The organism is Sinorhizobium terangae (genome assembly GCF_029714365.1).
GTDB classification, from domain to species: Bacteria; Pseudomonadota; Alphaproteobacteria; order Rhizobiales; family Rhizobiaceae; genus Sinorhizobium; species Sinorhizobium terangae.
This window is the reverse complement of the sequence record NZ_CP121660.1, coordinates 230,687-343,460: the sequence shown is the minus strand read 5'-3', so window position 1 is coordinate 343,460 and position 112,774 is coordinate 230,687. Positions and strand designations below refer to the sequence as shown.

The following is a 112,774-nucleotide window of genomic DNA, read 5'->3' as shown; positions in this document are numbered from 1 at the left end:
GCGGTCGATGGGCGCCGCTCGCTGATCTATCTCGGCGATCAGGTCAAGCGTGCCGAACCGGACACACCCTTGTCCGTGCCGGCCATGCCGGCACCCGCCGAGGTGAAGGATGTCGCCTTCATCGAATTCGCCGCCGACGAGGAGCAAGCGGCCGAACTGGAGGCACTGGTCCGAACGCTCGGCTTTCAGAAGACTGCGACACACAAGAGCAAACGCGTGGCGCTTTACCGGCAGGGCGCAATCAATCTGGTGATAAATACGGAGCGCGAGGGCTTCGCCAACGCCTCCTACCTGGTGCACGGCACGTCGGCTTATGCCTTCGGACTGATGGTCGATGACGCCGCGGCGACGGTCGAGCGCGCAAAGGCGCTCGGCGCCGAACCATTCGCACAGTCCGTCGGCCCCGGCGAGCTTTCGGTGCCGGCGATCCGCGGCGTTGGCGGCGGGGTCATCTATTTCCTCGACGAAAAGTCGGAGCTGGCGCGCATCTGGGGGATCGAATTCGAACCGGTGGAAGATGACCTATCACCCGTGCCGGCCGGCCTCGTCTCCGTCGATCACGTCGCCCAGACCGTCAAATACGAGGAAATGCTGACCTGGCTTCTCTTCTACAACTCACTGCTCGACGTGCATAAGACGCCGATGGTCGACATCGTCGATCCGGCAGGATTGGTGCGCAGCCAGGTGGTGGAGAATGACGCAGGCTCGCTGCGCATCACGTTGAACGGCGCCGAAAACCGCAACACGCTTGCAGGGCATTTCATCGCGGAGACCTTCGGCTCCGGCATCCAGCATCTCGCCTTCGCCACGAACGATATCTTCGCAACGGCCGAGGCATTGCAGGCAAACGGCTTTCGCGCGCTACCGATCTCGCCGAACTACTATGATGACATCGAGGCGCGCTTCGCTCTCGAGCCGGATCTGATCGAGCGCCTGAAAGAGGCCAATATTCTCTACGATCGCGACGAGCACGGAGAATACTTCCAGCTCTACAGTCCAACCTATGGCGAGGGATTTTTCTTCGAGATCGTGGAGCGACGCGGCTATCGCGGCTACGGCGCCGCCAATGCCATCTTCCGCATCGCCGCTTTGAAGAAGCAGCTGCGGCCGGCGGGGCTGCCGAGAGACTAGAGTCGGTCAGCGTTAAGCTGAATCGAAACAGGATTCCCTTTTTGTTGGGATTGTGATTCAAGATCATTGCTGGTGAGGAGGCCAGCAATGATGGCGCGACCTCTTTCTTTTGATTTACGCCAGCGCGTCGCCGCCGCTTTGGCCGGAGGCATGACCGTGCGGGCGGCCGCCTTGCGCTTTGGGATATCGGCGGCGACGGCGGTGCGGATCGGCCAGCTCGACCGGTCCGGCCGCGGTTTGGCGCCGGCCAAGATGGGGGGCCATGTCAAACCCATGCTGCGGGGCGCGGCGGCCGATGAGGTTCACCGCCGACTGGCGGCCAAAACCGATTGGACGGTGCGGGCGCTTGCCGCCGATCTGAAGGCGGCCGGGATCGATGTCTCGCATGACACCGTTTGGCGGTTCCTGCGCCGCGAAGGCAAGACATTTAAAAAAAACGCTGATCGCCAGCGAGCAGGACAGGCCGAAGGTGGCGCGCTTCCGAAGCCGCTGGAAGACCCATCAACATCGACTTGATCCGCGCCGCCTGGTGTTCGTTGACGAAACCTGGGTCAAAACCAACATGACGCGCAGCCGCGGCTGGTGTCAGCGCGGCCAGCCGCTGATCGCCAGAATACCGCATGGCCATTGGAAGACGCTGACCTTCCTCGCCGGGCTGCGTCACGACCGCATCGTCGCACCCTTCGTGCTCGACGGCCCGATCAACGGCATTGCCTTCACCGCCTGGGTCGAGCAATGCCTGGCGCCAACCCTCAACCCCGGGGATATCGTCATCCTCGACAATCTCGGCAGCCACAAGGGCAAGCCGGCGCGCAGCGCCATCCGCGACGCCGGCGCCCATCTGTTCTTCCTGCCGCCCTACAGCCCCGACCTCAATCCGATCGAGATGATGTTCGCCAAACTCAAGACCCTGCTGCGCAAGGCCGACGAGCGTAGCGTCGAGGCGACATGGCGGCGCGTCGGCGAAGTTCTCAAGGCGTTCAGCCCGCACGAATGCGCCGCCTATCTCAGGCATGCAGGATACGTTTCAACGTAGGTCTGACAGACTCTAGAGCGGGATGCACTTACGTGCGTTCGCGCCGCCGCTCTATCTGTTCGTTTTTTGGCGCATTTGTGCGACGTCAGGTGATTCCACCTGACTGCAAAATGCTCTAACCGCCCGCCTTGGTCGCGAGGATATTGGCCAAATCCATCGGGAACGGAAAGATGATCGTCGAGCTCTTCTCAGCGGCGATCACGTTCAGCGTGCTGAGATAACGCAATTGCATGGCCTGCGGCTGCCGGGCGAGAATTTCCGCCGCTTCGAGCAATTTTGCCGCCGCCTGCTGCTCGCCCTCGGCGTTGATCACCTTCGCCCGCCGTTCGCGCTCGGCCTCCGCCTGGCGCGCGATTGCCCGGATCATCGATTCATTAATGTCGACATGCTTGATTTCGACTGTGGCGACCTTGATGCCCCAGGCATCCGTCTGGACGTCCAGGATCTTCTGGATGTCGTCGTTGAGCCTGTCGCGCTCGGCGAGCATCTCGTCGAGGTCGTGCTTGCCGAGCACGGAGCGTAAGGTCGTCTGGGCGAGCTGGCTTGTCGCCGCCATGAAGTCCTCGACCTGGATCGTCGATTTTTCGGCGTCGATCACCCGGAAATAGATAACCGCGCTGACGCGGACCGAAACGTTGTCGTGGGAAATGACGTCCTGGCTCGGAACATCGAGCACGCGCGTCCTGAGATCGACCCGCACCATCTGCTGGACATAGGGTACGAGCAGGATCAGCCCCGGTCCCTTGACGCCGGTAAACCGGCCCAGTGTGAAGACGACGCCGCGTTCATATTCGCGCAGGATCCTGATCGCGTAGGCGATGATGATGAGCAGCACCACCAGCGCCGCGATGAAGGGGGCGAGACTTCCGACTATGTCCATGACCTTCTCCTGTCGAGGCAGTCAGCTTTGCGATTCACTGCGCGCGACTTTCAGCGTCAATCCGTTGCGGTCTATGACCGTCACATCTTCTCCCGCGGAGAGCGGCTCGCCGCTGACGGCTTTCCAGCGTTCGCCGCGGGCAATGACGTAGCCTGTGCCGTCCGTCCAACTGTCGACTGTGCCTGACATGCCGATCATCTGCTCCCCACCGGTGACGACCTTGTGCCGGCGCGAGATGAAGGCGAGCCGGGCGACGAGAGCGCTGAAGGCAAGGCTTGCGATGGCGACACCGCCGAGCACAGGCCAGGAGACCTGCAGGCCCGGGACGTCCGTGTCGAAAAGGATTGCTGCGCCGAGAACAAGCGCGACCCCACCGCCGAGTCCAAGCGCCCCGAACGACGGCGCATGCGCCTCAGCAATCAGCAGCCCCACGCCGAGGATGATCAGCCCGATGCCGGCGTAGCTCACCGGCAGGACGGCGAGCGCGTAGAGCCCGAGCAGGAGGCTGATGCCGCCGATTGTGCCGGGCAAAACCGTTCCCGGCGTCAGAAACTCGAAGATCAGCCCATAGATGCCGACGATCATCAGGAGCAGCGCGACATTCGGATCGGTGATCACAGACAGGAGGCGGGTCCGCCAGTCGGGCAGAACGTCCTCGACCGCGAGCCCCGCAGTATCGAGGCGGAGATCGGCCTGGCCGACACGGACCGTGCGGCCATGGGCCTGCTTCAACAGATCCTCGATGCTGACGGCGATGAAATCGACGACCTTTTCGCGGACGGCCGCGGTCGACGAAAGGCTCGCCGCCTCGCGCACGGCGCGCTCCGCCCAGTCGGCGTTGCGATTGCGCAGTTCGGCAAGACCACGGATATAGGCGACCGCATCGTTGATCATCTTCGCTTCGCCGGCATTGGCCGGTTGCTTCGCGCCACTTGGCTTGTCAGCCTCGCCGGAACCACCCTTGTCGCCCTCGTCGTCGCCGCCGAACAACCCACCGCCGATGGCGATCGGTGTCGCGGCGCCGAGATTCGTGCCGGGCGCCATCGCCGCGACGTGGCTCGCATAGAGGATATAGGTACCGGCGCTCGCCGCCCTCGCCCCGCTCGGCGCCACGAAACTTGCGACCGGTACGGAGGAATCGAGGATGGCGCGGATGATGTCACGCATCGACGTGTCGAGGCCGCCGGGCGTGTCCATCTGCAAGATGACGAGGGAGACACCACGCGCTTCGGCCCGCTCAAGGCCACGTGTCACATATTCCGCGGTCGCCGGACTGATCGCGCCGTTCACATGCAGGACCATAGCCCGACGCTCGGCTGCGGAAGCGGACGGGGCAGGAGACGCGAACGCCGATATCAATGCCAAGAGCAGGATGAGGATTCGGGACATTCGCCGCCACAACCTCAGAGTTTCTTTGGATCGCGATGATTTTGCGCCCAATAGATCCATTCCAATATAGGCCAGAACTGCCGAAAGGGTAAGGCTCCCGCAACCTGCCGTGGAAGTCGCGCGGACGAATTCGGCCCGTGCCGCCGCTCAGAGCGGCGGCGAAGCAGGTACCTGATCGCCCTTTCCGAGCACCGCCGAAATCTGATGGGTGCGCGCGACGACATCGAGCAACTCGGCAAGCGGATCGGCGGCCTCATCGACGCAGGCGACGTATCACGGCGGCTCGATTGACGTTGCCGGGGTGCTCCCATACGCTGATTGCGCGGTTCTGCTGCACCTCTTCCCGGGAGGAGAACATGAAGGGGAACGCTATCGCCGTCATCGGTGCCGGCATGATCGGCGCCGCGCACGCCTTCGGCTACCGAACGAACCTACCGCGCTTCGAAAAGCGCATTCCAGGTCTTCGTCTTGCAACGGCCTGCGACGGCAACGACGCGCTCGCGGGCCGCCTCGCCGCGACCTGGGGGTTCGAAAGGACGGAAACAGATCTCAACGCGGTTCTCGCCGATCCCGAAATCGGCATCGTCAGTGTCTGCCTGCCGAACGCGCTCCATGCGGAGGTGACGCTGGCGGCGATCGCCGCCGGAAAGCACGTTCTCTGCGAAAAGCCGCTCGCCCTCAATGCCGAGGAGGCGCTGCGTATCCATCGCGCCGCGACGGCATCGCCGGTCGTCTCCGCAACCGTCTTCAACTACCGGCGCATTCCGGCCGTTGCGGCGATACGCGACATCATCGCGGCGGGAGAGATCGGCGACCTCGTCAATCTACTGGTCCAGTACGAAAGCGAATATGCCGCCGATCCCAACCTGCCACACAGCTGGCGGTACGAGCGTAGCCGCGCCGGCGCCGGTGCATTGCTCGATATCGGCACCCATGCCATCGACATCGTCCGCTTTCTCTGCGGGGAGGTCTCCGAGGTCGCCGGCGCGATCGCCACGGTTTCGATCAGGGAGCGTTTCCTGCCGGCCGCCGCCGGCATCGGCCACGACAAGGTTGCGCTCAGTACCGAAAAGAGGCCGGTCGACAACGACGATGTCATGTCCGCCCTGCTTCGCTTCGAAAACGGCTGCCAGGGCATGTTTCTGGCGAGCCGGGTGGCGGTTGGCATGGGCAATACGCTTTCCTTCTCGATCACCGGGACGAAGGGTGCACTACGCTACAATTCGCGCCTGCCGGCGCACTATGAAATCGCGCGTTTCGACGGCAGCGGACAATCGCCCTTTGCGCTGGTGACGAACAACCCGGCCCTCCCCTATGCCGAACTGCTCCCCGTTCCTCACGACGGCGTGGCGATCGGCTACGCGGAAGTGTTCGGATTCATGATCCACGAATTTCTCGAATCCATCGCCGACAACCATCCCATGCAGAACGGATCGACGCTCGACGGCCTGCGCGCCGCACAGATTCTCGACGCGATCCAATTGGCTGCGGATACCGGTGCGCCGGTGAGGGTTTCGCACGCCGATTGAACGGCCATCGCGCCGATCGGGAGGAACGGATGAAGATCGGCCTGAACACCGACGGCTTCGCGGCGCTCTCGCTGGAAGCATGCCTGGACCGCGCCGCCGAACTCGGGTTCGCTTGCGTCGAATTCGGCCTCGGCGGCTGGTCGAGCGCACCGCATCTCGACTTTGCCGAATTGCTTGCGAGCGGCGCGGCGCGTGATCGGCTTCTCGGCATGCTGCGTGACCGCAATCTCGAAATCTCCGCGCTCAACTGCTCCGGAAACCCGCTGCATCCGGGCGAGAGCGGGGCAAAAGACACAGATCTCGCCCATGACACGCTGGAACTCGCGGTGCTGCTCGGCGTCCGGCGCATCGTTATGATGTCCGGTCTGCCGGCCGGCGGTCCGGGCGATGCCTTCCCGAACTGGATCACCTCCTCCTGGCCGCCGGAAGCGATGGCGATGCTCGAATGGCAGTGGTGCGAGCGCGTCATCCCCTTCTGGGAGGACTATGCAGCCGCGGCAGAGAAGAAGGGACTCCGCCTCTGCGTCGAGCAGCATGGCCGGCAGGCCGTCTACAATGTCGAGAGCTTCTTCCGCTTGCGCGACGCCGTCGGCCCAACCGTCGGCGTCAATTTCGATCCGAGCCACCTGATCTGGATGGGCGGCGATCCGGTTTCGGCGATCCGCGCGCTCGGCGACTGCATCTACCATGTCCACGGCAAGGATACGCGCATCGAGCCGAGGGCGCGTATCGACGGTCTGCTCGACCCGAAGCATGTACTGCCGGTCCGCGGACGATCATGGAATTTCGTCTCGCTCGGGCACGGCACGCCGGTCCGGGGCTGGCTGGAGATCCTCACGGCTCTGAGGGAGGTCGGCTATGACGATGTGATCAGCATCGAGAACGAGGACTATGCCCTCGACGCCGACAGGGCCGTCGCCACCTCGGCGGCGACGCTGCGCTTCTGCATCGAGCAGCTGAGCGGCGAACGCTGACATCCGGCTTTAGCTTATCGATGCAGACCGCAACTCCTCCGATCCGCCGTCTCGCGATTGGGCGGCTTTCGCCGCTCCTCGCCCGCCGGCGAGCGCGGCCACCTGCTCCGCCACGAAAATGGCGTGATCGTTGACCTGCGGCAGCCCCATTAGCTCCCCGAAAGTTCCGCGAGCGAGCGGTCCGGCGATGAATAGCGTCTCCGTCTCCCGGCCCTCACTGTCGAGCGCGCGGCTTGTCTCGCTGCAGGCAAGGCCGAGCCCGACGGCATCCGGCTGCAGGTAGCCATCGGCCGAAAGCGTTTCGAGGAAAGGCTGGCTTTTCAAGATGGATTTGTGTGCCGGCCCCGTGGTGATCACCACCGCATCGACAGCCCAGCGCTCGATCCCGGCACCGTAGCGCCGCCGGAACGCCACGGCGATCTCGTCGCCGTTTCTCTCGAGCCGATCGATTCGGCCCGCCAGAATGCGGATGTCGCCGGACTGCAGTCCGGCCCTGACGATGGCATCGATCTGCGGTGCGATGCGAAAGCGGTGAACGTCCCAGAAGGGGCGCAGATGGCGGATCAGCCGGCGCCGTTCCGTGGCTGGCAGGCTGCGCCAGATCTCCCCTCCTTGGCTGCGAAGCGCATCGAAGACCGCATGCCAGGAAAAGCCGTCCGCTTCGGCGTCGGCGACCGCCCGCCGCACGCGCACGAGAAGTTCCGTCGCCGTTCGCGACGGCGCCGCCGTAAAGTCTCCGTAGGGGTCCTGGGCTTGGGCCGGGTGCCCGCGCGAGCGGAGGCCGCGCCGGGAATAGGCGGTGATCGGCCCCGTCCGCCCGGTCGTGCGCAAGGAAGCGATGACGTCCGCCGCGGTGAGGCCTGTGCCTATGATCAGGACGTGGTCGTCGGGGCGGATGGCAGCGAGAGCCGCCGGGACGGTGGTATCCGGTACATAGCGCGGGTGCCCCCGCAACGTGGCGTCGATGCCAGCCGGCGCCGCTGGGGCCGGATGGGTGGTTGCGATCACCAGTATGTCGGCGCGAACCATCGTGCCGGCGTCACCCCGGATTTCCCAATCTCCGTCACGCCTTTCCGCGCTGATCACCCGCTGCCGGTGGTGGACGATGCGGCCGTTGCCGAGGTGCGGCGTCACGGCATCGGCGACATAGCGGCCAAAGAGGCCGCGGCGCGGATAGAGATGGCCGTCCGGCGCCCGTGCCTCTCGGTCGTCGCACGGCTCGCCCCGAAGCTCCATCCAGCGGACGAATTCGTCGGCGTCGTCCGGATCGAGGCTCATACGCCCGGCCGGCACATTGACCCGGTGCGCCGGATCGTCGGTGTCATAAGCAAGGCCACAGCCGAGGCGCTCGCGCGGCTCGAAGACGGCGATCTGCCACCCTTCCATGCTCTTGTTGCGTGCGAGAGTTGCGGCGACGACCGCCCCGGTAAAACCGCCGCCAACGATAACGACCGTGGGGCGCCCCCCGCTCACGAAATTCATTTCGCGTCCCTCCGCTTCAGCAAGGGCACCTCGGCGATCTTCCTCACCACGTGCGGAGGCTCGCCCCGCGTCGCGCAATTGTCAATGGTGCGCGCGCCCACCTGCTTGCCGCGCAAAGGAACCAGCTCCACCGATGTTGCGGAGAGTAACCCCTTCACGTCCCCGCGCGCCGTCGCCGGCCCCTTCACGGATCGTCATATCGCCGTTACCGCCCCGCCGCTCGGAAAAGCTGAAAAAACAAACAGTAAGACTGCTTGCGCGCGCGCAGGACCGCTTGCCATCGAAGATGATTTGAGGGAACATTTAGAGCTGGCCCTTGAGGCCTGGGCAATCTCCGGTGAAGGGAGAATACCATGCCTCTTAAATTTCTGATTGCAGCGTTGGCACTCCTGGCGCTTTCAGGATGCGCAAGCACCGGCACAGGTGACATCAACACGACCTATGCGCAATGGCAGGGCGCCTATCCTGAGCCTGAATTCGCCGCGAGCGAGACGGGTAGCATTCGAATCCCATACTGATGCATGTCGCCCTGTGTAGCGGTTTTGGGACGACGACATGCATAAAAGCAATGACCTAAAGCGCGTCGCAAGACTCCGATTGAACGCGACGCGCTTTAGCCGTGTCGCGTTCATCCGGCTTCGGTCCCGAGCCGCTCGGTTTTGGGCCGATACTGCGCCGACTTTCCACCGCAGACACGGCGCAATCCATCGCCTTGAAGCGTGCGCTTCACAGTTCCAGCGAACTGTGAAGCGCAGGCGGCATGGACGTCCCATGGAAGGAGGCGCGCGGAAGCGGCTCGCTCAGTGCAGCCCGAACTCGCGGAGCAGATCCTTGCGGTACTGGACGAAGCGCGTCTCGCTTCGATCGCGTGGCCGGGCGAGATCGATCTCGATGATCTTCGGGTTGCTGTCCTTGTTCTTCGGAAGAACCAGGACACGGTCCGCGAGATAGACCGCCTCCTCGAGATCGTGCGTGACGAGAACCATCGTTACGTTCTCATCCCGCCATATTCGCTCCAACTCCTCCTGCATCGTCAGTTTTGTCATCGCATCGAGCGCGCCAAACGGCTCGTCAAGCAGCAGGATCTCCGGTTGGACCGTCAGCGCCCGCGCAATGCCGACCCTTTGCGCCATGCCGCCCGAGAGCTGCTTGGGGTAGGCGTCCGCAAATTCGGCCAGTCCCACCAACGAGATGTAATGGCGTGCACGCTCCTTGGCGTGACGAGCCTGGCCGCCCCTCACCTCCAGCCCGAACGCGACGTTTTCGAGCACCGTCTGCCAGGGAAGCAGCCGTGGCTCCTGGAATATGACGGCGCGTTCGTTGCCAACGCCGCTGATCGGCTCGTTGTCGATGAGCACCTTGCCGGCATCTGCGGCCTCGAGGCCCGCAAGGATGCGCAGCAATGTCGTCTTGCCCGATCCGCTGGCCCCGACGATCGCAAGGCATTCGCCCGAGCGGATGTCCAGATTCATGTTCCTGAGAACCCGGAGCGAACGGCCGCCGATCTGGAAGGATTTCGAGAGATCGCGCAGTGCGATCCCCCCTTTTCGCAAAGCCTGGACGTCTCCCATGGCTGTCCCCTCAGTTTGCAGCAGTGCTGGCGGTGTTCTGGAGTAGAAGATCGGAGGCCTTGTACTTGCCTTCGGGCAGGCTGCCCTCGCGCTCGAGAACGCCAATCCAGAAATCCAGATCTCTTTCGGTCGCTCGCGCCCCCGGGCGCAGCCCGAAGCCGGTCCAGTGCTTGGCGAGTGCGCCATTCTCGCCGCGTTTTTCGAGAATTTTTGCAAGCAGCGCCCGTGCTTCTTCCGGATTTTCCCTCGACCAGTCGGCCGCGCGGGCAGACTGTTCGACAAAATTCCTGGCCGCTTCCGGGTGTTCCTCGACGAAGTCGCGGCGAAGAACCGCAAAACCCCCGGCAATCTCGCCAAGGACGTCGGTGTCATCGAAGATCGCGCGCACGCCGCCATTGTCCAGGATCTGGCCGTTGAACGTTGCCTGCCAGTATCCGACAGCCGCGATGTCGACCTGCTTCGAGCGCAAGGTCTGCTCCAGCTGCGGGCCCGGCACGGCTACGAGGTTGGCGGCATTCTGCGGCAAGCCCTTGCTGTGCAGCGCTTCCCGCACCGCGTAGTCGAGGTGGGCACCGAGCGTGTTCACCGCAATGGTCTTGCCGACGATATCCTCGATGGATTTGATCGGGCTGTCTTCGAGCACGTAGAAGATGCTCTTCACCTGTTCGTTGATGCCATTGGTCGGATAGGCGGCGACAAAATCGTTGCCGCTGGCGATCGAGTTGATGACGGCCGCGGTTGCCGCGGAGCCTATGTCTACGCTGCCGGATGCGAGCCCGAAGAGCGACTCCGGACCGCCGCTCGCATAGCCGACGTTCTCGAGCTTTATGCCCGTGCCGTCGAAGTAGCCGAGTTCGGCAGCGAACTCGTGCGCCGATACGCTGCCGTGGCTGGCAAGGTAGCGCAGGGTCACCTCATCGGGCGACTGCGCCGCCGCGTAGCCGGAGAGGCCGATTGCAAACAGCGTGCCAAGACCGAGGGAGCGGATGGAGATGGTCATGTGTTCGTCTTTCCTGGTTGGAGAAGTTGATGGCGAAGCGCGTCGCACGTGCTTTAAGTCTTTGTTTGCATGCATGTCGTTGTCCCGAAACCGCTGCACACTTTCGGGCGACATGCATTAGATCGAAACATCGCTCCAGCGGCACAGGCGGCGCTGAGCAAAGACAAGCGCGTAGTTGGCGATGAGCCCCAGCCCGGCGAGGATGAAGATCGCCGCGAACATCAGCGGTATCTGAAAGTTGTACTGGGCATTCATGACCTGGAAGCCGACCCCCTTGTTGGCGCCAATCATCTCGGAGGCGATCAGCAATAGAAGCGCAGTCGTGGCACTCAGACGCAGACCAACGAAGATGGAGGGGATGGCTCCGGGCAGGACGACGCGGCGGAAGACGGTTGCGCGGGACGCTCCGTAGACACGCGCCATTTCGATCAGCTTCGAATCGACTTCCTTGACCCCGCTGATCGTGTTCAAGAGGAGCGGGAACAAAGTCGCCCAGAAGATCACGAAGACTTTAGATGCCTCGCCGAGCCCGAGCAGCAGGATGAACACCGGGTAAAGCGCCAGCGCCGATGTCTGCCTGAAAAGCTGAAGGATAGGATCGAGCGCCTGCTCGATCGGGCGCACCTGCCCCATGAACAGGCCGACCGGTATCGCCACGACCATGGCCGCCACGAATGCCAGGCCGGATCGTTGAAGGCTGATGGCGATATCGTCGAGCAATGCCCCGCCGAAGACGCCTCTCCACAGGGCAGAAAGGATCGCGTCGATCGGCGGGAAAACGGCCGGATTGATCCAGCCGCTGCTGCTGGCTGCCTGCCAGAAGACGAGAAAGGCAGCGAGAAGTCCGTAGCGCGACAGCCAGTTTCGAAGTTTTACGCTGGCCCGCAGAAGATATTCTTCGGCCTTCGCCCCACCGGCGCCGCCGTTGGCGAGGATTGATCTGTCGACATCTTGCAAGCTCATCTGCTTGGCCCTCCTCTTTGGCGTTTCATTCGGCGGCCTGAACGGCCCCGCGCGATTGCGTCCACGGATTTTCCGGTCTGGGGAGGCCGAGGTTTTCGCGAAGCGTGCGGCCTTCATATGCGGTCCGGAACAGCCCCCGACGCTGCAGTTCGGGAATCACCAGGTCGACAAAGTCGTCGAGCGCGCCGGGAAGCCACGGCGGCAGGATGTTGAACCCGTCCGCGGCTTCGTTGCGGAACCATTCCTCGAGCTGGTCGGCAACCTGCTCGACGCTGCCGACGACGGTGTAGTGACCTCTCGCTGTCGCGATCCACTGGTAGAGCTGCCGTATCGTGAAACCGTGCTCGTCGGCGATCTTGCGGATCAGCGCCTGGCGGCTCTTCATTCCTTCCGTCTCCTGGCTGACGGGCAGCGGGCCGTCGAGCGGATATCCCGTCAGGTCGAGCGTTCCGCCGGTCAATCCGTTGAGCAGCGCGACGCCGTCTTCAGGAACGATGAGATCGTTCAGCCGCTCGTACTTGCTGCGCGCCTCTTCTTCCGTGCGGCCGACAAAGGGTGCGACCCCCGGCATGATCAGCACGTGTTCGGGATTGCGTCCCGCGCGTCGGACACGCGCCTTGATGTCCCGGTAGAACTCCTGGGCAGAACTGAGATTCTGGTGGGCGGTGAAGATTACTTCCGCCGTCGCAGCGGCAAGCCTGCGTCCGTCTTCGGATTGTCCCGCCTGGACGACGACCGGGTGGCCCTGTATCGGGCGCGGCACGTTGAGCGGCCCTTTCACAGAGAAATGCTTGCCCCGATGATTGACGTCGTGGACGCGTGCGGCATCGAAGAAGCGGCCGGTCGTCTTGTCACGTATAAAGGCGTCGTCCTCCCAGCTGTCCCAGAGGGCCTTCACCGTTTCGACATGCTCGCGAGCGCGCTCATAGCGCTCGGCATGGGCCGGCTGCGTTTCCCGGTTGAAGTTGCGAGCCGTCTCGTCGCCCGCCGACGTCACCACGTTCCAGCCGGCCCGGCCGTTGGACAGAAGGTCGAGCGACGCAAATTTGCGGGCGAGCGTATAGGGCTCTTCGTAGGTGGTCGACGCGGTTGCGATGAAGCCGAGATGCGTCGTCAGCGGTGCGAGTGCGGCAAACAGCGTGACCGGTTCGAACCCTGCTATCTTGGCGTTTCCGCCCTCACGACCGCCGAGCCCGACGGAGAGGTTGTCCGCGAGAAAATAGGCGTCGAACAGGCCGCGTTCGGCCGTCTGCGCCAGCTTCCTGTGAAACTCGAAACTTGTCGCGCCGTCGGCCGGAGCCTCCGGGTGTCGCCAGGCGGCAATATGCTGGCCGCCGCCGGGCAGAAAGGCGCCGAGCTTGATCTTTTTGGTCATTGAACCCTCCGAGAGTTTTCGGCCGATCGGCCATGAGCGAGTGATTGCTTCACGATGCTTGTTCGCGGCTAAGCGGCGATGCTGCGTCGGTCGGAGCGTCCGAGGACCCGCGTTGCTTCCTCGACCGCCTGCCCGACCCGAGCATGGATCGCTTCCGAAATGAGGGCGCCGTCCGCGAAGTCCTTGTCCGACGTGTAGATGGCCGTCGGCATTGCGAGCGCTTCAAAGAAGCCGAACAGTGGACGCAGCTGGTGCTCGACGATCAGCGAATGACGCTCGCCGCCGCCGGTTGCCGCAAGGATGACCGGCTTGCCGCGCAGGGACGAGGGATCGAAAAGGTCGAAGCAGTGCTTGAACAGCCCGGTGTAGCTGCCTTTGTACGTCGGTGAACCGACGACCAGCACGTCGGCCGAAATCGCCTGATTGACGATATACCGCGCTTCGGGAGCGAGATCATCCAGCCGCCTTGCATGCGGCAGGGAAGGCCCAAAGTCCTCGATGTCGAATGTCTGTGCCGCGGCTCCCACATTCAGTGCAAGCCGATGGACGATATGATCGACGAAAGTCCGGGTTTTGGACGGGCGCGTGATGTTACCCGAGATTCCGACCACTCTTTTTTCCGGCATCGGTGACCTCCGTCGAAGCCGTTTCAGATGTGATCATCTAAATCTATAATTTTTGTGAATTATAGCAACACAGTTCCATTTCGCATCGCTGAAGGAGAAGAGTTTGCCATGGTACGGCACCTGTCTGCGGCCATCTTGGCGGCAGGTGAATGACGGGCGCTTTTCCGCTGAATGCGCCCGGGACCGTCGGTGCTCTGCCAAAGCTGCATTGCACGTGCAACGATCGCTGCGACGGCCGGTCTCAGCTTGGGCAAGACCCGCTCCGAGTGAATCGTCGTCGTGACCACAGAGTACGGATTAGGCCTCCTGATCTACCTGAGAACGGCACTCCCCACGGCCTTGCCGGGCATCTCCCCCACAAGGGGGGAGATCGGCAAGCGGCCAATGTCCCACTCAGCTCTAACCGCCTGTGCGCGGCGTTTAGTGACCCTATGCGCGCGATGGTGAGTTGAGAGACTTCGGCATCTGCGATTTCACTGTCGGCCAGGACCTTGCTTCTGGCCAATCTCCCCCCTTGTGGGGGAGATGCCCGGCAGGGGAGAGAGGAGGGTGTTAACTCCGCTGGTCCGGCTCCGTCCTAGAGAGAACGCGTCAGCCCGCCATCGACCCGGATGTTCTGGCCGGTGATATAAGCCGCGCCGTCTGAAGCAAGGAATGCAACGGTGGCGGCAATCTCCGCGCTCGTTCCATAGCGCTTCATCGGCACGCTATCACGACGCTCCTCGGTCGCGGGCAGGCTGTCGATCCAGCCGGGAAGAACGTTGTTCATCCGGATATTCTCGCCCGCATAGGTGTCCGCGAAAATCTTGGTGTAGGCGGCGAGACCCGCGCGGAAAACGGCTGAAGTCGGAAACATGGCGCTGGGTTCGAACGCCCATGCCGTGGATATATTGATGATCGCGCCGGACTTCTGCTTCTGCATTATGGGCGTCACGAAACGCGTCGGCCGGATCACGTTCAGAAGATACGTGTCCATCCCTCGGTGCCAGTCTTCGTCGGTGATTTCGAGGATCGGAGCGCGCGGGCCATGACCGGCGCTGTTGACCAGCACGTCGATGCGGCCCCACGTTGAAACGGCGAGATCCACGAGCCGCTTCAGGTCTTCATTCGACTGGTTCGAACCCGTGACACCCACGCCGCCGAGCTCCTTGGCCAGCGCTTCGCCCTTCCCCGAGGAAGAGAGAACTGCAACCTTGTAGCCATCGGCCGAGAGCTTGCATGCAGCCTCCGCTCCCATGCCGCTCCCGCCTGCCGTAACCAGCGCGACCTTCTCTGTACCCATGTCATTTCCTTTCAGGACGTTCACTCAAGAGTCGCGCGAACTTTGACATAAAGGTTGCGCGGCGGCTAAACAGAAATACACGCACGAGCCTGTAAAACTATTGGATGTCCACTGAGCTTTCGAGACTGGCTGCTCGGCCAGATCGGAAGGCCGCGGTGATGGGCGGACCCGCGCGTTACAACGCCGCGCGTCCAGGACGCGCAAAGATCGCTGCAGCACTTTGAATTGCCTGATCAATCAAGCGCGTCCAACGGCGTTTCGTATTCGCTCTCTGGTGAAGGGCAAATCATAGAGACGCTTGCCGGTGGCGTTTCTGATCGCGTTGGCGACAGCCGCTGCCGCAGGTCCCTGGGCGGCCTCGCCGGTGCCTAGGAAGGGTTCGCGGGGGCGCTCGATGATATGCACCTCGACACTGTCCGGGACGCTTGCAAAACGCAGGATCGGATAGCTCGACCAATCGGTGCTGGTGATCCTCGTCCTGTCGAATGCCACGGCCTCGTAGAGCGTCCAGCTGATCGATTGCAGGATGCCGCCCTCCGTCTGGTTGCGGATACCGTCCGGATTGACAATTTCGCCGCTGTCGATGGCGGATACGACGCGGACGATGCGCACACGACCGGTTTCCGGCTCGACTTCCGCTTCCATCGCAACCGCCAGGTAGGCGGCGAGATTCTTGTAGCGGGCAAAGGCGAAGCCGCGTCCGCGATTCCTCGGCATTTGCGCCTTGTCCCAGCCGAAGCGCTCCGCAGCCAGTTCTATGACCGCACGCGCGCGCGGATCCTCCATGTGGCTCAGCCGGAATTCGACCGGATCGGCTTCGGCCATCAGCGCCAGTTCGTCGATCGTGCTTTCGATCGCGAAGACATTGGCATAGCCGCCCAGCGCCCGGAGCGCCGAGACGCGCAGCGGCATGTCGGGCAGGAAGTGCCAGAGCACACGCTTGTTCGGAATCACGTAGAGCGGATTGGCGTTTCGGTCGCCATTGCCGGAGGGACTGATTCTGAGCTCGGCCGGCTCCGGCTGGAAAGCTTGAGCCTTGTGGCGCGCCGCGAGCAACGCGCCGGCCCCGCCCGGACGCGTGGAGTGCGTATTGCTCCAAAGATCATAGGCCCAGCTCGCGATCTTGCCTTGACCGTCGAGTGTCGCACTGACCTTCATCAGCATCGCAGGGCCATAGGGCTCCCAGCTGTGCTCCTGCTCGCGCATCCACTGAACGCGCACCGGCTTGCCGGGAATTTTGCTGGCGATGAGCGCCGCGTCGCCAGCCGCGTCGTCGGCACCGTTGTGTCCGTAGCACCCCGACCCTTCCATGTGGATGACATGGACCTTTTCTTCCGGCATCGCTAGCATCTCGGCGATCGCCCCGCGGTCGGGAAAGACCCCTTGCGTGTGCGACCAGACGTCCAGTGTCCCATCCGCCTTCATATGCGCCACCGCACAGGACGGGCCGATCGAACCGTGGATCTGGTAGGGCCGCGTGTAGGTCGCCTCGAAGACCTTGCCGTTGGACGATAGCGCACCCGCCTCTGCGACGGTACCTACCTCGCGCTCAAGCCCTTGAAGGACAGCCGGCAGGGTCGTCTGGTCGGGAAGCGTGTCGCGTTCCTGCCACCGCGCTGCCGCCGCCAGAGCCCGCATGGCGCTCACCGCCTGGAACTCTTTCTCGGCGACGACGGCGAGGAAGTTGCCATCGCGCACGACGGAAACGACGCCGGGCATTCCCTCGGCCGCGCCTTGATCAAGTTCCGTCAGCGTCGCTGCCGGGCTCGGGGGCCGCACGACTCGCGCGTGCAGCATGCCGTCCATGCGTAGGTCATGCACATAGGCAGGCCGGCCCGTCACCTTCGCGGGGATATCGACGCGCGGAAGCGGCTTGCCCATCACGCGGAAGGTCCCGGGCTGCTTCAAGGCCGACTGCGGCTGCGCCTCCACGTGCAGCATCTGGCCCGAAACAAGCTCGCCATAGGTCGCGCTTCTCCCATCCTTTGCCAGCACCGATTTGTTTTCGGCCCTGAGTTCCGCCGGCGCTGTCCCGAAGCGCTTGGCGGCTTCCGCCAGAAGCAGCGCGCGCACCTGCGCTGCGGCGTTCCTGATGGCAGTACCGCTGTTTTGCATCGACTGGCTGCCGGCCGTGAACCCCTCGTTTGGCGTGCGGCCGGTGTCGGCCGTCACAAACGTGATCTCCGCGGGGTCCATCTCCAGTTCCTCGGCAGCAACCTGCAGGAGGGCGGTGCGGATGCCTTGGCCGAGCTCCGCCTTGCCGGTAAAGACCGTGACCGAATTGTCAGGATCGATCCGGATCCAGGAATCGAGGAAACGATCGTCGTCAAGGCTGCCGGGCAGGGACGCGGGCGGTGCCGGTGGCGTCGCTGCCGGTGGCGTTGGCGCGGGCGCCTGGGCAAATGCGCGGCCGAGCGAAAAGCTGACGACGAGGCCTCCGGTGCCGGCGATCACGGTGCGGCGGGTGATTTCGTGCTGGAGAATACCCATCAGCCTGCCCTCCCTTTATCAAGTTCAGGCAGCGACGCAGCCTGCATCAGTTCGCCCGCCCGCCGGATCGCTGCCAGAATTCGCATGTGCGTGCCGCAACGACAGAGATTCGTCGTCAGCGCCTCGCGGATCTCCGCGTCGCTGGGCCGCGCATTGCGGCGCAAGAGAGCGTGCGCACTCATCATCATGCCCGGGATGCAGTAACCGCATTGCGCCGCCTGCAATTCGATGAATGCCTGCTGCAACGGTCCGGGCTCGTCGATCGTGCCCAAGCCCTCGATGGTCGTGATTTCGCGGCCTTCCAGCAGCATGACCGGCACCATGCAGGAAAGCACCGCCTCGCCATCCACAACAACGGTGCAGGAACCGCACTGGCCGAGTCCGCAGCCGTATTTGGCGCCGTTCAAGGCCAGGTCATCGCGAAGTACGTAAAGCAGGGGCGTCGCCGGATCGACATCGACCTGATGCGGGCTGCCGTTGACTGTCAGCGAAATGCTCATCATCCCTCCTCGGCGCCGACATTGTGCGGCGCCCTTTCAATGCCGTCCGACGGCCGGATGGTGACCTTGTGCGCGCCGGATCGGGTATTGGCGATCAGCTCCACGAGCCCGGGCCATGGCTGCTCCTCGGAAAACCGATCGCGCATGTAGGTGAGAACGTCGGCCACCTGCTGATCGCTGAGCAGATGCCGGAAGGCGGGCATCACCGCACTTGCCTCGCCGTCCGCCGGCGGAAGGCCGAACAGCACGACGTTGACGATATTTTGCGGGTTCGGCGCATTGACGGCGGTGCTCAGCTCGAAATTCAGGCCTCCGAACGGTTGGCGTCGCTGGCCTTCGTGACAGCTTGCACAGGCGGCAGCATAGATCGCCTCGCCGGGGCTGCCGCCGGAAGCGCTCACAGGGGTACTCTGGCTATCGGCCGCCTGTTCCCGGTAGTCCCCCCCGAACTGCTCGCGCAGTTGCGCCGCTCTTTGCCCGCGTTCGGGCGTGGGATCGCCCATGATCGAGGTGACATAGGTGGCGATCGCCATGATGTCGCTATCGGGGAGGCCCGACAGATTGCCCGTGACCTCGGCCATGGGCCCACGCGAAACGCCATGGAATTCATGCCAGCCGTTACGAAGGTAAAAGGCGAGGCTTTGCTCGTCCCATGGAATCGGCGCCTTGGAATCCTTGTTGATCGCGTAAGCCTGCCAGCCCTCCGCCTCGCCGCCGCCAAAATGCTGGTCGCGATCTTGGGCGCCGAAGGCGTTTCGGGGAGTGTGGCAGGCGCCGCAGTGGCCGAGACCCTCGACAAGATAGCGCCCGCGCGTCCATGCCTCGCTCTGGCTGGTATCCGGTTCGAGCGCACCCCTGTCGAGAAAGGCGAGCTTCCAGGCAGCAAGCAGCGGCCGGTATGTGAGTGGAAACTGGAGATCGTTCTGAGGCGCTTCGGCCTTTACCGCGGCCCGCGTCATTAGGAAGGCATAAAGGGCGCGGTTATCCTCTGCCGAGACATGCGTGAAATGATCGTAAGGAAACGCCGGATAGAGGTGGCTGCCCTTCCGATCCACGCCTTCGTTCATGGCCCGCTGGAAGGCCTCTTCGCTCCAACCGCCAATGCCGGTCTCACGATCGGGGGTGATGTTGGTGGAGTAAATCGTTCCGAACGGCGTCGGCACGGCAAGGCCACCCGAAAATGCGGGCTTTCCGGGAACGGTGTGGCAGGCGATGCAATTGCCAAGCGCCGCCAGTTGCGCTCCCTTCGCAACGAGTTCCGCAGCGAACGTCGCCTCTGCCGCGGCAGCTTCCTCGGGAATCTCGGAACGCCACGCCAGAAAAAAGAACGCGCCTGCGGCCAGAACTATGGCCGCCACGAAAACGATCAACGCCCGCAAGGCCCACATGGCAGATCTCCGCCGATTGGGGGAAACGTCGCACTTGCCGATCGGTTCCCCGGTGGTGAAATGACGTCTGCGTGAACTCTACTGCGTGTTCCCCTTAAAATCGTACCGATGCAGCAAGTCAAAGTAACGCGCGACCAATCAGACATCTGATGAGACGCGCCGCTATAAGGCTACAAATACTAGCCCCCGTCTGTACCGCTCATACTAGCCCCGTCTGTACCGCTGACCCGCGAGTGGGCGCGCGGGCATTCGGTGGAGGGGCGCGCTGGACGCCCCTCCACCCGCAATCACGATCGCCTTCCTGCTCGGACGGCACCTCAAAGCCGGACATCCCAAATCGAAAATTTGGCTTCCAGGAGCCCGCGCTTCCCGTCCGGAAGGCCGATGTCGCGGAGCATGCGATCCGACAAATGCGAGACCTGGTTCATCGTCTGACGATGCCTCCAGGCGGCCATGATCAGCGCACGCGCGGTGTTCCGGACGCCGAATTTGCGGCACAGGTCCTCGATCGTTGCGGCAAGGGTATCAACAACTAAAAATTGTGCTTCACGCATGATTTTTCCGTCCCGGCACGACAATGCGGCCAGGTCCTCTCGAAGGTCAAAGAGACGTGTGGATGCGGACGCGGAAATGCGAACAGTCGCTCCGTCAGCCGGTCACGTCAGGTCAAATGGGAAAGCGCCAATCGGCAGAAATCCGGGGTTTAGAGACCCTGGAAGCAAAATCGGCTCGAGCAAGATGTGCGATACATCGTCGTGCTGCCAGCCGTCCCGCCAGAGAGGCGCATAGTCACGAGAACAGGATTCATTTCACGCCTCCTCTGATTTGAATTGCGAGTGTGGCCACCTTACACGAGACCGGCCGATCTGCAAAGACACAATTTCGGATTGCAGAAATCACCTCGGGTCCGTTGCGGGAATGCAACACTTGTTCAAGGGCACGTTCCTCGCCGTGCCGGCGAGCCAATCTTCCGGGTGTGTCGCTCGCGGAAACGACAGCGCTCGGCCGGCTCTCACTGCCGGAGCGCTGCCCTCCTCAGAGAATTCATCGGTGACCAGCGTCGTTTGCAAGGAGCGTTTTGATTTCGGCTACTGTCGCTTCCGGCAGCGGTCCCTTCTCCAGCGCCGCCAGATTTTCACGTACCTGCGCCTCCGTTTTGAAACCGGGTATCGGAAAGGTGCTGGGCGAACGGGCAAGGATCCAGCCGAGCGCGCCTTGCGCCAAGGTCCGACCACCGCTCTTAAGGAGTTCCCGCACCCGCGCGAGGCGGTCGAGGTAATCGGCACGCGGCCGTCCGTCCTCAAAGAACCGCACCCAGCTATGGCCGGCGGCGCGCACGTCGCTCGGCGGCAGCCGCATTTGCGGACCGAACTTGCCGGTCAGGAAACCCATCGCGAGCGGCGATCGATTGAGGCTGGCGAGATTGTTGCCCTCACACATTGCCAGCATCTCCGGCCCATCAATGAAGACATTCAGTTCCTGCTGAACCGCGACGAAATGCGGGAACTTCACCATACGCTTCGCCGCGGCGGCGTTGTCCGTGCTCCAGCCCCAGAAACGGATGGCACCTTTTTCCGCAAGCCTTTCAAGCGTCTCGCCGGCCGCGTCCGCCTGATCGTCCCGAAGCTCCCCGACATGAATTTGATAAAGGTCGATATGGTCGGTCGCCAAGCGCTCGCGCGATGCCGCGCAGGCCCGTTCGATGTAGGCCGGGCTGACATCGATGCCGACAAGGGCGCGGGCAGCGCGATCGTGGGTGTATCCGAACTTGGTCGCGATGATTGCGTCACCCCGTCGCCCACGCAGCGCTCGGCCGATCACCTCCTCGCTGTGCCCGGTTCCATAGGCATCGGCCGTATCGATCAACGACGCACCCATCTCGAGCCCAAGATGAATGGCGCGGATAGACTGTTCGTCGTCAATCTCGCCCCAGCCGTCCGGCTTTCCGTTGAGCGTGAAATGGCCTCCGATCGCCCAGCAGCCTAATCCGATGGGTGCAGCCGACAGGCCGGAGCGGCCCAGTGGCCTGCGGCTGGCCGCAGAGATGTCGCTGGCAAGCATGGCATTCCTTTCCAGTCGTGGAGCAATGCTGGCGACTATGCCATTGGTCGCTTGGCGATCAGAAGCTCCGATTCCGCAGGAGATTTTTCAGCGGTGAAAAACTGTTCCGGGATTCGGCCAAGGCAAGCGCTCACGGCGCGGCTGCTCGCGCAATTGGGAAGACTGCGGCGCGGAACCGCCGGTTCGATCTATCCCGCCTTCAGTGCCATCCGTTTGCCGGCCGCGATCAGGCGTGCCGCCGCATAAGTCTGGGTGACGATCTCCGGAACGAGATCGATGTCAGGCAGGCTCCCCACGCCGAGCGGCCCGATCGCAAAGAGGTTCGGCGTGCGGCCGCTGCTGCCGAGCACTTCTCCGGTGGGGCTGACGGCAAGTCCGAGTTCGAGCTCGTCCGGCATGGCCAATCCGCCGGCAAAAAGGCTTTGAAACAGCGGCGCCTGCATGTCCGGCGCCGAGCAGCGGCAGTCGATCACCTGGTCGGCGCGCAGCAATTCCTCCGCCGGCTGGCCGGACCAGCGGACCATCAGTCCTTCCGGCACGCGCCGCCCGGCCCATCCGCAGCGAAGCACGGTTCGCCCTTCGGCAAGCTCCTGCTGGAGACGCGCATGCACGGCCGCCGGCAGGCGGTTTCTATGGCTGTCGTAAATGGCGCGCAGATGCCGGTTGAACTGGCGCTTCTCCCGCGCGGGAAGCGCCTGCCAGAGCGAGCGCGCCCGGCGGCGAAGGCCGTTCATCGCCGATTGCCAGCTCTGCCCCTTGGCCTCGGCATCGGCGCAGGCCTTGCGGACGAACCGGACGATCTCCCTGAGGGTCGACGGCATCGGATCGACAGGGAAGCTCGGCGCCGCCGACAGGCGCGTATGCGACTGCGGCAGGAAACCATGTCGCGAGAGCAGCGTGATCGTGCCTGCGTACCCCCCGTCGCGCATCTGGAACAACTGGTTCACGACGCGGATGCCGCTGCCGAGCAGGACCGCATGGCGCGGATCGACGAGCCGGCGGGCTCTGACGACCGGCCGCTCTTCATCCGAAATCTCGACATTGCGTGACCTGACGCCGAAGCCTGTCGCGAGAACGACGACATCGCTTTCGTCCGTTCCGCCATCGCGAACCAGCGTGAGGCGGCCGGTGGCGAGCTTGCGCAGGGCGTGGACCGGCTCATGAGAAAACTTCACGGTGATATCGGAACGGCGCGCAAGCGCCTCGGAAAAGCGCTGATGCACATAGTCGCTGAAGATGCCCTTGGGCACGAAAATCTGCTGGAAGCCGGGAATGGCCGCCGGCACCGCCGCCCGGAATTCACCGTTGGCACAAAGCCAGTCGTTGAAATCGTCAGGCTGTCCGGCGGCAACCGACAGATCACGCACGCGACTGTTGAGGATCTCCGTGCTCTGCGGCGACGACAGGGCCTGGCCGCCGCTGATCGACGGGTGCGGATCGTACATGGTCAAATTGAAGGAAACGCGGACCGACTTCATGAGCGCGATCGCCATCATGATGCCCGAAAATCCACGCCCGATGATGGCAATCTCGGGCCTCGACGATAGACCGGCAGCCGCGGACGACTTGGCTGCAAATAATCCGTGCACAGTCATGTGAGCTCCTTTGCGCCCCGGCCGCAGCCGGACCAGTCATGGGCAACCCCTACGCAGGACCTTGAGACACACACATAGCTGCCGTTTGAATTTTCAGGGATGTCTGGACTAGACGCCGCACGCCTCCCGCGAAGTCTCCGCTCCTTTGGCCAGCCTACAGCGCCGTGCGTCTAATCAAACACGCAAAGGACGCTGTAGCACTTTGAATTGCTGCATGCTCTTTCCTTAAATCTCCTAGGATTTAAGGAAACATGCAGTGGCCCTTTAGCTCTTGGGCATTGTTATACGGCATAGTCTATCAAGTTAGTATTTTATGACAAAGGGGCCGATCATCAAGCATTTTGTTCAACCGCTTGTCTCCGGCGGCCGCCGCCGAAGAGCGCAGCGTGTTCTTTCCGATTGAAATCAAATGACGATTCCCCGTCATCGGTGGTGCGCCACACGAGCGTCATTGCCGCGCGACCATAGCTCCTTTCCTGCGACCGGACCAATATTTGGCTGATGAAAGAATAAGTTTCATGCTTCATACTATGGAAAGAAGCTCGACGCGAGCGAAGCAAAGAAAGTTCAATATCCATAAATTCTATAGAACAACCTTTCTTACCCGGTGTAAGATGTTCGTTCAGTGATACCGGCCGATGCCGGAGAGATTGCGGAACGTACGACCCAGCGTCCGTCCGCAGCGAAGTTCTGGGAATCGATAGCGATGGTCCTGGATTGATGCGATCCAGGACCTATTTGCGACCCACGGAGGATCGATATGGGAACCATCTCGCAGTTCGCCGAGAAGACGAGGCCGCCCGCGCAGCGCATCGAGAGCGAAGAAGAGGCCTTGTCGGTTGCAAGAGAGCTGGCGAGCCGCTTGGCGGCACGTGCCAGCGAACGCGACCTGGAGCGCGTTCTTCCCTATGAGGAACTCGATCAGCTTGCGCAATCCGGCCTGCTGGCGATCAGCATTCCATCCGACTATGACGGGATCGATGTCTCGAACGCCGTGCTTGCGGAAGTCGCGGCGATCCTTTCCGAGGCCGACAGTTCGATCGGCGAGATTCCCCAGAACCATTTCTATGTGCTCGAGGCCCTCCGTCACGATGGGACCGAGGAGCAGAAGAAGTTCTTTTTCGGCCGGGCGCTTGCCGGCGACCGGTTCGGCAATGCGCTTGCCGAAGACGGGACGAAGACCGGCGGCCGTTACAGCACGCGCCTTAGCGAAGATGGTGCCGGTTATCGCGTAAACGGCCGCAAATATCATTCCACTGGTGTACTCTTTGCCGACTGGATCGCCGTTTTCGCGCTCGATCCCGCCGACCAGCTCACCATGTCCTTCGTGCCGCGCAGCGCCGATGGTGTCCAGATCATCGACGACTGGGACAGTTTCGGGCAGCGCGTCACCGGCAGCGGCACGACCGTTTTGCAGAACGTCCATGTGGACCTCGGATCCGTCGTCAGGCTCAATCGCGGCTTCCAACGACCCGCCACCATCGGTTCCGTCGGCCAGATCATCCATGCCGGCGTCGACCTCGGCATCGCGCGCGCCGCCTTCCGGGAAACCGTCGATTACGTCCGCAACAAGGCCCGACCCTGGATCGACAGCGGCGTCGACAAGGCTTCGGAGGATCCGCTGACGATCGCCAGGATCGGCGAGATCGCCATCGGCCTGGAGGCGGCTACGGCGGTGGTCGAACATGCGGGACGAAAGGTCGACGTCGCCCAAATCGATCCGACCGAACAACACGCAATCGAAGCAAGCCTCGCCGTCGCCACCGCCAAGGTCCTGACGACCGAGGTGGCGCTTGACGCCAGCAACACGCTCTTCGAGCTGGCCGGCACCACCTCGACGAAGGTCGCGCTCAACCTCGACCGCTATTGGCGCAATGCGCGCACCCACACGCTCCACGATCCGGTGCGCTGGAAATATCACGTCGTCGGCAACTACCATCTCAACGACGTGGCACCGCCTCGAAACGGGGCCCTTTGACTTGCTCGAGCCGGGCGGCCGCCGTCTCTCATTCATACCAATCGTGTCGATTGTCGTCCGTTTGCCTCAAGGATCCGCATCAGGAGCTCTGCTCGCAAGGCCTGCCCGGAACTCATCAATCAGCGATTGTTCCCGACCGAGATAGCGCGGTGAGAAATGCATGGGAACGGACCTTGCTACCCGCGCGGCTGCGGCGATGCTGCCCGCCTGCAATGCGGTCAGATGCTTTTTGGAAGCTGCAACGGCCTTGTCCTCGTCAAGGAAGCCGCCCTCGATGAAGAGGTAGTCTGACCCGCTTGCCAACTTAAGCAAGCGCAAGACGTTCGCGTCGGTGAATGCCAGGTCCGTTGCGTAGCAGACTCGTTCTCCGGGGCCAGTGACGAGCGCCTTAGCATTGAGGAGATCGCCCAGTTTCATGTCGCGGTGGCCGGGAATTTGCACGATCGCGCCCGCGTCCCCGCGAGACCTCACGAGACGCTTGGCCTCCGTCAACCAGGGCCCCACCGGCAGACCAAGCCGATCCAGCACCGCCTTATGCACGTTTACCCGCAGGCTCTCCTGAAACGCGAATGCGAGGCATGGAATCCCGTGATCGAGATCGATCGCTTCGACATGGAAGTCCGGCTCCACGAGGAGATGCGGGGAAGTTAGCACCTCGACACCGAGCGTTTCGCGACCGAATCGGTTGCGTGCCCTGAACCGGGATCGCGTCAGTTCGTCCTTGAGATTCCACTCGGCCGCAACGATCGAGAAATCCTCGGAAGTCTCATTGAGAAGATTCCACGTGTAAGATCGCAGCTTTGCCTCGACGGCGTCTGTCAGGCCGGGAGGACCGAATATTTGAAACTCTGCCGTCCGGTTGAGGAGAAACCGGAGCATCCGGTCGAAGCCGGCGAAATGATCCATATGCATGTGAGACACGAATACGTGCCGGATCCTGGAAAGGGTGCCAGCCGGAAGAGGAGACAGGTCGCCGAGATCGAACAGGATCGCTCGCGACTTGAAAGTGAAATCAAGCAGGAGACCTGCATCGCCGAACGGCTCATTGACCAGCCTGGGTTGAACAAGGAATACCACATGCCGCTCCTGCGGAATCGGAAGGGCGGTAAACCGCTCTCCTGCGCGGGAAGTGCCTCGGAGCGCAGTTCTCAAGTCATCTGACGCCCACCGCCTGGCCTCTGTCAACCGCCCGGCCCCTCAGCGCCGCGCGTCTTATCGGACCCGGAAAGGCAGCTTTAGCGCCTGGTATCGCTGCTTGTTTTATCCCTATTTGACGCCGGTTTGAGGAAACATGCAGCCGCAGCGAACGGAGCATGCCGCCCGATTCAACGGGAGCATGGACGTTCGTGCAGGCGCGCGCTAGGTAAACGCGGCAGGTGTAACGACTTGGGCACGCCGTTGAGCAAGGGCATCGAGATGCGCTCCCAGCACGAGGCTCTCGCCTACTTCGATAGCCTGGATGCGGTGTCGGTGACCGAGATGGTCGGGCTTTGGAAAGGGCGTGGAGTTCCGACCGGCCATCCGCTGGACGGGGTGCTGGAGAACCTGGGCTGGTTCGGCAAACGCTTCCGCGCCGATCTGCGCGCCGACGCTCTGTTGTTCAATACATATGGCAACCGCCTCGTGCCGGTCGATCCATCTCCAATCCCGCTTCGTCTGGCCCTTCGCTTCCATCGGCTCGGTCGTAGCACCGCCGCGCGGAATTTGTTCTCCCATTTGGTCAAATATTTGCGCGCGCAAAGCCCGACAGGCACTCTGCGGACGTCCCGCTTTCGAAACCGGACCAGCGCGGCCATGCTCTACGACCGCAAGCCCATCATCGACCATTTCCGAAGGATCGATCCGAAGAGGCTGCTCGGAGTAATGGTCCTGGAGGGAGACGACCGATATTTCTTCTTTCAACTCGACTACGTGGACGATCCCAGTCCATCGCTTTGGTACGACTAATGCGCCGCGTCCATCAGACGCGCGAAGGACATAGCTCTTCCGCTTACCCGGGCAGTTTTCTGATAGCCAAGCTCACTTGCGCACGAGGCTGAAGGAGAAATGGCTGCCGCGGTGATAGTCGATCGCGTAGTTCACTGGCGTGCCGGCAGCATTGAAGCAGGTCTCGGTGATGAGCAGCGCCGGTCCGAAATCGCGCAGGTCATTGCGCTGGACAACCTCATCGGGCAGCATGACGGCAGAGACCGTTGCAGCCGACATGCGCGGCCGGTTCTTGTGTTCCTCCAGCAGGGAAAGCAGCGAGCCGGTCCAGTCGATGTCATAGAGCCTGGCCGGAATGATGCTGCGCGGCACGTAATCGAGGCAATAGAGGATCGGCTCCTCGCCCTGCAGCCGCAGCCGCTCGATGCGGATGACCCGGTCTGTCGCCGTCAGTTGAAGCTGTGCGGCCACATGCTTGTCAGGAGTTTCCTCAGCGATCGAAAGCACCTTGTTGAGCGGCCTGTAGCCGTAATGATGCGCCATGTCGGTCACGCTCTCGAAGACCGTAATAGGCCGGTCGACGTGGACGGCGGAGATCGCCGAGACGAAGCGGCCACGCCCGTGCTCGACGTAGATGAGCCCATCCTGTTCCAGCAGCTTCAGCGCCTCGCGCAGCGCAGGCCGGGAGATCTTGAAGCGCTGGGTCAGCTGCGCCTCGGTCGGCAGCTTGTCGCCCGGCTTGAGGCCCTCGCCGCGGATGAGATCGGCGATGCGGTCACGAAGCTGGATGGCCAGGGTACGCGAATCGCGAAGGGGTTCGTCCATGGCGGGCCTCCGGCAAGAAATGATCTCGGCCCTGTTCTTGTCTGACAAATTCGCGGAGGTCAAGCGAATCAAACGGCTCTCAGTCCAAAGGAGCGTTCTGCTGTCACCGGAAACTGCAACGAAAAATCAGAAGGCTGTGGCTTGACTCGTTCTCGGCAAGATGTCAGTTGTCTTACAACATTCGGAAGCTCAGGCTCCCGACGATCACCACCCATTTTACCGAGAGCAGGACCATGCTGAATTTTGACGAACAGAGATTTCTCCGCATACAGTCGGGGGCTATCGCGCTGCAGAAGCGCCTCGAAACGGTGATCGCGTCCTGCCTTTCGGCCGGCGCCGAAAATATCTTCTTTCTCGGCACGGGCGGAGCGGCGATTCTGATGCAGCCGGCTGCTCAGCTGCTGCTGCGCCGTTCGCGCTTCCCCGCCTTCCTCGACATGCCGGCCGAACTCGTCGTTACGGGCTGCGCGCATCTGACGGAGAAGTCGGTCGTCGTGGTGCCGTCGCTCTCCGGCACGACGAAAGAGAGCGTCGCTTTGCTTGGCAAGCTCAAGGAGATCGGGGCGACCGTCATCACGCTCGTCGGCCATGAGGAAACGCCGTTGGGCAAGGGGGGCGATCATGTCTTCGTCAACTTCGCCGAGGACGACACGTCCTGCGAGTCCTTCTATCTGCAGTCGCTGTTCATCGCACTCGCCATCCTGAAGCAGCGCGGCGAGATCGCGAACCACGACGAGATCGTCGCCGAATTGGCGCGGATGCCGGAACTGCTCTTGGAGGTGAAACGCGCCTACGAGCCGAAGGCCGAGACCTTCGCGGAGATCCTCGCAGGGTCCGACTATCACATCGTCACCGGCGCCGGGAACGTATGGCCGCAGGCCTTCTACTACGGCATGTGCATTTTGGAAGAGATGCAGTGGATCCGCACCCGGCCGGTGCATGCCTCCGACTTCTTCCATGGCACTCTGGAACTGGTCGAAAAGGGCGTTAGTGTCATCCTCTTCAAGGGCGAGGATGCGCTCCGTCCGCTCGCCGAACGTGTCGAGAACTTCGCGCCGAACTACACCGACAAGCTGACGGTACTCGACACGGCGGATTTTGCGCTGCCCGGCATTTCCTCCGAGGTCCGCGCGCTCGTTTCGCCGGTGTTGCTCGCCACCGTGCTCGAACGCATCAGCGCCCATCTCGAAGTCATGCGCAACCATCCGCTCACGACTCGCCGCTATTACAAGCGCGTCGCCTACTGACCGCGGATGCTAGACTCCCGGGGCCGCTACACCGCCGCGCGTGTAATCAGACGCGCAAAGGTCGCCGTACAGCTTTGGTCTCTGCATGATTTAAGGAATCATGCAGTAGCCGCGAATGCACGTCGTCGCATTCGCGGCTTTAATGTCCGATCACGAGGGCCCGCATGAAACCCCTTCGATTCGCCACCGTCGGCGACAATTGCATCGACCGCTTCCAGCCGCCCCTCTCACAGTCACTCGTCGGCGGCAACGCCGTGAACGTCGCCGTACAGCTCGCCCGGATGGGGCATGTCGCCTACTACTTCGGTGCCGTCGGGCGTGATGCGGACGGCGTGCGCACGCGCCGGCTGCTGCAGAACAACGGCGTCACCCTGGATCACCTTCAGGAGCGGCCGGGCATCACCGCCTACACCGATATTGACGTGCTGCCGTCGGGCGAGCGCCTCATCTCCTACGAGGATTTTGGCGTCTGTGCCGGCTATGCACCGGACGACGCGGAGGTGGCTGTGCTGAAGACGTTCGACCATGTCCATATCGGCTGGATGGACGACGGCGGCGCGCTCAGGCGCAGGCTGGTGGCGGAAGGGGTCAGCCTGTCGCAGGATATTTCGGTAAATGCCAACCCGGACGACCTCGGAGTCACGGGGCTCGCCATCGCCTTCGCCTCGGCCGGTCCCGACGAAGTGGCGGCGGAGCGAATCGCAGCCGAACTTCTGGCGCAGGGTGCCCGTGTCGCCGTCGTCACGCGCGGATCGAAGGGTTCCGTGGCAACCGACGGGATTATCCGCGTCGAAGCCGGCATCAGGCCAGTCGCGGTCGTCGACACGACGGGTGCCGGCGACAGTTTCATCGCTGCGTTTCTCGCGGCTCATGTCGCCGGAAAGCCGCTTCCCGCATGTCTGGAGGCCGGTCGGGACTGGGCCGCCGAGACCTGCACCCACATCGGCGGCTTTCCCCAGGAGCCTTTGTCATTCTAGGCCGCGGGAGGTCCGGGGGCCGCTTCAGTGGAGAAGCTGGCTCAGGAACAGGCTCGCACGCTCCGTCCTGGGGCGCGCGAAGAACTCGTCCGGCGTTCCCTCTTCGACGATCCGGCCGCGGTCCATGAAGATCACGCGGTCGGCGACCTGACGTGCAAAGCCCATCTCGTGCGTGACGCAGACCATCGTCATGCCCTCGCCGGCAAGCGCCACCATCGTATCGAGCACTTCCTTGACCATTTCCGGATCGAGCGCGGAGGTCGGCTCATCGAAGAGCATGACGCGCGGGTTCATGCAGAGCGCCCGCGCGATCGCGACGCGCTGCTGCTGGCCGCCGGACAGTTGCCCCGGATATTTGTTCGCCTGTTCGGGAATGCGCACACGCTCAAGGAAATGCATCGCGATCTGGCGCGCCTCCTTCTTCGGCATCTTTTTCACCCACATCGGTGCCAGCGTGCAGTTTTCGAGGATTGTCAGATGCGGAAAGAGATTGAACTGCTGAAACACCATGCCGACGTCGCGGCGGATCGCCTCCACCCGCTTCTCGTCATGATCTAGCTCGACGCCGGCAACGACGATCCGGCCGCTTTCATGCGTCTCCAGACGATTGACGCAGCGGATGAGCGTCGACTTTCCTGAGCCGGAGGGGCCACAGATCACGACTTTTTCGCGTGGGGCGATCGAGAGGTTTATGTCGTCAAGCGCATGGTAGTGGCCGTACCATTTATGAACGCCACGCAGCTGGATTTCCGACAGTCCTTCGGTGGACGTGGGCATGATGAGTCTCCCGGATGTCATTTGAGCACGAGCCAGCCGGACAGGACGATGATCCCGGCGCCAGCCAGCGTGTGGAATTCGAGTGGTGTTGAGAAGAGGAACACGCCGTAGAGGCCGCCCCAGACGATCTGGCTATATTGGAAGGGGGCGACAACCGAGGCTTCGCCAATGCGAAACGCCCGGACCAGCAGAGCGTGGCCGCCAAGAAGCAACGCTCCGCCGGCGAACGCGAGCGCGAAGTCTTGCGCGCTGACGGGGACGATGCCGCCGACGAGTGCCACGCCGAGCGAAAGCGGCGTCAGAACGACGAGCAGGCTCGCGACCAGCGCCTCATCGGTCTCCGCCGCCTTCGCCCGGCGCAGGAGAACGAGCGAGAGCGCGAAAAGAACCGCCGAGCCGAGGGCGGCAGCATGGCCGAGGTTCAGCGGCGCGACGCCAGGCTTCAACGCCACCGCCACGCCGGCGAAACCGATCACCACGCCTGCCCAGCCGATCGGAGAAAGCCGTTCCCCAAGCAGCACAAATCCGAGCATCGCCACAAGAATCGGCGTCAGGAAGGCAAGCAGATAGGCCTCGGCGAGCGGCAGGGCCGCAAAGGCATAATGGATGAGCAAGGTGTCGCCGGCTAGAAGAAGTACACGCAGCAGCGCGAGACCGGGCTGGCGCGGCATGAGCCGCCGGAGGCGTCCAACGACGCCAGCATGGCAGAAGAGGATCAGCAGCGCCGCCGCCGTTACCAGAAACGTCACTTGCGGCGCCGCGATTCCGGCGGCAAGCACTTTCACGATCGCATCCGTACCGGAAAAGACGGCGAAGGCAAGAAGCACCACGAGCGCGGCCCGCCCGTTGGCGGGCGCGGGCGCCGCACCGTCGGCACCCGCAGAGGAGACCTCAACGGACATCGAAGCGTCCGAAGCGTTCCTCGATGCGAGCCTGGGCGTATTCGAGGCAGATCGAGAGGATCCAGTAGATCATCGAGGCGGTGATCAGCATCTCGATGTGGCGGAACTCGGTCTGGCCTTGGGTACGCGCGAGATACATGATTTCCCAGACGCCGACGACCGACACAAGTGAGGAGTCCTTCAGCATCGCGATGAACTGGTTGCCCGTCGGCGGGATGATGACCCGCATCGCCTGCGGCAGGATCACGAGGCCCATTGTCTGGGCGGGGCTGAGGCCGAGCGCGGTCGCGCCTTCCGTCTGGCCGCGTGGAATGCTCTCGATGCCGGCACGGAAGATCTCGGTCATGTAGGCGCCGTAGCAGAGCGACAGCGCCAGGATGCCGGCGGGAACAGCGCTGATCACGTAGCCGACCTGCGGCAAGCCGAGATAGATGATGTAGATTTGCATGAGCAGCGGAAGGCCGCGGAACAGCGAGGTGTAGAAAGTAGCGAGCCCGTAGACGACGCCGTTGCTGGAGAGCTTCGCAATGGCGCCGGCAAGCGCAATGACCGTCGCGATCACGATGGAGATCGCCGAGATGTAGAGCGTGGTCACCACACCCTGCGTGACGAGGAATCCGATCTTCTTTGCGATGAAGGCGAAGGACAGATCGAAGGAATAGAAGAACAGCATCAGGAGCGCGAAGAGTTCGGCCCAAACGGCGACGATCTGCTGGCGACGGGAAAGCTGGCGTAGCGCCTTCCAGTTTGCCGCCACGATCAGCGCGATCAGGAGTGCCGAAACGAGGCGGCCGGCCGCCGGATTTTCCCCGAGCCAGCCTTGCGACGCCGGCAGCAGCCGGCCGATCCAGGCGGAGCTGATCCCGAGTTGGTAAAGCGCAAGTGTCACGAGCGCGAGCACGAGAAGGGCACCGGCGCGCCGGGATGCTTCCGGATAGGTAAGGATCAATCGACCGATCATGGGTGGGTCTTTCCTGTCTCAGGCGGCGCGTTCGCGCCACCAGTCCTGCGCCTGGAGTTTCCAATAGGTGAGCTGAGCGACGGCGAGCCCGGCAAGCCCGCCCGCCCAAACGAGTCCGAACGGCTGATAGAGCTTGTAGCGCTCCGATTGGCCGAGGATGCCCTCGGCGACGACCTTGCCGCCGATTGCCGTCGTGTTGAGCCCATGGCCGCCAAAGGCCGTGCAGTACCATACGCCCGGGCTCATCCGGCCGATCTGGGGCATCAGGTGCCGGGCGTAAGACATTAAGCCCGACCAGGCGAGCTCGGTCTTCAGACCGGAAAGCTGCGGATAGGTACCAACCATCTCCGCCCTCAGTTCCCGCACGAGCGCATCCGTCGAGGCGGCGCGCGTGGTGATACGCCCACCCCACAGCAGGCGCTTTCCGCCGTCGACGACGCGATAATAATCGCCGGCACGACGGTTATCGCCGATCGCGTCGCCGGTCGCGATCGCCGAAGCGACGAGATCGGGCGCTTCCTCGCTGACCATCACGTAGGTCGCGATCGGCAGGAAGGCGCGCTTGAGCCTGCCATGAAGCGATCCCGTGTAGCCGCCCGTCGTAAAGACGACGGTGCGGGCGCGGACCTCGCCACCCCCGGTCAAGACTCGCTTCTCGGCGCCGTCGAGCACCACCTTGGTCACTGCAGAGGACTCGTAGATCAGGCCGCCGAGGCGCTCGATCTCGGCGGCAAGCGCGCGCAAATAGTTGAGCGGATGCATGTGGAAGGCTCGCCTGTCGCGCAGCGCCTGGAAATAGCGCTTGGACTTCAGCACTGAACGGACCTGGTCGCGGTCGAGGTAGTCGAGTTCGTAGTCGTACAGACGACGCATTTTCTCCGCATGCGCCTTCAGGCTGGCACCGTCCTCATAGCGCAGCACGCTTGTGATTCCGCGTGTCGGCAGGGCATCGCGGATCGCCAACGCCTCGATCGTTTCGCGCACGAAGTCCATGCCTTCGATCGACAGCAGATGGAGGCGACGGGCGGCGTCCTCACCGGCGATCCGTGCGATCTCGGCGCTGCCGGTCGCATAGCCGGGACTGACGAAGCCTCCGTTACGGCCGGAAGCTCCGAAGCCGATGCTCTCGGCCTCCAGGACCGCAACCGCCTGCCCGCCCCTTGCAAGCTGCAGTGCCGTGGTGAGGCCCGCGAGGCCCCCGCCGATGATAACGGTGTCGCAGTCCACTTTGCCTGCGAGCGACCGGCGCACCGTCTGGTCCGCCATGGTTCGTCTGTAATAGCTGTCTGGGTAGGTCATGTCGTGCCGGTCCGCTGAAAACGCAAAGGGCGCGAGCGAAAAACGCCCGCGCCCATCCTGTCAGTCCGCGCTGTAGTCCTTGCCGTACCACTTGGTGGTCAGCGTCGCCAGCGTTCCGTCCTTCTTCATCTCTTCGATGATGCCGCCGACCTTCTCGGTCCACTCCGGATCGACTTTCTCGGCGATGACGACCAGCGGCTCCTTGAAGGCGTATTCGCCGTCCATTACGCGCAGCGGATAGCCGTTCTTGATCGCGTTGAGCGCGGTCTGCTCGGGTGCGATCACCGCGTCGAGGCGCACACCGTTGCCGAGGCGCAGGTCATCGAAGGGCAGCATCGAGTCGGCAAAGGTCCGCACCTCGCCCGGCTCCAGCTTGTACTTGATCGGCGGCAAGCCCGGCGCGTCGATTTCAAGCCGGCGGTTGATGAAGTCTTCCGAGGTTGTCGCCGTCTCGACGCCGATCACCTTGCCCTTCAGATCGTCGGTCGACTTCGCCTCGCTGTCCTTGTGCAGGACGTAGACGTACGGGCTGTAGTAGTAGATGCCGGCGAAATCGATGACCTGGGCGCGCGCCTTGGTGGGTGTCACCGAGCCGACGCCGAGGTCGTAGCGTCCCTGCCAACGGCCACCGGTAAGCGTCGCCCAGTCCGGCGTCTCGAAGCTCACCTCGACGCCGAGGCGCTTGGCGATCTCACGCGAGACATCGATGTCGAAGCCGACCATCTCGTTGTTGTCGTCCAGGTAGCTCTGGGGCGGCCAGCCGCTGTTGGTCGCGACGACCATCGCCTTCTTTTCCATGACGCGATCTAACGTCTCTCCGGCATGGGCAGAGACTGCAGCAGCGACGAATGCAACCCCGATGGCAAGTCGTGCGATGAGCTTTTTCACATGATCCTCCTCTTCGATCCGTCAGCCACGATCCCTCTTTATGTAAGATGTCTGACAACTCTATGTGTAAAGGTGCACCGGCAGGAGTCAAGGGCGATGCCGGATGCGAATCATGAAACGATTAGATGAGACGATGCGATTCCGTGATGAATGATGGCGAAGTTCTGCGGGGCCGAAGGGCCGGGAATCCCGAGAGAGTTTCAGTGCTGAGGAGCGGGGGAGGCCTGGTCCAGAAGGATGCGGTCGAAGGGGTCGATTACGATCTGGAAAGACGGACCAACGTCTGTCTGGCGACCATCGATCAAGAACGCCGAGTTGCGTTGCGCGCCGGCATCGCACCCCCGCGCCGAACGACAAAGCACGCGGCACACTTCAAACTGCAGACCATCAGTCCGGTTGTTTACGAAGGGTAAGACCTCAACCGGCTTCGCTGCGAAGCGCGGCCACGGTCTCTTTCTTCTCGCCCTCTTCCTTCTCGCCGGCGGCGAACTGTTCGAGCGTCATGTTGTCGAGAATTCCTGCCATGGCATCGCGCACGACCACCATCGAGCGCCGCACGTGACAGTTTTCCGGATCACGACAGTCGTCGCAGGCTTCGAAGGCCGTGCGGCTGGCGCAGCGGATCGGCGCGAGCGGGCCGTCGAGGGTGCGGATCACCTGGCCGACGCGGATTTCTGTTGCCGGACGCGCCAGCGAATAACCGCCGCCCGGGCCCTTCTTGGAGCGAAGGAACCCGGCGTTCCTAAGTTCCAGCATGATCGTGTCGAGGAATTTCTTCGGCAAATTGTTTCGGACGGCGATGTCGGTGATAAAGGCCGTCTCGCCCGGCTGAAGCTGGGCAAGGTCAACCATTGCCTTCAGACCGTATTTTCCTTTTTTCGTGAGCATGAGGCATCGCTTTCGAGAAGGAATTTTGCACCGCATGTTCCCTTAAATCGTAGCCGGTTCAAGGGCGAAAACTTGCGGCAATTCAACGTACTACGACGTCCTTTCGCGTCAGACAGACGCGCCGCGCGGGGGGGTAGCGCCCAACACGCCGCGCATCGTGACGGCGCAGACGTTCCCTTCCTGCATGTTGCCTTTAATCGTAGCCGATTAAAGGACAAAAACATGCAGCAATTCAAAGTGCTACAGCGACCTTAGCGCGTCTGATAAGACGCGCGACGCTGTAGGCATCTTAGATATATATTATATAGATCAAGCCCATTCCGGCGGCAAGAATTCAAATCAGTTTGCAGATAGATTTACTATGAAGCTGACCGTCGAGCGTGTTGCAGAAACGGGCATTGCGGTTGCCGGACTGCTTTCGTACCGCCGATGACATCCCCGGCGACAATCGCTCCCGTCCCAGCGGCAAACCGGGTCGATCGCTGCGGCGGCAGCGATCCTCGGACGGACAGCATTTAGGTCTCGGCCGACTGTCAGGCGGCCTGGATGGAATCGTCGACGATGACGACCGGGCGGCCCATGGAGCAGGCCTCGACGCGGGCTTCGACGCGATAGACGGATTTCAGCATCGCGGCCGTGATCACGTCCGGCGTCGCGCCGCTGGCGATCACCGATCCGTTGCTGATCACGATGGTGTCGTCGCAATAGCGCAGCGCGTGGTTGAGGTCGTGAAGCGCGATCAGCACCGCCATCCCGGATTGCGCCGACAACCGCTTCATGAAGCCGAGCACCTCGATCTGGCGGAAGAGATCGAGCGCGGATGTCGGCTCGTCCATCAGCAAGACTTCGGGCTTGCGCACCAGCGCCTGCGCGATCGAGACGAGCTGGCGCTGACCGCCGGAAAGTTCGCCAAGACCGCGGAATGCCAGGTCATCGATCCTGAGTGCGGCGAGCACACGATCGATTTCGGCAAGCTCGCCGTCCTTGACCTTCCAGCCGGAGGATCCCTGCTTCGCTGAAAGCAGGACCGACTCGTAAACGGTCAGCACTGCATTCGCCCCGGTGTCCTGCGGCATATAACAGATCGCCTCCGGCCCCTTCGCCGTATCGGAGAGGTGGACGAGGCCGGGGCCGCCAGCGAGCCCGGCGATGCGCTTGAAGAGCGTCGATTTGCCGGCGGCATTCGGACCGATCACGGCGGTCAGGCCACCACCCCGCAGCATGCCCGTATTGACGTCGGACAGGACCACGCGCCGACCGTATGTCGCGCCAAGCTTTTCCAGCGTCAGGGCTACCACGAGCGTCTCCTGTTGGTGAAAATCAGGACGAAGAAGAAGGGAACGCCGACGAGCGCCGTGATGATGCCGATCGGCAGCACCGCGCCGGGGATCAGCATCTTGCTGACGACGGACGTCACCGAGAGCAGGAGCGCACCGCAAAGAACGGACGCCGGCAGGAAGAAGCGCTGATCCTCGCCGACCAGCATGCGGGCGATATGCGGCCCAACGAGACCGACGAAACCGATGGTGCCGACGAAGGAGACGGGGATTGCCGCAAGCAGGCTGACTGTCAGCATGGTTTCGAGCCGCAGGCGGCGGACATCGATGCCGAAGCTCGCCGCCTTGTCGTCGCCAAGTCTCAGCGCCGTCAGCGCCCAGGCATGGCGCGCAAAGAGCGGCACGGCGACGAGGAGCACTGCGCCGGTGATCCAGACCTTCGGCCAGGTCGCCTTGGTGAGGCTTCCCATGGTCCAGAACACGACAGCGGCAAGCGCCTGCTCCGACGCCAGATACTCAAGCAGCGACAAAGCCGCATTGAAGGTGAAGACGAGGGCGATGCCGAGGAGTACGATCGTCTCCACTGTCACGCCGCGCATGGTCGAGGCGAAGTGGATGAAGAGTGCCGCCACCATCGCCATTAGGAAGGCGTTGATCGGCACCATGTAGTGAACGGCGACTGGAAAGATCGCCACGCCGGCGACGAGGCCGAGCGCCGCGCCGAAGCCGGCGGCGGCGGAAATGCCGAGCGTGAAAGGGCTCGCCAGCGGGTTGGCAAGGATCGTCTGCATTTGCGCACCCGCCACCGAGAGCGACGCGCCGACGGTGACCGCCATCAGCGCGATCGGCATGCGGATGTCCCAGATCACCACGCGAAGCTGGTCGCCGACCGTCTCCGGCCGGAACAGGGCCGCGAGCACATCGGCGAGCGGATAGTTCGCCGGCCCGAGCGCCATGTCGACCGCGACCGACACGAAGAGCGCCGTGACGAGAGAAGAGATCAAGAGCAACCGACGCAGGACGAGGGCGCGGTAACGCCCGCGCCCCTCGACAGCGGAGAATTCTCCCACAGCCGCAACCATCATTCACCCCCTTGCCGAAGCGAAACGAAATAGCCGGGCCGGTAGGCGATCGGCAGGAATGTTTCGTGAAACTCGCGGAAGGTGCGGTCCGGATCGATGTCGGCGAAAAGCTCCGGGTGGAACCACTTGGCAAATTGCTGGATCGGCACGAACTCATAGGGTGCGCCGTAGAACTGGTGCCAAACGGCGTGCACCCTGCCCTCTTTCACCGCCTTGAGCGTCGTGAAGCCCGGCCGCTGCATCAGAGCCGCCAGCCTTTCCCGGGCCGCCGCCGGTTCGGCGCCGCGGCCGACATTGACGAACTGGTTGATGTCGGACTCGGCCGCCCAGTTGCTGCCGGTGACAATCACATGCTCCGGATCGGCGACGACGAGTTGTTCGGGGTTGAGATCGACGAAGGTTGTTGTGGTCACATCCGAGCCGATATTGTGGCCGCCCGCCTTTTCCACCATCTCGCCGAAATTGGCAGGCCCAAACGTCCTGCAGCAGGCGGTTTCGCCGGTGATGCCGGGCGAACGTTCGATGAAGACCTTCGGGCGCTTGATCGCGCCGGCTGCCGCCAGACGGTCGGTCACCAGCGCGATCTGGGCCCGACGCCACGCGATGAATTCCTTCGCGCGTTCCTTCGCGCCAAAAAGCGCGCCGAGGATTTCGACGGATTTCACGCTGTTCTTCGCCGGGTCGACGCGGAAGTCGAGAAAGACGACGGCGATACCGGCGGCGGCCGCCTTTTCGATGAAGCCGGATTCCTCGACCGCCTGCTGTGCTTCAAGGTTCAGCGTCAGCACGTCCGGCTTCAGGGCGATTGCCGCTTCGAGGCTGAAGTCGCCGCTCGGTATATAGCCGAACAGCGGCAGGTCCGCGATCGCGGGAAAGCGCTCGCGATAGGCAGCGTAGGAATCCGGATCCTTCTTGATCAGGTCATCGCGCCACCCGACGATCGTGTCGAAGACATGCTCGCCCCTCAGCGCCGCTGCCACGTGGATCTGCCGCGCCTCGCCGAGCAGCACCCGCTTGGCCGGGAGTTCGAGCTCGATCCGGCGGCCGGTGACATCGGTGATTTCCGCGGCCATCGCAGGTGCAGCGATGAACACGGCTAGGGCGGCCAGCGCCGGGAGAAGTTTCTTGAAGAGCGACATATGCAACCCTCGTGACAGGCGCGCCGGAGGCCCCTTCCCTCCGGCGCCCAATCCTTTATTGACCGACATTCAGCGAGATGAAGTAGCCACCCTTGTAAGGCAGCGGCAGGAAGCGCTCGTGCAGTTCCTTGAACGTCGCCTCGGGATCAAGATCCTTGAAAAGGTCCGGGTGCAGCCACTTGGCGATCTGCTGTACGGCGACGAACTGATAGGGGTTGTTGTAGAACTGGTGCCAAATGGCATGGACGTTGCCGTCCTTGACGGCTGTCACGCCGGTGAAGGCCGCACGCTTGGTCAGGTTCTCAAGCTTCCGGCGTGCTTCCGTCTCGTCGGCGCCATAGCCGACACCGACCCAGGCGCCACCCGGCACGTAACCCTGCCAGTTGCCACCGGTGATGATGATCTGATCCGGGTTGGCGGCGATGATCTGCTCCGGATTGACCGTGCCGAACGTGCCCGGGATGATGTCCTTCGCCATGTTCACGCCGCCGGCGAGTTCGACCATCTTGCCGAAATTCTCATTGCCGAAGGACATGCAGCAATCGTCGGAATAACCGCCTGCGCGTTCAACGAAGACGAGCGGCTTTTTCGCGTCAGCCTTGGCGAGCACGTCGGTCACCCTAGCGATGTTGTCGGCGCGGAACTTGATGAACTCCTCGGCCTTTTCCTCTTTGCCGATGAGCTTGCCCATAATGCGCATGCTCGGCTCGGTGTTTTCCATCGGCTTCTCGCGGAAATCGACGTAGACGAGCGGAATGCCGACCTTGCCGAGCTTTTCGATGTACCCGGCCTCCTCCGTTGCTGTCTTGGCGTCGACATTCATGAGCACGACGTCCGGCTTCAGAGCCACAGCCTGTTCTATATCGAAGGTTCCGTCCTTCATGCCGCCGAAAGCCGGCAGCTTGGCGATGTCGGGGTATTTTGCGAGGTAGGCGGCATAGCTTTCCGGGTCGGCCTTTGACAGGTCGTCGCGCCACCCAACGACGCGCTTGAACGGCTCTTCCCGGTCGAGCGCGGCGAGGAAATAGATCTGGCGCCCCTCGCCGAGGATCACGTGCTCGACCGGCACCTCGACCTCGACGTCCCGACCGGTGACGTCCCTGATCTTGACCGGTTCGGCCAAGGCCGGGGCCGTAAAAAGGACGCACGAAACCATGGCGGCGGTGGCCACCCTGTTGAAAAGCCTCATTGTTCTTCGCTCCGCTAAAAAATTGTGGCGATCTAATATTTCATGACTTTATCAGTCAACATTTATCTTTTAGAACGCTTCCAAACCTGCGATTTAGGGGATCGGAATGAGCGACGTGGCAGAGCGGCGGAACTATAATCTTCGCGACGAAATCAAGGCCTACTGGTCGGAACGTGCGGCAACCTTCGACCTTTCTCCCGGGCACGAAATTTTCTCCGAGGAAGAGCGCGCGGCGTGGCACCGGCTGATCCGGCACCATCTCGGAGAGGGCGAAGGCCGCATGGCGCTGGATCTCGCGAGTGGCACGGGCGTTGTCTCGCACCTGCTTGATGATCTCGGCTTCCAGGTGACCGGCCTCGACTGGGCCGAGCCCATGCTCGAGCAGGCGCGCAACAAGGCGCGCGAGCGCCGGCGCAAGATTTCGTTTCGCATGGGCGATGCCGAAAACACGATGGAGCCGGACGAGCACTACGACGCGGTGGTCAACCGGCATCTGGTCTGGACGCTGGTCGACCCGGCCGCGGCCTTTGCGGAGTGGCTGCGCGTCCTGAAACCGGGCGGCACGCTGCTTGTCGTCGACGGTGACTTCGTCAACACGAATGCATTGGAGCGGCTTTTCTCAAAGCTCAGCGCCTGGGGCCAGCGCGCCGGGCTTCTGAGGGCTGACACGCCATCCGGTTCGCGCGAGATGATGGAGACCCACAGGAGCATCCTCTCCCGCGTCCACTTCTCGCAAGGCGCGCGAGCCGAGGAGGTGGCCGAACTCCTGCGCAAGGTCGGATTCGTCGACGTCGAGATCGATACCGATCTCAGCGAAATCCATCGGACGCAGGCGAGAAACTGGAATTTTTTCAAGGCGCTCGCACGCAAGAGCCAGCACCGCTACGCAATCCGGGCAACCAAGCCGTCAAGTTGAAGGGTGCTCTTTCGCAGTGTTCCGCCCCCGATTTGCGTGAAACTATCTTTCTTCAGCCTGCTCGGCCAAACGCTTGAGGCCGGGGATGTCACACAGGACGAGCTTCTGCCGACCGCCCTGGACAAGCCCCCGTCCTTCCCAGGCACTTAAAATCCGCGAAACGGTATGCAGCGTGGTGCCAGTCATTTCGGCGATATCCTGCCGTGAAATCGGGAAATCGATGCGCACCCCGCTCTCCTCCCGCCGGCCGGCCTTGTCGGCAAGCCGCAGCACCGCATGCGCAACGCGCCGTTCGACTTCCTCGGTCGACATTTCCCGGATTCGGGTATGCGCCTCATCCAGCCGTTGGCCGATCGTATGCATGGCGTTTACGGCGAGGTGCGGGTTCATCTCGACAAAGACGTTCCAGAGTTCCGTCGGCCAGGCAAGCACCAGGCTTTCGGTCGCCGACGTCGCGGTTCCGGGATAATCGTTGCGCTGAAGGGCGCGGGCAAAACCGAAGAGATCGCCGGGATTGACGACGCGAACGATGATCTGTTGGCCATCCCGCGTGACCTGGGTCACCTTCAGGCGTCCATGCAGCAGCAGGTAGAAGAAATCCGCCGTACCCCCCTGCTCGAACACCGCCTCGTTCTGCGGAACGCGCCGGACGGTCGCGTGGGCCAGCAACTGATCGAGCTCCTGGTCGCTCATCTTCTGAAACAATGGGAGTGATTTTACGAGTGTTCGGTCGAGCGCGGCCACGTCGTTCCTTGTCATCTGCCGTTCCGAGATGGCGGCTGCTATATCATACAGCACCTGAGCAAGAAAGGACTGCCCGTCGTCCGCGCGGGCCTCAACGGCCGGCCCGGACGGCATGTGCGCTGTCATACCGCACCCTCGCGACGACGTTCGAAGGCATAGAGCAACCGGGCATACCAGCGATCGTCGCGCACCAGGCGGAAGCCGAGATTGTCCGGCGGAACGCCGACGGCACAACCGCCGCTCTTCGGCTCGCGCACAAAGAAGCTCATCGACGCGCGGTGCTTGCCGTCGACGACATAGATGCCGCAGGCGGGCTGTTCCTTCAGCACCTCGCCGTGCTCGCCGATCGTCACACGGCGATGGCAGGTCCTGGTCCATTCCCAGACATTGCCGCCGACATCCGCCACGCCGTATTCGTTCTCGCCGAACGTGCCGCGCGGCTGGGGCCGCGGATCGGGCGACTTCTCGCGGCTCGCCTCACGCTCATAGTCGGCGAGCCAGCGGAGCGCCGGATTGCCGCTTTCGGCATCTATCCCCAACGCATCGTCGGGAAATTTGCTGCCGGCGGCGAAGGCCCATTGCTCGTCGGTCGGAAGCCGCCAGACCTGTCCCGTCTGTGCCGTAAGCCACTTGGCGTAGTTTTCTGCATCGCTGTAGTTTACGCCCGTGACAGGGACGTCCTTACCGCCATTTGCGGCCTCCGACGCCTCGCAGGCGCCATCCTCGACACAGCGGCGATATTCACCGTGGCTCACCTGGTACTTGGTGATCGCGAAGGGTGCCCTGAGCGCGGCATCGACCAGAGGCGCGTCGACGGCCAATCCGCGTTTCAGGAAGTGCCCCTCGGCGCGATAGCGCATCTGCCTTGGCCCGATGACGACGGTCTCCGGCCCTTTGATCGCAAGGCCGGAGACCGGCCCCACCGGATCGAACAGGCCGAGTTTCGCCGACAGTGTGACGCCGAGCGCGACGAGCAGAGCCGCCGGTACAGTCAGCGAGAGGATCGACGGCGAGGTTTTCCGGTTCTTCTTGCTCATGGCTTGGTTTCCGGATGGGACACTTGTCATAGCCGACGCGGGAGATCTGGCAGCCCCGCGGCGGCACTTCGTAAGTATCAGCTTACATCGATGCCGGTTTGACCACCGACGTCATCAGGTCGTCGTTCCATTCGCCGGTGACCTTGAAATGGCCGGCCGCGCCGAGTTCGAACGCTTCGATCAGATTGTGGTTGACGTAGGCATAGATGCCGGGCTGCCGGAATGTGTAGAAGGCCGCGCCCGCCGTGCCGCCGGGGATGAGCCATGTCTCCTGATCGAGGTCCGGCGGGTTGCGGAACTTGCCGGTCGCCCAGACGTAGTCACCATGTCCGCCGATCAAGTGCGGCCGCGTATCGCGGTTCGCCTGCGAATGGATGATCAGCACCCGTTCGCCGACGGCAGCCGTCAGCGCGTTCTCGCCGGTAAGCGCCCCAACGGCGCCGTTGAAGACGACGTGCGTCGGGGTCAGCGTACGCATGGCCTTGACCGTGTCTTCGTAGGCATCGCCGGGCGTTTCGTATTTCTTGAAGTTGCCGGCCTCGTCGCGCGGCACGTAGAAATCCTGCTCGCCGACATAGTAGATGCGGTCATAGGTGAGCGGTTGGCCCTTTTCGTCCTTGAGGCCGTCGCGCGGCAGCACCATGATTGCGCCGTTCATGCCCGAGGTGACGTGCCAGGGTACCATGCCTTCCGGCGCGCAATGATAGACGAACACGCCCGGCTTGGTTGCCTTGAAGCGCAGAACCGCCTCTTCGCCGGGATTGACCTTCGTCAGGCCGCCACCGCCGAGCGCGCCGGTCGCGGCGTGGAAGTCGATATTGTGCAACAGCGTGTTGGTGTCCGGGTTGATCAGCGTGAGTTCGACATAATCGCCCTCGTGGACGACCATCAGCGGGCCGGGGACCGAGCCGTTGAAGGTCATCGCGTTTATTTCCGTTCCGTCGCCGTCGATCACCAGCTTCTTTTCCTGAATGGTCATCGTGAATTCGACGATGCGGGGGCCGGTTTTCGCCACCTGGTCATGCGAATGGACGAACGGCGGGGTAACGAGATCCACCTTCACGCGCGGCAAGGTCGAAATGTCGACCGGCGCGGTGGCCGCGGCTGCAGGCGCCGCCTGCGCCGTCGCCGTCTGCAAGAGTGGCGTCAAGGCGCCTGCAAAAGCCGCGCCGGCAAGAACCGTCCTGCGAGTCATCTGAAGCTGTTCACTCATCATCGCTCTCCTTGAGCATGATCACGGCGCCGGGATTGGCTGCCGAAAGATCAAGCCGATATTCAACGTGTTACGGTCGCCAATACCTCTCGGCCGGCTCACCGTTGCTTTGCTCGCTGCTTTTTCAGCGTTCGTATTCCAAGTAGAACCAAATCCCATCGACATCTTTGTCTTGGAACAAACGTTTCCCGCCGGCTTGGGTATTTTGGAGAATTCACGTGCGCACTTTGTCGCACCTTCACCAATACTTGCGTATCAGCAAAGCGCCCCAATACTTGCGTTTTCGCAAAGAATGGACCTCCCCCCATGGTACTCGGTGCCATCCCGATATCGGTCGGGATCCCGCAGACAGGATCGGACGATGTTTCATATGCGCAGCAAATCGCCGCCCACTGGCGGCATCCCGCGCGGGCTTGCCACCACCGGGCCCGTTCTCTTCTCCTATGGCTTCAGACCGTTCTTTCTCGGCGCCGGTCTCTGGGCGATCGGCGCGATGGCCGCGTGGGTCGCGGCGCTGAGCACCGGCATCGACATCGCGGGGGGCTATGGCGCCGCGCACTGGCACGCCCATGAAATGTTGTTCGGCTTCTCGTCCGCCGTGCTTGCAGGCTTTCTTCTGACCGCGGTACCGAACTGGACCGGCAGGCTTCCCGTATCCGGCCTGCCGCTCGCCGGGCTCTTCGGCCTCTGGGTCGCGGGCCGGTTGGCGCTCCTCGCAACCGATCTGCTCGGCCTGATGCTGGCGGCTGTGATCGAGGCACTGTTTCTTCCGACGCTACTCGCGATCTGCGCCCGTGAAGTGATCGCGGGGCGCAAATGGAAGGACCTGAAGGTCGTCGGCGGGCTGGTGCTTCTGTCCTGCGCCAACGTGCACTTCCATCTCGCCGTGCTGGCGAACGCCAATGTCGATACGGCTGCAAGGCTGGCGATCGGGGCATACGTCATGCTGATCATGATCGTCGGGGGACGGATACTGCCGAGCTTCACGCGCAACTGGCTGAACAAGTTCGGCCGCAGCGATTTTCCGACACCTTGTAATCGCTTCGACACGGCCACCATCCTGACGGGCATTGCCACGCTCGCTTCGTGGGTGCTGACGCCGGAACATGTGCTCACCGCCGCAATCGCGACGATCGCATCCGTGCTGCACATGGCCCGCCTGCTTCGCTGGCGCGGCTGGACGACTTATCCCGAGAAGCTGCTCGTCGTGCTGCACGTCGCCTATGCCTTCGTGCCGCTGGGATTCGCCGGGATTGCCGCAGGCGCGCTTGGCGCAGTCGGGGAATATCCGGTGCTGCACATCCTGGCCGTCGGCGTCATCGCGTGCATGATGCTGGCGGTGATGACCCGCGCAAGCCGCGGACACACCGGTCGGCCGCTGACGGCGTCGCCGATCACCAGCGCATCCTACGTGGCGATCATAGGCGCGGCGCTGCTGCGGCCTCTCGCAGAAATCGTGCCGACCTACTACCACGTGCTCGCCGCCGCATCGGGCACCTTGTGGATATGCGCATTCACGCTGTTTATCCTGGAATACGGGCCGATGCTGGCGTGTAACCGCCGCTCACCGCGCGGCGCAGCCTGAGATCCGTTCGAAGCTGCGTCGAACCCCTGTGACTCTCGCCGGCGGCAGCGCCCCGCCGGTGGTTAGCTACTGCTTGAGTCGCAAGATAGCCTTCCGCGCTTCCTCAGCCAGGGCGTGGTCCGGGTGACGGCGAATGAAGCGTTCATAGGCTTCGACCGTGTTCTTCGCCTTCACCCGTTCGAACTCGGACCTGACGGCGACTTCAGGATCCGGAGGCTTCTGCATCTCTACCCCGCCTGCTTTTGTTGCGCCTTGCACGAAGATCGACGTCCCCATCACGAGGATGGCGAGACCGACCGATTTCAATAATCCACGCATGGCCACAAAAATGTCTCCAATTTTATCGATCGGCTTATGAGAATCGTATCTCGCGGCGGCTATTGTCCCGGACGCGAGCTTCCAGGCGCTCAGCGCCATCACGTCAAGATCGGGAATTTGCATGAGCGGAACGGGCAAATCCATCAAAATTGTGAAGCCAACCGGGAACAGCCTGATTGATGGAGTGCTCTCGAATGCGGCCTGGTACGGCACGATCACCTATGCCTTTCCGACAGCCGCCGGCAGCTACAGCTACAGCGGGGAAAAGAACAGCGGCTTCGCTGCCGTGTCGACCGCTCAGAAAAACGCCGCGCTCTTCGCCATGGAGCAGTCCTTCGGTTCCGCCGCCAATGACGGCTTTTCCGTCGAGGGCTTCACCAACGCCAGCTTCGCGCTTGGCAACGCCAGCACCGCGTCGGTTCGGTTCGCGCAGTCGAACCTGCCCAGCACCGCCTATGCCTATTACCCGGGCACCTATGCCGAAGCCGGCGACGTCTGGTTCGGCACCGCCTATGCCGGCACCGTCAACGACTACCGCACGCCCGTTGCCGGAAACTACGCGTGGCACACGCTGCTGCACGAGCTTGGTCACGCCCTTGGCCTGTCGCACGGGCATGATCCCGACGACTTCGGGGCGCTGCCCGCGCAATACAATTCGATCGAATTTTCGGTCATGACCTACAGCGGCTTCATCGGCTCCGGCAACGCCTATTGGTACGAGCGCTTCGGTGCGCCGCAGACCTTCATGATGGCCGACATCGCCGCGCTGCAGGAGATGTACGGCGCCGACTTCACAACCAACAGCGGCAATACCGTCTACAAATGGACACCGGGCAGCGGCGCCACGCTGGTCAACGGCGCGACCGCCATCGCCCCAGGCGCCAACCGGATTTTCGCGACCGTCTGGGATGGCGGCGGAAACGACACCTACGACCTTTCGGCCTACAGGACCGGGCTCAAGATCGATTTGCGCCCCGGCCAGGCCTCGACCTTCAACGCCGACCAGCTCGCCTATCTCGGCGGCGGCCCGAACGACGGCTTTGCCCGCGGCAATATCTTCAATGCCCTGCTTTACCATGGCGACACGCGCTCGCTGATCGAAAACGTTCTGGGCGGATCGGCCAACGATTCGATCATCGGCAACCAAGCCGCCAACACAGTGCGCGGCTATGCCGGCAACGACGCGCTGAGCGGCGACCGCGGCAACGACTTGCTCGACGGCGGCGTCGGCAATGACAGCCTGTATGGCGGCGCCGGAGCCGACAGGCTGGTGGGCGGGACCGGAGCCGACAGGTTTCTCTTCAAGTCGCTTGCGGAAACGACCGTCGCCACCACCGGCCGCGACACGATCTACGATTTCGTCGCCTCGCAATCCGACAGGATCGACCTTTCGACGATCGACGCCAACACGACGGTGACGGGCAACCAGGCATTTGTCTTCGTTGGAACAGCCGCGTTTTCCGGCGGCAAGGGCGAGCTACGCTACGACCGCGCGGCCTCCGACACCTATATTTATGGTGACGTCAACGGCGACAGAAAGGCGGATTTTGCCATTCATCTCGATGATGCCGTCGCCATGCAGAAGGGCTACTTCATTCTCTGAGCGGGATTGCCGCTTCGATGAAGCGCCGGCGCCGTGGCCATCCTGTCCGGCGTCCAGGGCGGCTCGTAGGTCAGCCGCACCTCGGCATATTCGACGCCGGGGACAGACCAGACGCAGTTCTGCACCGCCTCCTTGAGGAAGGCCGTCGCGGGGCAGCCCTTCACGGTCGTCGTCATGGTGACACGCACGACGCCGCCTTCCTGAACCTCGATGTCATAGATCAGACCGAGGTCGACGACGTTCGATCCCAGTTCCGGATCGATGACGATTCGCAATGCGTCGCGGATCCGCTCGACCAGTTCGTCGTTATCAGGCGCCGACATGATGAGCTGGCTTTCCGGCGCGAATGAGGATGCGATAGACCTCGCCGGTCACATCGAAGTTTCCGGCCCAGCGATGACCGCGCTTCGCGAGCTCGGGATAGAGGAGAAGCGGCTCGCGCGAGAGCAGCGCGAAAAGCACTTCGCCGACTTCCATCTTCTCGAGCGCGGCAAGGATGCGCACCATAGGCTCCGGCGGATCGAGGTCGGTGAGGTCGAGCTGCCGTGCCGGATCCGGCCATCCATCCAGATCCATGTCCCCGGCCGACATGCGGATGTCGTCGACCTGTCCTTCCGGGGTAAACAGCACTGCCCAGTCGCCATTGCCGAGGTCCTCCTCCTGGTGGGAAAACCCGCGCCCGGCCATGACGCTGAAAAGCGGCACCGGCCGGAACGAGGCGATGAGCCTCAGGCCTTGTCCGGGAACGAGGTTGTCGACGGCGTTCATGATCACCTGAAAAGGATCACCGCCGCCACGCAATATCGGCCGGACGTCAAGTGCATGGGGTTCAATGGTCATGGTTGTCTCCACAACGGAAGGGACGGCAGGAAAAGGTGCGGACGAACGGCACCTGTCGGCAAACGGAGAGTGGCGGGTACGTTCGAAAGCCGGCGCGCGCGGGTGAACTCAAGGACAAGCACCAAGATTGCGACCAATTGGCAAAGGCTGGCAAGCCGGAAAAGCGGTTGCGCACCGACCGAGAGACTGAGGGTTGCGACAAGCACCGATGCATAGAATGCACGAAACCAGCCAAGCGCCCGCCTTTCGACGACCAGATCCTGAACACGCGGTGTCGGGGTGCGGCCGAGCGCCGGACCATAACATTCGAGCCAGGTCATGAAGGGAATGATCTTGTAAAGCTGCGCAAGACCCATGCCCGTCAGCCATCCGAAAGCTACGAGATAAACGAGCGAACCGATACCCTGTTCCATACGGTCGGTCACGAGCAGTCCAATGAAAAGAACGGTCGCGGCTGCGAGCGCGCAGAAGGCACCGATGCCGGCGCGGGCGTTGAGTTCGATTTCCCGCCTCCTTCGCTGCCGGTAGATCCGGAGGATATCGCTGGCATAGACCACGACGGCAAGCACGCCGAGAAGGGCGGCAAGGAGCAACAGGGCGAGACGGCCGAACGAGCCCGTCAGAATGAGCGGAACGACGCCCGTTACGAGGCCAAGCGCAGCGCTGCCGGACAGCCAGACGATCCTGGTGCTGCGACGCTCGGTATCCGGCGAAAGCATGAACATGGTCAAGAGACGATAGCTGACGCCCATCGTTGTAAAGGTCAGCCAGCCGCCAAGGCCGAGTACGGCATGCAGCGAGACCCCTTCCAATGTGAGAGCGATCGCCGCGCTGGTCTCCACCACGCCGCCAAGGACAAAGGCATAGGTTCCGCCGAGCAGCACCGTTACGACCAGTGCGCCGAGACCGACGACGACGAACCGCGCGGTGAGCGGCAGCGGACGGGCGCGCCACAGCGTCACCGCGAACGGGATTCCGACACAGGCAAAGCCGGCTATCGTCAGCACTGCCGCCACCGGAAGCACGACAGGCGGCAGATCGATGCTGCCGGAAAGCCCCGCGAAGCCGAAGACCAGGCCGGCGATGCCCGTTACAAGAAGCGCCAGCGCGGGAAAGGCGAGATGGGCGCAGCAAAGCGGCCGGCCGACAAGGACCGGCACGAACTGCAGCAGCGCGCCCGCCATCAGCAGGCTCAACCAGCCGAGCGCGATCGTGTGAACCAGCGCCAGGGTCTCGGGCGCCTCAATGGCCGCGGCCGGATATCCGTAGCCGAGCACCATCATCGCCTCGCCAATTACGAGAAAGGCGAGTGCGGCCGCAAAATAGGACATGGTCCAGCGGGAAAGCGTGGCCCCGAACATCTTCATTCACCTGGTTGACCGGATCACGTGAAGCAATCGGGGTCACGTGATCGGTTCTCATAAGGAGCGGAACTCGGTGGCTCAATGGCTACCGCAGCAGCATTCGCAACCGGAGGCCTCATGGCGCCCGATTTCGACGCGCCAGACGTCAGGTCCCTGCTCCAGATACTCCCAGAAGAATTCGCCCGGATGTCTCGCTTCGAGCTGGTAATGGAGCGGTCGCGGGTCGTGGTCATTGATGAGAATGAGAGAACCACCTGTGGCGAGAGCATTCAGCATGCCGAAAATTTTCGGGTGGCGTTCCACCGGCGGAATGGTCCGGACGTCGATGAAGGGCTTTGATTCCGTTTCTGCAGTTGTCATGAGGGATCCGTTCGCCGCCGCCGACATTGTTCAGTTCTCCAGGGCAAGGCGGCGTGACCGCCCCGGACTTGAGAAAACTAGTCGGCGCCGCAACGCGACATTTTGTCGAAGCGCAAACAAATTCCGGATTGAGCAAGACATCCGTTACTTGGCTTTTCGCAAAGAACGGTCCGGCATCGCAGCCTAGAGTCGGGTCATGAATTCCGACATGACCACAGGAGCCGCCATGCACGCCTCGATCCTTCAGAAGTACGGCGAAATGCGCCTGCCGCGTTACACAAGCTATCCGACCGCGCCGCGTTTTGCGGACACGATCGACTACGAGACCTATTCCGGATGGTTGGCGGCGATACCGCGCGAGCAAGACGTATCGCTCTATCTGCACATCCCCTTCTGCCGTTCGATGTGCTGGTATTGCGGCTGTCACACGACGATCACCCGGCAGGACGATCCGATCCTCGACTACCTCGCCGTCCTGAAGGACGAGATCCGGATGGTGGCGGGCGGCACCCGTCAGCCGCTTCCGGTCGGCGAAGTGCATTTCGGCGGTGGCACGCCGACGATCATCGAGCCGGAGGAATTTCTCGCGCTGATGAATTTGTTGCGCGAGCATTTCTCCCTCGCCGGTTCAACCGGCATCGCAGTCGAAATCGATCCGCGCCGGCTGACGGTCGAGATGGCGGAAGCGCTTGGCGCCGGTGGCGTCACCCGCGCCAGCCTCGGCGTGCAAAGCTTCGATCCGGTCGTCCAGAAAGCCATCAACCGCATCCAGAGCGAGGCGCAGACGGCAGACGCCGTTCATCATCTGCGCCGCTCCGGCGTCGAAAACCTCAATTTCGACCTGATCTACGGTCTACCGCATCAGACCGTCGGGTCCTGCGTCGCAACCGCTAAGGCGGCCCTGGCGATGCGGCCGGAGCGCTTCGCCGTCTTCGGCTATGCGCACATCCCCTCCTTCAAGAAGCACCAGCGCATGATCGACGAGAACGCACTGCCGGATGGTGCGGCCCGTAACGCCCAGGCGATGGCGATCAGCGAGACGCTGGTTGCCGCCGGCTATCGGCAGATCGGCCTCGATCACTTCGCCCTGCCGCACGACGACCTCGTAAGAGCCCAGGATACCGGAAAGCTGCGGCGCAATTTCCAAGGCTACACCACCGACAATTGCGAGACGCTGATCGGTTTCGGCGCGTCCGCCATCGGCCGCTCGCAGGAAGGCTATGTGCAAAACGAAGTGGCACCCGGCCTCTATGCCCGCCACATCGCGTCCGGCCGCCTGGCGACCGCAAAGGGTTATCGCCTTACCGGCGAAGACCGGATGCGGGCTGAGATCATCGAAAGACTGATGTGCGACTTCACCGCCGATATTCGAGCGATCGCCGCGGCCCACGGTTTCGACGCTCGTCCGCTTATCGAGGGCAACGCCAAGCTCGCTGCGCTTGCCGAAGACGGCGTGCTGGATGTTGCAGGCGGCGTCATCCAGGTACGGCAGGATCACCGCTTCGTCATTCGTGCGGTCGCCGCCGCCTTCGACTCCTACCTCGAGCAGTCGCAAAGGACGCACAGCAAGGCTGCGTGAGGAAAGGGTGCGGCAAGCGAAAGGCTGACCCAAAGCGCGGCTAATGTTTGCCACCCGAAATGCAATCGGGTCGCCATCCGGGTCTCGCGCGATGAAGGTGCGGGCTCCCAACGGCTGTCCTCAAGCTCTGGTGGAATGTGACGCCTGCACTTTGATCACGGGAATGGCGGCTTCGCGTGGCCGAAGGGAGACATTTTCTCATGCGCGGGAGGAGCGGAGGGGACGCCCTTGCTCCGTCCTGCGCCCGCTCAACGCCGGCGTGGGACGGGGTTCCCCGGTCATTTGCCGTTAGCGGATCACTTGATCCGGTGAACTCACCTTGATTCCGAAAGGACGGAAATGTTTCAGGTTGGCCGTGATGACCGTCAGCTGGTGAACGCTGGCGGTTCCTGCAATCATGGCATCGGACGCGCCGGGATTGTGACCAGCCGCAATCGCCTTGGCTTCCAACTTACCGCCTTCGCGTGCAACGTCCGCGTCTACAGGCAAAATCCTGTCACGATAACCGGCGATCAAACCCTGCAAGAACAGCTCGATTCCGGCCGCTTTGGCCTTCGAGCCCTTAGCTTCCAAAAGCCGCACGCCCTTTTCAATTTCGTGCACGGTAACGGCAGACAGGTAGACCGCGCTAAGCTGATCCCGCTCATCCAGCCAGTCCGCAAATTCCGATGAGGCCGTAGCCTTGGAGGGCGAGAACATCGAAATTGCGTTCGTATCGAGAAGGTAGCCGGTCACAGATCGACCTCACGCGAGGGAGCCGGATTTCGGGCGAAAACATCATCGTCAAGATCGATGTCGGCCGGGAATGATCTCAGGTACTGGACGAGGCTAGGGCGCTCTTTATGAAGCGCCTTCCTTGCCGCTTCTGCGGCTCTTACAGAGACGAGGACGGCAGCAGCGCGGCCGTGCCGCGTGATCGTAACAAACTCACCAGCGGCGGCTTGATCTACGATATTCGAGAAACCAGCTTTGGCGTCCTTCAGGCTGATTGTTGACATTAGAACCTCCTAAGGGTGGTCACATATGACCACCCTAGGCATTGTAGCAGATGAAATCAAGGCAAACGGTGGGGATGGATAGAGAGCCCGGTCGCGTAGCGATCGTGAACCCTCGTCGCTGTCGACTGGTCGCTGGAGGCCTATCCGGCAAGGCCGCGATAGATGGCGGGAAGCGCGGCCGGTAGCCGGGCAATGTTGCCGACCATGGCATAGCCGTTCTGGCCGAACATCGTCGGCACATAGGATCGCGCCTCGCGATCGACCGTGACGGCAAAGGTGCTGATCCCGCTTCGGCGCGCCTCCGCCACGGCTCGCCGGCTGTCTTCCAGCGCGAAGCGTCCCTCGTAGTGGTCGATGTCGTTCGGCTTGCCATCGGTGAGCACCAGAAGCAGTTTCTTGCGGTTCGGCTGCTTGCGGAGCTCAGCCGAAGCATGCCGGATCGCCGCGCCGATGCGGGTGTAATAACCGGGCTTGAGCGCGGCGATCCGCGCCTCGACGAGACCACTCATCGGCTCATCGAAAGCCTTGACGGTTTCCACCCGCACCCAGTCACGCCGCCGCGACGTGAAGGTCAGGATCGAGTGGTTGTCGCCGCAAGCCGCCAGGCCATGTGCCAGGATCGTCAACGCCTCCTTCTCGACATCGAGAACGCGGTGATTGTCCGACCAGGAATCGGTCGACAGGGACACGTCGACGAGGATGGTCACAGCGAGATCGTGCGCCTGCGGCCGGCTCATCAGGTGAATACGGTCGCTTCCCTGGCCGCCGGCCGCAAGGTCAGTGCGCGCACGAACAACAGCGTCGAGATCGAGATCGGCGCCGTCGATCTGCGCGCGCAGGATCTCGTGTCGCGGTCTGAGCACCTCGAACTGACGTCGCACACGACGAATGAGGCTTTGCGTCTCCCAGGTCAGCTCGGCCCGGTCGCCGAGTGCGGAAGCGGGAGAAGCCAATACGCGGCAATGGTCCTTGAGATAGGTGCCTGTACGGTAGTTCCACTCCGGATAAGTATGTTCGGCCGTCAACGGTGTGACGTCGACCGCCTCGGGCGGCAGGTCCAGATCGAACCGGAAGCGTGCGGACGGGCGCCCCTTCCGTTCGCCGAGCGTCATCTCGTCCAGCTCTTCCGCAGCCTTCGCATCGTGGTCGTCGCTGTCGTCGGCGGGCCGGTCGACGTTGACCATCTCCGCCATGGCAAGGATCTTCTCGAAGCGGTTGAGAATGAACGGGCTGCGGTCGCCCTTGCGGTTCCTGCGATTCTCGCGAGTCGCGACATGGCGCTCGGTCTCGGTGAGCGACGGCGCCGCCCCGCCCAACGCCGGGTCATCATCCTCGCGTCGCGTATCCGTCTCGGCGCGCACCAGCGCATCCGGCCAGAGCGGCAGAGGCAGCATCGGCAGATAGCCGGGCGGCGCGCGATGCGGGAAGATGACCGGCAAAGTATTGCCCGGCTCCCCTGCGGCCGTCCGCAAAATGGCGAGAATGCGGTTTTCGACATGCTGCTCCACGGATGGCAGCGCGCCTCTGGTTCGCTCCGCAAGGACGGCTGCCGCGAGCCGGCGGTAACGCGGACTCATGCCCGGAAACATATCCAACACGGCCGTGACGGTTACTTCCGCACGAGTAAGTGCGGCAAGATCGCGGCGGAGCAGATCGGTCTCCGCCAGCGGCTCCAGCGACATCGTCGCCATATAGGCGACCAGCCAGAAATAGAGGTCGCGATTGAGGTCCTTGTCTGGAAAACGATCGATTTCCGCCGGCAGCATCAGCGATGCGTGATCGCGCCCGGGCTGCGTGAGCTTCTCCTCCCCGAGGCCCACGCGCTGGCGCCATTTGAGCCTGTGGGCCGACGTGCGTCCGCGCGCCGGGGCGATCTGCACTGCGCTCTCGCCGCCGTACCCCCGGAACGAGATCGAAAGCACCGGCAGGAGATCCGCAAGCCGAACGGCGTGCTCCGGGTAGCGCCGCCACGTGCGCGTATTGCCGATGAAGCGGTGCCAGGCACGGCCGACCGTTTCTTCCAGTTCGAGGAAATCGAGCATGGCCAGGACCTCAGGCTATCAGGGAGTCGGCCACTTCCAGAAGCGCCGCCCTGACGTCGGGCTCGTCGGTCAGGGGCTCTATCATGGCAGCGCGGACAGCTTCCTTCGCCGGCATCCCGGCGTCGATCAGGCAGGCGCAGTAGACGAGCAGGCGGGTCGAAACGCCCTCTTCGAGATCGTGACCTTTAAGCGCTCTCAGGCGCGCGGCGAGAGCGACGAGCCGTGCCACTTGGCACTCCGCGAGACCGCTTTCCGCCGCGACGACGGCGATTTCCTGCGCCTTCGGCAGGAAGTCGAACTCGATCGCGACGAAGCGCTGCCGCGTGCTGGGCTTCAGGCTCTTGAGAAGGTTCTGGTAGCCGGGATTGTAGGAGACGACCAGCATGAAGCCGGACGGCGCCTCGAGCATCTCGCCGGTGCGCTCCAGCGGCAGCATGCGGCGATCGTCGGTGAGCGGATGGAGGACGACGGCGACGTCCTTGCGCGCCTCGACGATCTCGTCGAGATAGCACACGCCGCCCTCGCGCACTGCGCGCGTCAGCGGCCCGTCGACCCAGACCGTGTCGCCGCCCTTCAGGAGGTAACGGCCGGTGAGATCCGCGGCGGCGAGATCGTCATGACAGGAAACCGTCGAGAGCGGCAGGCCGAGCCTCGCGGCCATATGGCTGACGAAACGCGTCTTGCCGCAGCCGGTCGGGCCTTTCAGCAGGAGCGGCAATTGCCTGACCCAGGCGGTTTCGAACAGCGCGCATTCGTTGCCGAGCGGACTGTAGTGCGGAATGTCGGCGGTCGGGCGAGGTGCGTTCGGCAGAACAAAGTTCATTTTGGTCTCCGTGACAAATAGTCGAAGCAAGAAGGACCGATCCCGACGTGGGCGGGATCGGTCGGGGCGATCATTCGGCGGGCTGGATCGAAGCGGCAAGCCGTTCGCTGCGCTCGCGGCCTGGAACCAGCACGGCCCAGATGAACATCAGCGCCGAGACGAGGACGACTGCACCCGAGCCGAGGCGGATCCAGTAGAACAGCGCCAGCTGGTCCTGCACGTCCATGTAGCTCTCGCCGAGGACGCGCTGCAGGTGGACCTGAAGGACGCCCGCGAAGGTGAGTGCGAAGGTCATCACCGACATGGCGGTACACATGGCCCAGAAGCTGACGATCGAGAGCCACTGATTGTAGGGTTGGCGGCCGCGGATTTCCGGGATCGCATAGGCCATCACGGCCAGGTTCAACATCACATAAGCGCCGAAGAAGGCGAGGTGGCCGTGGGCCGCAGTCACCTGCGTGCCGTGGGTGTAGTAGTTCACCGAGGACAGCGTGTGCAGGAAGCCCCAGACGCCGGCGCCGAAGAAGGCCATGACCGAGCAGCCGATCGCCCAGAGAAGGGCCGCACGGTTCGGGTGCTTGCGCCCGGCCTTCCAGGTCATGACGAAGGTGAAGATCACCATGGTGAAGAACGGTGCGACTTCGAGCGTCGAGAAGAGCGAGCCGATCCACTGCCAATAGCCCGGCGCGCCGATCCAGTAGTAATGGTGACCGGTGCCGAGGATGCCGGAGAAGAGCGCCAGGCCGACGATGACGTAGAGCCACTTCTCGACGACCTCGCGGTCGATGCCGTTAAGCTTGATCATCAGGAAGGCGAGCACCGATGCCATGATCAGCTCCCAGACGCCTTCAACCCACAGGTGGACGACGTACCACCAGTACATCTTGTCGAGTGCCAGGTTCATCGGGTTGTAGAAGGCAAACAGGAAGAAGATCGCCACACCCCAGAGGCCGAAGATCAGGATGTTGGTCACCGTCGTCTTGCGGCCCTTGAGAACGGTGAGCGTGATGTTGTAGAGGAACATCAGCGCCACCACGACGATGCCGACCTTGATCGCGAAGGGCTGCTCGAGAAACTCACGGCCCTCGTGGATATGGAAAAGGTACCCGACCACCGCGACGGCCGCCGCGATCAGGAAGAGCCAGAACTGCGCCGCCGCGATCTTGGTGCTGTAAAGCTCCGTTTCCGCTTCCTCTGGTAGGAGATAATAAGTGGCGCCCATGAAGCCCATCAGCAGCCAGACGATCAGCGCATTGGTGTGCACCATGCGCACGATGTTGAACGGCAGGAGCTCGGAGAGCGTGTTGGGCAGGACGTAGATGGTGCCGGCGAGAACACCGAACAGCACCTGGGCGAGAAACAGGCCGAGTGCGCCATAAAAATAGAGCATCGCGACCTTCTGGGTCTGGTATTTCATGGTTCTTTACTCCAATCGCAACGCTTAGCCAGCCTCGTTCGGTGGCCAGTTCTGGGTCTTGATGCGGCTCGTCCACTCCAGGAAGTCGGCGAGGTCGTTGAGCTCCTGTTCGGTGAGACTGAATTGCGGCATCTGCCGGCGCCCTTCGACGCCGGAGGGTTGCGCCGCCATCCACGCCTTCAGCGTTTCGCGCGCGCCTTCCGGATCCTTGTCGCCACCCCAGCGCTTCCAGACATTGCCGAGCTCGGGCGCGAAATAGGCGCCTTCGCCGAGAAGCGTGTGGCAGTTGATACAGGAGTTCTTTTCCCAGACGTGCTTGCCGCGCCCGACCGAGTCCGTCAGCGTCGTCTCGTCCGTCGAGCTCGTCTTCATGTAATAGTGGCTATGGGCGGTCAGCCCGACAAATATGGCAAAGAAGAAGAAGGACCCGCCATAGAAGACGTTTCGGGCCCCGGTCTTGGTGAGGCGTTCTGCCATCACGTGGTCCTTTCGATTTCAGATGGCCGCGAAAGCGTGGCCGGCTTGATCTGATCCCCTCCCCGTTTGGCGCCGCCTGCAGCGGTGCCGACGAATGTCCGGGGCGCGATCCATGTCTATGGATTTCCCGCGCGCGTTCTTTGCGTTTCGGCAAACAAGGAAAGCGGTTTCAAACGGATGGCATGCCGGTGGCGACGAGCTTCGCCGCTGCGAGCAGCACGAGGACCAGCGGCCAGACGAAAAGCCCACGCCGCACGGCGGCCGAACCGGAGCGCAGGCCCATGAAATCCAGGATGATCAGCCTGGCTTTGATGAGCGCCAGAGTGAGGACGCCGAAAACGACGACAGAGGCGCGGCCTTGAAAGGCGACCGCCGACATGCCCGAAAGCACGATGGCAACGAGCACGATCCAGGTTCGACCGAGTTGGTTTCGAGTGCGGTCCGTCATAGGTCATACCAGATAGATGATCGGGAACATCACGATCCAGATGAGATCGATGACATGCCAGAGGGTTGTTATCAGGGTTACATTGCCGGGCGTCGGACGCCAGGCGACGAGAAGCAGGATCAGGCCACCGAAGGCCACATGCAGCAGATGGAAGCCGGTGATCAGGAAATAGAGCTCGAAGAAGGCGCCGAACCGGGCAATGTCGCCGCTTGCGAGCTCACCGTTATATTCCGTGAGCTTGATGGCAACGAAGACGAAGCCGAGCAGGGCGGCCATGACGAGGGCACGCCGGCGCTCCCCGGGTAGAGCGGATTTGCGCGCGGCGAGCGCCGCCTGCCAGCCGCTCGTCAAAAGTACCAGCGTGTTGATGCCTGCGAGCAGGGGGTTGAGTTCGTTTCGCCCGGCAGCAAATGCCTCGGCCTGCAGGGAGCCGGTGACGAGAAAGGCCGCTAGCAGAATGCCGAAGGCCGCAAGTTCGCTCCAGACCAGAATCCAGAGCAGAAGCTCATCCGCGGGCGCTTCTTCTCCCGCTTCGATATCAGACGTTACCCGTGCATCCATGCCGCATCTCCCTTGATCGGAAACGATCGGCACTTAGGCGAGCCGGCAGAGCGATATCTTTGACATTTCGCAAGGAAGCAGGGCCAAAAACCGGATATCGGCGAGGGCACCCAGAGCGGGATGAGGAAAAGTGTGCGCGGTTTTCCGCCCGCATCCCGCGTCTCAACTTATTAGAATCGATCACGTTTACGATTTTGGGTCGATTCGACCGAAAATCATCGTGATCTAGGAGTTCTTCGATGACAGACGCACAGATCGGCCTTTCGGTCGCTACCCCCATCATCATCGTTTTCGCCCTAGTCCTCCACCGCATGGGCGTGTTGCAGCGTGCCGGCACGGTCTCGGCCGTCCTGTTCTCGATCGCGATTGCCGTGGTGCTCTTTCTCGACCGCTAGCGCATGGCTCGTATCAATCGGGACTTGCGATATGTCAAAGAAGCGAGCCGGCTCGCCGGCTAGACGATTGCGTCAGGATCAATCGATTGGAGTCCGGCTGATGGCTGGAAAAGAGACGATGCAACGAAGCCGCATGCTGGAAAACGGCTATGACGCGCTGTTGGAATTATGTGATCGGCTGGAGGCAATCGCCGACACCTTGCCGAACGCAATCGATGTGACGCGCTACGATGAGATCGCGAACACGCTGGTACCGACGCTTGGCAACCTGCACGAACTGGAGGAGCAAGTCCTCTTTCGGCAACTTCGCTCACAACCGGACGGTCGCAACGTGACGACGTTAATCGAGCGTCTTCGCAAAGAGCACGAACACGATGAGAAAGCTGCGGCGGAAGTCGCCGATGCCCTGCGCGAGCTTCTTCACGGTCGCTGCCGGCTAAGCTGGGACGCGATCGGCTATATGCTGCGTGTCCTCTTCGAGAACCTCCGCCGCCATGTCGCGACGGAGCGTCTACTGCTTGCCGAACGCCGTCGGGGTGCCTGCAATGCGTGAATTTTTTCTGGCCTTCGCGGTCTTTCTCGCGCTGCACATGGTGCCCGCCATGCCGAAACTTCGCGAGCGGCTTATTCAGCGGCTGGGCCGCAAGGGTTATTTTGCCGGCTATTCGCTGCTGTCGATCGTAGCGCTCGTCTGGGTCTTCCACGCGGCGCTGACGCTGGATTTCATACCGCTCTGGGACCCGGCGCCTTGGCAGGCCTGGGTGACCTTCGTGCTCGCACCCCTCGGCATATTTCTTGTTCTTGCGGGCCTCTTCAGCGAGAACCCGCTTTCCGTCTCGATCTTTCAAGGCACCGGACGGACTGGAGCGATCGTCGGCATCACGCGACATCCGGTGCTCTGGGGGTTCCTCATCTGGGCGGCGGGACACGTTGTGCCGAACGGCGATCTTCGTTCGCTCGTACTTTTCGGCGGTTTTGCGCTCTTTGCCGCGGGCGGTTTCCTGATGGTCGAACGGCGCGCGCGCCGGCGCCTGGGCGACAAGTGGCCGAGCGCTGCCGCCGGCACGTCGATCTGGCCCTTCGCCGCCGTCCTCGGCGGCACCACTCGCTTCCGGCTCGATCCTGTGCTGGTGCTGTCGGCCTTCGCCACGGCAGCCATTACGCTCTGGCTGCTTGCCGGCGGCCATCACGCCCTCTTCGGTGCCGATCCTCTGCTGCAAGCCTTTGCCATGATTTGACCTTGCCGCGCGTCGCACATTCCTGACGCGGCTTTATCCCTGCCAGGTTTCGGCGAGCGGCGCGATCGGCAGCGCCAGAAGGTCGATGGCGCGCGCGGCAAGGTGATCGACGATCGCCTCGACGCTTTTCGGCCGGTGATAAAATCCTGGCACCGGCGGCATGACGATCGCCCCCATTTCCGTGACGGCGCACATGTTGCGCAGGTGCCCGAGGTGGAGCGGCGTCTCGCGCGTCATCAACACGAGACGCCGGCGCTCCTTCAGATGCACGTCTGCGGCTCTGACCAGAAGGTTGTCCGCAAGGCCGCTGGCGATCGCCGCCAGCGTGCGCATCGAGCAGGGTGAGACGATCATGCCGGCGGTCGGAAAGGATCCGCTGGCAATCGCCGCGCCGATGTTGTCGTGCTCGTAAACCCGATCGGCCTTTTCGAGCAAGCGCAGTAGCGCGTCCCGTCCGACCTCGTGGCTCAGCGTGCGATGGGCCGCCGGCGACATGACGAGATGCATCTCGACTTCGTCGATCCGCGCAAGTCGCTCGGCGATGCGCAGCGGGATCGCGCCCCCCGAAGCGCCGGTTACGCCGACGACTATCCTCGATCTTGCCGTCATCGGCTCTCTCCCAGACCCAGCTCCGCCCACATCCGATCGACATCGGCTTTCACCTCTGGCGACATGTCGAGCACCCTCCCCCATTCGCGGTCGGTCTCCGCGCCGATCTTGGTGGTCGCATCGAGCCCGAGCTTGCCGCCGAGGCCGGATCGAGGCGAGGCGAAGTCGAGATAGTCGATCGGCGTGTCGGCGACGATGGTGATGTCACGGCTCGCGTCGAAGCGCGTGGAAAGCGCCCAGACGACATCCGGCCAGTTGCGCACATTGATATCCGGGTCGACGACGATGATGAGCTTCACGTAGCTGAACTGCGGCAGCATCGACCAGAGCCCCATCATCAACCGCTTCGCCTGGCCCGGATAACGCTTGTCGATCGCCACGACCATCGCCCGGTAGGAGCAGGCTTCCGGCGGCAGCCACAAGTCGACGATCTCCGGAAACTGCTTCTTCACGAGCGGCACGAACAGCACGTTCATCGCTTCGCCAAGACACGACGGTTCGTCGGGCGGGCGCCCGGTATAGGTGGAGAGATAGATCGGATTTCGGCGCATCGTGATCGCCGAAAGCGTCATGACCGGGAAGCGGTCGACAGAATTGTAATAGCCGGTATGGTCGCCGTAAGGCCCTTCATCCGCCGTCTCGGTCTCAGACACCGTCCCTTCGAGCACGATCTCCGCATTCGCCGGCACCGGCAACGGCACCGTACGACCGGTCGCAACCGGTGTTCGGCGCCGGCGAATGAGCCCTGAAAAATTAAGTTCGCTCAGTCCGTCCGGCAACGGCATCACCGACGCGAGGATAGTGGCCGGATCCGCCCCGATCGCGACCGCGACCGGCATGTCCCGGCCCTGTTTCTGCCAAAGGCGATGATGGCGCGCACCGCCGCGATGGGCGAGCCAGCGGACGATCGCCCGATTTCTGCCCAGAACCTGCATGCGGTAGATGCCGACATTGATGTCGGACGGGTCGTCCGGAGCCATGGTGATCACCAGTGGCCAGGTGATGAGCGGCGCCGGTTCGCCCGGCCAGCACCACTGGATCGGCAGTTTTCCGAGATCGACATCCGGACCGCTCCAGACGATCTCCTGGCATGGCGCCCGGCTACAATGCTTCGGCCGCATCGAGAGCGCGGACCGCAGCAACGGCAGTTTCTCCCAGGCGTCACGCAGCGATCCCGGCGCGCGGGGGTCGCGCAGCTCGGCGAGTTCCGCGGCAAGGAACGGCAATCCGCCCGGCTCCAGGCCGCAGCCGCGCTCGATCCGCGCTTGCGCGCCGAAAAGATTGGCGAGCAGCGGAATCTCGTGCACACGGCCGGAAGCATCGACCGGCTTTTCGAACAACAGCGCCGGTCCGCTTGACGCAAGCACGCGCCGGTGGATCTCGGTGACTTCATGTACGAGCGAAACAGGCTGCGAAATCCGCTTCAGCTCGCCGTCGCGTTCAAGCGACGAAGCAAAATCCTGTAGCGAGGCGAAGTGCTGTGCTGTGCGGAAGGCTTTGTTCATGCCGCCTCTTTGTGCCGGTGATTTCAGCCTGTCTTTGATGTGGGACAAACACAAGAGACAGCCGCCGGCTAACATTAGGCAGATATTCACATTTTGCAGGCCCCACATGACCGTTCCCCCAGCGATGGCCGTTCCGCTCCGGCTCATCCCCCTTCCCGCCATCGAGCGGGCAACAAGGCTCGTCTTCTCCCACGTCATGACGCGGCATCCGGGCCTTTTCGGTCGCCTCGGCGAACACGCGGCCAAGCGATACGGCTTCTTCCCGTCCGACCTGCCGGTCGGCTTCCTGGTCGAGCCTGCCAAGAACCGCATATCCGTGCACCGCAAGCCCGACCTGCCTGCCACAGACGCTGCGGTCACCGGCGGTTTCGTGCTTCTGCTCGGGCTGCTTGAAGGCCGCCTTGATGGAGACGCGGTGTTCTTCTCGCGCGACCTGACGGTGACCGGCGACATGGAGGCGATGCTGGCGCTGCGCAACGCGCTCGACGACTGCAACATCGACCTGCCCTCCGACATCGGCAGCCTTGCGGGCCCCTTTGCGCCGCTGATCCGGCGGGCCGCCGCGGAGATCAGAAGCCGCGTCCTGCCCAGGGAGGCCGGCCAATGGAACTGATCTGCCCGGCCGGAACGCCGGCCGCCTTCCGCGAGGCCGTCGATGCCGGAGCCGACGCCGTCTACTGCGGTTTTCGCGACGAGACCAATGCCCGCAATTTCCCGGGGCTGAACTTTTCCCGCGATGAGTTGAAGGCGGCGATCGCCTATGCCCGCCAGCACGGAACGATGACCTTCGTCGCCATCAACACCTTCATGCGCGCCGGTCGCGAAAAGCTCTGGCACGAGGCCGTGGACGACGCCGTGCGCCTCGGCGCCGACGCCGTCATCCTCGCGGATTTCGGCCTGATGGCCTATACCGCCGAGCGCTATCCCGACCAGCGCCTGCACGTGTCCGTGCAGGCTTCCGCCGCTAATACAGACGCGGTCAATTTCCTGGTCGAGACGTTTCGGGCAAAGCGGGTCGTGCTGCCGCGCATTCTCACCATTCCCGACATCGCGCGCCTTGCAAAACAGATCCGCTGCGAGATCGAGGTTTTCGTCTTCGGCGGGCTCTGTGTGATGGCGGAGGGACGTTGTTCGCTCTCCTCCTATGCCACCGGCAAGTCGCCGAACATGAACGGCGTCTGTTCTCCGGCAAGCCATGTGCGCTATCGCGAGGATGGCCGCGAACTCGTCTCGGAACTCGGCGAGTATACGATCAACCGCTTTCCCGCCGGCGAGGCAGCCGGCTATCCGACGCTCTGCAAGGGACGCTTCAACGTCGCGGACGAGCGCGGCTACGCCTTCGAGGACCCGGTTTCGCTCGACGTGATGGACCACGTCGATCTGTTGCGCGAGGCCGGCGTCAGCGCGCTGAAGATCGAGGGACGCCAGCGCGGCAAGGCTTATGTGGCGGAGGTCGTCTCGGTGATGCGCCGCGCGCTTGCCGCGAATGCCGCCGATCGACCTGCCCTCATCTCACGGCTGAGACTCTTGAGCGAAGGCCAGCGGACGACGTCCGGCGCCTATGAAAAGCGTTGGAGGTAGATCATGACTGGCGCAACGCTTCCAAGCCTTAGCCTCGGCCCCGTCCTCTACTTGTGGGACGGACCCAAATGGCGCGATTTCTATTTCCGCATCGCCGACGAAGCGCCGGTCACGCATGTCGTCATCGGAGAGACCGTCTGCTCGAAACGGCTGCATTTCATCGAGCCGCATGTCGGCGAAGTGGTCGAGCGGCTGGAGCGCGCGGGCAAGAGCGTCAGCCTCGCCTCGCTGGCGCTCGTCACGCTCGAACGCGAAAGCCAGATCGTGCGCGCTCTGGTGCGCGACAGCGCCCACCCGGTCGAAGCCAATGACCTGTCGGCGCTCGGACTGCTGGCCGGCAAGCCGCACTCCGTCGGCCCGTTGATCAACGTCTATAATGGCGCCACAGCGCGGCTGCTCGCTTCGCGCGGTGCGACGAGCATATGCCTGCCGCCCGAACTGCCCATGACATCCGTGCGCGAGATCGTTCGCGATGCGCCCGGCGTGGCCTTCGAGATATTCGCCTTCGGGCGGGTGCCGCTCGCGATCTCCGCCCGCTGTGCGCACGCCCGGTCCAAGGGGCTGGTCAAGGACAATTGTCAGTTCATCTGCGGCGACGACCCGGATGGTCTGGTCGTCGAAACGCTCGACCGGCAGCCCTTTCTTGCCCTGAATGGCGTGCAGACCGTGTCGCACACATGCCAGGCACTGATCCAGGAGCTGCCGGAATTAGCGGCCGCCGGCATTTCGCGGATCCGGCTTTCGCCGCAGGACTGCGACATGGTTGCCGTTGCACGAACCTTTGACGACGCGATCGCCGGCAGGTCCGCACCGGCCGATGCCATCGCCGGTCTTCAAGCCGCCTATCCCGCCGCAAGCCTTGCCAACGGCTTCCATTACGCCCAGCAAGGCGCCGCCTGGATTGCTGGCCACGCATCAACCTAGTGCGGGGCGTGGGCGGTTTTCGCCCGCATCCCGCTGTTAGCCGGAGTCTCGCCATGGTACGTGAAATCGACGTTCTCGCAGGTGGAAGCGCTGATGATGAAAATCTCGTGGCGGTCTTCGGCCAGATCCGCAGGCTGATCGACGGTGCTGCGCTCGAATGCGGCTGCCGCGCTCGTGTCGACGACTTGCTGCTTCGCTTCGAAAGCCTGACGGCGAGGCAGCGTGAAAAGCGCATGCTCGACCAGGTCCGGCGCCGCCGGCGCCGCATCGCCACGATCATGGAACTGCTTCACGAGCTTGACGAGATCGGCTATGGGGATGCCGACCGAAGCGTGTTGGTGGAAGCGCGGCTGCTTTTCGAGGACATTGCCGAAGCCGCGCTGCAAGGTGCGCGGCTCCTCAATGTCGCCGCCTTGCCAAGCTCGAAGGCGGGTGTGCGATGAACACGGTTACCCTTTCGGGAGCGCGTGATCTGGAGACGGTGAATGAACCTTCCGTTGCGTATCCTTTGTTTGTGCCTTGGCTGGCTGATGGTCGGGTTCGCCATCGCCGGCGTGTTCCTGCCGCTATTGCCCACCACACCTTTCCTGCTCCTGGCGGCCGGCCTGTTCGCCCGGGCGTCTCCCCGGCTTGAGCGCTGGCTCGTCGAGCATCCCGTTTTCGGTCCTTCACTGCGCCTCTGGCGGGAAAAGGGTGCGATCGCGGCGAAGGCGAAGTTCACCGCCGTCGCCCTGATCGCCGCAAGCTTCGGTCTCTTCTGTCTTTTCAGCAATCCGGACGCGATGCTTGCGGCCATCGTCGCGGCCGTGATGGCACTCCCCGCCGCCTTCATTCTGACGCGCCCAAGCAATTGAGTGCCGATCCAACGGCTTTAGAAGTTGCTCGCGTGCAGCTCCTTCATCGCCTGCCGCAGTTCGTCGATCGGGGTTGAACTCGTGGTCGTCTCGCCTTCCAGTTCCGGCGGCACCTTCCAGCCTGGATCGATGCCCTGCATGTTCGGCAGCTCGTGCGCGATGCCCTTGTGGCAATCGATGCAGGTCGCCCGGCCGGGAAGCAGATAACGGGTGTGGATCGTCGCCGCCCGTTCCGTCTGCTTCTGGAGGTCCATAGCCACCGACGAATGGCAATTGCGGCATTCGAGACTGTCGTTTGCCTTCAGCCGCGCCCATTCATGCTGGGCGAGTTCCAGCCGATGCTCGAGGAATTTCGGGCGGGTGTTGATCGTCCCGAAGATCTTGCCCCAGACCTCCTTCGATGCCTGCATCTTGCGGGCGATCTTGTCCGTCCAGTCATGCGGAACGTGGCAGTCCGGGCAGGTGGCCCTGACGCCGGAGCGATTGGAGAAATGGATCGTCCGCGTCAGCTCCTGATAGACGTTGTCGCGCATCTCGTGGCAGGAGGTGCAGAAGGCCTCGGTGTTGGTGAGCTCGAGCGCGGTGTTAAAGGCACCCCAGAACATCACGCCGCCGACGAAGCCGCCGAGCGTCAGGAAGCCGAGGCTCAGCGTTCCCGCCGGCGTGCTGACAATGCGCCACGCCCAAAGGACGAGTTTCCTGATCCATGCCATGGCGTCACTCGCTCCCCGCGGGCTTGACGCCCAGCTCGCTCATATCCTTGAAGGTATTGCCGACGAGCGGTTTGACGTTCGCCTGCGGCACGTGGCAGGCGGTGCAGAAGTAGCGCCGTGGCGACACGTCCGCGAGCATCTGGCCTTCACGCGTCATATAATGGGTGACGCTGATCATCGGCGCACCCGACTCCTCGGTAAGCTCGCGCTTGTGGCAGGAGAGGCAGCGGTTGGTGTTGACCGAAAGCTGATAGCCCTCGATCGAGTGCGGGATCACCGGCGGCTGGTCAGGATAATTGCGCTCCTTGCGAACGTCATCGACCACCCATTTCGGTATCGGGGGCGCCCCTGGCTCGGTCATCTCCTGCGGGGGACCGGAGAGTTCCGGCACCCTTTCTTCGGGCGCCATCTGGGCGATCGCCGCGCTGCTGACGAACAGCAGCGCGAGCAGCGCACCAAACATCCATACGGGGCTTCGCATCATGCGACAGAGACGATCTTGACCGCGCATTTCTTGAAATCCGTCTGTTTGGAGATGGGATCGGTGGCATCCAGCGTCACCTTGTTGATGAGCTTGCTGGCGTCGAACCAGGGGACGAAGATGACGCCCGGCGGCATGCGATTGCGGCCGCGCGTCTCGACGCGGGCACGGATCTCGCCGCGCCGGGAAATGATCCTGACCTCGGCACCCTGATTGAGGTTGCGCTTGCGTGCGTCGTCAGCATTCACGAAACAGACGGCGCCCGGGAAGGCCCGGTACAGTTCCGGCACCCGCATCGTCATCGATCCGGAATGCCAATGTTCGAGCACGCGACCGGTGACGAGCCAGATATCGAATTCCTCGTCCGGCGACTCGGCCGGAGGCTCGTAGGGAACGGCGAGGATCACCGCCCTGCCGTCCGGACGGCCGTAGAACTTCACGTCCTCGCCCGGCTTCACATAGGGGTCGTAGCCCTCGCGGTAGCGCCAGAGCGTCTCCTTGCCGTCGACCACGGGCCAGCGCAGGCCGCGCACCTCGTGGTAGCGGTCATAGGGCGCGAGGTCGTGTCCATGGCCGCGCCCGAAGGAGGCATATTCCTCGAACAAGCCCTTCTGGATGTAGAAGCCGAAGGCCTCGGCTTCCCGGTTCGCGTAGTCCTTGTTGATCTCGCTCGCGGCGAAACGATCGACATTGCCGTTCTTGAAGAGCACGTCGTAGAGCGTCTTGCCGCGATAGCCGGGATTGGCGTCGAGGGTTTCCGCGGGCCACACCTCGTCGGTGGTGAAGCGCTTGGAGAACTCCACCATCTGCCAGAGATCGGAACGCGCCTCGCCGGGCGCATCGACGAGTTGGTGCCATACGTGGGTGCGCCGCTCGGCATTGCCGTAAGCGCCCTCCTTCTCCACCCACATCGCGGCCGGCAGAATGAGGTCGGCGCTCATCGCCGTGATCGTCGGATAGACATCGGAGACGACGATGAAATTGTCGGGGTTGCGGTAGCCCTGATAGGTCTCGTTGCTGGTGTTGGGCGCCGCCTGGATGTTGTTGTTGACCTGCACCCAATAGAAATTGAGCTTGCCGTCCTTCAACATGCGGTCCTGCTCGACGGCATGGTAACCCGGCTTTTCCGGGATGATGCCGTGCGGCACCCGCCAGATTTCCTCGGCGTGCTTGCGGTGCTCGGGATTGGTCACTGTCATGTCGGCCGGCAGCCGGTGCGCGAAGGTGCCGACCTCGCGTGCCGTGCCGCAGGCCGAAGGCTGCCCGGTCAGCGAGAACGGGCTGTTGCCCGGCTCCGAAATCTTCCCCGTCAGGAGATGGAGGTTGTAGACCATGTGGTTGACCCAGACGCCGCGCACATGCTGGTTGAACCCCATGGTCCAGAGCGACATCACCTTGCGGTTCGGGTCGGCGTAAAGATCGGCCAGTTGTTCGAGGAAACCGACCTCGACCCCGGTCAGCTCCACTGTCTTGTCGAGCGTGTACTCCGAGACGAACTTCTTGAAGTCCTCGAAAGTGCTCGGCGTCATCTTGGCGGCGTCCTTGGCGTTCACTGCCTTGACCTCGAGCGGATTGTCCGGCCTCAGGCCGTAGCCGATGTCGGTCGCGCCGACCATGAAGGTCGTGTGCTTGTCGACAAACTCCTGATTGACGCGCCCCGTTTGAATGATGTGGTTGGCGATGTAATTGAGGATCGCGAGATCCGTGCCCGGCTTGAAGACGATCGGGATGTCGGCGAGGTCCATGCTGCGGTGGGTGAAGGTCGACAACACCGCCACCTTGACATGCTCCTGCCCCAGCCGGCGATCCGCAAGCCGCGTCCACAGGATCGGGTGCATCTCCGCCATGTTCGAGCCCCAGAGGACAAAGGCGTCGGCATGCTCGAAATCGTCGTAGCATCCCATCGGCTCGTCCATGCCGAAGGTGCGCATGAAGGCATAGGCGGCGGACGCCATGCAATGGCGGGCATTGGGGTCGAGATTGTTGGAGCGGAAGCCGGCGCGCATCAGTTTCGTCGCCGCATAGCCCTCGAAGATCGTCCACTGCCCGGATCCGAACATGCCGACAGCCGTTGGCCCCTTTTCCTTCAGGACTCTCTTCGCCTGCTCGGCCATCACGTCGAAGGCCTCGTCCCAGCTCACCGGTTCGAACTCGCCGTCCTTGGCAAAGGCGCCGTTCCGCTTGCGCAGAAGCGGCGTCTTCAGCCGGTCGGCGCCATACATGATCTTCGAGAGGAAGTAGCCCTTGATGCAGTTGAGGCCGCGATTGACCTCCGCCTGCATATCGCCATGGGTGGCAACGACCTGGCCCTCCTTGACGCCCACCATCACGCCGCAGCCGGTGCCGCAGAAGCGGCATGGCGCCTTCGACCATTTTATCTGCAGTGCTTCGACACCGCCCGGCACCGGCTGTGCCGCGGCGGGGAGCGCAATGCCCGCGGTCGCCGCCGCTATGCCGGCCGCATGGGCCTTGAGGATGTCACGCCGCGTCAGTTCGCCGGTCATTGCCGATCGTCTCCTCTTTCTCGACATGCTCGAACACCATGTTGGCCGCGACCACGCCTTCGAGCGTAGAAATCTGCGACAGGCACTCGCCGAGCATGCCCGTGCTCATTCCTTCGATGACCACCACGATCTTGCCGCCCTGGTGGCCGTGCACCTCGACATTGTTCATGCCGGAAAGCGCCGCCAGAACCCTGTTCTCCATCGCCGGAACGGCGACGATGACGGCGCTCGAGATATGATATTCGCTCGGTTTGTCAGGCATTGGCGCCTTCCTGATGTCGCGCAGAGACATGAACGGCGCCGACCGGACAGATGCTGACGCAGGCGCCGCAGCCGCTGCAGGCGTCTTCATCGATGACCGGCAGGAAAGGCCCGCCGATCCGCGGCTGGAAGCGGATCGCCTGTTTCGGACAACTGTCGCGGCAGGACTGACAGGCGGCAGCGTTCTTCGCCAGGCAATGATCGGCGATCGCCGCCACATGGGCAAAGCGCGCCACGCCGGCAAACTCAAAGACCGGCTCCGGACAGGCGCGCCGGCACTCACCGCAGAAGGTGCACTCGCCAATGGAAAAATCGAGCGACGGCCGGTTGCCGGCAAGGCTGATGATATGCGTAGGACAGGCGTCCACGCAGCGGCCGCAACCGGTGCAGGCGGCGAGGCTCTCGGGCGTCACGCCCGGCGGACAGATCCGTTCGGGCCGAGACGCGCCGCGTCCGAAGAGCAGGTCTCGTCTGGAAGTCGTCGCAACCGCCATGACAAGCCTCAATGCGGCGCCGGCGGCGGACCGGGCGGTCCGAAGACGAGCTGAAACATCCAGACCAGGAAGCCATAGCCGCCGACGACAGCGACGGCGAGCAGCGGCCAGATGCCGAAGGCCAGCACCAGAAATGTCAGAAGTTCGCGTCGTCGGGATGGCGGCGGGGGCGCCGTCACCTGCTGAGGAGATAACTCTGACACGCTAACGTCCCCCGTTGATGCACTCGCCAACATAGTAACAATCCTTGACGGGAAAGAAAGGAAAATAAACTAAACTCTTTTCCTCAAGAACAGAGATAACATCTGTCAATTCAATGGGATATATTACCCGGGCAAAATATCGGGTTTCTCTTGGAGTGAGCGTCTGCAGCATTTCGCATTTTCGAAAAAATGCATGTCCTACAACGCCAGCGCGTGGAAACATCGATTGCGGCACCGAAGAAAGGCCGATGGGGCGTGGCGCCGCATCGGCCTTTATCATTCTGCCAGAATGTCGCCCGCTATCGACGGCGCCGCCGCTTACAATGCCAGAGCCGCAAGGGCGGCATCGAGGCGCTCCTGCGCCTTCTTCGGGTTCTTCGCCCCCTTCACCGCGTCGAGATTGGCCGGGCTGTCGCCGACCTGCACGACGCCGATCATGCCCATGCCGTAATGCGGCGTGCACTTCACGCCATAGAGGCCCGGCGTGGTGAACGTGACCTTGTAGTTCTCGTTGACCTTGCTCTTCAGCGCTTCGGCGCCATCCGGCAGCATGCCCTTGATCGTCTCGACATTGTGGCCCTTGTCGGTCGGGATGAAGGTCACGGTATCGCCTGCGGCGATCTTCAACGAAGCCGGCTCGAAGACCATTACGCCGTCCTTGCCCTTGTTGAGCATGTGCACTTCAAAGTCCGCCGCAAGCGCGGGCGTGGTGATCAGCATTGCCGCTGCCGCGAGCCCAAGGCCCTTCTTCATCATTGTCAGCATTTCATCTTCTCCGTTGAACCTACCGGGCCCTTGCCGTGGTTGTCGCTCCCGGAAATAGGCCGATGCCGACCTGTCGACTTTGACGCGCGTCAAATAACGCGCACATGACAGCTGATTGCCGCGGCCTTCTTGTTACCGCGTGCACCTGAACTTCGACATGATCGCCGGTGCCTTGCGGCCCTTCCGACCCCGACATCTCCGCCGCGAACCCGATTTTAGGCGGGAGTTCCGTCGTCGGGGATCATTGACAGGTTACGTTTGTCGGATTAAAACTGACGAAATTCGAAAATCGTCACTCGTAATTCGTGAGAAGAAATGAGCGAACTCGCAGACACCGGCGTCGATGCAACCAGACAGGAAAACGTGACGCGGATCCTCGATACCGCCGAGCGGCTGTTTAGGCATTACGGCTACAGCAAGACAAATGTGGCCGACATCGCCCGCGACCTCGAAATGTCACCGGCCAATATCTACCGCTTCTTCGCTTCGAAGACAGAGATCCACCAGGCGCTTTGCGCGCGCATGCTGGCCGCGAGCTACCAGCAGGCCTTCGAGACCTCGCGCCTCCCGTTGAGCGCCTCCGAGCGGCTGCGGCGCTATGCGCAGGGGCAGCACAAGATGACGGTCGAGACCATGCTCGACGAGAAGAAAGTCCACGAAATGGTCGTAGTCGCGATCGAGCGGGACTGGCACGTCATCGAAAAGCACATCGACCGTATGGATGGGTTGCTGGCCGAGATCATCCGCGACGGCGTCAAGGCCGGCGAATTCGCCGATCAGGATCCGGAAAAGGCCGCGCGCTGCTTCGGCGCCAGTATCGTCACGCTCTGTCATCCGCAGATCGTGGCCCAGTGTCTCGCGAAGGAAAACCGCGCGACTCCCGAAGAGCTGATCGAATTCGCGATCAGAGCGCTGAAGAAATAATCGAACCATACTCGAGCCGCGTGGCGGCAGACAGGATCAGGAGTGCCAGAGATGTTTTCACCAAAGGCCCTCGCAATGAGAACCCCGGTCGCCGCCAAGCTCGCGGCCGCGTTTGTCATCGCCGTCGCCCTCTCCGCCTGCTCGGAAGAGAAGGTGGAGACCAAGGAGATCATCCGGCCAGTCAAGGTCGTCGAGATCGCCGCCGCCGGCAATCAGCGCGAGCTCGACTATTCCGGTTCGGTGAAGGCGCGCACGGAGATGAATCTCGGCTTCCGTGTGGGCGGCAAGATCACTGAAAGGCTTGTCAATATCGGCGACCGGGTAAAGCCGGGCGACCTGCTCGCGCGCATCGACCCGACCGATTACGAGCTCGCCGTCAAAAGCGCCGAGGCAAGCCTCGCTGCCGCCGAAAAGCAGGTGGAAACGACGGCGCTCACCAAGATGCGGGCCGAGCAGCTCTTCACCAGGGAATTCTCGTCCAAGGCTGAGCTCGACCAGGCGACGCTTCTCTACGATCAGGCGGTCTCCACGCGGGACGCCGCCGCCTCCTCGCTCGACCAGGCCAGGAACCAGGTCATCTACACGGATCTGAAGTCCGACCAGAACGGCATCGTCACCGCGATCAATGCCGACATCGGCCAGGTCGTCGGTACCGGCACGCCGGTCGTGACCGTCGCCGTCGATGGCGAGAAAGAAGTGCAGATCGCGGTGCCCGAGATGGATATATCCGAGTTCAAACCGGGCAAGACGGTCAAGGCGCGCTTCTGGTCGGACGAAGCGCTTGTGCTCGACGGCAAGGTGCGCGAGGTTTCCGGCAGCGCCGACCAGCAGTCGCGGACCTTTTCCGTGCGCGTCAGCCTGCCGACAGACCCGCGCGTGCTGCTGGGCATGACCGCCACGATCGAGGCGGTCGCCGCCAATGCCGGGCCGTCGGTCTCCATCCCGCTGAGCGCGCTTGCCGAAAAGGACGGGCGGAAGCTCGTCTGGGTGGTCAATCGCGACAGCTCGACGGTGCATGCGCGCGACGTGAAACTCGGCGAATTCACCGGCGATGGCATCCGCGTCGCCGAAGGGCTTCAGCCGGGTGATCTCGTCGTTGCCGCCGGCACGCAATTCATGACGGAAGGCCTGAAGGTGAAGCTGCCGGCGGCCGAACAACAGTCAGCGCTTGCCGAAACCGGCGAAGTCCTTCGCTAACCCTCTCCATTTACCGATAGAACGGAACGACGGCCATGCACGCCTCCACTGAGGACAGGAAACCGTTCAACCTTTCGCGCTGGGCGATCGGCCACCCGAGCATCGCGCGCTTTCTTTTCGCGCTGATCATCATCACCGGCGCGCTTGGCCTCGTACGCATGGGCCAGCGCGAAGATCCGGAATTCACCTTCCGTGTCATGGTCATCCAGGCCGTCTGGCCGGGCGCATCGATCGAGGAGATGCAGGACCAGGTCGTCAACAAGATCGAGCGCAAGCTGCAGGAAACGCCGCACCTCGATTTCGTGCGCTCCTACACACGCGCCGGCAGCGCCATCATCACGCTGCAGGTCGAAGGCGACACCAATGCCGAAGAGGTGGCCGACGCCTTCTACCAGGTGCGCAAGAAAGTCGGCGACATCGCCAACGAGCTGCCGGAAGGGCTGCTCGGCCCCTATTTCAACGACGAGTTCGGCGACACTTTCATCACGCTCCATTCGATCAGTGGCGACGGCTACAGCTATCCCGAACTGAAGAAGTTCGCGATCCAGGGCCGTGACATGCTGCTGACGACGCCCGGTGTAGAGAAAGTGTCGATCATCGGCGACCAGCCGGAGAAGATCTATATCGACGTCTCTTCCAAGGCGCTCGCAGAACGCGGGCTGACGCTCAACGATCTGCGCAGCGCGATTGTCGGCCAGAACAATGTCGATCTCGCCGGCTCCGTCGATACCGGCACGCGCTCCGTCCGCATTTCGGTCGAAGGCGGCGTCGATCGGGCCGAGGATATCCGCCAGCTGAGATTGCGCGCCGGTAACCAGGTCATCCGGCTCGGCGACATCGCGACCGTTACCTCGGGACTGGAGGACCCTTACTCGCGCAAGTTCCGCTTCAACGGTCACGACGGCGTCCAGATCGGCGTGGTCATGGCGAAAGGCTTCAATGTCACCGACGTCGGCAAGGCGGTGGAAGCGACCTACGAGCGTTTCGAATCCTCACTTCCCTACGGCGTGTCGGTCGACCAGATCGCCAACCAGCCGGAAGTGGTGACCGACGCGATCAGCGAGTTCATGCATGCGCTTGTCGAGGCGTTGATCATCGTGCTCATCGTCTCCTTCGTGTCGATCGGCTGGCGCTCGGGCCTGGTGATCGCGATCGCCATCCCGCTCGTGCTCGCCGCCACCTTCGCGATCATGTACGAGCTCGGCATCGACCTGCAGCGCATCTCGCTCGGCGCGTTGATCATCGCGCTCGGACTGCTCGTCGACGATGCGATGATCGTGGTCGAGATGATGGAGCGCAAGCTTGAGGAAGGCCTCGTAAAAATCGAGGCGGCGAGTTTCGCCTATTCCTCGACCGCCTTTCCGATGCTGACTGGCACGCTGATCACGACCGCGGGCTTCATTCCGGTCGGCTTCGCGGAATCGACTGCGGGCGAATATGTGCGCTCGCTCTTTTATGTCGTCGGCATCGCGCTGGTGGTCTCCTGGTTCGTCGCCGTCTATTTCACGCCTTGGCTCGGCTACATGATCCTGAAGCAGCGCCACCATGCAGGCAGCCATCACGACGTCTTCGACACACGCTTTTACCGGCGCTTGCGCGCGACCGTCGGCTGGGCCGTGCGCCATCGGGTCATCGTGCTCGTCATGACGCTCGCCACGTTCATGGCAAGCCTCTGGGCGTTCCAGTTCATCCCGAAGAACTTCTTCCCCCAGTCTTCGCGGCCGGAAATCCTGGTCGATCTGTGGCTGCCCGAAGGAACCAGCATCAAGGAGGTCGAGAAGCAGGCGAAGGCTCTCGAGGCCCGGATGATGGACGACGAGGACAAGCGCTTCATCGCCACCTATATCGGTGAAGGCGCGCCGCGCTTCTTCCTGCCGCTCGACCAGCAGCTTCGCAATCCGAATTTCGCCCAGCTCCTCGTCATGGCGAAGGACGAGCCGGCCCGCGAACGGCTGATTACAAAGCTGCGCACGGTTCTCGCCGAAGACTTCCCGTCGATCCGCGCCAAGGTCGACCGGCTGTTCCTCGGCCCGCCGACCGGCTGGCCCGTGCAGTTGCGCGTGATGGGTCCGGACCGCGCCGAAGTGCGCCGCATCGCCGATGAGGTGAAGGCGAAGTTCAATGAAAACCCGCTGCTCGGTGCAGTTCACGACGACTGGCTGGAGCCGGTGCCGGCGATGAAGCTGGTGATCGACCAGGACCGCGCGCGGGCGCTGGGCGTCACCTCGCAACGTATCCGCCAGATGCTGCAGGCATCGATGTCCGGCGTGCCGCTCGACGATTTCCGCGACGGCGAGGAAACCGTCTCGATCGTCGCGCGGGAGCCGGACGGCAATCGCCAGCTGCTTTCGGCCGTCAACTCGGTCTATGTCCCGACCGACTTCGGTGGCTTCGTGCCCGTCTCGCAGGTCGCCAAGGTCGTCCCGGTCATGGAACAGGGCATCGAGTGGCGCCGCGACCGCCTGCCGACGATCACGGTCCGCGCGACGCTCCCTGACGGCGTGCAGTCGAACGACGTGACGGTGAAGCTCTATGATGAGCTTCAGGGCCTGAGAGACAGCCTTGCTCCCGGCTACAAGATCGAAGTCCAGGGCGGTGCCGAAGACAGCGCCGAAAGCCAGGCCTCGATCGCCGCCAAGGCGCCGATCATGCTGGTCGTGATCGTCGTGCTGCTGATGGCGCAGCTCCAGCACTTCGGCAAGGCGATGCTGGTGCTCGCGACCGGCCCGCTCGGCATCATCGGTGCTGCCGCGGCACTGCTCATCAGCGGCGCGCCCTTCGGCTTCGTCGCGATCCTCGGCGTCATCGCGCTCCTCGGCATCATCATCCGCAACTCGATCATCCTCGTCGACCAGATCGATCAGGACATCGCGGCCGGCATGGAGCGCGCCGAGGCGATCATCGGCGCGGCGGTCCGCCGCTTCCGTCCGATCATGCTCACCGCACTGACGGCAGTGCTGGCGCTGATCCCGATCTCGCGCGGCGTGTTCTGGGGTCCGCTCGCCTACGCCATGATGGGCGGCATCCTCGTTGCGACGGTGCTCACGATCCTGGTGCTGCCGGCCGGCTACGCGCTGTTCTTCGGCCGCGAGCCGAAGTCGCGGAAGACGGAGCCGGAAGCAGCAACGCCGCAAGACGACGCGGTCGAGGAGCGCGAGGGTTTTGCAACGCCGATCGCGGCGGAGTAAGCTCCATGCCGCGTGGAGCGGCCTTCAGGTCGAAGCCGCCCCGGCAGGCACAATGGGGGTGCAAAGGCCGAAGTCACAAACCTGCCTCGCAGATTGCAGGGACCTGCGCCGCCGGCAGGTCTCTCGCGCGGCAACCGCGGTTTGACGCGCGGCGGCCATGCGTTGATGAATGACGATGCGGCATCGGCGAGGAATCGACCTGGCACCGCCCGGGGAAGCCGCGGAATACGCCTCGACCCTGGAGACGCTGCCCGAATGGTATGTGCTCGTTGCCAAGTGCGGGAAGTGCCTGCACCAGGCTCCCATTGATCGTCGCCAGATTGCCCGAAGGCGCGGTGGCCGCACGTCCCTGATGGCCATCGCAGGCATGCTGAAATGTCGGCGATGCGGAAACGCCGAGGGAAATGAGCTGTTGCTCGGCAGGCTGCCGCGCGATTGAGGTCGGGAAGATATATGCACGCATCTTTGTTCCGCTCAATGCGGGGAAGGGGGCGGTGGGGGCTGGCCGTTGAGACAACGGCCTGCCGCACAATGGCTGCAATTCAGGGATGTGACCGCGACCTTCATGCGTCTTCAAAAGCCGCGCGGCGCTGCCGAAATGTTCATTTGCTGGGGGCTTTTGCCACTCTTGTCCTTTTTCAGCTTGACCTCACCCGCCGCCGACGGCGATCTGCTATGTGCAGAGCCGGACTCATTGCGGAACGAACGTGACAGGGCGAATGAGCGCAGCTTACCTTGAAAAACTGAACGACAGGCAGCGCAGTGCCGTCGAGCATGGCATCGGACCGGACCACGGCCTTGTCGGCGGACCATTGCTGATCATTGCCGGAGCGGGATCGGGGAAGACCAACACGCTGGCCCACCGGGTCGCTCACCTCATCGTCAATGGAGCCGATCCCCGCCGCATCCTTCTGATGACCTTTTCACGCAGGGCCGCCGCTGAAATGTCGCGCCGAGTCGAGCGCATCTGTACCCAGGTGCTTGGTGCCGGCTGCGGCGTGATGACGGACGCCCTCGCCTGGGCCGGAACCTTTCACGGCATCGGGGCGCGCCTGCTCAGGATCTACGCCGAACAGATCGGCCTGAACGTGGATTTCACCATCCATGACCGCGAGGACAGCGCCGACCTGATGAACCTCGTCCGGCACGAGCTCGGATTCTCGAAAACCGAAAGCAGGTTTCCGACGAAGGGCACGTGCCTGGCGATCTATTCGCGGACGGTGAATTCGCAGACGCCGCTGAACGATGTGCTGCGGAACTGGTACCCTTGGGTTTCCGGCTGGGAGAGCCAGTTGAAGGCGCTGTTCGCCGGATACGTCGAAGCCAAGCAGGCGCAGAACGTTCTCGATTACGACGACCTGCTTCTTTATTGGGCGCAGATGGTGAGCGACCCGTTGCTCGCCGCCGACATCGGCGGCCGGTTCGACCATGTGCTGGTGGACGAATACCAGGACACCAACAAGCTGCAGTCCTCAGTCCTGATGGCGCTGAAGCCCGGCGGCCGCGGCCTGACGGTCGTCGGCGACGATGCCCAGTCCATCTATTCCTTTCGCGCCGCTACCGTTCGCAACATCCTCGATTTTCCCAAGGAGTTTTCCCCGCCTGCCGACGTCATCACGCTCGACCGGAACTATCGTTCGACGCAGACGATCCTCGCGGCTGCCAATGGCGTCATCGAGCTTGCACGCGAGCGCTTCACCAAGAATCTCTGGACGGACAGACAGTCGGCCGAGCGTCCGAAGCTGCTGACGGTCAGGGACGAGAGCGATCAGGCGAACTATATCGTCGAGCAGGTCCTCGCCAACCGCGAGACCGGAATGCGTTTGAAGCAGCAGGCCGTCCTGTTCCGTGCCTCGAACCACAGCGGCCCCCTTGAGGTGGAACTCACCCGTCGCAACATTCCCTTCGTGAAGTTCGGCGGCCTGAAATTCCTCGACTCGGCCCATGTGAAGGACATGCTTGCGGTGCTGCGTTTCGCCCAGAACCCGCGTGACCGCGTCGCCGGATTTAGGCTGCTTCAGATGCTCCCCGGAATCGGCCCGCAAACCGCCGGCAAGATCCTGGACGCGATTGCGGCCGACCCCGAACCGCTGATGACGCTTGCCGAAATCCCTTCCCCGCCGAAAAGCGGGGACGACTGGGTGCGCCTCGTAGAATTGCTGCAGGGTCTCCGCAGGTCCGGATGGCCTGCGGAAATCGCCATGGTGCGCACCTGGTACGAGCCGCATCTCGACCGCATCCACGAGGACGCCGAGACCCGGAAGGCCGACCTTCTGCAACTTGAACAGATCGCTTCCGGCTATCCGAGCCGCGAGCGTTTTCTGACCGAACTGACGCTCGATCCACCGGATGCGACCAGCGACCAGGCGGGCGTGCCGCTCCTCGACGAAGACTATCTGATCCTGTCGACAATCCATTCAGCCAAGGGGCAGGAATGGCGCGCCGTTTTCATGCTCAATGTGGTCGACGGCTGCATTCCGTCCGACCTCGGAACCGGGACGACGCATGATCTCGAAGAGGAGCGGCGGCTGCTCTATGTCGGCATGACGCGCGCCAAGGACAGTCTGACGCTGATGGTGCCGCAGCGCTTTTTCACCGGTGGCCAGCATGCCCAGGGCGACCGCCACGTCTATGCGAGCCGGACGCGCTTTATTCCCGCGACGCTCCTGCAATTCTTCGAAACCGGAACCTGGCCTCTGGCCAATCCGACGACCGCCGAGCGTAACGCCCAGCAGATCCGCATCGACGTCGCCGCGCGCATGCGCGACATGTGGCGATAGGGCCGGCCCGCAAAAAGCATGCGGCCCTGTAGGTGCAGCGACCGTCACCAGGGGGACGGGGTGTCCTTCGGCTAAGGCCGCAGGAATGCCTGAATCTCTTCGGTAGAAACTTTCCCGTCCTTGTTGGCATCCACCTTGTCGAAGATTCGTTTGTGGATGGCCGTCACCTCATCGAAAGAGAGGCTGCCGTCCCCGTCAGCATCGGCAATGGCGAACATTATCTTCATCATGTGCCCGCGCATGGCCATCATAGGCATGCGGCCCATCATGTCCTGACCCATCATCCCTTGGCCCATCATGCCCGGGCCCATCATGCCGGGACCCATCATACCCGGGCCCATCATACCCGGTTGGCCAGGCTGGTCGCTCTGCCCTGTCGCGCCGTCCGGGCTGGAAGACTGCGCCTGCGACTCGGGTGAAGGGTCGGGATGGTGCGTGTCGCTTTGGGTTGTTTGCGCGCCGGCCCCGGCAGTCATGCCAAGGGCGACAAGACCGGCAAGCATAACCGGACGCAGCAATGCATTGAGTGTCATGAGGAGTCCTCCTTCCGTGAGGTGAGCGCCGTCAGAACCGCTCGAAGCCATCAGCGTTCCCAACCAATCGTTTGATGACTATTATATCCTAGGTCAGCGACAGCCCCGCGACCTTGCACTGGATCAAATTGTCGGGAAACTCGCCCATGGGAACGTTGACTCCGGGCGCTGATGACGCTGGACCGGCGCATACCGCGGCAGCCGCGGCCGAACTGTGATGGCATTGTGTGTCGTGCGCCACCGTTGTACCGTACAGATAGACAAGCGCCCAGATTGCCAGTGCACGGCCGGCGCCAAAGTCCGGCCACGTGTTTCAACCCGTTGGATAAGCAGCCGCGGACATGGAACTTATCGTCGCTCTTGGCCTGATCGTCTTCAAGGTCGCGTTGCTGATCGCAATGCTGCTGCTCTTGCCCTTGCCGCTGACCTGGCTGGAGCGCAAGATTGCAGGCCATATGCAGCAGCGGATGGGGCCGATGCGCGTGGGGTGGCACGGGATGCTGCAACCGGTGGCGGACGGCATCAAGCTGCTCACCAAAGAGGACCACATCCCGGCCGAAGCCGACCGCTTCCTGTTCAAGCTGGCACCGATCCTGGCGCTCGCACCGCCCTTTGTGGTGTTCGTCGCGATCCCCTTCGGCGAGACCGTCTCGGTGCTCGGCAACGAGATCTCCCTCTACGTTTCCAACATGAACGTGGCGCTGCTCTTCGTGTTCGCGGTGATCGGGCTCGAGGTTTATGGCGTCATCTTCGGCGGCTGGGCCGCGAACAGCAAATACGCGGTGCTGGGCAGCCTCAGGACCTGCGCGCAGATGATCAGCTACGAGATCCCGATGGGCTTTGCTGTCATCGGCGTGGTGATGCTGGCGCAATCCATGAGTCTTCTGGACATCGTCCGCTCTCAGGCCGATGTCTGGAACATCGTTTACCAGCCGGTCGGCTTCTTCGTATTCTTCGTCGCAGGGCTTGCTGAAGCGCAGCGCATCCCCTTCGATCTGGCGGAAGCGGAAGGCGATCTCGGGGCCGGATTCCACACCGAATACAGCGGCATCCGCTTCGCATTTTTCATGGTCAGCGAATACGTCATCATGCTGCTCGTGTCGGTCCTTTCGGTGATCCTGTTCTTCGGCGGCTGGAACGGCGTGCTGATCCCCTTGCCGCCGCTCGTCTGGTTCGGGCTCAAGGTGGCGTTCTTCGTCTATCTGTTCATGTGGTTTCGCTTCACCTTCCCGCGCTATCGCTACGACCAGCTGATGGCGATCGGGTGGAAGGTCTTGCTTCCTCTGTCGATGGCGAACATAATTATTACCGGTATGGTTTTCTCCTAGGGGCCGAGAGCGGCTCCCTGCAGCGTCCTGCGTCTCCGGCGCAACAAGGCCGCTGTGGTATTTTGAGACGCCGCATAGCTTCTCCTTGATCGGAGACAGGCGGCAGCGGGGCGGCGATGTCGCGCACATGGGACAGAACTGGAACCTGGATCGGCTGGGCGTTCTTCTCCGATCTGTCGAGCGCCCTGGCGCTGACCCTTGGCTACATGTTCTCCAGAACCGTGACCATGCAGTATCCGGACAAGGAGAAATGGCTGCCCTATTCGCGTTACCGCGGTCATCACTTCCTGAAGCGTGACGACGAGGGCGAGATCAAGTGCGTGGCCTGCGAACTCTGCGCGCGGATCTGTCCCTGCGACTGCATCGAAGTCGTTCCCTACGAGGACGAGAAGGGCAACCGACGCCCGGCCAAATTCGAGATCGACACCGCCCGCTGCCTGTTCTGCGGGCTGTGCGAGGACGCCTGCCCGGCGGATGCGATCGCCCTTGGCCAACAATATGAATTCTCGAGTTTTTCCTCGCACGACCTGGTGATCGGGCGTGACGACCTGCTCGCCAAGCCCGGCAAGGCGGCGACCGGCGGCGGCGTGGTTGCCGCCCGCCTTGACACGAAAAAGGACGTTCTGGTGGAGGCGAGCGAGCCGCAGGGTTACAACTGGTGGCGAAATATCCGCCGAACGTGAACACGCCAGCTGTCAATCCCGGGGCGACCGCACGACTTCTTAAATCGCACGCGATTTAGGGGTAAAATCGTGCGCCAGTTCAAAGTGCTACGGCGACCTTTGTGCGTCTGAGGCACGGCGCTGCAGGGCAGGAGGCTCACATGTTTGTCGGCGATATCGTGAAGAACAAGGGCGTCGGGGTTATTGCGGTCACCCCTTCTCACACCATGGTAGAAGTGCTGCGGCTGTTTCGCGAAAGCAATATCGGTTTCGTGGTCGTCAGCCGCGCCCCTGGCGAGTACCTGGGTACGCTTTCGGAACGGGATTGCTGCAACGCATTGGCGGAATACGGAGCCGAGGCGGCGATGATGCGCGCTGTCGACATCATGAACCGCAGCGTGGCGACCTGCTCGACACAGGATTTGCTTCCCTATGTGATGGCGATGATGACCCAGCGGCGTACCCGCCATGTGCTGGTGCTCGAAGGCGATTCCGTTGTCGGCGTAGTCAGCATCGGCGACGTGGTCAAGCACAGGCTCGACGAAGCGCTGCGCACGGAGCAGGACCTGCACGACTACATTTGCGGGACCCACTATCACTGACGAGATCAGCCGCTGCACGTCTCCCTCGAGAGGAACCACATCAACGGCAGAGGGGGGTGCATACCCCACAGAGCTGGATCCGCTCAAATCCGATTCTGCTCAAAGGCTGAACCAGTGGAAGCGGCGCTCTCGAAGGTCGGTGCGGCCTCGCGCACCTCCACCGGGCAAGGATATTCACCGCGCCGCATCAGGCTGTTGAGGCGCAGCGCCCTGTAGTTTTCGGGAACAAACACGAGGCCGCTCGGGAAGTGCCGGTTGACCTTGAGCTTCGCAGTCAATTCGCCCCACGCGGATCGCACCACCACCTGAGCGCCATCCGGAAGACCGAGCTCGGCGGCATCCTCGCCGCTCGTTTCGACATAGGGATCGTCTGCAACGGTATTCAGGATTTCCGAGCGCTCGGAAAGATATCCGTTGTGGAACAGGCCATTGCCGGTCACCAGCACCAGCCCGTCTGTTGCTTTCGGGGCAGGCGGCGCCGGGAAGAACCCGCCAGCCGCCGGTGTCGGCGCCGCCTTGGTGAAGGCGCCGTCGGGACCAAGCCCCTCCTGCGTCAGTCCGTGGTAGGCTGGAACAAGCCGGGCAATCTCGTCGAAAATCTCACCTTGCGTCGACGGCTGCAGCGGTTCCTTGCGGAGCGCCGCGACGAAATCGAAGATCGCCAGATTGCTTCGCGCCTCGAAGGCTGGTTCGCGGAATTTGCGGACCGTCTGAAGCCGGCCCTCGTTGTTGGTGAATGTGCCGGCTTCCTCGCCGAAACCCGCCGCAGGCAGGACGACCTCTGCCAGGCCTGCCGTTTCGGTAAGGAATGTGTCCTGCACGATCAGGAGGTCGGCGGCGCCAAGCGCACGCGTCACGAAGTCCCGGTCGGGATAGGCAATCAGGGGATCGGTTCCGGCGATGTAGAGCGCGCCCATCCGCCCGTCGACGCAAAGCTCCAGCATGGCGTCGAGAGCGGCGCCCGGCTCGGACGGGATCGCGGCGCCCCAGCCCCGTTCGAGAGCTGTACGCGCCGCATCGTCGGAGACAGCGCTTAAGCCCGGCAGCACCGCCGGCAGTACCCCCATGTCCCAGGCGCCCATCTGGTTGGCGCGGTCGAACAGGAACTGCATCGCCGGGCTCTTGCCGAGCAGATGGAGAACGTTGAGCAGATTATTGATCTGCTGCAGCGTCGCGCGCGCTTCGGGTGATCTCAACAGGTCGATGCTGACAAGCACGGTGACACTGCGGCTCTCCTTGAGTGCGGAGGCCAGACGATCCGATCCCGCACGGTTGGTGGTCATGGCAGAAACGTCGCCCGCCTGACCGTCCGCCGCCACGAGCGCGGCCGCTACCGCCGCAAGGCTCGCCGCTTCTCCGCCCGGCCGCACGCGAACCACTGCACGCGCATCGGCGTCGAGACGGGATGGTCGCGCCGAGAGCATGAGCAATCTTGTCTGCCGCCGCCGCGCGGCATCCCTGAGCAGGTATTCGGTAACCGGATTTTCTTCCGTCACGTTTCCGCCGACCGCGAGCACACAGTCGCTAGCGACCACCTCATCCAACGGCGCGCGGGCATGGAAACCCGCCACCAGCGGGCCGAGCGCATCGAAAGGCGTCGACCAGCGCGACGAGCAGTCGATATTGTTCGTGCGGAACACCGTCCGCATCAGCTTCTGGAACTGATAGAGCACTTCGTTGGGCAGGCGCGCGGACGCGAGCCCTCCGGCAGCCTTGCCCTCGACAGCCGACAGGCGCCGGCGCAGGTAGTCGCCAGCCTCATCCCAGGAGACCGGAGTGAGCGCGCCGTCACGACGGATCATCGGTCGCTTGATCCGGTCCCGGCTTTCGATGAAGTCGAGGCCGAAACGCCCGCGCACGCAGAGCGTTTCGCGGTTGACCCCGTGCTCCCAGTCCGAGCGGACACGCATGAACTCGCCCTTGCGTGCGCCGACCGTCAGTTGGCAGCCGGTGCCGCAATGCGGGCAGATGGTATCGGTCTCGGCGAGATCCCACGGCCGTGCCTTGTAGCGGTAGGGGAAACTCATCAGCGCGCCGACGGGGCAGACCTCGACGCAGTTGCCGCACTGGTCGCAGCTTGCAAGACTGCCCTCGAAGCCGGTGACAGCGGTGTCCATGCCCTTCTCGACCGTCCCCAGGGCGACTGCGCCAACGACCTCTTCACACATCCTGACGCAGCGCTGGCACTGAATGCAGCGGTTGACGTTCATGATGATGACCGGGCTCAGACGGATGTCCTTCGAGTGGAAAACGCGTTTGGGATCGCGGAACTCGCTTTTGCGGGGACCGTAGGCCATCACCATGTCCTGCAGCTCGCACTCTCCACCCTTGTCGCAGATCGGGCAGTCGAGCGGGTGGTTGGCGAGCAGCATGTCTAGCATGGACGAGCGCGTCTCCTCGATAAGAGGCGTGTTCGTCCTGACCACCATGCCGTCGGTGACCACGGTCGCGCAGGACGGTTGCAACCGCCTGAGCCCCTCGATCTCCACCAGGCACATGCGGCATGAGGCGAGTGCCGGCAGCCGCTTCCAATAGCAGAAGGTCGGGATGTCGATGCCCAAGCGCTCGGCCGCGTTGAGCACCGTAGAGCCAGCCTCAACTTCCAGCATTTGTCCGTCGATCGTGATGCTAACCATGTTTCCTCTCAGCCCTGTCCCGCAGGCCTTGTTTTCATGCATGTCGTTGTCCCAAAACCGCTGAACACTTTTGGGCGACATGCATTAGTGGTACGGGCACCTCCCCTCCTCGATATGGGCGACGAACTCGTCGCGGAAATGCTTCAATGCGGCCCGCAATCCCATCGCGGCGCCGTCACCCAAGGCGCAGAAGGTATTGCCGAAAATGCCCTTGCAGAGCATGTCCAGCTGCTCCAGGTCACCGGGCGCGCCCTCCCCGGCCTCGATCCGGCGCAGTACCTTGACGACCCAGTTCAAACCCTCGCGGCACGGCGTGCACTTGCCGCAGGACTCGTGGTGAAAGAACTCGATGATCCGGGTCGCGACCTTGACCATGCAGGTGGAATCGTCGACCACGATCACGCCGGCCGAACCGAGCATCGAACCGGCGGCGGCGAGTGAGTCGAAATCCATCCCCACCTCCAGCTCGCGCTCCGGGATGACCGGCGCCGAAACTCCGCCCGGGATCACCGCCTTGATCTTGCGTCCCGGCAGCGGGCCGCCGGCGTGCTCCTCGACCAGTTCCTTGAGCGGTATGCCCATCGGCAGCTCGTAGAGTCCGGGTTTCTTCACCTGCCCGCTCACGCAATAGAGCTTCGGGCCAGGGCTCTTGTCGGGGCCGATGCCGCGAAACCAGGCAGCCCCCCGTGTCACGATGTGCGGCACGCAGGCGAGCGTCTCGACATTGTTGATCACCGTCGGGCTGGCGTAGAGCCCGGCCACGGCCGGAAACGGCGGTTTCAATCGCGGCTGCGCCCGCTTGCCCTCGAGCGACTCGAGCATCGCGGTCTCCTCGCCGCAGATATAGGCGCCCGCGCCGCAGTGGATGTAGACGGCGAAATTGAAATCCGAACCCAGAATACCCTTTCCGAGGTATCCTCTTTCGTGGGCTTCCGCGATCGCCTGCTCCAGGCGACGGATCGCCGTGACATATTCTCCGCGCACGTAGACATAGGCGGTTTCCGCCCCGATCGCGTAGCCGCTCACCGCCAGCCCCTCGATGAGCTGGTGGGGGTCGCGCTCCATGATGATCCGGTCCTTGAAGGTGCCGGGCTCCCCTTCGTCCGCGTTGCAACACAGATATTTCGGCTTGTCGCCCCCCTTCGGCACGAAGCTCCACTTCATTCCCGTCGGGAACCCGGCGCCACCGCGACCGCGCAGGTTGGATTGTTTCACGAGCTCGACGACTTCGTCCGGCGTGTATTCGCTGAGCACCTTCCTGAGCGCCTGATAGCCGCCTCCGGCCTCGTAGGCCGAAAGCAGATGGCCGTTCGCGACCTCGATATTCTTGAGAAGGACCGGCTCGAACATGGCGCTACTTTCCCGGCACTGACTGAGAGGCGTGCTCATCGCCTGCTGGCGGCCCCGCTGCGGCGCGAAGGCTATCCAGGAGCGCGTCCAGCCGCGCGACGTCAAGATTGCCGTGGTAATAGTCACCGACCTGCATCACCGGAGCCATCTCGCAGGCACCAAGGCACTCGACGGTCGAAAGAGTGAACAGCCCGTCCGCTGTGGTGTCGCCCTTCCTGATCTCGAGCGCCGTTTCCAGATGGGTCAGCAGGCTTTCCGATCCGCACAGCATGCACGAGACGTTGTCGCAAAGCTGCAAATGGAACATGCCCACCGGCTCGGTATGGAAGAGCGTGTAAAAGGTCGCGAGCTCGTAGACCCAGATCCGCTCGACACCGAGGATGTCGGCGACCTCCTCCAGCACGGGTCCGGGCAGGTGGCCGTGTTCCTTCTGTGCGATCACAAGTGCCGGCATGATCGCCGAGCGCTGGTCCGGATAGGCCGCTGCTGCCTGTTCGATTTTTTCGCGCATGCTCATCGCGTCCAAATCTCCTACTTGTCCACCTCAGCCATTACCGGGTCGAGGCTGCCGAGCACGGCGATCATGTCCGCCAGGTAGCGGGCGTTGGTGACCCCGAAGAGCGCCTGCAGATTGACGAACGAAGGGGCCCGCACCTTCATGCGGAACGGTTTTGGCGACCCGTCGCTGATGATGTAGAAGCCGAGCTCGCCCTTTGGCGCCTCGATAGCCGAGTAAACTTCGCCGGCCGGCACGTTGAAGCCATAGGCCGACAGGTCGAAATGCTGGATCAGCGCCTCCATCGAACAGTGCACCCGTTCCTTGTCCACCGGAAAGGCGATCGTCGGCATGTCGATCTGGAACGGCCCTTCGGGCATCTGGGCGATACATTGCTCGATGATGCGGATGCTTTCACGCATCTCGTCGACCCGGCACCGCCAGCGCGCGTAGCAATCGCCCTCGTCGCGGGTGATGACGTTGAAATCGAGCCGGTCGTAGATTTCGTAAGGCTCGTCGCGCCGGATGTCCCAGTCGACCCCGGAAGCACGCAGATTTGGACCGCTTAGGCCAAGGTCGATCGCGTCCTCGCCGGAGATCACGCCGATGCCTTCCGTGCGATTGAGGAACACCCGGTTATCTTCGAGTAATCGCTCATAATCGCGGATCCGGCTCGGGAAGATATCGCAGAACTCCCTGATCTTCGGAAAGAACCCCTCAGGCAGGTCTTCACGCACGCCGCCAACCCTGCAGAAGGAGGTGTGCATGCGGGCGCCGGTGATCATTTCCAGAAGGTCCATGATCATTTCACGTTCGCGCATGACGTAAAGCAGCGCGGTCATGGCGCCGAGATCCATCGGCAGCGCCCCGGTGATGAGGAGATGTCCGGAGATCCGCGCCAGTTCGGCCATCAGCACGCGGATATACTGCGCGCGGATCGGCGCTTCGATCCCGAGGAGCTTTTCCACCGCCAGCGCGAAGGCCAGGTTGTTCGAAGGCGGGCAGAGATAGTCGAGCCGGTCGGTCAGCGGGAAAATCTGGGTATAGGTGAAACTCTCCGCCAATTTTTCGGTGCCGCGATGGAGATAGCCGACATGCGGATCCACGCGCTCGACATATTCGCCATCGAGTTCGAGCACGAGCCTCAGCACCCCGTGGGTGCTGGGGTGCTGTGGACCGAGGTTGAGCAGCACTTCCTTGGTATTGAGCGCTTCACCTTCCGGTCTCATGAGCTCGGTGACTTCGGTCATCTCAACTCTCCGGCGTCAACGGCCTCCTTCAATTCAGTTCGAGCGGAATGCGGGCGGAAAACCGCTTACTTTTCCTCGCTCTAGGGAATCTCCCTGGTGGCAAGGTCGGGCTGCGTCGGCGGCGGGCCTTCGGCGCCAAACGGGTTCAGCTTGTCCTTGTAGCCACGGAGCGGAAAATCCTTGCGCTGCGGGAAGCCCTCGAAGCCTTCCCACATGTAGATCCGCCGCAGGTCGGGATGCCCGGTAAACCGGATGCCGTACATGTCCCAGGCTTCGCGCTCGTGCCAGTTGGCGGTGCGCCAGACTCCCGTGACCGAAGGAACCTCCGGGGGATCACCAAGCCGGCACTTGATGCGGATCCGCCATTTGTTCGGCAGCGAATAGAGGTGGTACACCGCCTCGTAGCGCGGCGTCTCCGGATAATGATCGACCCCGCAGATGTCCGAGAGGAAATTGAATTTGAATGCCGGATCTTCTTTCAGAAACCGGCAGAACTCGACGATCTTCTCCGGCGGGACAGCAAAGACTTCAATGCCATGCGCGGTGCCGAGATCTTCGATTGCTTGTCCGAAGCGCTCCAGGATCGGAGCGCGGTTGAGGGACGGTTCCACACTCATGACGCTGCAACCCGATCGAGAGGCGTGCCGGTCAACGAACGGGACTTCTTGATCTTTTCCTGCAGCAGCAGGAAGCCGTGCATCAACGCCTCCGGCCGCGGCGGACAGCCGGGCACATGCACGTCGACGGGCACGAAAGTTTCCGATCCCTGCACCACGGCGTAGGTGTTGTAGACGCCACCCGAAATGGCGCAGGTGCCCATGGCGATCACCCAGCGCGGCTCCGGCATCTGGTCATAGAGCCGCCTGACGACCGGCGCGAATTTCCGGGTGACCGTGCCGGCGATGATCATCACGTCGGACTGGCGGGGCGACGGGCGGAACACCACGCCGAACCGGTCGAGATCATAGCGGGCGCAACCGGCCGAGATCATCTCGATGGCGCAGCAGGCGATGCCGAAGGTCTCCGGCCACAATGCCGACCTTCGGCTCCAGCTGATGACGCTGTCGGCCGTGGTGAACAGGACGCTGTCGCGGATCGCGTTTCCTACTCCTCCCATTCAAGCGCTCCTTTCAGCCAGGCGTAGGCAAAGCCTACGAGAAGCAGCACGATGAAAACGAACATCTCGACGAAACCGACCAGCCCGATCTCTTTCAGGACGACGGCCCAGGGAAAGAGGAACATCGTCTCGACATCGAAGACGACGAGCAGGATCGCAAGGATATAGAACTGAACCCGGAAGCGGCCCCCCGCGGCCTCACCCGCCGGGTCCATGCCGCATTCATAGGGCATGTTCTTTGCCGGGTAAGGATTGGAAGGGCGCAGCAGCGAGGAAACAAAAAGCGTCACCCCTGCCACCAGAACAACTCCGGCGACCATGAGAAGAACCGGCAGGAATTCCATTGCTGCCATATCGTTACGCCCCGCTTAACCAACGAGGGCCTTGCTCAGTCGCGATATGGGGCCGGTAATATCGTCGCCCCGAAAAGCAACCTGGGCAATCCTCTTAAGACTCTATTCCGTCGGGCGGATCATTGCAAATCCAATCGATTAGGCGGGATCGGGTCGAATGGGATCGTTTTGGGGTCATGACGGCGTGTGCGCCGAGGGGGTATCAACGCCCGCTATGTCGGCATCCCGCTTAACCCCCAGATGCCGACTGTTGTGCAAGCCCAAGGAACCACGCCGGGAAAAGGCCGATGCCGATGGTGCCCAGGGCCGTGAAGGCGAGCGTGGCGCGCACCATGGGCGTCAGTGCCGGCTCGAACGCCCTCTCCGGCTCGCGCATGTAGATCACCATGACGATGCGGATGTAGAAGTAGGCGGCGACCGCGCTCAGGAGCACGGCGATCACCGCCAGCAGGACGAAACCGCGCTCGACGAGAGCGACCAGCACGTAGAACTTGGCGAAGAAGCCGGCCGTCGGCGGAATGCCGGCGAGCGAGAACAGATAGAGGAGCATCAGAAGCGCGAGCCCCGGATGCGACTTGGCGAAACCCGCGTAGTCGTCGATGACCTCGCCCGAGAAATCGCCGTTCCGCATCATGATGACCGCGCCGAAAATACCGAGGTTCATGAAAGCGTAGATCAGCATGTAGAGCATCACGCTGGCGATTCCGTCCTGACCGCCGGCCACCACGCCGAAAATGGCGAACCCGGCATGGGCGATGCTGGAATAGGCAAGCAGCCGCTTGAAATTGTCCTGCACCAGCGCCACGAAACTGCCGAGCGCCATGGTCACGACTGCGATGACCGCGACGATGATCCAGGCGTCCGAGGCGGCGACCAGGGGATTGAGGAAGACCCTGAGGATCACCGCAAACCCTGCCGCCTTCGGCCCCACCGACATGAAGGCGGTGATGGTCGTCGGCGCGCCTTCGTAGACGTCCGGCAGCCACATATGGAACGGCACAGCGCCGACCTTGAAGACCAGCCCCGCAACGATGAAGACCACCGCCAGCAGCAATCCGGGATCGAGCGGATCGCCGGTCACCGCCTTAGCCATCGCATCGAGTTGCGTCGTGCCGGTCAGCCCGTAAACCAGGGAGACGCCGTACAGGAAAATCCCGGTCGAGACCGCGCCGAGGATCACGTATTTCAAAGCGGCTTCGTTCGAGCGCCGCTCGCGCCGCATGAAGCCAGTCAGCACATAGGTGCAGAGCACCATCAGTTCGAGGCCCACATAGATCGACAGAAGATCCGTCGCCGAGGCCATGATCATCATGCCGAAAAGCGCGAAGAGCAGCAGGACATAGTATTCGCTGCTCGCGATCCCTTCGATATCGGCATATTTCCGCGACAGAAGGAACGTCAGGACGGTGGCCACGTAGAACACGAGCTTGAAGAAGACCGCGAAACGGTCGGCGATGAACATGCCGGAATAGGCCGGTCGCACCTCATTCGCCAGCAGGAGCGTCGCCAGGGCGGCGATCAGCACGATCCCGACGGAAGCCGAGACGAGGAAATGTTCCTGCCCCTTGCGCACAAGCTGGCCCAGGATCAGCAGGATGCAGGCCCCGGTGACCACCACGATCTCGGGCAGGCTTGCGATGATCGATTGGAGAAGCGCGGCGGCGGTCATTGGCCCCTCTCCCTGCCATGCACCTCAGTCAGCAGATGCGTCACCGAGGCATCAATGATATCGAGAAAGGGCTTTGGATAGAGCCCGACCCAAAGCACGAAGACGGCGAGCGGCAGGATCGCAACCATCTCGCGGGCGTTCACGTCGCGGATCTTGAACCGGGCGCCGACGCTCGCCGGACCAAGCGCGACCCTTCCATACATGCCGAGAAGATAGGCCGCACCCAGCATTGCGCCCAAAACGGCGGCCGCGCCGACGGCGAGGTTGGCCGCAAACCCGCCCGACAGCACCAAGAGCTCACCCACGAACGAATTCGTTCCCGGCAGCGCCATCGACGAGAGCGTGAAGAGCGCAAGAAACACTGTATAGACCGGCGCGACCTTCATCAGCCCGCCGTAGTCGGCGATGCTGCGGGTATGGGTCCGCTCGTAGATCAGGCCGACGAAGAGGAACAGAGCGCCCGTCGTCACCCCATGATTGAACATCTGCAGGATGCCGCCTTCGAGCCCGCGGGGGTTCAGCGCAAAGATTCCCATCGTCACGAACCCCATGTGGCTGATGCTGGAATAGGCGACCAGCTTCTTCAGGTCATCCTGCGCAAGCGCAAGCAGCCCGCCATAGACGATGGCGAGCGCCGATAGCGCCAGCATCAGCGGCGAAAAATATACCGAGGCCTCCGGCAGCATCGGCAGCGAGAAGCGCAGGAATCCGTAGGCGCCCATCTTCAGGAGCACGCCGGCAAGAATGATGCTGCCCGCCGTCGGCGCCTGCACATGGGCGTCCGGCAGCCATGTGTGGACCGGGACCATCGGCACCTTGACGGCGAAGGCGACCAGGAAGGCGAAGAACAGCCAGGACTGGACCCGGAACGGCAAATCCTGCGCCGTCAGGGCGACGATGTCGAAGGTCTCCCCGCCCTGAAAAAAGAGTGTAATGACGCCGACCAGGAACAGGAGGCTGCCCGCCAGCGTGTACAGGAAGAACTTGAACGCCGCATAGACCCGGCCCTCGCCGCCCCAGACGCCGATGATCAGGTACATGGGGATCAGCATCGCTTCCCAGAAGACATAGAACAGGAAGAGGTCGAGCGCCGAGAACACCCCGAGCATCAGCGCCTGCATGGCAAGCAGGCTCGCCATGAACGCCTTGACCCTGCGCTCGATCGCGACCCACGAGGCGAGCACCGAGACCGCGCCCAAGAGCGTGGTCAGGAACACGAAGAGCGCGCTGATCCCGTCGACGCCGAGCGCATAGGTGATCCCGAGCGCAGGCACCCACGGTACCCTTTCGGTGAACTGCATCTCGTGCGTCGTCGTGTCGAAGCCAGCCAGCAGTACGATCGAGAGAGCGAGATCGAGGAGCGTGACAACAAGCGCTGTCCACCGCACCGCGTCGTCGCTGCGGAGAAACATCAGAACCGCCGCCCCGGCGGCCGGCGTGAATATGATGAGGCTCAGCAGCGGGAATCCCATCGCGCCCCCCTACCGCCACACCACGGCAAAAACAACGATAGTCGCGATCACACCGGCGATCATCGCCAGCGCGTAATGAGTCACGACGCCGGTCTGCAGCCGCCTCAGCGCGCCGCCGCCGTTGAGGATCGAACGGGCTACGCCGTTTACGACGCCATCCACACCATTGAGGTCGAGCTGCAGCCCCGCCCGCGCCGAACCGTGCAGGAAGGGCAGCACCGCAGTCTCCGATACGTCGCTCACCGCCTTCTCGTAGCGCGCTAGCGGTTTTTCGGCGAGCCACATGAAGCCTCGCGCGCCCTTGCGGTAGAACCAGTCGGTATCGAGGCTGATCGTGTTCTCGGGATCGAGTGCCTTGAGGAAAATGACGAAGCCCAATGCCGTGAACATCAGGATTCCGAGGCTCTCGGTGACATGGGCGCCCGTATAGGCGTCGAAGTCGACCGGATAGGGCAGGAGCGCATAAAGCGGCCCGGGATAGACGCCGATCGCAATGCAGAGCGCCGCCGCCATTCCCATCGCAACGAGCATGTTGCGGGGCGGCTCCTGCGCTTCCAGTTTCCGGTCCGTGCCGAAAAACATGTAATAGGGCAGCTTGAGCCCGGTATGCAGGAACGTCCCCGACGATGCCATCGTGAGTGCCAGCATCACCAGCGCGCGGTGATCCTGGCCGGCCGCCGCCACCACCATCGACTTGGTGACGAAGCCCGAGAAGAACGGAAATGCCGAGATCGCAAAGGCGCCGACCATGTAGAGCGCCACGGTCAGCGGCATCGTCTTGTAGAGCCCGCCGAGCTCGGTAAGCTTGCGCCGCCCGGTGACGTGGATCACCGCGCCCGCCCCCATGAACAGCAGCCCCTTGTAGAGGATATGGGCGAAGGCATGGCTGGTGGCTCCGTTCACCGCCATTTCGGTCCCGATGCCGACGCCCGCCACCATGTAGCCCACCTGGCTGACGATGTGATAGGCGAGCAGCCGCCGACAATCATTCTCAAGTACCGCATAGACGACACCGTAAAGCGCCATCACCGTGCCAAGCCAGACCAGAAGCTCAGTCCCGGGAAAGGCGCGCGCCAGCACATAGACGGCGGTCTTGGTGGTAAACGCGCTCATGAACACCGCCCCCGTGACGGTCGCCTCCGGATAGGCGTCGGTGAGCCAGGCGTTGAGCGGCGGCACGGCGGCATTGAGCAGGAAGCCCGCGAGGATCACATAGGCGCCCGGGCCCATATCGCTCTCGATCGGGCCGAAGAGCAGCGATCCGGTGGCGGCCGAATGGACAAGGATGCCACCGAGCAGGGCGACGCCGCCAGTGACGTGGACCATGAGGTAGCGGAATGCGGCGCGGACTGCCTTCTCGCCACCTTGAGCGAAAACCAGGTAGGCCGAGGCGAACGCCATGCCCTCCCAGAAGAGGTAGAGCGTCAGGTAGTCGCCGGCGAAGACTACGCCGAGCGCGCTGCCGACATAGACGAAGGCCGCCACATGTTGGCCCGGGCGCGTCAGATGCAGCGCGTAGATCATGCCGATCAGTGCCATGATGGTGAAAACCGTGGCAAAGACGATGCTGAGCCTGTCGACCTTCGCGATCAGGATTTCCTGCCCGATGAAGCTCGCCGCGCCGTAACTACCCGGCTCCATGGCGAGCACGGCGAGGAACGCGAGCAGCGGGATCAACACCAGATAGGCCTTGCGGATTGTCTCCTTCAGGAAGGGGATCGGCACGGCACCAAGGATGAACAGGAGGGCGGGATGGACAAAGTCAATCATAATAGTCCTCGCGCCGCATGAGCCCGCCCTGATGGCCGAGGAACTTGGAAACGAAAATCAAGATCACACAGGAGCCGAAGCCGTAGACGGCCGACCATCCTGGCAGACGCTCCCATAGATATTCGGCATGCTCGCGGGAGACCAGAAAATCGGCGACGACGATCAGAGCGAGCACCAGATAGAACAACCGGCGGCGGCGTATTGCATAGGTCTCGTCGCCAAAGAAATCGACGATGCGCTCGATCATCTGACCACTCCTTCCGCCAACGTGAGGAAATAACCGGGAAAGACGCCCATCAACACCGACAGGATGGCGGTCGCAACCAGCGGGATCGTCACCAGCGGAATCTCACGAACCTTTGCCGAGCTCTCCGGCGCCGGCGCCCCGAAAAAGGCGACATAGCTGACCGGCAGGAAATAGGCGGCATTCAGCACCGAGCTTGCCAGGAGCACGATCAGGAACGCCGTCTCCCCCGCCTGGACCGATCCAAGCGTCAGATACCACTTGCTGACGAAGCCCGCGGTCGGCGGCACCCCGATCATGCTGAGCGAGGCGACGAAGAACGCCCCCATCGTCCAGGGCAGCCTGCGGCCGATGCCGGCCATGTCGCTGATGTTGCGCTTGCCGGAGGCGCAATAGATCGACCCGGCGCAGAAGAAGAGCGTGATCTTGGAAAAGGCGTGCGCGGCGATATGGATGATCCCGCCAACCATGGCGACCGGCGACAATAAAACCGCGCCCAGCACCACGTAGGAGAGCTGGCTGACCGTCGAATAGGCGAGCCGCGCCTTCAGGTCGTCCCGCGTCAGCGCATAGACGGACGCCATCAGGATCGTGAACGAAACCAGATAGGCCGTTGCGATGCCCAGCCCCAACCCGCCGACCAGCCCCGCGCCGAAGACGTGGAACACCACCCGGAGCACACAGAAGACGCCCATCTTGACCACGGCCACTGCATGCAGCAGAGCGCTTACCGGTGTCGGCGCCACCATCGCGGCGGGCAGCCAGGCGTGCATCGGCATCACCGCGGCCTTGGCGAAGCCGAACAGATAGCAGAAATAGACGACCGTCAGCAGTGCCGCCGGGGCGTTGGCGCCAGCAAGCAGTCCCCCGGGCACGAAGTCGAGCGATCCCGCTATGGCATAGGTCAGCGCCAGCGCGGCAAGAAGCACGCTTTTCGATGCGCCCATCAGATAGACGAGGTACTTGCGGCTGCCCTTCCACCCCTCTTCGTCCTCGTGGTGGTAAACGAGCGGATAGGTGACGAGGCTCAGCACCTCGTAGAAGATCACCAGCGTGAAGAGATTGGCGGCAAAGGCGCCCCCGACGGCCGCCGCGAGGCTCAATGCAAAGCATGCGAAGAACCTAGTCTGCGCATGCTCGTGCAAGTGCCGCATATAGCCGATGGAATAGATCGCCGCGACGATCCACAACAGCGACGAGACGGTGGCAAACACCATACCGAGCGCATCGACCCGGAACGCGAAATCGATGCCAGGCAGGATCTCGAAGAGACGTAGTTCGACAGTCCCGCCCGAAAGCACCGTGGGGGCCATCGAGGCGACGATTGCGAACATGGCGACCGCGGCCACCGGCGAGACGAGATCGCGGAGTTTTTCGCGCTTGTTCAACAGGAGAACTGAAAGGGCCGCCAGGCCGGCAATGGCGACGGCAAGCAGCGGCCGGATCGAGATCACCGGTTCCAAGCCGCTATCCTTTCATCACGGTCACGTCGTCGACCTTGAGAGTGGCCTTGTTCCTCACGAGGGCGACCAGAATGCCAAGGGCGACGGCGACCTCCGCAGCGGTGGTTGCGATGACGAAGATCGCGAAGATCTGCCCGCGGAAATCAGCGTAGTAGCGCCCGAATGCGATGAAATTGATGTTGACCGAGTTGAGCAACAATTCGAGCGACATCAGCACGACCAGAATATTGCGCCTGAGCAGCACGCCCGCCGCCCCGATCACGAACAGAACCACTCCAAGCAAAATGGACCATGAGAGCGGAACCATCAGCCCGGCTCCTTCCGCGCCAGTACGATCGCGCCGACAAGGGCGGCCAGGAGAATGACGGAGGCGGCTTCGAACGGCAGGAGATAGTCGGTGAAAATTGCCCTGCTAAGCTCTCTCACCTGATCGCCGTCACGGGCGGCGGCGGGTTCGGTGGCCGAAAAGCGGTCGCTCCAGAGCACCAGTGCGAGCATCTCGAGCCCGAGCAGGACGAGCAACACCAGAGCCGGCAGGTTGCCGCCCGGTAGGAACCGCTGCAACACCGCTTCGCGCACATCGATCATCATGATCACGAACAGGAACAGGACCATGATCGCGCCAACATAGACGAAGATCTGGATACCCGCGAGCAATGGCGCCCCGAGCAGGACGAAGATTGCCGAGACTTGCAGGAAACACGCCATCAGTGCCAATGCGCTGTGAACGGGATTGCGCGCCAGGACCACAGTCAGGGCCGTGATCACGGACACCGCAGCGAACAGAAGAAAGAACCCCTGATCCATCGACGCCGACCCCTCCCACGCGAACTGTCACTCGGCGCGAGTGCGGCCGGACTGCGATAGCTCCGCACTTCGGGTGCATTCACAAATTGTGCCCTAGTATCGGATTTTTCACAAGATTATTGACATCGGCCGAGCAACCCAAGGCCGTCGTGGCAAAGGCGGCGTTTCTCGAACGGACGCTCGATTTCGCCAGCCGGTGCCCTGCAAGCCAATGGGATGCCGGATAGCATCAGTCGAAACGCGGCTCGCAATTTCTGCTATAGAGTTCCAATAGTGTATTGTCACACTCGCCAGCGGCGCACCGGTCGTTGGCAACCTCTTGCCCGGCCAATGCGTTCTGCGTGACAAGCAAGGCGGCGAACCGAAGATATCGGGAGGGTCGCGTCGCGCGCCTCATGGCGTTGGCGTATTCGTTTGGAAAAGAGTTCACGTATGGCGGACAACAACGCCGCTCCGGGTGGAGGCGCGAAAACCCAAGAACCAGAGTCATCCGGGCCCGGTATTAAAGCGACCGAAGGCTCCGATGACGCAGCGTTTGCGCGTACGGGCAGCGCGCTTGCAGAAATCGGCCGGGCGTTGCTGACCTTCGGGCAGGCAGTCCGTCACGATGCGGTTGGCTGGAGCTCCCAACTCGCTAAAAGGCTTGGCGGCGGCGACAAGCTCCAGCGGCGGCAAGCGACCGAGGGCTCGGAAGCAACGCACAACACCGCCGGCTTGACTGGAAAGATCCGGGCAGGCCTCCGGCGCCGGCGTTCGAGAGACATGCCCGCTGGACCAGCAGGCGCACGCAGCAGGCGCGGCATCCTCGTGCGGACTGCGGCAATCGCGAGCGTGGTATTGCTTGCCTCGCTGATCGCTCTTTTCTCATGGGCGTTGAGGGACGTGCCGTGGAACGAGATAGCCGATGGTTCGCTGAAGCCGGTGGTGGTGCTTGAAACGGCTGCCGGCAAGCCGCTGGTGACCCAAGGACCGCTTCAGGGGTCCTATGCGGCCCGAGCAGATTTCCCGCCGCACCTCATCGATGCCGTGCTTACGAGAGAGGACCGGCGCTTCTATGAGCACTTCGGTATCGATCTAAGGGGCATTCTTCGTGCCCTTTACACCAATGTCGGAGCAGGCGAAGTCGTGCAAGGCGGCAGCACGATCACGCAGCAACTGGTCAAGATCCTCTATCTGGAGCGAGACCGCACCTGGAAGCGGAAGATCCAGGAAGCAGTGATCGCCTTCTGGCTGGAACGCAAGCTTGGCAAGGACGAGATCCTCACGCGATACCTGAACAACATCTATCTTGGTGCCGGCGCAACAGGCGTCCCGGCGGCTGCCCGTATCTATTTCGACAAGGACGTGCACGAACTCAATGTGAGTGAATCGGCGATGCTCGCGGGCATTATCCGCGCGCCGTCGCAGCTCAATCCCATAAGCAACCCGGACGGTGCGCGCCGGCAGGCCGAACTCGTGCTCGATGCCATGATCAAGAGCGGCAAGGTGACCGCAGAGCAGGCCAGGACCGCGACCGCGGAGCTTCGTCCGGTAAAGCCGGCAATACGATCAGGCAGTTGGTTTGCCGACTGGGTGATGCAGGAGGCGCGCGAGCTTGCAGGCCCTTACCGGGGCACGATCAAGGTCAGGACGACGATGGTGCCGCGGCTGCAAGCGATCGCCGAAAAGGTGGTTGCCGAAGCGCTCGAGCAGGAAGGCGCAAAAGCGGGTGTGCAGCAGGCCGCCTTGGTGGCGATGACGCCAGAGGGCGCTGTGGTCGCCATGGTCGGCGGGCGTGATTACTCGAAAAGCACGTTCAACCGCGCGGTCTCGGCGATGCGCCAGCCGGGCTCTGCCTTCAAGCTCTTTGTCTACTATGCCGCATTGAAGGCCGGCCTCACGCCTTTCGACTGGGTTGAAGATGCGCCGATCGAGATCGACGGCTGGTCTCCGGAAAACTATGAGGGCGACTATCGCGGGCCGGTCAGTATAGCGGAGGCCTTCGCGCGATCACTGAACGCCGCGACGGTGGCTCTGGCGATGGAGGTCGGGATCGACAAGGTTATCGCCGCCGCTCGCGAATTGGGGATCGATGCCAAACTTTCCGAAACGCCGAGCCTGGCGCTCGGTTCGTCGGAGGTGAACCTGCTTGATCTTACCGGCGCCTACGCCTCGGTACGGGCGGGCGCGGCCCCGGTCGAGCCGTGGGGCATTGTATCCTTCCGAGCCGAGGGCGAGCCCCGCGCGTTCCGTTTGGGCGCCACGAGGCAGCCCACCACCGATCTTCGCCAATATCAGCCGGATCTCATTGATCTGTTGCGCTTGGTCGTCGAGCGAGGGACGGGTCGGGAGGCTGACCTTGGGATGTTTGCAGCCGGCAAGACGGGCACCAGCCAGAACCACCGCGATGCCTGGTTCATCGGCTTCAACGAGCGGCTGGTCGTTGGCGTTTGGGTCGGTAATGACGACGAGATGCCGATGAACGAGGTAACAGGCGGCAAGCTGCCGGCGCGGATCTGGCGGAGCTTCATGACGGCGGCGTCGGCCAAGGGTGGCGAAAATGCGCCAGGCGAGCCCGATGCGACGATGAGTTCCGCAGATGGCGGCGGAGCGTCTGCTTCCTGCAATGTTAACGCCTGCGCGCGCGCCTATCGCTCGTTCCGGCCGTACGACTGCACCTTTCAGCCGTACACAGGGCCTCGTCGGCTTTGCGAAAAATAGCCTCGCAACCTCGCAACCGGCTGCGGGAAATGGGTCGAAGTCTCGAAATCAGCAGCCAGGCGACGCTCTGCCATCCGCAATTGCGTCATTTAGGATTTCCGCCTGGCGATGGCTTGCATGTCCTCCAGTTTAAGGTCATCGATCGCCGATAATGCCTCTTCGGCCGACCAGCCGGCGCGCAAGGCCGCCGCGACGAGCTTGGCCTCGGCTTCCTGCTCAAGGTGCAGATATAGCGGCTCCAATGCCTCGCGGGCGGTCACAACGTGCTCGTCAGGAGTGGCAACGGAGTGAGGCTGCAGTGACATCGCACTTCCTCCCTTGGTGGCTTATCGTCCCTACCATTGTCGCCGATAATGCAATTAATGCAACGCTTGGGCGGCGCTTCGCTTTCCTCGACCGCCGTGGAGTGTCGGTCCGTCAAAATGGAATAGGGCGCTCAACCCGTTGAGGGGAGCGCCCTATTCGACCCGGAGATGCTTACCGGCCAGACCATCCGTCGGCTCGAAAGCGCCTCGATACGGGCAGTGTGCGATAGATGGGTCTTGGACAGCAGGTTTCAAGGCCTGACCGACCAGATTGCTTCCCAGACCCACACGTCCTTGAAGGTCGAGACAGTCCCACTGGTGCCTCTTTCCCGGACCCGCGCTCGGGATCCGGTCGAAATCGAACGCAAAGGGGGTTCTGCATTGTCGTGTCGCCGCCAAGCACGTCAAGAAAGCGGCGGTGGAGATTGCTGCGGGAACGTATCGTCTTGGGCTGGGTCGTTGCCTGCACCCCATCGATCGTCAAACTCGCGCGATGCAGGCGTTGTATTATGTAATGCTCGGGAAAATGAGCGTCATATTACGCGCACAGGCGAATACAGCGCGCGCGATTTTTCAAAATATAGTTTTCACGTTTTATTTTATTCTTTAACATTCCGGAAATATGCGGAACCAATCCACTTGCATCACGTTCAATCTTTCACAGAAGAAGGAGGATTGATCATGAGTGCTAAAATTCTTCTGGTTCCTGCCCTTGCAGCCGGGCTTATGGCAACGCCTGCGATGGCAAATGACAACAATGACGCCGCCGTGACCGGCGCGGCCGGCGGCGCCGTGACCGGTGCGATTGTCGGAGGCCCGGTGGGCGCTGCTGTCGGCGGCGCGGTTGGTCTCATCGCCGGTGCCGTCATCTCGCCTCCGCCGCAACAGGTGGTCACGTACGTACAGCAACAGCCGATGCCGGCCGGTGTCGTTGTCCGCGAGCGTATTGCAGTCGGTCGGCCGCTTCCACGAACGGTTGCTCTGACGCCGATACCCGAGAACCCGACCTATGCCTACGCGGTCGTGAACAATCAGCGCGTCATCGTTGATCCAAGGACCTATACCGTAGTTCAGGTTATCCAGTAGGTCAGGTTATCCAATAGGTGACCGGAGCTCCCCGCTTTCAGCAGCGGGGAGCTCCTTTGTTTCCGTCTTTCCCGCACTGATCAAGTTCCGGCGTGCGCCGCTTTTCAACAGTCGATGCGAATACGGAAGCGGCTCATGAAGTCGCCCTCCCACCACATCGGGAAATTGGTGCCCCATTTATTGTTGTGGAGATTGAACGCGAACCCTGCCTCCGGCAACGAGTGCCAAGCCCTGTTCCATAGATGACTCCTTCCACCGGTCTTGCTGTGGTATCTTTGCTGCTTGCTTCCTCTCGGGGGGAAAGAAAATGGAAGCCCTTGTAGCATTGGCGCGAAACCGGGTTTTCACCGTTTTGTGCGGTTGCATGCTCTTGTCGTCTTCGGCGGCGGCTCAAGAGGCCGCCGATGTGGCGACCGGGGAGCGGCTCGCCGAATTGCTGAGGTCCGCCCGAAGCGTCCTTTCGAATTATCAGTCGCTCATCAATGATCCGGCCGTCGGCGACAAACATCTCGACGGCGAGCGCTTCACGGCAGAGGCGATTGCCCTTTATGCCAAACGCACCGGCCATCCTCTGATGTCCGATGGCCTGGCGGAGCGCGATCGCAAACTGCTGCAGGCGCAGGTCGAGGCCATGCGCGAGGTCGTCGACGAAGAGCAGAATGACATCAATCGCCCCGGCATCGGGTTCAAGGGCTTTGTGCCCGCCGTTTTCGCGCGCCTGATGAATGAGAAGTTTGCCGCAAAAGTGGGAAACGAGGCGCTGGTCCGCGTGACCGCGCCGGAAGTGCTCGTGCGTAACCGCAAGTCGCTTCCCGATGACTGGGAGACCCGGGTCATCAATGAAATCTTCTCGAATCCGCAGAAGCAGAAGGGCGAGGCCCATACGGAAGTGACGAAGGTAAACGGCCGCCCTGCCTTCCGCATGCTGCTGCCGGAATACTACACGGAGTCCTGTCTTTCCTGTCACGGTTCGCCCAAGGGCGAGATCGACGTCACCGGCTACCCGAAGGAAGGGGGCAAGGCGGGTGATCTGGGCGGTGCTATCAGCATCGTCTTGTTCAAATGAGCGCGTTGGGGCAGCAGCGGTCGATCGAGGCTGCCCCGGCGCCGGCCAGGAGCCTCGCCAGCCGGCTTGCCAATCTGCCAATTTCCGCCCGCGTGGCGGCGCTAACCGCCGCCGGCCTGATAAGTCTGATCCTCTCTTCGGTCTTTCTCACCCAGGCGCTCTACCGCAGCGCCGAGCGGATGGCGGAGACCAGGGAACTGTTCGATCGCGCCGATTCGGCGGCTGCGGCGCATGTCGCCTTCGGAGACCTCAGATACTGGCTGACCGATCTCTCCGTCAGTCTGCTGATGAATTCAGAACGCAACGCCGACGAGGCCCGCAAACGCCTGCAGGTTCAACTGGAGCGTCTTGCAGAGCATTCGCCCGACGCGGTCAGGAAGATCCGCACCGAGGTCGATGCCTATGTCGAGACGGCGCTCCAGGCAACCGACAGCTATACTCAGGACAACCGCATCGTCGGTAACGCCTTCCTGGCAAAGGCGCGCACTCACAGCGGCAACGTCGACGCGGACCTCAACAGGCTCGTCGAGCAGGTAAGAGCCGATGCGGATGCCGCCCGCAACGAGGTCGTCGCGCAAACACAGAAAACCGCAACGGCGGCCGCCATCCTTGTCGGCGTCGTGGTTCTGGTCGGCTCGCTCCTTACTCTTCTTGTCCTGCGCTCGATCGTCGGCCCGCTCCGGCGCCTCAGTCGTGTGGTCGGCGAGCTGACGGAAGGACGCTATGACGTCGAGATCCCGCAGGAGGGCGGCGAGGACTTTGGAGCGATGGCGAAGACGCTCTCGCTTTTCCGAGAAAGCGCGATCGAGAAGAGAAAGCTCGAGGACGAGGCCGAGCGGCAGCGGCGGACGATCTCCGCGGCGCTCGAAGTGATTTCCGACGGATTCGTCCTCTACGATCCGGATGATCGGATCCTGATCGCCAACAGCAAATATTGCGAAATCTTCCCCAGCCACAGGCCGTCGACGCTTCGTGGCAAGAGCTTCCGCGAAATCGTGGAGCAGAACCTGGAAAGGGGGCAAGTCGACCTCGAAGGCAAAACGCGGGAGGAGTGGATCGAGGAACGGCTGCGCCTTCACAGGGATCCCGCAGGCCTGGTCGACGAGAGGCGGTTCGGCGACAAGTGGGTCCGGATCAGCAAGCGCAAGATCCCTGATGGCGGTACCGTCGCGGTCTATACCGACATCACCGAACTCAAGCAGAGGCAAGTCGAGCTCGAGCGTGCAAAGAGCCATGCGGAATCGGCAAACGAGGCCAAGAGCCGTTTTCTCGCCTCGATGAGCCACGAGTTGCGCACGCCGCTGAACGCGATCATCGGCTACAGCGAAATGCTGATCGAAGAGGCCCGCGACCACGAAGACAACGAGCTTGTCCCGGATCTCGAGAAAATAGCGTCCGCCGGCCGGCATCTTCTCACGCTCATCAACGACATCCTCGACCTTTCGAAGATCGAGGCGAACAAGATGGAGGTTTTTCTCGAGACTTTCGACGTCGCCGAACTGCTCCGCGACGTGGCCGCCACCGTCGCACCGCTGATGGCGCGGAACCGGAACGAATTCGTCGAGGACCTTGGAGCCGATCTTGGGCAGATGCACTCCGACCAGACCAAGCTGCGCCAGAATCTTTTCAACCTGCTCAGCAATGCGGCCAAGTTCACCAATGGCGGCCGCGTCACGCTCTCGGTCCGGCGCGAGGGACGCGCCGACGGCGATTGGCTTCTGTTCAAGGTATCCGATACCGGGATCGGCATGACGCCGGAGCAGCGGGAACGGCTCTTCAACGCCTTCACCCAGGCGGACGCTTCCACCACCCGGAACTACGGCGGCACGGGACTGGGCCTGAGCATCACCCGCAGCTTCAGCCACATGATCGGCGGCGCCGTCACCGTCGAAAGCGAAGTCGGCAAAGGCTCGGTCTTCACGATGGAAGTACCCGCGCAGTGCAGGCGAGAAGCCGAGGAGCCTCAAGTCGCCGTGCCGGCGCCGGCTTTGCAGCCAGGTCGCACCGCTCTCATCATTGACGACGAACCGGCTGCCCGAACGCTGATCGCCAGGGCACTCGCCGACGCGGGACTCGCCTCGATCGAGGCTGCAAGCGGGGCGGAAGGAATAGCCGCCGCTCGAAAGCATCGGCCAGCCGCGATCATCCTCGACATCATCATGCCCCATCAGGACGGCTGGTCGGTGTTGCGCACGCTGAAGAGCGATCCCGAACTCTGCACGATCCCCGTTATCCTGGCGACGATCCTGGCGGATCGCGAACTCGGCCTCTCGCTCGGCGCCGTCGAATACCTGACCAAGCCCATCGACACCGACAAGCTGATCCGGACGATAGAGGCTCACGGCGGCGGCAACCGCGACGTACTGGTCATCGACGACGATCAGGCGTCACGCGACTTTCTCCGCCGCATTCTGGTGAAGAGGAACTGGACCGTCCACGAGGCGGGTGACGGTGTTCGCGGGCTGGAAATGATGAAGCGGCTCCTGCCGCGCCTCGTCCTGCTGGATCTTCTGATGCCGGAGATGGACGGATTCCAAACCCTGAGTGAGATGCAGAGGATCCCGGAGCTGCAGAACATCCCGGTGGTGGTGGTCACGTCGAAGGACCTCTCTTCGAACGAGTTGATATGGCTGCGCGATCGAGCGGTCGCGGTCGTAAACAAGGGCGCAAACAGCAGGTCCCAATTGGTCAAGGCGCTCGAGCGCCAGATCGCAATGCAGGAAACTGTCGGCAAGGCCGTTGCCGAGGGCTGAAAAGCATGACCGGAGGAAACCGAAATGACGAGAATCCTTCTGGTGGAAGACAATGAAATGAACCGAGACATGCTTTCGCGACGATTGTCTCGTCGCGGCTTCGACGTGCTGATCGCCGAGAATGGCAAGGCCGGTGTCGAGCTTGCCGCATCGGAAAGGCCCGACCTCATACTCATGGACATGAGCCTACCCGTGATGGACGGATGGGAGGCGACGCGACGGATCAAGGCCAATCCGGCGACGTCTGGAATACCGGTCATCGCGCTCACTGCGCACGCAATGGCGAGCGATCGGGAGATGGCGCTCGAGGCTGGCTGCGACGACTATGACAGCAAGCCGGTCGATCTGCCGCAGCTCGTCCGGAAGATCGAGCAGTTGCTCGCGACCTAGGCTCAGGACACCTGCAGGATGAGTATCGGCAACGAATTCCAGCACCAGGCGATCGCCGCACATGTGGCCCAGCGGTTGGCCGGCCCCGCTCGCGCCATCTTGGGTTTTCAGGAGCTGCTTGTCGAGCAGGCGCGGGATCTCAGCTTGCCCGACATGCAGCCCGATCTGGAGCGGATCGGCACCGCCGCCAGGCAACTGAACGGTCTCATCGATCACCTCCTCGACGGCACGGCCTGCTCTGAGGAAGTCCCGTTGACGGAGGCGGAGGCGAGGCTCCGCCATGACCTGCGCACACCGCTCAATGCCATCATCGGCTATTCGGAAATGCTCCTTGAAGACGCAAGGGATGTGCACGAGCATCCGCTAACGGAGGATCTCGGCGTCATACTGGCGGCGGCGGCCGAGCTTTTGAAGCAGGTCGACGCCATTGCGGGCCTTTCGCGCGGGCACGCCATCGAGATGCTCCAGTCGGCGGAGCAAAGCGGAATCGACGCGGCGGGGCTTGAACGGCTCCTGTTCACGACCGAGCGCGAGGCCTGGACGGATCAGGGCGGCAGAATTCTCGTCGTCGACGACGTCGCCAGCAATCGTGACCTTCTGTCCCGACGGCTGCGGCGCGAAGGTCATCGCGTCGTCACCGCCGAATCCGGACTGTCGGCGCTTGCGAGGCTGGCGGAGGACGAGTTCGATCTTATTCTGCTCGATATCCTGATGCCCGACATGAACGGCATAGAAATGCTCTCGCGACTGAAGTCGGAGGACCGATGGCGGCACGTCCCGGTGATCATGATATCAGGCTTGAGCGAAGTGGCGGCGGTGGCGAAATGCATCGAAGCGGGAGCCGACGACTATCTGACAAAGCCGTTCAACCCGGTCCTGCTGCGCGCACGCATCAACTCCACGCTCGAGAAGAAACGCTGGCTCGACCGCGAGCACCACTATCTTGAGCAGATAGAAGCGGAGAAGCGACGTGGCGATACGCTCATTCACGCGATCCTGCCCGACCAGATCGTCAGCCGATTGCAGGATGGCGAAGAGATCATCGCCGACCGCTTCGAAGAGGTTTCCATTCTTTTTGCAGACATCGTCGGCTTCTCCGCCATCGCGACAAGGCTGCCACCGTCCGATCTCGTCAGCCGGCTGGACGGGATGTTCAGCCGGTTCGACCTCCTGACGGAACAGCACCGGGTGGAGAAGATCAAGACAATCGGCGATGCCTATATGGCCGCTTGCGGGATACCGGAACCCGCAGCGGATCACGCCGACAGGATCGTGGCTCTCGCGAAATCCATGCTTCAATCGTTGCGGGACATGCCTCCCGAACGCGATCGATTTCGCGTTCGGATCGGAATCCATTCCGGACCGGTTGTGGCGGGGCTGATCGGCCGGCTTCGTTTTGTCTACGACGTGTGGGGAGAAACCGTAAACATTGCAAGCCGCCTCGAGTCGCAGGGCGTTGCCGATGGCATACAGATCTCCGAGGCGACCAGGCGCTCGCTTCGAGGCCAATGGACGCTCGAGCCGCGCTGCGCCTTGGATCTGCGCGGCATCGGCACGATCGAAACCTACCTTGTGCAATAGGCTCCTGTGATCCGGCCGATGCATTTCATCTCGATGTTCGGTACCGCATTACAGCGCCGTGCGTCCTTTAGGACGCACAAAGGACGCTGTAATGCTTTGAGTCTATGCATCGTGCTTTCTGAAAATCGGGTCCGATTTTCGGGCCGATGCGCTAGCGACCGTCAAGCTCGAACACGTGATGATGGATGTGCCCTTCGAACATCTCGAGCAGGCCCTTCGTCAATTCGCGGCTTTCGTAGCGCACAGGTGATTCAAGCGCCCGCGCCAGCGCCTCGCGGTCGTCATAGGCGGTGGAAAGAACCATCGCGAACGGCGTCGCCCCTTCGTCGCGCTCCACGGCATGGAGAACCCGGACTTCCCGGACGCCCGGAAAGGCCTGCCAAAGCGGCATCAGCTTCTCTGCGATATAGGCGCGGAATGCTTCTTCCCGACCGGGATGGATCACGCCCTCGAACAGGGCCTGTCGAATGATCATGCTGTCTTCTCCACTTCAGTTGGCGACGTTCGGCGATTTCTGGCCGGCGAAATGGGCGGCGAGATTGGCGAGCACGAGTCTCCCCATGGCCAGCCGCGTCTCGACCGTCGCACTGCCCTGATGCGGCATGAGCACGGTATTCGGCGTCGAATGGAATTCACTGCGGATCTTCGGCTCGTTGACGAAGACGTCGAGCCCCGCACCCGCGATCGTTCCGGACCTCAGCGCCTCGATCAAGGCGTCCTCGTCGACCACGCTGCCGCGCGCGACATTGACCACGATGCCCTGCGGGCCAAGTGCTTCAAGCACGGAGGCGTCGACGATGTTCTTTGTTGCCGCACTCGCCGCCACGCAGACGGCGAGCACGTCGCTGTCGCGGGCGAGATCGGCTGGGCTTTCATGGGCCACCCACTCGACGTCGGTCAGCCTGGACCGGTTCCAGTAACGCACCGACATGCCGAAGGCCTCGGCGCGAAGCGCCAATGCACGCCCGATCTGACCGAGACCGAGAACGCCAATCCGCTTGCCCTTCGGGCTATGGCCGAGCGGCAATTGTTCGCCCGATGCCCAGCGGCCTTCCCGCACCAGCCTGTCGCCGTCGCCGAGCCGGCGCAGGACCGCAAGCATGAGCGCGATACCGAGATCCGCGACATCGTCCGTGAGCACGCCCGGTGTCGTCGTCACATCGATGTCGCGGCTGCGCGCATAAGCAAGATCCACCTTGTCCGTGCCGACCCCGTTGATCGCGATGATCCCGAGTGAGGGAAGCTTCTCAATCCAGTCATTGGAAAGGCCCGTGCCGCCGCCGGTCGCAACCGCGCGGATCGACCGGAGTGCCGCTTCGAGCGCCGGCCGGTCGGCGGCCTCGTAGAGCCTGTGAACCGTGTAGTCCCGGTGAAGCTCCTCCATGATGGGCGGCATCATTGGCTCTACGAGCAACAGATCTGGTTTCACGTCTAAACTCCAATTGCTGAGATGTCGCTCAAAACTGAGCGGCGTTTTGGGACGATGACATGTGTGGAAACAAAGACTTGAGGCGCGCCGAAGTTCGCTTGAAGGCGGCGCGCTTCAGTTGCGCCGACGATCAGGAAATCTGGCCGAGGAAGAATCGTGTGCGCTCGTGTTGCGGGGCACTGAAGAAAGTATCGGGCGTCGCCACTTCCAGGATCTCGCCGCGGTCCATGAAGACGACACGGTCGGCGACGCTTCGCGCGAAGCCCATCTCGTGAGTCACGCACAGCATGGTCATGCCTTCATTCGCGAGATCGACCATGGTGTCGAGGACCTCCTTGACCATTTCCGGATCGAGCGCCGAGGTCGGCTCGTCGAAAAGCATGATCTTCGGATTCATGCACAGCGCACGCGCGATCGCCACGCGCTGCTGCTGTCCGCCCGAAAGCTGCGCAGGATATTTCGCCGCCTGCTCGGGGATACGCACGCGCCGAAGAAACTTCATGGCGGTCTCCTCGGCCTCGGCTTTCGTGATGCCGCGCACTTTCATCGGCGCGAGCGTGCAGTTCTCAAGCACCGTCATGTGGGGGAACAGGTTGAACTGTTGGAAGACCATGCCGGTCTCCTGACGGATCAGGTCGACATTCTTTCCACCGGCGGTCAGGTCGTGACCGTCGACGACGATCTTGCCCGAATGAATGGTCTCGAGCTGGTTGATGCAGCGGATCATCGTCGACTTGCCGGAGCCCGAAGGCCCGCAAATAACGATCCGTTCACCCCGACCAACGGTCAGGTTGACGTTCTTCAGGGCATGAAAGGACCCATACCACTTGTTGACGTCCTCCATGCGCACGGCCGGATCAGAAGCCCCGCGCGACCCGGGGGCGGAGGCGATTTCGCTTACCATGTTCATCGCGAGGGGCTCCCGTTTTTTTATTTCGCTTTGGTCACGAATTCCGGCAGGGGAGAACCAAGCCATTTTTCGTGGATGGCATTGAGCTGTCCGTCAGCCTTGACCTTGTCGAGGAAGGTGTTGACGAAGGTGAGCATCTCGCTCGATCCCTTGCGGACGGCGATGCCCTGAACCTGCTGGTTCAGTACAAGCTTCTGGTTGAACCGCCCGGGAGCGGCCGCCTCGATCTGCTGGGCGACGACGTTGGACACGCCGATCAGTTCGACCTGGCCGGAAAGCAAGGCCTGCACCGCACTGGCGTCGTCGTCAAAACGCTGGATGTTGGCGTCCTGCGGGGCGATCCTGGTGACCGCCGTGTCCTGCGTGCTGGCGCGCGCCACGCCGATCGTCTTGCCGGCCAGATCTTCCGGTTTTGCGACAGCCAGATCCTGGGCACCGAACACGCCGATCGAGATGCCGGCGTAAGGCTGGGAGAAGTCGACGTTCTTGGCGCGCTCTTCGGTGATGCCCAGCGAAGCGACGAGCAGGTCAACCTGGTTGCTTTGCAGATAGGGGATGCGGTTCGGGCCCGTCACGGGCACGATCGTCACCTCGACGCCGAGCTCCTTGGCAAGCAATTTGGCGACATCGGCGTCATAGCCATCTGGGTTGTTGCTCGCGTCCATGATTCCGAATGGCGGAAAATCGACCAGCATCCCGACCTTGACCGTTCCGGCCGACTTGATCGCCTCCACCGTCTGCGCGGCGGCGGGGGACACGAAACCGGCAAGAAGTGCAGCGCCAAGAACTGACATTGCCATGCGTCTCGAAATATTCATTCTTCCTTCCCTTTCACATACCGGCCTCCCGCCGGCGGGGGCCCGTCAACGTGCCGTTGCGCGGGAAAAACGGGTTTCCATTCGGCGTGCGACCAGCGACAGCGGCCAGCACAAGAGGAAATAGATAGTGGCCACCGTCCCGAAGACGAGGAATGGGCTGAACGTCGCATTGTTAATGATCTGCCCTTGCCGGGTCAGTTCGGTGAAGCCGATGATCGAGGCGAGCGACGTGCCCTTGATCAGCTGGACCATGAAGCCGACCGTCGGCGCGACTGCGATGCGGACCGCCTGGGGCAGGATCACGTGGCGCATGGAATGGTAATAGCGCAGGCCAAGCGCCGTCGCGGCCTCGCGCTGCCCCTTCGGCACGGCCTCGATGCAGCCGCGCCAGATTTCGCCGAGAAAGGCGCTGGCGTGGAGCGCAAGCGCAACAGCCGCAGCAATCCACGGGTTGATCGCAAAGCCGAAGATATTCATGCCAAAGTACACCAGGAAAAGCTGCATCAGCAGCGGCGTACCCTGGAAGAGGCGGATGAACCCGGTGGCGAGGCGACGGAAAGCCCGCACTTCGGACACGCGCATCAACGCCATCAACAGTCCGCCGATGCTGCCGCCGGCAAAGGCGATTGCCGAAAGCGCGATCGTCCATTGCGCCGCCACAACAATGATGAGGAACTCGTTCCAGCCGAAGACTCTGATCATGGCGGTGCTCCTAGCGGCTGAGCGGATATTTGAAGGCCATTTTCTCGATCGCGTAAAACAGCGCGGAGAAGCCGACCGACAAAGCGAGATAGATCAGGGTGACCGTGATATAGACCTCGAAACTCGCAAAGGTCGCGGATTGGAGGTCGTTTCCGGCTGCAGCCAGGTCGTCCGCCGAGATCACGGACACGACGCTGGTATTCAGCATCAGGTAGATGAACTGGCTGGTAAGCGCAGGGTAGACGGTGCGCAGTGCCGGCTTCATGATGATGTAGCGAAAGATCTGCGCCCTCGACAGTCCGAGAGCCCACCCCGCCTCCACCTGGCCCTTGTGGATCGATTCGATGCCGGCGCGAATGATCTCCGTGCCATAGGCACCGAAATTGACAACAAGCGCCAGGAGCGCCGCGCTGTTCGGAGACAGCCTCAGGCCAAGCGATGGCATGCCGAAGTAGATGAAGAAGATCTGCACGAGGAAGGGCGTGTTGCGGATGATCTCAATGTAGCCATCGATCACGGTGCGGACGATCTTCGGCCCGGACGTCTTTCCCCAGGCGCAAATGATGGAGACGACAAGGCCGATCAGCATGGCGGCGCATGACAGGCGAACGGTCAGCCAGGCGCCGACCAGCAACTGGTCGAAGGACGCCAGCACGGGCGTGAAATTGAACTCGTACATGCAGGGACCTCCTCCCAAGACATCGAGACGGGACGTCGCGCCTCCTCGCGTCCTCGTTACTTAGATCGATCTAAAATGTTTGCCAGCAGGCGTCAACCACAAATGAGCATCAATTTTCACATGGGACGGCCGCAGGACTCCCGAACGTGCAGGGCGGTGTCGTTTACCACGCGGCGCGGCGGCAAGTCGGGATTGGCGATACGTTCGAGGAGAAGCCGCGCGGCCATCTCGCCGATCGTCACCGGCCCGGTCGAGACCGACGTGAGTTTTGGCCGGATGGCTTCTTCATCCGCCACATCGTCGAAGCCGATCAGGGAGAGATCGCGACCGATCGTCAAACCGCAGTCGTGAAGTCCTGCGGAGAGCCCGAGAGCAACAAGATGATTGAAGCAGATCACCGCTGTGGGCCGCGTCGCCTGATCGAACAGAAGATGCGTTGCGCTGGCGATTTCTCCGAGCTGCGCCGGAAAGTGGATCAGGATTCCGGGATCGAGCGCCTTTGACAGCATGGCCTCGCGGAATCCATCGACGCGCTCCTGATAGGCCGATTGGACCGGGCCATGGGCGGCAAAGGCGATCTTCTCATGGCCGAGCGAAGCGAGATAGTCCACCGCCTGGCGCATCCCGGCGGCATAATCGGCTCCGACATAGTCCATGTCGAAGGAGATATGGCGCAACACCTGCACGACCGGCATGCCCCAATCCGCTATCTCTTCGGACAGGGCTGGCGGCGTGTCTGCGGCGGGGCAGAGAATGACCCCGTCCACACCGTGTTCCCGCATCCGTTGGAGGAGCGTTGCCTGCCGCTCGACCTTGTCCCCGCTGTTGGCGAGGAGAACCACCTTGCCGGTCTCCCCGATGACCTCCTCGATACCCGACAGAAGCTCCGCAAAGAAGGGATTGGTGAGATTTGGGACGATGGCGCCGATGATCTGGCTGCGTTCGACGCGCAGGCGGGCCGCGCCGATATTGTAAACGTAGCCGAGATCTCGCATTGCCTGCTCGACGCGGCTGCGCGTCTCGCTGCCGACCAGC

Annotated in this window: 109 protein-coding genes (2 of these 109 cut by a window edge); 34 read left to right on the top strand and 75 right to left on the bottom strand. The window is 62.6% G+C overall.

The features are described 5' to 3' along the window. Positions 1–1,131, top strand: partial view of a bifunctional sugar phosphate isomerase/epimerase/4-hydroxyphenylpyruvate dioxygenase family protein gene (locus QA637_RS20345; RefSeq protein ID WP_283066522.1) — the 3' portion only. The gene continues 759 nt to the left of window position 1, outside the view; only the last 1,131 of its 1,890 coding nucleotides appear in the window; its start codon lies off the left edge, out of view; its stop codon occupies positions 1,129–1,131. A 90-nt stretch (positions 1,132–1,221) separates the two neighbouring features. Beyond that, positions 1,222–2,167 (top strand): IS630 family transposase gene (locus QA637_RS20340; RefSeq protein WP_283067280.1). Its coding sequence is split into 2 segments (ribosomal slippage): positions 1,222–1,560 and positions 1,562–2,167, totalling 945 coding nucleotides; the frame shifts between segments, so codons are not numbered across the junction. A gap of 115 nt (positions 2,168–2,282) precedes the next feature. Here the strand turns inward: QA637_RS20340 and QA637_RS20335 are convergent. After that, a complete protein-coding gene (locus QA637_RS20335) occupies positions 2,283–3,047 on the bottom strand; it encodes a slipin family protein (RefSeq protein WP_283066520.1) in 765 nt (254 codons plus the stop codon). Positions 3,048–3,068: 21 nt separating this feature from the next. Then, positions 3,069–4,436, bottom strand: a complete 1,368-nt coding sequence (locus QA637_RS20330) for an NfeD family protein (RefSeq protein ID WP_283066518.1) — start codon at positions 4,434–4,436, stop codon at positions 3,069–3,071. Between the two features lie 356 nt (positions 4,437–4,792). Here QA637_RS20330 and QA637_RS20325 point away from each other — a divergent pair, with 356 nt between their 5' ends. Next, entirely contained in the window at positions 4,793–5,965 is a 1,173-nt protein-coding gene (locus QA637_RS20325; RefSeq protein WP_283066516.1) for a Gfo/Idh/MocA family protein, read from the top strand. 29 nt (positions 5,966–5,994) lie between these two features. Continuing rightward, positions 5,995–6,939: a sugar phosphate isomerase/epimerase family protein gene (locus tag QA637_RS20320; RefSeq protein WP_283066515.1), complete on the top strand. Its 945-nt coding sequence runs from the start codon at positions 5,995–5,997 to the stop codon at positions 6,937–6,939. 9 nt (positions 6,940–6,948) lie between these two features. Here QA637_RS20320 and QA637_RS20315 read toward each other — a convergent pair whose 3' ends face one another. Then, positions 6,949–8,421, bottom strand: a complete 1,473-nt coding sequence (locus QA637_RS20315) for an FAD/NAD(P)-binding protein (RefSeq protein ID WP_283066513.1) — start codon at positions 8,419–8,421, stop codon at positions 6,949–6,951. A gap of 353 nt (positions 8,422–8,774) precedes the next feature. Here QA637_RS20315 and QA637_RS20310 point away from each other — a divergent pair, with 353 nt between their 5' ends. Further along, positions 8,775–8,939 carry a hypothetical protein gene (locus QA637_RS20310; protein ID WP_167528258.1) on the top strand — a complete coding sequence of 55 codons (165 nt, stop codon included), beginning with the start codon at positions 8,775–8,777 and terminating at the stop codon, positions 8,937–8,939. Positions 8,940–9,221: 282 nt separating this feature from the next. Here the strand turns inward: QA637_RS20310 and QA637_RS20305 are convergent, their stop codons facing one another. From QA637_RS20305 to QA637_RS20250, 12 genes are all read right to left on the bottom strand, one after another. Then, the gene (locus tag QA637_RS20305; RefSeq protein ID WP_283066510.1) at positions 9,222–9,992 is read right to left on the bottom strand and encodes an ABC transporter ATP-binding protein; all 771 of its coding nucleotides are present in this window, start codon (positions 9,990–9,992) and stop codon (positions 9,222–9,224) included. A 10-nt stretch (positions 9,993–10,002) separates the two neighbouring features. Next, a complete protein-coding gene (locus QA637_RS20300) occupies positions 10,003–10,992 on the bottom strand; it encodes an ABC transporter substrate-binding protein (RefSeq protein ID WP_283066509.1) in 990 nt (329 codons plus the stop codon). A 117-nt stretch (positions 10,993–11,109) separates the two neighbouring features. Continuing rightward, entirely contained in the window at positions 11,110–11,955 is an 846-nt protein-coding gene (locus QA637_RS20295) for an ABC transporter permease (RefSeq protein ID WP_283066508.1), read from the bottom strand. Positions 11,956–11,980: 25 nt separating this feature from the next. After that, positions 11,981–13,330, bottom strand: a complete 1,350-nt coding sequence (locus QA637_RS20290) for an LLM class flavin-dependent oxidoreductase (protein WP_153439947.1) — start codon at positions 13,328–13,330, stop codon at positions 11,981–11,983. 68 nt (positions 13,331–13,398) lie between these two features. Next, positions 13,399–13,956, bottom strand: coding sequence for an FMN reductase (gene msuE / locus QA637_RS20285; RefSeq protein ID WP_153439948.1), 558 nt, complete (start codon positions 13,954–13,956; stop codon positions 13,399–13,401). Between the two features lie 577 nt (positions 13,957–14,533). Then, complete coding sequence (locus QA637_RS20280) at positions 14,534–15,238, bottom strand: SDR family oxidoreductase (protein ID WP_283066505.1); 705 nt, start codon at positions 15,236–15,238, stop codon at positions 14,534–14,536. Between the two features lie 237 nt (positions 15,239–15,475). Further along, positions 15,476–17,728, bottom strand: coding sequence for a xanthine dehydrogenase family protein molybdopterin-binding subunit (locus QA637_RS20275; protein WP_283066503.1), 2,253 nt, complete (start codon positions 17,726–17,728; stop codon positions 15,476–15,478). Further along, entirely contained in the window at positions 17,728–18,228 is a 501-nt protein-coding gene (locus QA637_RS20270; RefSeq protein WP_283066501.1) for a (2Fe-2S)-binding protein, read from the bottom strand. The genes QA637_RS20275 and QA637_RS20270 overlap by 1 nt, the downstream gene beginning before the upstream one ends. Then, entirely contained in the window at positions 18,228–19,616 is a 1,389-nt protein-coding gene (locus tag QA637_RS20265; RefSeq protein ID WP_283066500.1) for a cytochrome c, read from the bottom strand. The genes QA637_RS20270 and QA637_RS20265 overlap by 1 nt, the downstream gene beginning before the upstream one ends. 317 nt (positions 19,617–19,933) lie before the next feature. Continuing rightward, positions 19,934–20,170 carry a DUF1127 domain-containing protein gene (locus QA637_RS20260; protein WP_283066499.1) on the bottom strand — a complete coding sequence of 79 codons (237 nt, stop codon included), beginning with the start codon at positions 20,168–20,170 and terminating at the stop codon, positions 19,934–19,936. A gap of 490 nt (positions 20,171–20,660) precedes the next feature. After that, complete coding sequence (locus QA637_RS20255; RefSeq protein WP_283066498.1) at positions 20,661–21,677, bottom strand: aldo/keto reductase; 1,017 nt, start codon at positions 21,675–21,677, stop codon at positions 20,661–20,663. Positions 21,678–21,865: 188 nt separating this feature from the next. Beyond that, a complete protein-coding gene (locus QA637_RS20250) occupies positions 21,866–23,272 on the bottom strand; it encodes an FAD/NAD(P)-binding protein (protein WP_283066496.1) in 1,407 nt (468 codons plus the stop codon). 760 nt (positions 23,273–24,032) lie between these two features. On the opposite strand from QA637_RS20250, the gene QA637_RS20245 reads away from it, so the two are divergent. Beyond that, positions 24,033–25,250 (top strand): SfnB family sulfur acquisition oxidoreductase, encoded by a 1,218-nt coding sequence (locus QA637_RS20245; protein WP_283066495.1) that lies wholly within the window; start codon positions 24,033–24,035, stop codon positions 25,248–25,250. 66 nt (positions 25,251–25,316) lie between these two features. Here the strand turns inward: QA637_RS20245 and QA637_RS20240 are convergent, their stop codons facing one another. Next, a complete protein-coding gene (locus QA637_RS20240; RefSeq protein ID WP_283066493.1) occupies positions 25,317–26,327 on the bottom strand; it encodes an MBL fold metallo-hydrolase in 1,011 nt (336 codons plus the stop codon). A 339-nt stretch (positions 26,328–26,666) separates the two neighbouring features. On the opposite strand from QA637_RS20240, the gene QA637_RS20235 reads away from it, so the two are divergent. Beyond that, complete coding sequence (locus QA637_RS20235) at positions 26,667–27,197, top strand: GXWXG domain-containing protein (RefSeq protein ID WP_283067279.1); 531 nt, start codon at positions 26,667–26,669, stop codon at positions 27,195–27,197. Positions 27,198–27,269: 72 nt separating this feature from the next. Here QA637_RS20235 and QA637_RS20230 read toward each other — a convergent pair whose 3' ends face one another. Continuing rightward, positions 27,270–28,001 carry a GntR family transcriptional regulator gene (locus QA637_RS20230; protein WP_283066492.1) on the bottom strand — a complete coding sequence of 244 codons (732 nt, stop codon included), beginning with the start codon at positions 27,999–28,001 and terminating at the stop codon, positions 27,270–27,272. Between the two features lie 233 nt (positions 28,002–28,234). Between QA637_RS20230 and QA637_RS20225 the strand changes: the two genes are divergently transcribed. Both QA637_RS20225 and QA637_RS20220 read left to right on the top strand, forming a co-directional pair. After that, entirely contained in the window at positions 28,235–29,248 is a 1,014-nt protein-coding gene (locus QA637_RS20225; RefSeq protein ID WP_283067278.1) for an SIS domain-containing protein, read from the top strand. Positions 29,249–29,412: 164 nt separating this feature from the next. Next, a complete protein-coding gene (locus QA637_RS20220; RefSeq protein WP_283066490.1) occupies positions 29,413–30,225 on the top strand; it encodes a PfkB family carbohydrate kinase in 813 nt (270 codons plus the stop codon). 24 nt (positions 30,226–30,249) lie between these two features. On the opposite strand, the gene QA637_RS20215 is transcribed toward QA637_RS20220, so the two are convergent. The 10 genes from QA637_RS20215 to QA637_RS20170 form a co-directional block, all read right to left on the bottom strand. Beyond that, positions 30,250–31,002, bottom strand: coding sequence for an amino acid ABC transporter ATP-binding protein (locus tag QA637_RS20215; protein ID WP_283066489.1), 753 nt, complete (start codon positions 31,000–31,002; stop codon positions 30,250–30,252). A 17-nt stretch (positions 31,003–31,019) separates the two neighbouring features. Then, positions 31,020–31,904: a DMT family transporter gene (locus QA637_RS20210; RefSeq protein ID WP_283066487.1), complete on the bottom strand. Its 885-nt coding sequence runs from the start codon at positions 31,902–31,904 to the stop codon at positions 31,020–31,022. Further along, positions 31,894–32,865, bottom strand: coding sequence for an amino acid ABC transporter permease (locus tag QA637_RS20205; RefSeq protein WP_153439962.1), 972 nt, complete (start codon positions 32,863–32,865; stop codon positions 31,894–31,896). Before QA637_RS20205 ends, QA637_RS20210 begins: the two co-directional genes overlap by 11 nt. 18 nt (positions 32,866–32,883) lie before the next feature. Then, positions 32,884–34,164, bottom strand: a complete 1,281-nt coding sequence (locus QA637_RS20200; RefSeq protein ID WP_283066485.1) for an NAD(P)/FAD-dependent oxidoreductase — start codon at positions 34,162–34,164, stop codon at positions 32,884–32,886. Between the two features lie 60 nt (positions 34,165–34,224). Continuing rightward, the gene (locus QA637_RS20195; RefSeq protein WP_184108604.1) at positions 34,225–35,052 is read right to left on the bottom strand and encodes a transporter substrate-binding domain-containing protein; all 828 of its coding nucleotides are present in this window, start codon (positions 35,050–35,052) and stop codon (positions 34,225–34,227) included. 417 nt (positions 35,053–35,469) lie between these two features. Then, entirely contained in the window at positions 35,470–35,940 is a 471-nt protein-coding gene (locus tag QA637_RS20190) for an RrF2 family transcriptional regulator (RefSeq protein ID WP_153439964.1), read from the bottom strand. A 533-nt stretch (positions 35,941–36,473) separates the two neighbouring features. Then, a complete protein-coding gene (locus QA637_RS20185) occupies positions 36,474–37,238 on the bottom strand; it encodes an ABC transporter ATP-binding protein (RefSeq protein ID WP_153439965.1) in 765 nt (254 codons plus the stop codon). After that, on the bottom strand, positions 37,232–38,302 hold the full coding sequence (locus QA637_RS20180) for a FecCD family ABC transporter permease (protein WP_153439966.1): 1,071 nt from the start codon (positions 38,300–38,302) through the stop codon (positions 37,232–37,234). Before QA637_RS20180 ends, QA637_RS20185 begins: the two co-directional genes overlap by 7 nt. Continuing rightward, a complete protein-coding gene (locus QA637_RS20175) occupies positions 38,299–39,438 on the bottom strand; it encodes an ABC transporter substrate-binding protein (protein WP_283066483.1) in 1,140 nt (379 codons plus the stop codon). The genes QA637_RS20180 and QA637_RS20175 overlap by 4 nt, the downstream gene beginning before the upstream one ends. 55 nt (positions 39,439–39,493) lie before the next feature. Further along, complete coding sequence (locus tag QA637_RS20170) at positions 39,494–40,627, bottom strand: ABC transporter substrate-binding protein (RefSeq protein WP_283066482.1); 1,134 nt, start codon at positions 40,625–40,627, stop codon at positions 39,494–39,496. A gap of 106 nt (positions 40,628–40,733) precedes the next feature. On the opposite strand from QA637_RS20170, the gene QA637_RS20165 reads away from it, so the two are divergent. Next, the gene (locus QA637_RS20165; protein WP_153439969.1) at positions 40,734–41,543 is read left to right on the top strand and encodes a class I SAM-dependent methyltransferase; all 810 of its coding nucleotides are present in this window, start codon (positions 40,734–40,736) and stop codon (positions 41,541–41,543) included. Between the two features lie 42 nt (positions 41,544–41,585). On the opposite strand, the gene QA637_RS20160 is transcribed toward QA637_RS20165, so the two are convergent. The 3 genes from QA637_RS20160 to nirK all read right to left on the bottom strand — a co-directional run bounded on the left by QA637_RS20160 (position 41,586) and on the right by nirK (position 44,537). Further along, a complete protein-coding gene (locus QA637_RS20160; RefSeq protein ID WP_283066480.1) occupies positions 41,586–42,302 on the bottom strand; it encodes a Crp/Fnr family transcriptional regulator in 717 nt (238 codons plus the stop codon). Between the two features lie 107 nt (positions 42,303–42,409). After that, a complete protein-coding gene (locus QA637_RS20155; RefSeq protein ID WP_153439970.1) occupies positions 42,410–43,324 on the bottom strand; it encodes an SUMF1/EgtB/PvdO family nonheme iron enzyme in 915 nt (304 codons plus the stop codon). A gap of 82 nt (positions 43,325–43,406) precedes the next feature. After that, the gene (nirK, locus tag QA637_RS20150) at positions 43,407–44,537 is read right to left on the bottom strand and encodes a copper-containing nitrite reductase (RefSeq protein ID WP_153439971.1); all 1,131 of its coding nucleotides are present in this window, start codon (positions 44,535–44,537) and stop codon (positions 43,407–43,409) included. 361 nt (positions 44,538–44,898) lie between these two features. Between nirK and QA637_RS20145 the strand changes: the two genes are divergently transcribed. Continuing rightward, positions 44,899–46,122 (top strand): NnrS family protein, encoded by a 1,224-nt coding sequence (locus QA637_RS20145; RefSeq protein WP_283066478.1) that lies wholly within the window; start codon positions 44,899–44,901, stop codon positions 46,120–46,122. Between the two features lie 66 nt (positions 46,123–46,188). Here the strand turns inward: QA637_RS20145 and QA637_RS20140 are convergent, their stop codons facing one another. After that, positions 46,189–46,659: a hypothetical protein gene (locus QA637_RS20140; protein ID WP_283067398.1), complete on the bottom strand. Its 471-nt coding sequence runs from the start codon at positions 46,657–46,659 to the stop codon at positions 46,189–46,191. On the opposite strand from QA637_RS20140, the gene QA637_RS20135 reads away from it, so the two are divergent. After that, complete coding sequence (locus QA637_RS20135) at positions 46,562–48,043, top strand: M10 family metallopeptidase (protein ID WP_283066476.1); 1,482 nt, start codon at positions 46,562–46,564, stop codon at positions 48,041–48,043. The genes QA637_RS20140 and QA637_RS20135 overlap by 98 nt on opposite strands. Here QA637_RS20135 and QA637_RS20130 read toward each other — a convergent pair. From QA637_RS20130 to QA637_RS20115, 4 genes are all read right to left on the bottom strand, one after another. After that, positions 48,028–48,366: a metal-sulfur cluster assembly factor gene (locus QA637_RS20130; protein ID WP_283066474.1), complete on the bottom strand. Its 339-nt coding sequence runs from the start codon at positions 48,364–48,366 to the stop codon at positions 48,028–48,030. The genes QA637_RS20135 and QA637_RS20130 overlap by 16 nt on opposite strands. Next, positions 48,353–48,883 carry a DUF2249 domain-containing protein gene (locus QA637_RS20125; RefSeq protein ID WP_153439973.1) on the bottom strand — a complete coding sequence of 177 codons (531 nt, stop codon included), beginning with the start codon at positions 48,881–48,883 and terminating at the stop codon, positions 48,353–48,355. Before QA637_RS20125 ends, QA637_RS20130 begins: the two co-directional genes overlap by 14 nt. Continuing rightward, on the bottom strand, positions 48,880–50,244 hold the full coding sequence (locus QA637_RS20120; RefSeq protein WP_283066472.1) for a hypothetical protein: 1,365 nt from the start codon (positions 50,242–50,244) through the stop codon (positions 48,880–48,882). The genes QA637_RS20125 and QA637_RS20120 overlap by 4 nt, the downstream gene beginning before the upstream one ends. Before the next feature lie 81 nt (positions 50,245–50,325). After that, on the bottom strand, positions 50,326–50,607 hold the full coding sequence (locus QA637_RS20115; RefSeq protein ID WP_153439974.1) for a DUF2249 domain-containing protein: 282 nt from the start codon (positions 50,605–50,607) through the stop codon (positions 50,326–50,328). 226 nt (positions 50,608–50,833) lie between these two features. Between QA637_RS20115 and hemN the strand changes: the two genes are divergently transcribed. Beyond that, positions 50,834–52,186, top strand: coding sequence for an oxygen-independent coproporphyrinogen III oxidase (gene hemN, locus QA637_RS20110; RefSeq protein WP_283067277.1), 1,353 nt, complete (start codon positions 50,834–50,836; stop codon positions 52,184–52,186). Positions 52,187–52,474: 288 nt separating this feature from the next. Here hemN and QA637_RS20105 read toward each other — a convergent pair whose 3' ends face one another. The 8 genes from QA637_RS20105 to QA637_RS20070 form a co-directional block, all read right to left on the bottom strand. After that, positions 52,475–52,921, bottom strand: a complete 447-nt coding sequence (locus QA637_RS20105; protein WP_184108605.1) for a type II toxin-antitoxin system VapC family toxin — start codon at positions 52,919–52,921, stop codon at positions 52,475–52,477. Continuing rightward, entirely contained in the window at positions 52,918–53,184 is a 267-nt protein-coding gene (locus QA637_RS20100) for a type II toxin-antitoxin system Phd/YefM family antitoxin (RefSeq protein ID WP_153439976.1), read from the bottom strand. The genes QA637_RS20105 and QA637_RS20100 overlap by 4 nt, the downstream gene beginning before the upstream one ends. 140 nt (positions 53,185–53,324) lie before the next feature. Then, positions 53,325–55,226, bottom strand: coding sequence for a nitric oxide reductase activation protein NorD (locus QA637_RS20095; protein WP_283066470.1), 1,902 nt, complete (start codon positions 55,224–55,226; stop codon positions 53,325–53,327). 10 nt (positions 55,227–55,236) lie between these two features. Continuing rightward, entirely contained in the window at positions 55,237–56,049 is an 813-nt protein-coding gene (locus QA637_RS20090) for a CbbQ/NirQ/NorQ/GpvN family protein (protein ID WP_283066469.1), read from the bottom strand. 70 nt (positions 56,050–56,119) lie between these two features. Further along, a complete protein-coding gene (locus QA637_RS20085; protein ID WP_283066467.1) occupies positions 56,120–57,466 on the bottom strand; it encodes a nitric-oxide reductase large subunit in 1,347 nt (448 codons plus the stop codon). 24 nt (positions 57,467–57,490) lie between these two features. Then, the gene (locus QA637_RS20080; protein WP_153439980.1) at positions 57,491–57,943 is read right to left on the bottom strand and encodes a c-type cytochrome; all 453 of its coding nucleotides are present in this window, start codon (positions 57,941–57,943) and stop codon (positions 57,491–57,493) included. 169 nt (positions 57,944–58,112) lie between these two features. Beyond that, complete coding sequence (locus QA637_RS20075) at positions 58,113–58,391, bottom strand: cytochrome C oxidase subunit IV family protein (RefSeq protein WP_283066465.1); 279 nt, start codon at positions 58,389–58,391, stop codon at positions 58,113–58,115. Between the two features lie 3 nt (positions 58,392–58,394). Then, on the bottom strand, positions 58,395–58,952 hold the full coding sequence (locus QA637_RS20070) for a cytochrome c oxidase subunit 3 (protein WP_283066463.1): 558 nt from the start codon (positions 58,950–58,952) through the stop codon (positions 58,395–58,397). A 239-nt stretch (positions 58,953–59,191) separates the two neighbouring features. On the opposite strand from QA637_RS20070, the gene QA637_RS20065 reads away from it, so the two are divergent. The 3 genes from QA637_RS20065 (at position 59,192) to QA637_RS20055 (ending at position 60,585) form a co-directional block, all read left to right on the top strand. Further along, on the top strand, positions 59,192–59,347 hold the full coding sequence (locus QA637_RS20065) for a hypothetical protein (protein ID WP_153439984.1): 156 nt from the start codon (positions 59,192–59,194) through the stop codon (positions 59,345–59,347). A gap of 100 nt (positions 59,348–59,447) precedes the next feature. After that, complete coding sequence (locus QA637_RS20060) at positions 59,448–59,900, top strand: hemerythrin domain-containing protein (protein WP_283066461.1); 453 nt, start codon at positions 59,448–59,450, stop codon at positions 59,898–59,900. Further along, the gene (locus QA637_RS20055) at positions 59,893–60,585 is read left to right on the top strand and encodes an NnrU family protein (protein ID WP_153439986.1); all 693 of its coding nucleotides are present in this window, start codon (positions 59,893–59,895) and stop codon (positions 60,583–60,585) included. The genes QA637_RS20060 and QA637_RS20055 overlap by 8 nt, the downstream gene beginning before the upstream one ends. A gap of 33 nt (positions 60,586–60,618) precedes the next feature. Here the strand turns inward: QA637_RS20055 and QA637_RS20050 are convergent, their stop codons facing one another. Both QA637_RS20050 and QA637_RS20045 read right to left on the bottom strand, forming a co-directional pair. After that, positions 60,619–61,194 carry a UbiX family flavin prenyltransferase gene (locus QA637_RS20050; protein WP_153439987.1) on the bottom strand — a complete coding sequence of 192 codons (576 nt, stop codon included), beginning with the start codon at positions 61,192–61,194 and terminating at the stop codon, positions 60,619–60,621. Beyond that, positions 61,191–62,699 (bottom strand): UbiD family decarboxylase, encoded by a 1,509-nt coding sequence (locus QA637_RS20045; protein ID WP_283066459.1) that lies wholly within the window; start codon positions 62,697–62,699, stop codon positions 61,191–61,193. The genes QA637_RS20050 and QA637_RS20045 overlap by 4 nt, the downstream gene beginning before the upstream one ends. Before the next feature lie 106 nt (positions 62,700–62,805). On the opposite strand from QA637_RS20045, the gene ubiT reads away from it, so the two are divergent. Genes ubiT through QA637_RS20020 form a run of 5 tightly spaced genes read left to right on the top strand, consistent with a single transcriptional unit; the run spans position 62,806 to position 66,058 of the window. Beyond that, positions 62,806–63,312 (top strand): ubiquinone anaerobic biosynthesis accessory factor UbiT, encoded by a 507-nt coding sequence (ubiT, locus tag QA637_RS20040; RefSeq protein ID WP_153439989.1) that lies wholly within the window; start codon positions 62,806–62,808, stop codon positions 63,310–63,312. Then, the gene (gene ubiU, locus QA637_RS20035) at positions 63,303–64,280 is read left to right on the top strand and encodes a ubiquinone anaerobic biosynthesis protein UbiU (protein WP_153439990.1); all 978 of its coding nucleotides are present in this window, start codon (positions 63,303–63,305) and stop codon (positions 64,278–64,280) included. Before ubiT ends, ubiU begins: the two co-directional genes overlap by 10 nt. Further along, positions 64,281–65,204 (top strand): ubiquinone anaerobic biosynthesis protein UbiV, encoded by a 924-nt coding sequence (ubiV, locus tag QA637_RS20030; RefSeq protein WP_184108615.1) that lies wholly within the window; start codon positions 64,281–64,283, stop codon positions 65,202–65,204. 53 nt (positions 65,205–65,257) lie between these two features. Further along, positions 65,258–65,647, top strand: coding sequence for a hypothetical protein (locus tag QA637_RS20025; RefSeq protein ID WP_283066457.1), 390 nt, complete (start codon positions 65,258–65,260; stop codon positions 65,645–65,647). Between the two features lie 42 nt (positions 65,648–65,689). Beyond that, the gene (locus tag QA637_RS20020) at positions 65,690–66,058 is read left to right on the top strand and encodes a YbaN family protein (RefSeq protein ID WP_153439993.1); all 369 of its coding nucleotides are present in this window, start codon (positions 65,690–65,692) and stop codon (positions 66,056–66,058) included. Positions 66,059–66,075: 17 nt separating this feature from the next. Here QA637_RS20020 and QA637_RS20015 read toward each other — a convergent pair whose 3' ends face one another. The 7 genes from QA637_RS20015 to QA637_RS19985 form a co-directional block, all read right to left on the bottom strand. Then, positions 66,076–66,771 carry a NapC/NirT family cytochrome c gene (locus QA637_RS20015; RefSeq protein WP_153439994.1) on the bottom strand — a complete coding sequence of 232 codons (696 nt, stop codon included), beginning with the start codon at positions 66,769–66,771 and terminating at the stop codon, positions 66,076–66,078. Between the two features lie 4 nt (positions 66,772–66,775). Continuing rightward, positions 66,776–67,234 carry a nitrate reductase cytochrome c-type subunit gene (locus QA637_RS20010; protein WP_380786594.1) on the bottom strand — a complete coding sequence of 153 codons (459 nt, stop codon included), beginning with the start codon at positions 67,232–67,234 and terminating at the stop codon, positions 66,776–66,778. 17 nt (positions 67,235–67,251) lie between these two features. Beyond that, entirely contained in the window at positions 67,252–69,756 is a 2,505-nt protein-coding gene (napA, locus tag QA637_RS20005; RefSeq protein ID WP_283066455.1) for a periplasmic nitrate reductase subunit alpha, read from the bottom strand. Further along, on the bottom strand, positions 69,731–70,018 hold the full coding sequence (locus QA637_RS20000; protein ID WP_283066453.1) for a chaperone NapD: 288 nt from the start codon (positions 70,016–70,018) through the stop codon (positions 69,731–69,733). Before QA637_RS20000 ends, napA begins: the two co-directional genes overlap by 26 nt. Beyond that, on the bottom strand, positions 70,011–70,511 hold the full coding sequence (locus QA637_RS19995) for a ferredoxin-type protein NapF (protein ID WP_283066452.1): 501 nt from the start codon (positions 70,509–70,511) through the stop codon (positions 70,011–70,013). The genes QA637_RS20000 and QA637_RS19995 overlap by 8 nt, the downstream gene beginning before the upstream one ends. 8 nt (positions 70,512–70,519) lie before the next feature. Beyond that, a complete protein-coding gene (napE, locus tag QA637_RS19990) occupies positions 70,520–70,714 on the bottom strand; it encodes a periplasmic nitrate reductase, NapE protein (protein ID WP_327791022.1) in 195 nt (64 codons plus the stop codon). 318 nt (positions 70,715–71,032) lie between these two features. Next, a complete protein-coding gene (locus QA637_RS19985) occupies positions 71,033–71,476 on the bottom strand; it encodes a pseudoazurin (RefSeq protein WP_283067276.1) in 444 nt (147 codons plus the stop codon). 318 nt (positions 71,477–71,794) lie between these two features. On the opposite strand from QA637_RS19985, the gene QA637_RS19980 reads away from it, so the two are divergent. From QA637_RS19980 to QA637_RS19960, 4 genes are all read left to right on the top strand, one after another. After that, a complete protein-coding gene (locus tag QA637_RS19980; protein ID WP_283066449.1) occupies positions 71,795–72,403 on the top strand; it encodes a TetR/AcrR family transcriptional regulator in 609 nt (202 codons plus the stop codon). Positions 72,404–72,454: 51 nt separating this feature from the next. Further along, a complete protein-coding gene (locus QA637_RS19975) occupies positions 72,455–73,600 on the top strand; it encodes an efflux RND transporter periplasmic adaptor subunit (protein WP_283066448.1) in 1,146 nt (381 codons plus the stop codon). 35 nt (positions 73,601–73,635) lie between these two features. Next, entirely contained in the window at positions 73,636–76,788 is a 3,153-nt protein-coding gene (locus QA637_RS19970; protein ID WP_283066447.1) for an efflux RND transporter permease subunit, read from the top strand. Between the two features lie 719 nt (positions 76,789–77,507). Continuing rightward, the gene (locus QA637_RS19960) at positions 77,508–79,568 is read left to right on the top strand and encodes an ATP-dependent helicase (RefSeq protein ID WP_283066446.1); all 2,061 of its coding nucleotides are present in this window, start codon (positions 77,508–77,510) and stop codon (positions 79,566–79,568) included. A 71-nt stretch (positions 79,569–79,639) separates the two neighbouring features. Here the strand turns inward: QA637_RS19960 and QA637_RS19955 are convergent, their stop codons facing one another. Then, complete coding sequence (locus tag QA637_RS19955) at positions 79,640–80,101, bottom strand: EF-hand domain-containing protein (RefSeq protein WP_283066444.1); 462 nt, start codon at positions 80,099–80,101, stop codon at positions 79,640–79,642. 341 nt (positions 80,102–80,442) lie between these two features. Here QA637_RS19955 and nuoH point away from each other — a divergent pair, with 341 nt between their 5' ends. The 3 genes from nuoH (at position 80,443) to QA637_RS19940 (ending at position 82,693) form a co-directional block, all read left to right on the top strand. Then, positions 80,443–81,429 carry an NADH-quinone oxidoreductase subunit NuoH gene (nuoH, locus tag QA637_RS19950; protein WP_283066443.1) on the top strand — a complete coding sequence of 329 codons (987 nt, stop codon included), beginning with the start codon at positions 80,443–80,445 and terminating at the stop codon, positions 81,427–81,429. 116 nt (positions 81,430–81,545) lie between these two features. Beyond that, complete coding sequence (locus QA637_RS19945) at positions 81,546–82,112, top strand: NADH-quinone oxidoreductase subunit I (RefSeq protein WP_153440006.1); 567 nt, start codon at positions 81,546–81,548, stop codon at positions 82,110–82,112. Between the two features lie 140 nt (positions 82,113–82,252). Beyond that, the gene (locus QA637_RS19940; protein ID WP_153440007.1) at positions 82,253–82,693 is read left to right on the top strand and encodes a CBS domain-containing protein; all 441 of its coding nucleotides are present in this window, start codon (positions 82,253–82,255) and stop codon (positions 82,691–82,693) included. An 83-nt stretch (positions 82,694–82,776) separates the two neighbouring features. On the opposite strand, the gene nuoG is transcribed toward QA637_RS19940, so the two are convergent. The 14 genes from nuoG to QA637_RS19870 all read right to left on the bottom strand — a co-directional run bounded on the left by nuoG (position 82,777) and on the right by QA637_RS19870 (position 97,320). Next, positions 82,777–85,329 carry an NADH-quinone oxidoreductase subunit NuoG gene (nuoG, locus tag QA637_RS19935; RefSeq protein ID WP_283066442.1) on the bottom strand — a complete coding sequence of 851 codons (2,553 nt, stop codon included), beginning with the start codon at positions 85,327–85,329 and terminating at the stop codon, positions 82,777–82,779. A gap of 84 nt (positions 85,330–85,413) precedes the next feature. Continuing rightward, complete coding sequence (gene nuoF / locus QA637_RS19930; protein ID WP_153440009.1) at positions 85,414–86,679, bottom strand: NADH-quinone oxidoreductase subunit NuoF; 1,266 nt, start codon at positions 86,677–86,679, stop codon at positions 85,414–85,416. Positions 86,680–86,683: 4 nt separating this feature from the next. After that, the gene (gene nuoE, locus QA637_RS19925) at positions 86,684–87,196 is read right to left on the bottom strand and encodes an NADH-quinone oxidoreductase subunit NuoE (protein ID WP_283066440.1); all 513 of its coding nucleotides are present in this window, start codon (positions 87,194–87,196) and stop codon (positions 86,684–86,686) included. 14 nt (positions 87,197–87,210) lie between these two features. Continuing rightward, a complete protein-coding gene (nuoD, locus tag QA637_RS19920) occupies positions 87,211–88,425 on the bottom strand; it encodes an NADH dehydrogenase (quinone) subunit D (RefSeq protein WP_283066438.1) in 1,215 nt (404 codons plus the stop codon). Between the two features lie 80 nt (positions 88,426–88,505). After that, a complete protein-coding gene (locus QA637_RS19915) occupies positions 88,506–89,042 on the bottom strand; it encodes an NADH-quinone oxidoreductase subunit C (protein WP_153440012.1) in 537 nt (178 codons plus the stop codon). Continuing rightward, a complete protein-coding gene (locus QA637_RS19910) occupies positions 89,039–89,542 on the bottom strand; it encodes a NuoB/complex I 20 kDa subunit family protein (RefSeq protein WP_283066435.1) in 504 nt (167 codons plus the stop codon). Before QA637_RS19910 ends, QA637_RS19915 begins: the two co-directional genes overlap by 4 nt. Beyond that, a complete protein-coding gene (locus QA637_RS19905) occupies positions 89,530–89,895 on the bottom strand; it encodes an NADH-quinone oxidoreductase subunit A (protein WP_153440014.1) in 366 nt (121 codons plus the stop codon). Before QA637_RS19905 ends, QA637_RS19910 begins: the two co-directional genes overlap by 13 nt. A 229-nt stretch (positions 89,896–90,124) precedes the next feature. Next, complete coding sequence (locus tag QA637_RS19900; RefSeq protein WP_283066433.1) at positions 90,125–91,564, bottom strand: NADH-quinone oxidoreductase subunit N; 1,440 nt, start codon at positions 91,562–91,564, stop codon at positions 90,125–90,127. Continuing rightward, positions 91,561–93,036 (bottom strand): NADH-quinone oxidoreductase subunit M, encoded by a 1,476-nt coding sequence (locus QA637_RS19895; RefSeq protein WP_283066431.1) that lies wholly within the window; start codon positions 93,034–93,036, stop codon positions 91,561–91,563. The genes QA637_RS19900 and QA637_RS19895 overlap by 4 nt, the downstream gene beginning before the upstream one ends. A gap of 9 nt (positions 93,037–93,045) precedes the next feature. Further along, positions 93,046–94,806 (bottom strand): Na(+)/H(+) antiporter subunit D, encoded by a 1,761-nt coding sequence (locus tag QA637_RS19890; RefSeq protein ID WP_283066429.1) that lies wholly within the window; start codon positions 94,804–94,806, stop codon positions 93,046–93,048. Next, a complete protein-coding gene (locus tag QA637_RS19885; RefSeq protein WP_153440018.1) occupies positions 94,799–95,053 on the bottom strand; it encodes a hypothetical protein in 255 nt (84 codons plus the stop codon). The genes QA637_RS19890 and QA637_RS19885 overlap by 8 nt, the downstream gene beginning before the upstream one ends. Beyond that, positions 95,050–96,513 (bottom strand): monovalent cation/H+ antiporter subunit D family protein, encoded by a 1,464-nt coding sequence (locus QA637_RS19880; RefSeq protein ID WP_153440019.1) that lies wholly within the window; start codon positions 96,511–96,513, stop codon positions 95,050–95,052. Before QA637_RS19880 ends, QA637_RS19885 begins: the two co-directional genes overlap by 4 nt. Positions 96,514–96,517: 4 nt before the next feature. Beyond that, positions 96,518–96,820, bottom strand: coding sequence for an NADH-quinone oxidoreductase subunit NuoK (gene nuoK / locus QA637_RS19875; protein WP_153440020.1), 303 nt, complete (start codon positions 96,818–96,820; stop codon positions 96,518–96,520). Next, complete coding sequence (locus tag QA637_RS19870; protein WP_283066426.1) at positions 96,820–97,320, bottom strand: NADH-quinone oxidoreductase subunit J; 501 nt, start codon at positions 97,318–97,320, stop codon at positions 96,820–96,822. Before QA637_RS19870 ends, nuoK begins: the two co-directional genes overlap by 1 nt. Before the next feature lie 432 nt (positions 97,321–97,752). Between QA637_RS19870 and QA637_RS19865 the strand changes: the two genes are divergently transcribed. Next, the gene (locus tag QA637_RS19865; protein ID WP_283066425.1) at positions 97,753–100,020 is read left to right on the top strand and encodes a PBP1A family penicillin-binding protein; all 2,268 of its coding nucleotides are present in this window, start codon (positions 97,753–97,755) and stop codon (positions 100,018–100,020) included. A gap of 89 nt (positions 100,021–100,109) precedes the next feature. Here QA637_RS19865 and QA637_RS19860 read toward each other — a convergent pair whose 3' ends face one another. Beyond that, a complete protein-coding gene (locus QA637_RS19860; protein WP_153440023.1) occupies positions 100,110–100,325 on the bottom strand; it encodes a hypothetical protein in 216 nt (71 codons plus the stop codon). 681 nt (positions 100,326–101,006) lie between these two features. On the opposite strand from QA637_RS19860, the gene QA637_RS19855 reads away from it, so the two are divergent. From QA637_RS19855 to QA637_RS19835, 5 genes are all read left to right on the top strand, one after another. After that, on the top strand, positions 101,007–101,411 hold the full coding sequence (locus tag QA637_RS19855; RefSeq protein WP_153440024.1) for a DUF1236 domain-containing protein: 405 nt from the start codon (positions 101,007–101,009) through the stop codon (positions 101,409–101,411). A gap of 307 nt (positions 101,412–101,718) precedes the next feature. Further along, the gene (locus tag QA637_RS19850; RefSeq protein ID WP_283066422.1) at positions 101,719–102,477 is read left to right on the top strand and encodes a Tll0287-like domain-containing protein; all 759 of its coding nucleotides are present in this window, start codon (positions 101,719–101,721) and stop codon (positions 102,475–102,477) included. Next, positions 102,474–105,230, top strand: a complete 2,757-nt coding sequence (locus QA637_RS19845; protein WP_153440026.1) for a response regulator — start codon at positions 102,474–102,476, stop codon at positions 105,228–105,230. Before QA637_RS19850 ends, QA637_RS19845 begins: the two co-directional genes overlap by 4 nt. A gap of 24 nt (positions 105,231–105,254) precedes the next feature. Next, the gene (locus QA637_RS19840) at positions 105,255–105,620 is read left to right on the top strand and encodes a response regulator (protein ID WP_153440027.1); all 366 of its coding nucleotides are present in this window, start codon (positions 105,255–105,257) and stop codon (positions 105,618–105,620) included. An 18-nt stretch (positions 105,621–105,638) separates the two neighbouring features. Continuing rightward, complete coding sequence (locus tag QA637_RS19835) at positions 105,639–107,201, top strand: adenylate/guanylate cyclase domain-containing protein (RefSeq protein WP_283066420.1); 1,563 nt, start codon at positions 105,639–105,641, stop codon at positions 107,199–107,201. Between the two features lie 151 nt (positions 107,202–107,352). Here QA637_RS19835 and QA637_RS19830 read toward each other — a convergent pair whose 3' ends face one another. From QA637_RS19830 to QA637_RS19800, 7 genes are all read right to left on the bottom strand, one after another. Beyond that, positions 107,353–107,676, bottom strand: a complete 324-nt coding sequence (locus QA637_RS19830) for an EthD family reductase (protein ID WP_283066418.1) — start codon at positions 107,674–107,676, stop codon at positions 107,353–107,355. A gap of 15 nt (positions 107,677–107,691) precedes the next feature. Then, positions 107,692–108,600: a 2-hydroxyacid dehydrogenase gene (locus tag QA637_RS19825; protein WP_153441765.1), complete on the bottom strand. Its 909-nt coding sequence runs from the start codon at positions 108,598–108,600 to the stop codon at positions 107,692–107,694. Positions 108,601–108,760: 160 nt separating this feature from the next. Further along, entirely contained in the window at positions 108,761–109,540 is a 780-nt protein-coding gene (locus QA637_RS19820) for an amino acid ABC transporter ATP-binding protein (protein ID WP_283066415.1), read from the bottom strand. Positions 109,541–109,560: 20 nt separating this feature from the next. After that, entirely contained in the window at positions 109,561–110,358 is a 798-nt protein-coding gene (locus QA637_RS19815; protein ID WP_283066414.1) for a transporter substrate-binding domain-containing protein, read from the bottom strand. 45 nt (positions 110,359–110,403) lie between these two features. After that, a complete protein-coding gene (locus tag QA637_RS19810; RefSeq protein WP_153441755.1) occupies positions 110,404–111,060 on the bottom strand; it encodes an amino acid ABC transporter permease in 657 nt (218 codons plus the stop codon). Positions 111,061–111,070: 10 nt separating this feature from the next. Beyond that, positions 111,071–111,739, bottom strand: a complete 669-nt coding sequence (locus QA637_RS19805) for an amino acid ABC transporter permease (protein ID WP_283066412.1) — start codon at positions 111,737–111,739, stop codon at positions 111,071–111,073. A gap of 116 nt (positions 111,740–111,855) precedes the next feature. After that, positions 111,856–112,774 carry the 3' portion of a LacI family DNA-binding transcriptional regulator gene (locus tag QA637_RS19800; RefSeq protein ID WP_283066411.1) on the bottom strand. It continues 104 nt past the right edge of the window, so only the last 919 of its 1,023 coding nucleotides appear in the window; its start codon lies beyond the right edge, outside the window; it ends in the stop codon at positions 111,856–111,858.

What these genes read in the sequence shown, in the direction of transcription:
- QA637_RS20335 (WP_283066520.1), bottom strand. Translation starts at nt 3,047, where the DNA reads ATGGACATAGTCGGAAGTCTCGCCCCCTTCATCGCGGCGCTGGTGGTG.
- QA637_RS20330 (WP_283066518.1), bottom strand. Translation starts at nt 4,436, where the DNA reads ATGTCCCGAATCCTCATCCTGCTCTTGGCATTGATATCGGCGTTCGCG.
- QA637_RS20325 (WP_283066516.1), top strand. Translation starts at nt 4,793, where the DNA reads ATGAAGGGGAACGCTATCGCCGTCATCGGTGCCGGCATGATCGGCGCC.
- QA637_RS20320 (WP_283066515.1), top strand. Translation starts at nt 5,995, where the DNA reads ATGAAGATCGGCCTGAACACCGACGGCTTCGCGGCGCTCTCGCTGGAA.
- QA637_RS20315 (WP_283066513.1), bottom strand. Translation starts at nt 8,421, where the DNA reads ATGAATTTCGTGAGCGGGGGGCGCCCCACGGTCGTTATCGTTGGCGGC.
- QA637_RS20310 (WP_167528258.1), top strand. Translation starts at nt 8,775, where the DNA reads ATGCCTCTTAAATTTCTGATTGCAGCGTTGGCACTCCTGGCGCTTTCA.
- QA637_RS20305 (WP_283066510.1), bottom strand. Translation starts at nt 9,992, where the DNA reads ATGGGAGACGTCCAGGCTTTGCGAAAAGGGGGGATCGCACTGCGCGAT.
- QA637_RS20300 (WP_283066509.1), bottom strand. Translation starts at nt 10,992, where the DNA reads ATGACCATCTCCATCCGCTCCCTCGGTCTTGGCACGCTGTTTGCAATC.
- QA637_RS20295 (WP_283066508.1), bottom strand. Translation starts at nt 11,955, where the DNA reads ATGAGCTTGCAAGATGTCGACAGATCAATCCTCGCCAACGGCGGCGCC.
- QA637_RS20290 (WP_153439947.1), bottom strand. Translation starts at nt 13,330, where the DNA reads ATGACCAAAAAGATCAAGCTCGGCGCCTTTCTGCCCGGCGGCGGCCAG.
- msuE (WP_153439948.1), bottom strand. Translation starts at nt 13,956, where the DNA reads ATGCCGGAAAAAAGAGTGGTCGGAATCTCGGGTAACATCACGCGCCCG.
- QA637_RS20280 (WP_283066505.1), bottom strand. Translation starts at nt 15,238, where the DNA reads ATGGGTACAGAGAAGGTCGCGCTGGTTACGGCAGGCGGGAGCGGCATG.
- QA637_RS20275 (WP_283066503.1), bottom strand. Translation starts at nt 17,728, where the DNA reads ATGGGTATTCTCCAGCACGAAATCACCCGCCGCACCGTGATCGCCGGC.
- QA637_RS20270 (WP_283066501.1), bottom strand. Translation starts at nt 18,228, where the DNA reads ATGAGCATTTCGCTGACAGTCAACGGCAGCCCGCATCAGGTCGATGTC.
- QA637_RS20265 (WP_283066500.1), bottom strand. Translation starts at nt 19,616, where the DNA reads ATGTGGGCCTTGCGGGCGTTGATCGTTTTCGTGGCGGCCATAGTTCTG.
- QA637_RS20260 (WP_283066499.1), bottom strand. Translation starts at nt 20,170, where the DNA reads ATGCGTGAAGCACAATTTTTAGTTGTTGATACCCTTGCCGCAACGATC.
- QA637_RS20255 (WP_283066498.1), bottom strand. Translation starts at nt 21,677, where the DNA reads ATGCTTGCCAGCGACATCTCTGCGGCCAGCCGCAGGCCACTGGGCCGC.
- QA637_RS20250 (WP_283066496.1), bottom strand. Translation starts at nt 23,272, where the DNA reads ATGACTGTGCACGGATTATTTGCAGCCAAGTCGTCCGCGGCTGCCGGT.
- QA637_RS20245 (WP_283066495.1), top strand. Translation starts at nt 24,033, where the DNA reads ATGGGAACCATCTCGCAGTTCGCCGAGAAGACGAGGCCGCCCGCGCAG.
- QA637_RS20235 (WP_283067279.1), top strand. Translation starts at nt 26,667, where the DNA reads ATGCGCTCCCAGCACGAGGCTCTCGCCTACTTCGATAGCCTGGATGCG.
- QA637_RS20230 (WP_283066492.1), bottom strand. Translation starts at nt 28,001, where the DNA reads ATGGACGAACCCCTTCGCGATTCGCGTACCCTGGCCATCCAGCTTCGT.
- QA637_RS20225 (WP_283067278.1), top strand. Translation starts at nt 28,235, where the DNA reads ATGCTGAATTTTGACGAACAGAGATTTCTCCGCATACAGTCGGGGGCT.
- QA637_RS20220 (WP_283066490.1), top strand. Translation starts at nt 29,413, where the DNA reads ATGAAACCCCTTCGATTCGCCACCGTCGGCGACAATTGCATCGACCGC.
- QA637_RS20215 (WP_283066489.1), bottom strand. Translation starts at nt 31,002, where the DNA reads ATGCCCACGTCCACCGAAGGACTGTCGGAAATCCAGCTGCGTGGCGTT.
- QA637_RS20210 (WP_283066487.1), bottom strand. Translation starts at nt 31,904, where the DNA reads ATGTCCGTTGAGGTCTCCTCTGCGGGTGCCGACGGTGCGGCGCCCGCG.
- QA637_RS20205 (WP_153439962.1), bottom strand. Translation starts at nt 32,865, where the DNA reads ATGATCGGTCGATTGATCCTTACCTATCCGGAAGCATCCCGGCGCGCC.
- QA637_RS20200 (WP_283066485.1), bottom strand. Translation starts at nt 34,164, where the DNA reads ATGACCTACCCAGACAGCTATTACAGACGAACCATGGCGGACCAGACG.
- QA637_RS20190 (WP_153439964.1), bottom strand. Translation starts at nt 35,940, where the DNA reads ATGCTCACGAAAAAAGGAAAATACGGTCTGAAGGCAATGGTTGACCTT.
- QA637_RS20180 (WP_153439966.1), bottom strand. Translation starts at nt 38,302, where the DNA reads ATGATGGTTGCGGCTGTGGGAGAATTCTCCGCTGTCGAGGGGCGCGGG.
- QA637_RS20175 (WP_283066483.1), bottom strand. Translation starts at nt 39,438, where the DNA reads ATGTCGCTCTTCAAGAAACTTCTCCCGGCGCTGGCCGCCCTAGCCGTG.
- QA637_RS20170 (WP_283066482.1), bottom strand. Translation starts at nt 40,627, where the DNA reads ATGAGGCTTTTCAACAGGGTGGCCACCGCCGCCATGGTTTCGTGCGTC.
- QA637_RS20165 (WP_153439969.1), top strand. Translation starts at nt 40,734, where the DNA reads ATGAGCGACGTGGCAGAGCGGCGGAACTATAATCTTCGCGACGAAATC.
- QA637_RS20160 (WP_283066480.1), bottom strand. Translation starts at nt 42,302, where the DNA reads ATGACAAGGAACGACGTGGCCGCGCTCGACCGAACACTCGTAAAATCA.
- QA637_RS20155 (WP_153439970.1), bottom strand. Translation starts at nt 43,324, where the DNA reads ATGAGCAAGAAGAACCGGAAAACCTCGCCGTCGATCCTCTCGCTGACT.
- nirK (WP_153439971.1), bottom strand. Translation starts at nt 44,537, where the DNA reads ATGAGTGAACAGCTTCAGATGACTCGCAGGACGGTTCTTGCCGGCGCG.
- QA637_RS20145 (WP_283066478.1), top strand. Translation starts at nt 44,899, where the DNA reads ATGTTTCATATGCGCAGCAAATCGCCGCCCACTGGCGGCATCCCGCGC.
- QA637_RS20135 (WP_283066476.1), top strand. Translation starts at nt 46,562, where the DNA reads ATGAGCGGAACGGGCAAATCCATCAAAATTGTGAAGCCAACCGGGAAC.
- QA637_RS20130 (WP_283066474.1), bottom strand. Translation starts at nt 48,366, where the DNA reads ATGTCGGCGCCTGATAACGACGAACTGGTCGAGCGGATCCGCGACGCA.
- QA637_RS20125 (WP_153439973.1), bottom strand. Translation starts at nt 48,883, where the DNA reads ATGACCATTGAACCCCATGCACTTGACGTCCGGCCGATATTGCGTGGC.
- QA637_RS20120 (WP_283066472.1), bottom strand. Translation starts at nt 50,244, where the DNA reads ATGTTCGGGGCCACGCTTTCCCGCTGGACCATGTCCTATTTTGCGGCC.
- QA637_RS20115 (WP_153439974.1), bottom strand. Translation starts at nt 50,607, where the DNA reads ATGACAACTGCAGAAACGGAATCAAAGCCCTTCATCGACGTCCGGACC.
- hemN (WP_283067277.1), top strand. Translation starts at nt 50,834, where the DNA reads ATGCACGCCTCGATCCTTCAGAAGTACGGCGAAATGCGCCTGCCGCGT.
- QA637_RS20100 (WP_153439976.1), bottom strand. Translation starts at nt 53,184, where the DNA reads ATGTCAACAATCAGCCTGAAGGACGCCAAAGCTGGTTTCTCGAATATC.
- QA637_RS20095 (WP_283066470.1), bottom strand. Translation starts at nt 55,226, where the DNA reads ATGCTCGATTTCCTCGAACTGGAAGAAACGGTCGGCCGTGCCTGGCAC.
- QA637_RS20090 (WP_283066469.1), bottom strand. Translation starts at nt 56,049, where the DNA reads ATGAACTTTGTTCTGCCGAACGCACCTCGCCCGACCGCCGACATTCCG.
- QA637_RS20085 (WP_283066467.1), bottom strand. Translation starts at nt 57,466, where the DNA reads ATGAAATACCAGACCCAGAAGGTCGCGATGCTCTATTTTTATGGCGCA.
- QA637_RS20080 (WP_153439980.1), bottom strand. Translation starts at nt 57,943, where the DNA reads ATGGCAGAACGCCTCACCAAGACCGGGGCCCGAAACGTCTTCTATGGC.
- QA637_RS20075 (WP_283066465.1), bottom strand. Translation starts at nt 58,391, where the DNA reads ATGACGGACCGCACTCGAAACCAACTCGGTCGAACCTGGATCGTGCTC.
- QA637_RS20070 (WP_283066463.1), bottom strand. Translation starts at nt 58,952, where the DNA reads ATGGATGCACGGGTAACGTCTGATATCGAAGCGGGAGAAGAAGCGCCC.
- QA637_RS20065 (WP_153439984.1), top strand. Translation starts at nt 59,192, where the DNA reads ATGACAGACGCACAGATCGGCCTTTCGGTCGCTACCCCCATCATCATC.
- QA637_RS20060 (WP_283066461.1), top strand. Translation starts at nt 59,448, where the DNA reads ATGGCTGGAAAAGAGACGATGCAACGAAGCCGCATGCTGGAAAACGGC.
- QA637_RS20055 (WP_153439986.1), top strand. Translation starts at nt 59,893, where the DNA reads ATGCGTGAATTTTTTCTGGCCTTCGCGGTCTTTCTCGCGCTGCACATG.
- QA637_RS20050 (WP_153439987.1), bottom strand. Translation starts at nt 61,194, where the DNA reads ATGACGGCAAGATCGAGGATAGTCGTCGGCGTAACCGGCGCTTCGGGG.
- QA637_RS20045 (WP_283066459.1), bottom strand. Translation starts at nt 62,699, where the DNA reads ATGAACAAAGCCTTCCGCACAGCACAGCACTTCGCCTCGCTACAGGAT.
- ubiT (WP_153439989.1), top strand. Translation starts at nt 62,806, where the DNA reads ATGACCGTTCCCCCAGCGATGGCCGTTCCGCTCCGGCTCATCCCCCTT.
- ubiU (WP_153439990.1), top strand. Translation starts at nt 63,303, where the DNA reads ATGGAACTGATCTGCCCGGCCGGAACGCCGGCCGCCTTCCGCGAGGCC.
- QA637_RS20025 (WP_283066457.1), top strand. Translation starts at nt 65,258, where the DNA reads ATGGTACGTGAAATCGACGTTCTCGCAGGTGGAAGCGCTGATGATGAA.
- QA637_RS20020 (WP_153439993.1), top strand. Translation starts at nt 65,690, where the DNA reads ATGAACCTTCCGTTGCGTATCCTTTGTTTGTGCCTTGGCTGGCTGATG.
- QA637_RS20015 (WP_153439994.1), bottom strand. Translation starts at nt 66,771, where the DNA reads ATGGCATGGATCAGGAAACTCGTCCTTTGGGCGTGGCGCATTGTCAGC.
- QA637_RS20010 (WP_380786594.1), bottom strand. Translation starts at nt 67,234, where the DNA reads ATGTTTGGTGCGCTGCTCGCGCTGCTGTTCGTCAGCAGCGCGGCGATC.
- napA (WP_283066455.1), bottom strand. Translation starts at nt 69,756, where the DNA reads ATGACCGGCGAACTGACGCGGCGTGACATCCTCAAGGCCCATGCGGCC.
- QA637_RS20000 (WP_283066453.1), bottom strand. Translation starts at nt 70,018, where the DNA reads ATGCCTGACAAACCGAGCGAATATCATATCTCGAGCGCCGTCATCGTC.
- QA637_RS19995 (WP_283066452.1), bottom strand. Translation starts at nt 70,511, where the DNA reads ATGGCGGTTGCGACGACTTCCAGACGAGACCTGCTCTTCGGACGCGGC.
- QA637_RS19980 (WP_283066449.1), top strand. Translation starts at nt 71,795, where the DNA reads ATGAGCGAACTCGCAGACACCGGCGTCGATGCAACCAGACAGGAAAAC.
- QA637_RS19975 (WP_283066448.1), top strand. Translation starts at nt 72,455, where the DNA reads ATGTTTTCACCAAAGGCCCTCGCAATGAGAACCCCGGTCGCCGCCAAG.
- QA637_RS19970 (WP_283066447.1), top strand. Translation starts at nt 73,636, where the DNA reads ATGCACGCCTCCACTGAGGACAGGAAACCGTTCAACCTTTCGCGCTGG.
- QA637_RS19960 (WP_283066446.1), top strand. Translation starts at nt 77,508, where the DNA reads ATGAGCGCAGCTTACCTTGAAAAACTGAACGACAGGCAGCGCAGTGCC.
- QA637_RS19955 (WP_283066444.1), bottom strand. Translation starts at nt 80,101, where the DNA reads ATGACACTCAATGCATTGCTGCGTCCGGTTATGCTTGCCGGTCTTGTC.
- nuoH (WP_283066443.1), top strand. Translation starts at nt 80,443, where the DNA reads ATGGAACTTATCGTCGCTCTTGGCCTGATCGTCTTCAAGGTCGCGTTG.
- QA637_RS19945 (WP_153440006.1), top strand. Translation starts at nt 81,546, where the DNA reads ATGTCGCGCACATGGGACAGAACTGGAACCTGGATCGGCTGGGCGTTC.
- QA637_RS19940 (WP_153440007.1), top strand. Translation starts at nt 82,253, where the DNA reads ATGTTTGTCGGCGATATCGTGAAGAACAAGGGCGTCGGGGTTATTGCG.
- nuoG (WP_283066442.1), bottom strand. Translation starts at nt 85,329, where the DNA reads ATGGTTAGCATCACGATCGACGGACAAATGCTGGAAGTTGAGGCTGGC.
- nuoF (WP_153440009.1), bottom strand. Translation starts at nt 86,679, where the DNA reads ATGTTCGAGCCGGTCCTTCTCAAGAATATCGAGGTCGCGAACGGCCAT.
- nuoE (WP_283066440.1), bottom strand. Translation starts at nt 87,196, where the DNA reads ATGAGCATGCGCGAAAAAATCGAACAGGCAGCAGCGGCCTATCCGGAC.
- nuoD (WP_283066438.1), bottom strand. Translation starts at nt 88,425, where the DNA reads ATGACCGAAGTCACCGAGCTCATGAGACCGGAAGGTGAAGCGCTCAAT.
- QA637_RS19915 (WP_153440012.1), bottom strand. Translation starts at nt 89,042, where the DNA reads ATGAGTGTGGAACCGTCCCTCAACCGCGCTCCGATCCTGGAGCGCTTC.
- QA637_RS19910 (WP_283066435.1), bottom strand. Translation starts at nt 89,542, where the DNA reads ATGGGAGGAGTAGGAAACGCGATCCGCGACAGCGTCCTGTTCACCACG.
- QA637_RS19905 (WP_153440014.1), bottom strand. Translation starts at nt 89,895, where the DNA reads ATGGCAGCAATGGAATTCCTGCCGGTTCTTCTCATGGTCGCCGGAGTT.
- QA637_RS19900 (WP_283066433.1), bottom strand. Translation starts at nt 91,564, where the DNA reads ATGACCGCCGCCGCGCTTCTCCAATCGATCATCGCAAGCCTGCCCGAG.
- QA637_RS19895 (WP_283066431.1), bottom strand. Translation starts at nt 93,036, where the DNA reads ATGGGATTCCCGCTGCTGAGCCTCATCATATTCACGCCGGCCGCCGGG.
- QA637_RS19890 (WP_283066429.1), bottom strand. Translation starts at nt 94,806, where the DNA reads ATGATTGACTTTGTCCATCCCGCCCTCCTGTTCATCCTTGGTGCCGTG.
- QA637_RS19885 (WP_153440018.1), bottom strand. Translation starts at nt 95,053, where the DNA reads ATGATCGAGCGCATCGTCGATTTCTTTGGCGACGAGACCTATGCAATA.
- nuoK (WP_153440020.1), bottom strand. Translation starts at nt 96,820, where the DNA reads ATGGTTCCGCTCTCATGGTCCATTTTGCTTGGAGTGGTTCTGTTCGTG.
- QA637_RS19870 (WP_283066426.1), bottom strand. Translation starts at nt 97,320, where the DNA reads ATGGATCAGGGGTTCTTTCTTCTGTTCGCTGCGGTGTCCGTGATCACG.
- QA637_RS19865 (WP_283066425.1), top strand. Translation starts at nt 97,753, where the DNA reads ATGGCGGACAACAACGCCGCTCCGGGTGGAGGCGCGAAAACCCAAGAA.
- QA637_RS19860 (WP_153440023.1), bottom strand. Translation starts at nt 100,325, where the DNA reads ATGTCACTGCAGCCTCACTCCGTTGCCACTCCTGACGAGCACGTTGTG.
- QA637_RS19855 (WP_153440024.1), top strand. Translation starts at nt 101,007, where the DNA reads ATGAGTGCTAAAATTCTTCTGGTTCCTGCCCTTGCAGCCGGGCTTATG.
- QA637_RS19850 (WP_283066422.1), top strand. Translation starts at nt 101,719, where the DNA reads ATGGAAGCCCTTGTAGCATTGGCGCGAAACCGGGTTTTCACCGTTTTG.
- QA637_RS19845 (WP_153440026.1), top strand. Translation starts at nt 102,474, where the DNA reads ATGAGCGCGTTGGGGCAGCAGCGGTCGATCGAGGCTGCCCCGGCGCCG.
- QA637_RS19840 (WP_153440027.1), top strand. Translation starts at nt 105,255, where the DNA reads ATGACGAGAATCCTTCTGGTGGAAGACAATGAAATGAACCGAGACATG.
- QA637_RS19835 (WP_283066420.1), top strand. Translation starts at nt 105,639, where the DNA reads ATGAGTATCGGCAACGAATTCCAGCACCAGGCGATCGCCGCACATGTG.
- QA637_RS19830 (WP_283066418.1), bottom strand. Translation starts at nt 107,676, where the DNA reads ATGATCATTCGACAGGCCCTGTTCGAGGGCGTGATCCATCCCGGTCGG.
- QA637_RS19825 (WP_153441765.1), bottom strand. Translation starts at nt 108,600, where the DNA reads ATGATGCCGCCCATCATGGAGGAGCTTCACCGGGACTACACGGTTCAC.
- QA637_RS19820 (WP_283066415.1), bottom strand. Translation starts at nt 109,540, where the DNA reads ATGAACATGGTAAGCGAAATCGCCTCCGCCCCCGGGTCGCGCGGGGCT.
- QA637_RS19815 (WP_283066414.1), bottom strand. Translation starts at nt 110,358, where the DNA reads ATGAATATTTCGAGACGCATGGCAATGTCAGTTCTTGGCGCTGCACTT.
- QA637_RS19810 (WP_153441755.1), bottom strand. Translation starts at nt 111,060, where the DNA reads ATGATCAGAGTCTTCGGCTGGAACGAGTTCCTCATCATTGTTGTGGCG.
- QA637_RS19805 (WP_283066412.1), bottom strand. Translation starts at nt 111,739, where the DNA reads ATGTACGAGTTCAATTTCACGCCCGTGCTGGCGTCCTTCGACCAGTTG.